This is a genomic window from Streptomyces sp. NPDC093510 (assembly GCF_040683555.1).
GTDB lineage: Bacteria > Actinomycetota > Actinomycetes > Streptomycetales > Streptomycetaceae > Streptomyces.
The window spans coordinates 114944-229175 of record NZ_JBFBEE010000010.1 but is presented as its reverse complement, the minus strand read 5'-3'; the positions used below and the strand labels follow the sequence as shown (position 1 = coordinate 229175).

At 71.0% G+C, this 114232-nt stretch carries 101 protein-coding genes and 8 pseudogenes (2 of these 109 cut by a window edge); 55 read left to right on the top strand and 54 right to left on the bottom strand.

The genetic code is table 11. The features are described from left to right. Together AB0N81_RS18310 and AB0N81_RS18305 are read left to right on the top strand one after the other, a co-directional pair. Positions 1-1939, top strand: partial view of an SAV_2336 N-terminal domain-related protein gene (locus AB0N81_RS18310; RefSeq protein ID WP_365359358.1) — the 3' portion only. Its footprint begins 1511 nt before the window's first position; only the last 1939 of its 3450 coding nucleotides appear in the window; its start codon lies off the left edge, out of view; its stop codon occupies positions 1937-1939. 241 nt (positions 1940-2180) lie between these two features. Further along, a complete protein-coding gene (locus AB0N81_RS18305; RefSeq protein WP_365359356.1) occupies positions 2181-2747 on the top strand; it encodes a hypothetical protein in 567 nt (188 codons plus the stop codon). 74 nt (positions 2748-2821) lie between these two features. Here the strand turns inward: AB0N81_RS18305 and AB0N81_RS18300 are convergent, their stop codons facing one another. Further along, complete coding sequence (locus tag AB0N81_RS18300) at positions 2822-3634, bottom strand: SAM-dependent methyltransferase (protein ID WP_365359354.1); 813 nt, start codon at positions 3632-3634, stop codon at positions 2822-2824. A 125-nt stretch (positions 3635-3759) separates the two neighbouring features. Next, entirely contained in the window at positions 3760-4437 is a 678-nt protein-coding gene (locus AB0N81_RS18295; protein ID WP_365359352.1) for a DNA-binding response regulator, read from the bottom strand. 164 nt (positions 4438-4601) lie between these two features. On the opposite strand from AB0N81_RS18295, the gene AB0N81_RS18290 reads away from it, so the two are divergent. Further along, entirely contained in the window at positions 4602-5528 is a 927-nt protein-coding gene (locus AB0N81_RS18290) for an aldo/keto reductase (protein WP_365359350.1), read from the top strand. A 1-nt stretch (position 5529) separates the two neighbouring features. On the opposite strand, the gene AB0N81_RS18285 is transcribed toward AB0N81_RS18290, so the two are convergent. Continuing rightward, a complete protein-coding gene (locus AB0N81_RS18285) occupies positions 5530-6366 on the bottom strand; it encodes an endonuclease (protein ID WP_365359348.1) in 837 nt (278 codons plus the stop codon). A 183-nt stretch (positions 6367-6549) separates the two neighbouring features. After that, positions 6550-6972 (bottom strand): thioesterase family protein, encoded by a 423-nt coding sequence (locus tag AB0N81_RS18280; protein ID WP_365359346.1) that lies wholly within the window; start codon positions 6970-6972, stop codon positions 6550-6552. Positions 6973-7222: 250 nt separating this feature from the next. Here AB0N81_RS18280 and AB0N81_RS18275 point away from each other — a divergent pair, with 250 nt between their 5' ends. Then, positions 7223-7780, top strand: a complete 558-nt coding sequence (locus AB0N81_RS18275; protein WP_365359344.1) for a SigE family RNA polymerase sigma factor — start codon at positions 7223-7225, stop codon at positions 7778-7780. A gap of 149 nt (positions 7781-7929) precedes the next feature. Here AB0N81_RS18275 and AB0N81_RS18270 read toward each other — a convergent pair whose 3' ends face one another. After that, positions 7930-9816, bottom strand: a complete 1887-nt coding sequence (locus AB0N81_RS18270) for a helix-turn-helix transcriptional regulator (RefSeq protein WP_365359342.1) — start codon at positions 9814-9816, stop codon at positions 7930-7932. A gap of 205 nt (positions 9817-10021) precedes the next feature. Between AB0N81_RS18270 and AB0N81_RS18265 the strand changes: the two genes are divergently transcribed. The 6 genes and pseudogenes from AB0N81_RS18265 to AB0N81_RS18240 form a co-directional block, all read left to right on the top strand. After that, positions 10022-11482 (top strand): MFS transporter, encoded by a 1461-nt coding sequence (locus AB0N81_RS18265; RefSeq protein ID WP_365359340.1) that lies wholly within the window; start codon positions 10022-10024, stop codon positions 11480-11482. Between the two features lie 128 nt (positions 11483-11610). Continuing rightward, a pseudogene (locus AB0N81_RS18260) lies at positions 11611-11771 on the top strand (3-deoxy-7-phosphoheptulonate synthase); the annotation flags it as partial. A gap of 105 nt (positions 11772-11876) precedes the next feature. Then, complete coding sequence (locus AB0N81_RS18255) at positions 11877-12647, top strand: 2,3-dihydro-2,3-dihydroxybenzoate dehydrogenase (protein ID WP_365359508.1); 771 nt, start codon at positions 11877-11879, stop codon at positions 12645-12647. Positions 12648-12721: 74 nt separating this feature from the next. Then, on the top strand, positions 12722-13345 hold the full coding sequence (locus AB0N81_RS18250) for an isochorismatase family protein (protein ID WP_365359338.1): 624 nt from the start codon (positions 12722-12724) through the stop codon (positions 13343-13345). Next, on the top strand, positions 13342-15252 hold the full coding sequence (locus AB0N81_RS18245; protein WP_365359336.1) for an anthranilate synthase family protein: 1911 nt from the start codon (positions 13342-13344) through the stop codon (positions 15250-15252). The genes AB0N81_RS18250 and AB0N81_RS18245 overlap by 4 nt, the downstream gene beginning before the upstream one ends. An 18-nt stretch (positions 15253-15270) precedes the next feature. Next, positions 15271-16830: pseudogene (locus tag AB0N81_RS18240) on the top strand (class I adenylate-forming enzyme family protein); the annotation flags it as partial. A 464-nt stretch (positions 16831-17294) separates the two neighbouring features. On the opposite strand, the gene AB0N81_RS18235 reads toward AB0N81_RS18240, so the two are convergent. The 8 genes from AB0N81_RS18235 to AB0N81_RS18200 all read right to left on the bottom strand — a co-directional run bounded on the left by AB0N81_RS18235 (position 17295) and on the right by AB0N81_RS18200 (position 24969). Continuing rightward, positions 17295-17942: a hypothetical protein gene (locus AB0N81_RS18235; protein ID WP_365359334.1), complete on the bottom strand. Its 648-nt coding sequence runs from the start codon at positions 17940-17942 to the stop codon at positions 17295-17297. 43 nt (positions 17943-17985) lie between these two features. Continuing rightward, complete coding sequence (locus AB0N81_RS18230; protein WP_365359332.1) at positions 17986-18912, bottom strand: TIGR03619 family F420-dependent LLM class oxidoreductase; 927 nt, start codon at positions 18910-18912, stop codon at positions 17986-17988. 65 nt (positions 18913-18977) lie between these two features. Continuing rightward, complete coding sequence (locus tag AB0N81_RS18225; protein ID WP_365359330.1) at positions 18978-19583, bottom strand: histidine phosphatase family protein; 606 nt, start codon at positions 19581-19583, stop codon at positions 18978-18980. A 121-nt stretch (positions 19584-19704) separates the two neighbouring features. Continuing rightward, a complete protein-coding gene (locus AB0N81_RS18220; protein WP_365359328.1) occupies positions 19705-20499 on the bottom strand; it encodes a hypothetical protein in 795 nt (264 codons plus the stop codon). Further along, positions 20499-21791 (bottom strand): VWA domain-containing protein, encoded by a 1293-nt coding sequence (locus AB0N81_RS18215; protein WP_365359326.1) that lies wholly within the window; start codon positions 21789-21791, stop codon positions 20499-20501. The genes AB0N81_RS18220 and AB0N81_RS18215 overlap by 1 nt, the downstream gene beginning before the upstream one ends. A 63-nt stretch (positions 21792-21854) precedes the next feature. Next, a complete protein-coding gene (locus AB0N81_RS18210; protein WP_365359506.1) occupies positions 21855-23081 on the bottom strand; it encodes an FAD-dependent monooxygenase in 1227 nt (408 codons plus the stop codon). 35 nt (positions 23082-23116) lie between these two features. Then, positions 23117-23698, bottom strand: coding sequence for a peptidase (locus AB0N81_RS18205; protein WP_365359324.1), 582 nt, complete (start codon positions 23696-23698; stop codon positions 23117-23119). A gap of 59 nt (positions 23699-23757) precedes the next feature. Continuing rightward, positions 23758-24969 carry a pyridoxal phosphate-dependent aminotransferase gene (locus AB0N81_RS18200; RefSeq protein ID WP_365359322.1) on the bottom strand — a complete coding sequence of 404 codons (1212 nt, stop codon included), beginning with the start codon at positions 24967-24969 and terminating at the stop codon, positions 23758-23760. Between the two features lie 84 nt (positions 24970-25053). Here AB0N81_RS18200 and AB0N81_RS18195 point away from each other — a divergent pair, with 84 nt between their 5' ends. Continuing rightward, positions 25054-25710 (top strand): helix-turn-helix domain-containing protein, encoded by a 657-nt coding sequence (locus AB0N81_RS18195; RefSeq protein WP_365359321.1) that lies wholly within the window; start codon positions 25054-25056, stop codon positions 25708-25710. A 66-nt stretch (positions 25711-25776) separates the two neighbouring features. On the opposite strand, the gene AB0N81_RS18190 is transcribed toward AB0N81_RS18195, so the two are convergent. The 6 genes from AB0N81_RS18190 to AB0N81_RS18165 all read right to left on the bottom strand — a co-directional run bounded on the left by AB0N81_RS18190 (position 25777) and on the right by AB0N81_RS18165 (position 36315). Then, positions 25777-27321: a UDP-N-acetylmuramoyl-L-alanyl-D-glutamate--2,6-diaminopimelate ligase gene (locus tag AB0N81_RS18190; protein WP_365359320.1), complete on the bottom strand. Its 1545-nt coding sequence runs from the start codon at positions 27319-27321 to the stop codon at positions 25777-25779. Positions 27322-27665: 344 nt separating this feature from the next. Continuing rightward, positions 27666-28556 (bottom strand): NAD-dependent protein deacetylase, encoded by an 891-nt coding sequence (locus tag AB0N81_RS18185; RefSeq protein ID WP_365359318.1) that lies wholly within the window; start codon positions 28554-28556, stop codon positions 27666-27668. Positions 28557-28614: 58 nt separating this feature from the next. Further along, positions 28615-31572 carry a hypothetical protein gene (locus tag AB0N81_RS18180; protein WP_365359316.1) on the bottom strand — a complete coding sequence of 986 codons (2958 nt, stop codon included), beginning with the start codon at positions 31570-31572 and terminating at the stop codon, positions 28615-28617. Between the two features lie 2 nt (positions 31573-31574). Next, entirely contained in the window at positions 31575-33422 is a 1848-nt protein-coding gene (locus AB0N81_RS18175) for an HSP90 family protein (RefSeq protein WP_365359314.1), read from the bottom strand. 55 nt (positions 33423-33477) lie between these two features. Continuing rightward, positions 33478-34473 carry a hypothetical protein gene (locus AB0N81_RS18170; RefSeq protein WP_365359312.1) on the bottom strand — a complete coding sequence of 332 codons (996 nt, stop codon included), beginning with the start codon at positions 34471-34473 and terminating at the stop codon, positions 33478-33480. A 471-nt stretch (positions 34474-34944) separates the two neighbouring features. Further along, positions 34945-36315, bottom strand: coding sequence for a sialidase (locus tag AB0N81_RS18165; protein ID WP_365359310.1), 1371 nt, complete (start codon positions 36313-36315; stop codon positions 34945-34947). Between the two features lie 340 nt (positions 36316-36655). On the opposite strand from AB0N81_RS18165, the gene AB0N81_RS18160 reads away from it, so the two are divergent. The 7 genes from AB0N81_RS18160 (at position 36656) to thpD (ending at position 43619) form a co-directional block, all read left to right on the top strand. Next, complete coding sequence (locus AB0N81_RS18160; protein ID WP_365359308.1) at positions 36656-37252, top strand: hypothetical protein; 597 nt, start codon at positions 36656-36658, stop codon at positions 37250-37252. Between the two features lie 52 nt (positions 37253-37304). Next, positions 37305-38759, top strand: a complete 1455-nt coding sequence (locus tag AB0N81_RS18155) for a hypothetical protein (protein WP_365359306.1) — start codon at positions 37305-37307, stop codon at positions 38757-38759. 57 nt (positions 38760-38816) lie between these two features. Then, positions 38817-39938 carry a hypothetical protein gene (locus AB0N81_RS18150; protein WP_365359304.1) on the top strand — a complete coding sequence of 374 codons (1122 nt, stop codon included), beginning with the start codon at positions 38817-38819 and terminating at the stop codon, positions 39936-39938. Positions 39939-40252: 314 nt separating this feature from the next. After that, the gene (locus AB0N81_RS18145; RefSeq protein WP_365359303.1) at positions 40253-40993 is read left to right on the top strand and encodes a glutamate ABC transporter substrate-binding protein; all 741 of its coding nucleotides are present in this window, start codon (positions 40253-40255) and stop codon (positions 40991-40993) included. Between the two features lie 75 nt (positions 40994-41068). Next, positions 41069-41716 (top strand): ABC transporter permease subunit, encoded by a 648-nt coding sequence (locus tag AB0N81_RS18140; protein ID WP_365359302.1) that lies wholly within the window; start codon positions 41069-41071, stop codon positions 41714-41716. Next, positions 41713-42660, top strand: a complete 948-nt coding sequence (locus AB0N81_RS18135; protein ID WP_365359300.1) for an amino acid ABC transporter permease — start codon at positions 41713-41715, stop codon at positions 42658-42660. Before AB0N81_RS18140 ends, AB0N81_RS18135 begins: the two co-directional genes overlap by 4 nt. A 29-nt stretch (positions 42661-42689) precedes the next feature. Further along, complete coding sequence (gene thpD, locus AB0N81_RS18130; RefSeq protein ID WP_365359298.1) at positions 42690-43619, top strand: ectoine hydroxylase; 930 nt, start codon at positions 42690-42692, stop codon at positions 43617-43619. Here the strand turns inward: thpD and AB0N81_RS18125 are convergent. From AB0N81_RS18125 to AB0N81_RS18095, 7 genes and pseudogenes are all read right to left on the bottom strand, one after another. Then, the gene (locus AB0N81_RS18125) at positions 43579-44700 is read right to left on the bottom strand and encodes a hypothetical protein (RefSeq protein WP_365359296.1); all 1122 of its coding nucleotides are present in this window, start codon (positions 44698-44700) and stop codon (positions 43579-43581) included. The two genes, thpD and AB0N81_RS18125, sit on opposite strands and share 41 nt — an antisense overlap. A gap of 59 nt (positions 44701-44759) precedes the next feature. Next, entirely contained in the window at positions 44760-45677 is a 918-nt protein-coding gene (locus AB0N81_RS18120) for a methyltransferase domain-containing protein (RefSeq protein WP_365359293.1), read from the bottom strand. 70 nt (positions 45678-45747) lie between these two features. Next, positions 45748-46716: an ornithine carbamoyltransferase gene (locus AB0N81_RS18115; RefSeq protein WP_365359291.1), complete on the bottom strand. Its 969-nt coding sequence runs from the start codon at positions 46714-46716 to the stop codon at positions 45748-45750. Positions 46717-46726: 10 nt separating this feature from the next. After that, positions 46727-47809, bottom strand: coding sequence for an ornithine cyclodeaminase (locus AB0N81_RS18110; protein ID WP_365359289.1), 1083 nt, complete (start codon positions 47807-47809; stop codon positions 46727-46729). Beyond that, positions 47806-48726: a diiron oxygenase gene (locus tag AB0N81_RS18105; protein WP_365359287.1), complete on the bottom strand. Its 921-nt coding sequence runs from the start codon at positions 48724-48726 to the stop codon at positions 47806-47808. Before AB0N81_RS18105 ends, AB0N81_RS18110 begins: the two co-directional genes overlap by 4 nt. After that, complete coding sequence (locus AB0N81_RS18100; protein ID WP_365359285.1) at positions 48723-49724, bottom strand: pyridoxal-phosphate dependent enzyme; 1002 nt, start codon at positions 49722-49724, stop codon at positions 48723-48725. Before AB0N81_RS18100 ends, AB0N81_RS18105 begins: the two co-directional genes overlap by 4 nt. Before the next feature lie 615 nt (positions 49725-50339). Continuing rightward, positions 50340-51563: pseudogene (locus AB0N81_RS18095) on the bottom strand (MFS transporter); the annotation flags it as partial. 413 nt (positions 51564-51976) lie between these two features. Between AB0N81_RS18095 and AB0N81_RS18090 the strand changes: the two are divergent. After that, a complete protein-coding gene (locus tag AB0N81_RS18090) occupies positions 51977-53035 on the top strand; it encodes a hypothetical protein (RefSeq protein ID WP_365359283.1) in 1059 nt (352 codons plus the stop codon). 204 nt (positions 53036-53239) lie between these two features. On the opposite strand, the gene AB0N81_RS18085 is transcribed toward AB0N81_RS18090, so the two are convergent. Both AB0N81_RS18085 and AB0N81_RS18080 read right to left on the bottom strand, forming a co-directional pair. Further along, positions 53240-53764 carry a GNAT family N-acetyltransferase gene (locus tag AB0N81_RS18085; RefSeq protein WP_365359281.1) on the bottom strand — a complete coding sequence of 175 codons (525 nt, stop codon included), beginning with the start codon at positions 53762-53764 and terminating at the stop codon, positions 53240-53242. Continuing rightward, complete coding sequence (locus AB0N81_RS18080; RefSeq protein WP_365359278.1) at positions 53761-54966, bottom strand: M20 family metallopeptidase; 1206 nt, start codon at positions 54964-54966, stop codon at positions 53761-53763. The genes AB0N81_RS18085 and AB0N81_RS18080 overlap by 4 nt, the downstream gene beginning before the upstream one ends. A gap of 304 nt (positions 54967-55270) precedes the next feature. On the opposite strand from AB0N81_RS18080, the gene AB0N81_RS18075 reads away from it, so the two are divergent. After that, positions 55271-56257, top strand: a complete 987-nt coding sequence (locus AB0N81_RS18075) for a polysaccharide deacetylase (protein ID WP_365359276.1) — start codon at positions 55271-55273, stop codon at positions 56255-56257. 22 nt (positions 56258-56279) lie between these two features. On the opposite strand, the gene AB0N81_RS18070 is transcribed toward AB0N81_RS18075, so the two are convergent. Then, positions 56280-57296: an HAD-IIA family hydrolase gene (locus tag AB0N81_RS18070; RefSeq protein ID WP_365359274.1), complete on the bottom strand. Its 1017-nt coding sequence runs from the start codon at positions 57294-57296 to the stop codon at positions 56280-56282. Positions 57297-57370: 74 nt separating this feature from the next. Beyond that, positions 57371-59947: an ABC transporter substrate-binding protein gene (locus tag AB0N81_RS18065; protein ID WP_365359272.1), complete on the bottom strand. Its 2577-nt coding sequence runs from the start codon at positions 59945-59947 to the stop codon at positions 57371-57373. A gap of 224 nt (positions 59948-60171) precedes the next feature. Here AB0N81_RS18065 and AB0N81_RS18060 point away from each other — a divergent pair, with 224 nt between their 5' ends. After that, entirely contained in the window at positions 60172-61077 is a 906-nt protein-coding gene (locus AB0N81_RS18060) for a HipA family kinase (RefSeq protein ID WP_365359270.1), read from the top strand. A 105-nt stretch (positions 61078-61182) separates the two neighbouring features. Here the strand turns inward: AB0N81_RS18060 and aceB are convergent, their stop codons facing one another. Together aceB and AB0N81_RS18050 are read right to left on the bottom strand one after the other, a co-directional pair. Then, positions 61183-62802 (bottom strand): malate synthase A, encoded by a 1620-nt coding sequence (aceB, locus tag AB0N81_RS18055; RefSeq protein WP_365359268.1) that lies wholly within the window; start codon positions 62800-62802, stop codon positions 61183-61185. A 226-nt stretch (positions 62803-63028) separates the two neighbouring features. Next, positions 63029-63667, bottom strand: coding sequence for a nucleotidyltransferase family protein (locus tag AB0N81_RS18050; RefSeq protein WP_365359266.1), 639 nt, complete (start codon positions 63665-63667; stop codon positions 63029-63031). Positions 63668-63823: 156 nt separating this feature from the next. Between AB0N81_RS18050 and AB0N81_RS18045 the strand changes: the two genes are divergently transcribed. Beyond that, the gene (locus tag AB0N81_RS18045) at positions 63824-64141 is read left to right on the top strand and encodes a DUF5955 family protein (protein ID WP_365359264.1); all 318 of its coding nucleotides are present in this window, start codon (positions 63824-63826) and stop codon (positions 64139-64141) included. Positions 64142-64219: 78 nt separating this feature from the next. On the opposite strand, the gene AB0N81_RS18040 is transcribed toward AB0N81_RS18045, so the two are convergent. After that, on the bottom strand, positions 64220-65689 hold the full coding sequence (locus tag AB0N81_RS18040) for a PLP-dependent aminotransferase family protein (RefSeq protein WP_365359262.1): 1470 nt from the start codon (positions 65687-65689) through the stop codon (positions 64220-64222). 112 nt (positions 65690-65801) lie between these two features. On the opposite strand from AB0N81_RS18040, the gene AB0N81_RS18035 reads away from it, so the two are divergent. Then, on the top strand, positions 65802-66338 hold the full coding sequence (locus AB0N81_RS18035; RefSeq protein ID WP_365359260.1) for a universal stress protein: 537 nt from the start codon (positions 65802-65804) through the stop codon (positions 66336-66338). Between the two features lie 60 nt (positions 66339-66398). Here AB0N81_RS18035 and AB0N81_RS18030 read toward each other — a convergent pair whose 3' ends face one another. Continuing rightward, entirely contained in the window at positions 66399-67214 is an 816-nt protein-coding gene (locus AB0N81_RS18030; protein ID WP_365359258.1) for an IclR family transcriptional regulator, read from the bottom strand. Between the two features lie 338 nt (positions 67215-67552). Here AB0N81_RS18030 and allB point away from each other — a divergent pair, with 338 nt between their 5' ends. The 3 genes from allB to AB0N81_RS18015 all read left to right on the top strand — a co-directional run bounded on the left by allB (position 67553) and on the right by AB0N81_RS18015 (position 70435). After that, a complete protein-coding gene (gene allB, locus AB0N81_RS18025; protein ID WP_365359255.1) occupies positions 67553-68926 on the top strand; it encodes an allantoinase AllB in 1374 nt (457 codons plus the stop codon). Between the two features lie 3 nt (positions 68927-68929). Further along, positions 68930-70060 (top strand): allantoicase, encoded by a 1131-nt coding sequence (gene alc / locus AB0N81_RS18020; RefSeq protein ID WP_365359253.1) that lies wholly within the window; start codon positions 68930-68932, stop codon positions 70058-70060. Positions 70061-70255: 195 nt separating this feature from the next. Further along, entirely contained in the window at positions 70256-70435 is a 180-nt protein-coding gene (locus tag AB0N81_RS18015) for a hypothetical protein (RefSeq protein WP_365359251.1), read from the top strand. A 47-nt stretch (positions 70436-70482) separates the two neighbouring features. Here the strand turns inward: AB0N81_RS18015 and AB0N81_RS18010 are convergent, their stop codons facing one another. Continuing rightward, on the bottom strand, positions 70483-71223 hold the full coding sequence (locus AB0N81_RS18010) for an SDR family oxidoreductase (RefSeq protein ID WP_365359249.1): 741 nt from the start codon (positions 71221-71223) through the stop codon (positions 70483-70485). 234 nt (positions 71224-71457) lie between these two features. Between AB0N81_RS18010 and AB0N81_RS18005 the strand changes: the two genes are divergently transcribed. Together AB0N81_RS18005 and AB0N81_RS18000 are read left to right on the top strand one after the other, a co-directional pair. Further along, on the top strand, positions 71458-72066 hold the full coding sequence (locus AB0N81_RS18005; protein WP_365359247.1) for a dihydrofolate reductase family protein: 609 nt from the start codon (positions 71458-71460) through the stop codon (positions 72064-72066). A gap of 150 nt (positions 72067-72216) precedes the next feature. Next, positions 72217-72639, top strand: a complete 423-nt coding sequence (locus AB0N81_RS18000; RefSeq protein WP_365359245.1) for a ribonuclease domain-containing protein — start codon at positions 72217-72219, stop codon at positions 72637-72639. Between the two features lies 1 nt (position 72640). Here the strand turns inward: AB0N81_RS18000 and AB0N81_RS17995 are convergent, their stop codons facing one another. Beyond that, positions 72641-72847: a hypothetical protein gene (locus AB0N81_RS17995; RefSeq protein ID WP_365359504.1), complete on the bottom strand. Its 207-nt coding sequence runs from the start codon at positions 72845-72847 to the stop codon at positions 72641-72643. Positions 72848-73014: 167 nt separating this feature from the next. Between AB0N81_RS17995 and AB0N81_RS17990 the strand changes: the two genes are divergently transcribed. The 4 genes from AB0N81_RS17990 (at position 73015) to AB0N81_RS17975 (ending at position 76751) form a co-directional block, all read left to right on the top strand. Continuing rightward, positions 73015-74316, top strand: coding sequence for a sensor histidine kinase (locus AB0N81_RS17990; protein WP_365359243.1), 1302 nt, complete (start codon positions 73015-73017; stop codon positions 74314-74316). Further along, complete coding sequence (locus tag AB0N81_RS17985; protein WP_365359241.1) at positions 74313-75002, top strand: response regulator transcription factor; 690 nt, start codon at positions 74313-74315, stop codon at positions 75000-75002. Before AB0N81_RS17990 ends, AB0N81_RS17985 begins: the two co-directional genes overlap by 4 nt. 60 nt (positions 75003-75062) lie before the next feature. After that, the gene (locus AB0N81_RS17980) at positions 75063-76268 is read left to right on the top strand and encodes a cytochrome P450 (protein WP_365359503.1); all 1206 of its coding nucleotides are present in this window, start codon (positions 75063-75065) and stop codon (positions 76266-76268) included. Between the two features lie 90 nt (positions 76269-76358). Continuing rightward, the gene (locus AB0N81_RS17975) at positions 76359-76751 is read left to right on the top strand and encodes a PaaI family thioesterase (protein WP_365359501.1); all 393 of its coding nucleotides are present in this window, start codon (positions 76359-76361) and stop codon (positions 76749-76751) included. 60 nt (positions 76752-76811) lie between these two features. Here AB0N81_RS17975 and AB0N81_RS17970 read toward each other — a convergent pair whose 3' ends face one another. Next, a complete protein-coding gene (locus tag AB0N81_RS17970; RefSeq protein WP_365359239.1) occupies positions 76812-77831 on the bottom strand; it encodes a Gfo/Idh/MocA family oxidoreductase in 1020 nt (339 codons plus the stop codon). Positions 77832-77985: 154 nt separating this feature from the next. On the opposite strand from AB0N81_RS17970, the gene AB0N81_RS17965 reads away from it, so the two are divergent. The 8 genes from AB0N81_RS17965 (at position 77986) to AB0N81_RS17930 (ending at position 86261) form a co-directional block, all read left to right on the top strand. Next, a complete protein-coding gene (locus AB0N81_RS17965) occupies positions 77986-78723 on the top strand; it encodes a GntR family transcriptional regulator (protein WP_365359499.1) in 738 nt (245 codons plus the stop codon). 112 nt (positions 78724-78835) lie between these two features. After that, positions 78836-79837, top strand: coding sequence for a sugar ABC transporter substrate-binding protein (locus tag AB0N81_RS17960; protein WP_365359237.1), 1002 nt, complete (start codon positions 78836-78838; stop codon positions 79835-79837). Positions 79838-79932: 95 nt separating this feature from the next. Beyond that, positions 79933-80952, top strand: coding sequence for a sugar ABC transporter substrate-binding protein (locus tag AB0N81_RS17955; RefSeq protein ID WP_365359235.1), 1020 nt, complete (start codon positions 79933-79935; stop codon positions 80950-80952). After that, positions 80949-82004, top strand: coding sequence for an ABC transporter permease (locus AB0N81_RS17950; RefSeq protein WP_365359233.1), 1056 nt, complete (start codon positions 80949-80951; stop codon positions 82002-82004). The genes AB0N81_RS17955 and AB0N81_RS17950 overlap by 4 nt, the downstream gene beginning before the upstream one ends. After that, complete coding sequence (locus AB0N81_RS17945) at positions 82001-82843, top strand: ATP-binding cassette domain-containing protein (RefSeq protein WP_365359231.1); 843 nt, start codon at positions 82001-82003, stop codon at positions 82841-82843. The genes AB0N81_RS17950 and AB0N81_RS17945 overlap by 4 nt, the downstream gene beginning before the upstream one ends. Before the next feature lie 236 nt (positions 82844-83079). Then, a complete protein-coding gene (locus AB0N81_RS17940; protein ID WP_365359229.1) occupies positions 83080-84237 on the top strand; it encodes an ROK family glucokinase in 1158 nt (385 codons plus the stop codon). Beyond that, a complete protein-coding gene (locus AB0N81_RS17935) occupies positions 84238-84849 on the top strand; it encodes a sugar kinase (RefSeq protein ID WP_365359227.1) in 612 nt (203 codons plus the stop codon). A gap of 59 nt (positions 84850-84908) precedes the next feature. After that, entirely contained in the window at positions 84909-86261 is a 1353-nt protein-coding gene (locus AB0N81_RS17930) for a molybdopterin-dependent oxidoreductase (RefSeq protein WP_365359225.1), read from the top strand. Between the two features lie 17 nt (positions 86262-86278). On the opposite strand, the gene AB0N81_RS17925 is transcribed toward AB0N81_RS17930, so the two are convergent. Beyond that, positions 86279-87277 carry an ornithine cyclodeaminase family protein gene (locus AB0N81_RS17925; RefSeq protein ID WP_365359223.1) on the bottom strand — a complete coding sequence of 333 codons (999 nt, stop codon included), beginning with the start codon at positions 87275-87277 and terminating at the stop codon, positions 86279-86281. A gap of 58 nt (positions 87278-87335) precedes the next feature. Between AB0N81_RS17925 and AB0N81_RS17920 the strand changes: the two genes are divergently transcribed. After that, positions 87336-87698, top strand: coding sequence for a hypothetical protein (locus tag AB0N81_RS17920; RefSeq protein ID WP_365359525.1), 363 nt, complete (start codon positions 87336-87338; stop codon positions 87696-87698). A 43-nt stretch (positions 87699-87741) separates the two neighbouring features. Here the strand turns inward: AB0N81_RS17920 and AB0N81_RS17915 are convergent, their stop codons facing one another. Next, positions 87742-88233: a Gmad2 immunoglobulin-like domain-containing protein gene (locus AB0N81_RS17915; RefSeq protein WP_365359221.1), complete on the bottom strand. Its 492-nt coding sequence runs from the start codon at positions 88231-88233 to the stop codon at positions 87742-87744. Positions 88234-88672: 439 nt separating this feature from the next. Between AB0N81_RS17915 and AB0N81_RS17910 the strand changes: the two genes are divergently transcribed. Together AB0N81_RS17910 and AB0N81_RS17905 are read left to right on the top strand one after the other, a co-directional pair. Then, positions 88673-89782, top strand: a complete 1110-nt coding sequence (locus tag AB0N81_RS17910; protein WP_365359219.1) for a cytochrome P450 — start codon at positions 88673-88675, stop codon at positions 89780-89782. A gap of 157 nt (positions 89783-89939) precedes the next feature. Then, entirely contained in the window at positions 89940-91166 is a 1227-nt protein-coding gene (locus AB0N81_RS17905; RefSeq protein ID WP_365359217.1) for a cytochrome P450, read from the top strand. A 61-nt stretch (positions 91167-91227) separates the two neighbouring features. Here AB0N81_RS17905 and AB0N81_RS17900 read toward each other — a convergent pair whose 3' ends face one another. Next, positions 91228-92697 carry an MFS transporter gene (locus AB0N81_RS17900; protein ID WP_365359215.1) on the bottom strand — a complete coding sequence of 490 codons (1470 nt, stop codon included), beginning with the start codon at positions 92695-92697 and terminating at the stop codon, positions 91228-91230. A gap of 263 nt (positions 92698-92960) precedes the next feature. Between AB0N81_RS17900 and AB0N81_RS17895 the strand changes: the two genes are divergently transcribed. Next, entirely contained in the window at positions 92961-93296 is a 336-nt protein-coding gene (locus AB0N81_RS17895) for a helix-turn-helix transcriptional regulator (RefSeq protein WP_365359213.1), read from the top strand. 496 nt (positions 93297-93792) lie between these two features. Here AB0N81_RS17895 and AB0N81_RS17890 read toward each other — a convergent pair whose 3' ends face one another. The 7 genes and pseudogenes from AB0N81_RS17890 to AB0N81_RS17860 all read right to left on the bottom strand — a co-directional run. Beyond that, the gene (locus AB0N81_RS17890; RefSeq protein WP_365359211.1) at positions 93793-94227 is read right to left on the bottom strand and encodes a hypothetical protein; all 435 of its coding nucleotides are present in this window, start codon (positions 94225-94227) and stop codon (positions 93793-93795) included. Positions 94228-94920: 693 nt separating this feature from the next. Beyond that, positions 94921-95190 (bottom strand): DUF317 domain-containing protein, encoded by a 270-nt coding sequence (locus tag AB0N81_RS17885; RefSeq protein ID WP_365359497.1) that lies wholly within the window; start codon positions 95188-95190, stop codon positions 94921-94923. Further along, complete coding sequence (locus tag AB0N81_RS17880) at positions 95085-95645, bottom strand: DUF317 domain-containing protein (RefSeq protein ID WP_365359209.1); 561 nt, start codon at positions 95643-95645, stop codon at positions 95085-95087. The genes AB0N81_RS17885 and AB0N81_RS17880 overlap by 106 nt, the downstream gene beginning before the upstream one ends. 577 nt (positions 95646-96222) lie before the next feature. Beyond that, a complete protein-coding gene (locus AB0N81_RS17875) occupies positions 96223-97509 on the bottom strand; it encodes a low temperature requirement protein A (RefSeq protein WP_365359207.1) in 1287 nt (428 codons plus the stop codon). A gap of 94 nt (positions 97510-97603) precedes the next feature. Then, positions 97604-97813 (bottom strand): aldehyde dehydrogenase family protein, encoded by a 210-nt coding sequence (locus AB0N81_RS17870; protein WP_365359495.1) that lies wholly within the window; start codon positions 97811-97813, stop codon positions 97604-97606. Continuing rightward, on the bottom strand, positions 97735-98739 hold the full coding sequence (locus tag AB0N81_RS17865) for an aldehyde dehydrogenase family protein (RefSeq protein WP_365359493.1): 1005 nt from the start codon (positions 98737-98739) through the stop codon (positions 97735-97737). Before AB0N81_RS17865 ends, AB0N81_RS17870 begins: the two co-directional genes overlap by 79 nt. Positions 98740-98795: 56 nt before the next feature. Beyond that, positions 98796-99503, bottom strand: a pseudogene (locus AB0N81_RS17860) (aldehyde dehydrogenase family protein); the annotation flags it as partial. A gap of 102 nt (positions 99504-99605) precedes the next feature. On the opposite strand from AB0N81_RS17860, the pseudogene AB0N81_RS17855 reads away from it, so the two are divergent. Then, a pseudogene (locus AB0N81_RS17855) lies at positions 99606-99704 on the top strand (3-oxoadipate enol-lactone hydrolase); the annotation flags it as partial. A 1039-nt stretch (positions 99705-100743) separates the two neighbouring features. Here AB0N81_RS17855 and AB0N81_RS17850 read toward each other — a convergent pair. Then, positions 100744-101775, bottom strand: a complete 1032-nt coding sequence (locus AB0N81_RS17850) for a helix-turn-helix domain-containing protein (protein ID WP_365359205.1) — start codon at positions 101773-101775, stop codon at positions 100744-100746. Positions 101776-101941: 166 nt separating this feature from the next. On the opposite strand from AB0N81_RS17850, the gene AB0N81_RS17845 reads away from it, so the two are divergent. Then, positions 101942-102880, top strand: a complete 939-nt coding sequence (locus AB0N81_RS17845; RefSeq protein ID WP_365359203.1) for an alpha/beta hydrolase — start codon at positions 101942-101944, stop codon at positions 102878-102880. A 462-nt stretch (positions 102881-103342) separates the two neighbouring features. Here the strand turns inward: AB0N81_RS17845 and AB0N81_RS17840 are convergent, their stop codons facing one another. From AB0N81_RS17840 to AB0N81_RS17830, 3 genes are all read right to left on the bottom strand, one after another. Beyond that, complete coding sequence (locus AB0N81_RS17840) at positions 103343-103465, bottom strand: hypothetical protein (protein ID WP_365359201.1); 123 nt, start codon at positions 103463-103465, stop codon at positions 103343-103345. A gap of 174 nt (positions 103466-103639) precedes the next feature. Then, positions 103640-104503, bottom strand: coding sequence for a hypothetical protein (locus tag AB0N81_RS17835; RefSeq protein ID WP_365359199.1), 864 nt, complete (start codon positions 104501-104503; stop codon positions 103640-103642). 58 nt (positions 104504-104561) lie between these two features. After that, positions 104562-105266, bottom strand: a complete 705-nt coding sequence (locus tag AB0N81_RS17830) for a GntR family transcriptional regulator (protein ID WP_365359197.1) — start codon at positions 105264-105266, stop codon at positions 104562-104564. Positions 105267-105427: 161 nt separating this feature from the next. On the opposite strand from AB0N81_RS17830, the gene AB0N81_RS17825 reads away from it, so the two are divergent. Further along, positions 105428-105961, top strand: a complete 534-nt coding sequence (locus AB0N81_RS17825; protein ID WP_365359195.1) for a YbhB/YbcL family Raf kinase inhibitor-like protein — start codon at positions 105428-105430, stop codon at positions 105959-105961. Positions 105962-106171: 210 nt separating this feature from the next. Continuing rightward, a pseudogene (locus tag AB0N81_RS17820) lies at positions 106172-106928 on the top strand (transposase family protein). A gap of 278 nt (positions 106929-107206) precedes the next feature. Here the strand turns inward: AB0N81_RS17820 and AB0N81_RS17815 are convergent. Together AB0N81_RS17815 and AB0N81_RS17810 are read right to left on the bottom strand one after the other, a co-directional pair. Next, a pseudogene (locus AB0N81_RS17815) lies at positions 107207-107486 on the bottom strand (transposase). A 54-nt stretch (positions 107487-107540) separates the two neighbouring features. Beyond that, entirely contained in the window at positions 107541-108335 is a 795-nt protein-coding gene (locus tag AB0N81_RS17810; RefSeq protein ID WP_365359193.1) for an SDR family oxidoreductase, read from the bottom strand. An 80-nt stretch (positions 108336-108415) separates the two neighbouring features. On the opposite strand from AB0N81_RS17810, the gene AB0N81_RS17805 reads away from it, so the two are divergent. Further along, the gene (locus AB0N81_RS17805) at positions 108416-108568 is read left to right on the top strand and encodes a hypothetical protein (protein ID WP_365359191.1); all 153 of its coding nucleotides are present in this window, start codon (positions 108416-108418) and stop codon (positions 108566-108568) included. Between the two features lie 70 nt (positions 108569-108638). On the opposite strand, the gene AB0N81_RS17800 is transcribed toward AB0N81_RS17805, so the two are convergent. Then, positions 108639-109529 (bottom strand): hypothetical protein, encoded by an 891-nt coding sequence (locus tag AB0N81_RS17800; RefSeq protein WP_365359189.1) that lies wholly within the window; start codon positions 109527-109529, stop codon positions 108639-108641. A 69-nt stretch (positions 109530-109598) separates the two neighbouring features. On the opposite strand from AB0N81_RS17800, the pseudogene AB0N81_RS17795 reads away from it, so the two are divergent. The 6 genes and pseudogenes from AB0N81_RS17795 to AB0N81_RS17770 form a co-directional block, all read left to right on the top strand. Then, a pseudogene (locus AB0N81_RS17795) lies at positions 109599-110951 on the top strand (amidase). Between the two features lie 198 nt (positions 110952-111149). Beyond that, a complete protein-coding gene (locus AB0N81_RS17790; RefSeq protein WP_365359187.1) occupies positions 111150-111596 on the top strand; it encodes an alpha/beta fold hydrolase in 447 nt (148 codons plus the stop codon). Continuing rightward, entirely contained in the window at positions 111499-112089 is a 591-nt protein-coding gene (locus AB0N81_RS17785) for an alpha/beta hydrolase (protein WP_365359185.1), read from the top strand. Before AB0N81_RS17790 ends, AB0N81_RS17785 begins: the two co-directional genes overlap by 98 nt. Before the next feature lie 49 nt (positions 112090-112138). Then, on the top strand, positions 112139-113437 hold the full coding sequence (gene pcaC, locus AB0N81_RS17780) for a 4-carboxymuconolactone decarboxylase (RefSeq protein ID WP_365359183.1): 1299 nt from the start codon (positions 112139-112141) through the stop codon (positions 113435-113437). Between the two features lie 54 nt (positions 113438-113491). Continuing rightward, positions 113492-114124, top strand: coding sequence for an MBL fold metallo-hydrolase (locus AB0N81_RS17775; RefSeq protein ID WP_365359491.1), 633 nt, complete (start codon positions 113492-113494; stop codon positions 114122-114124). A gap of 30 nt (positions 114125-114154) precedes the next feature. Continuing rightward, a protein-coding gene (locus AB0N81_RS17770) for an exodeoxyribonuclease III (RefSeq protein WP_365359181.1) crosses the window boundary here: on the top strand, positions 114155-114232 show its beginning. The gene runs 702 nt beyond the window's last position; only the first 78 of its 780 coding nucleotides appear in the window; it begins with the start codon at positions 114155-114157; its stop codon lies off the right edge, out of view.

Genomic DNA, 114232 nt, shown 5'->3' with positions numbered 1-114232 from the left:
CACGACACGCGCGGTCACCGCCCGGCTGCGCACCCTGGTGGGCCGCTCGCCCGACTTCCCGGCCTGGCTCGCCCACCCGTCAGGCACCGGCGAACTCCTGCCGGGCACCCGCCCGTTCGCCTGGCTCGAAGACCGCCTCCTGACACACCTGGGCGCCAGGCCGATGGCCCCGGCGCCCGAGCCGGCGGTCACGCACGAGGAAGTGCGGCTCCCCTCGGGGATCGACACCTCACCGACCTGGCTGCCACTGCGCCTCCAGGACCTGCACACGCTCGGCCCGTACACACTCCTGCAACGCGACGGATCGAGCAGCAGACCCACCGCGTACATCGGCGAGGACGAGGAGGGGCGTCAGGTGCTGCTGCGGGTGTCGTCGTCCTTCGCGTCGCCCGTCGGCCGGGAGCTGCTCGGTGTCGAACGCCGCGCGCTGCGCCGCATGGAGGGTGCGTACGCGCCCGTCGTCGTCGGCAGCGACCTGGAGGGCCTGCCCACCCCGTGGCTCGCCCTGCGTCTCGACACCTTGGCCGACGGCCGTCCCGCCCCCACCCTGCATGCCCTCCTCGACGCGGCCGGGCCGCAGCCCGGCACTCCGCTGTTCATCTGGCTGGGCTGGCATCTGACCCGCGCGGTGGCGCGCGCCCACCGCCGGGGCATCGTGCACGGTTCACTGTCCCCGGGCGCCGTCCTTGCCACGGAGGAGACGCTGAGCGTCATCAGCTGGACGTCGGCCCGGATCGACGGCGCCTGGAGCGCGTCCACGGCCTCCGTGCCCGCGCACTCCCGATACCGCGCACCGGAGGTCACATACTGGGGAGAGTCGCGGATCGCGGCGGGCGACGTCTACTCGCTGGGCGCGATCCTGCTGCACGCCGCGACCGGCCGTGCCTGGCAGGGCTACGAGCACAGTCTCCTGCACACCAGCACCGAGTTCTCGGCACTCGACGAGGAGCTACGGGAGTTGCTGCTGCGCTGCGTGGCGGTCGAACCGGAGGACCGGCCCACCGCGGGAGAAGTCGCGCGGGCCCTTGGGACACGGCTGCCGGGCGGCGTCGAGTGGGCGGGCGTGGAGGACGAGTTCTGGTCACCTCCGTCCCCCTCGGCCGCTGACGGGGAAGGGGAGTCGGAGGAAGCGAGTGGTCCCGCCAACGACAGTGCCGCCTGGACTGCCACCGTCCGGGCCCCCCTCGACCGTCCGCTGCACATAGCTCTGCTGGGCGTCAAGGACGGGGTCGGCTGCACCACGACGACCATGATGCTCGGCGCGGTCCTCGCCGATCAGCGACAGGAACATGTGCTGGCGATCGATGCCGACAGGCACACCGGAAGCCACGTCCGTATCACCCGACGCGTTTTCCGCAACACGGTGGCGGGCCTGAGCGACCTCGCCGCCGCCCTTCCCGACGTGCACACCTTCGAGGATCTGCAGCTGTTCCTGTCGCCGCACCGCTCGGGCCTGATGGTCCTGGCCGACGGCTCGTTGTCCACGCGGACGGCCGGGGCGTCGTTCTCCGACCAGGAATTCGCCCGGGTGGTCACCGTCACCGGGCGGCACTTCCCCCTCACCCTGGTGGACGCGGACACGCCACTCGCCGCCACCCTCACGCACGCCGACCGCGTGGTGATCGTCTCCCGCGCGGACCCGGCCGGACTCACCCAGGCCCATCGCACGATGGACCGGCTGGTCTCACTCAACCGTCCGGACCTGATCAAGGAGGCGGTCGTGGTGCTCAACCACAGTCGCCCGGCCGCGGGCTGGAACCTCGGCCCCGCTGCCCGCCGGGCCCTCAGCTCACGCTGCCGCGGACTCGTCACGGTCCCACGCGATGATCACCTGGCGATGGGCAGCACAGTCGAACTGTCCTGGCTGACCCCCGAGGCGTACACGGCGTACCTCCGACTCGCGGCGCTGCTGCTCGGGCCCCGGCCCGCCTTCTCCTGAAAGTTGCGCGTCGAAGCGGACGAGGCGTTCTTGGCGTCCATGTTGTTCAAAGTGTCCCGGGCAGAGATGGTCTCGTAGTTCGGAATCCATCAGGCGGCCAGGAATGGGCCGTGAGCATAGAATCCGACGAGCCGGACCTCCACGAAAAGGTGGATCACGGGTGGTACTTGCTCAGTGCCGAACAAGGGCTTCCCGCCGCACCGCCTCCCGGACGTCGACTGATGGATGAGGTGCAGGCGACATGATGCATGAGACCGAGGACATCGAGCACGAGAGACTCCGCGTAGCCCGGCGTCCCTCCGCCCAGGACGCGCCCCCGGTGCTGTGCCGGTTCGACGTCACTCCCACGGTGCCCTTCGACGCGTACGCGGCCGGCCTGCGGTCCGTGCTCGACGTCGCCCTGGGTCTGGCCCTCTCCACGGACTTCGGCGAGGAGGAACTGCCCGCGGCCGCCGTCCCCGAGTGGTTCGCCGCGGTGAGCGGCCCCCGCTTCGCGGAGGCACCGGAGTCCGCGCGGCGGGGCAGGGAGAGTTACGCCGCGGCGATCCGCGGCGGGGCCTGGGAACTCCACGCCTGGCTGCACGAGTTCGACCCCGAGTCGGAAACCCGGGGCTGGGCCTGGTGGGACCTGACGCACTCGCCGGACGGCACCGCCCGGATCTGGGTCGACACCTGGGGCGAGTCCTTCTTCGCCTGCGACGAACTGCGCTGGCTCGCATACGTCGCGGGTTGCGACGACGTGAGCGGGCCGCATCTCGCCAGGGTGGAGAGGTGGCACGAGGCGCTCTACGACGACGGCCGCTCCTGACTCCCGCCACCGCGGGACGCGGGCTCGCCGGTCGCTGAGCGCCTCGGTCGCCGAGCGCCTCGGGCGCCCGCGGATCAGGGCTTGCGCCCCACCGCCCCATACGCGTCGACCGCCGTCATGTCCTCCGCGTCCGGGCGCCAGCGGGTGACCTGGGTGACGCCCGGGTCCACCAGGTCGAGGCCCTCGAAGAAGCCGGCGACCTCCTCGACGCTGCGTACGTAGTAGGGGATCGCGCCGCTCTTGTTGTACTCGTTCGACGCCGCGATCATGCCCTCGCTGGTGGCCGTGGAGTCGCTGACGACCAGGTAACTGCCTGAGGGAAGGCCGGACATGAGGCGGGAGACGAGGTCGCGGGCCTGGGCGTGGTCGGCGACGTGGCCGAGCGTGTTCAGGATGATCAGGGCGACCGGGCGGGACAGGTCGAGGGTCTTCGCCGCCTCCGCCAGGATCGCCTCGGGCTCGTAGAGGTTCGCGTCGATGTACGCCGTCTCGCCCTCGGGCGTGCTGGTCAGCAGGGCCCGCGCGTGGGCGAGGACCAGCGGGTCGTTGTCGACGTAGACGATGCGCGAGTCCGGGGCGGCCCGCTGCGCCACCTCGTGCGTGTTGTCCGCCGTCGGCAGCCCCGTGCCGATGTCCAGGAACTGCCGCACACCCTGCTCCGTGGCGAGGTGGCGCACCGCGCGGCCCAGGAAGAGGCGGCTCGTGCGCGCCACGTCGACCAGGCCGGGGAAGATCTCCTTGATGTGGTCCCCGAGCTCCCGGTCCTTCTCGTAGTTGTCCTTGCCGCCCACGAAGTAGTTCCAGAAACGCGCGGAGTGCGGCGTGCTGGTGTCGATGCGCGCGCGGATGTCAGCGGCTGAGCCGAGCTGGGGGTCATGATCTGACACGGGAGCCTCCTGGCCACGTCAACGTACCCTCACCCGTCGCCGTACCGGTCGGGCCGACGATCAAGTGTTCAACGATCAAGCGACAATGTAGACGGCCCCGAGCGCGGCCTGCCGGCCACCCCGCCTCAGATGCCCAAATCCAACTCCCGCGCCCGCAGACCCGCTTGGAAACGCGAGGTCGCCCCGAGCGCCTCCATGATCTCGGCGACGCGCCTGCGGTACGTGCGGAGCGACATGCCCAGTTCACGCGCCGTCACCTCGTCGGTGTGCCCCTCGCTCAGCGCGCGCAGGACGCGGCGCGCCTCCTCACCCAGCTCGGGAGGCCGCGCCCGGCGGAACTCGTCGAGGCCGGTGGCCGACTCCCAGGCCGCGTACACCAGCGCCCTGACCCCCTCGACCGCGACCGGGCTCCGGATCACCGTGAACGTCCGCACGCCCTGCACCGGCGCCCCGGCGAGGATCGCCACCCGCCGGTCGATGACGATCGCCTCGTGGGCGAGCGGCGCCGCCGAGATGCGAACGTCCGCCCCCGACGCGGCGATCCGGACGAGCCGCGCCTCCGAGCCCGCGTCCGCGAGGGCGCGCGGCGTGTACAGCTTGCGCATCGTCAGGCCGCCCGGGACGAGCGGCGGGCGCCTGCCGCCGGCGAACGCGGCGTTCACACCGGGCGAGAAGGTCACCAGGTCCGCCGCCGCGCACAGGAACTCCTCACGGGCCCCGGTGAACAGGCTCCCGGCCCGGCGCACCAGCTCCCGTTCGCCGCGCAGCGACACGACCTGGTCTGTGTTCTGTGCACTCGTCATGGTGGCGACAGTCTGTGACGCGGCACGGAACCGGTCAACGGCGGCAGGGAACGCGGTCAACGGTGGCAGGGAACGCGGCCAACGGCGGCAGGGAACGCGGTCAACGGTGGCAGCAAGTGGCCACGCGTTCGCGACCGAGGCGGGTGCGGCGGAGGATCTGGCCCATGACGACCACCGAACAGACCTCGAAAGACCTTTCAGCGGGCGCCGGCGCGGCCGGGCAGTACCTCATCGGCGGCGAACTCCCCGTCCACCGCATGGGATTCGGCGCGATGCGGCTGCCCGCCGCCCACTGGGACGGGCCCGCGCACGACCCCGACCGGAGCATCGCCGTGCTGCGCCGCGCGGTCGAGCTCGGGGTGAACCACATCGACACGGCGTCCTTCTACTTCTACGAGGACATCGCGGCCAACGACCTCATCCGCAAGGCCCTCCACCCCTACCCCGACGACCTGGTCATCGCCACCAAGGTCGGCCCCGGCCGCTTCCCGGACGGCAGCTGGACGGACCCCGCGGACCCGGCAGAGCTGCGCGCGGCCGTGCACCGCAACCTCCGCGAGCTGGGCCGGGACCACCTCGACCTGGTCTACCTCCGCTTCCTGCGGACCGACGGCCCCGGCGAGGACCGCTTCGCCACGCTCGCCGCCCTGCGCGACGAGGGGCTCATCCGCCACCTCGGCGTCAGCAGCGCCACGCCCGAACAGTTCGCCGAGGCCCAGGAGATCGCGCCCGTCGCCGCCGTCCAGAACAGGTACAGCCCGCTGACGCGCGAGCACGCCGAGCTGGTCGGCCTGTGTGCGGCGCGGGACATCGCGTACGTCCCCTACTTCCCGTTCGGCGGCGCCGGAGCACCCGAGCTCACGGCACTCCGGCGCGTCGCCGACCGGCACGGGGCCACGCCCGCCCAGGTCACCCTGGCGTGGCTGCTCGCCGTCTCCCCGACGATGCTGACGATCCCGGGGACGTCGTCCCCGGCCCACCTGGAGGAGAACGTGGCGGCGGCCGGACTGCGGCTCGATGACGTTGACCTCGCCGAACTCACCGAACTCACCGAACTCACCGAGCACGCCACGCCCACTGGGCGTGCCTAGGTCACCAGACCTCTTCCACCCACTCCGGGTGGTCGATGAACGGGTTCCGGTTGTGCTGGAACGTGTCGAATATGACCTGGTTCCGGTTCTTCTCGAACGCGTCCGGCGGGTCTTCGTCGCTCCACTTCTTCAGGACCGAAAGGCGGCCGATGGCGGGCGCGCTGCCGTTGTCCACCTGGTCGTTGGGCTCCAGGTCGGGGAAGCCGTTCTCGCCGTCGTAGCGGACGGCCATGTAGAGGATCATGCGGGCCACATCGCCCTTGACCGCGTCGCGGGGTTCGAAGGAGTCGCCGTCGGTGAGGTTGCCGGGGGCTCCGTCGACCGCGCTGCCGCCGTTGTCGAAGTCCTTGTTGCCACGGATGCTGTTGACCGTGACGTCCTCGGGGCGCAGGTGGTGGATGTCGGTGCCGGGGCCGGTCGCCGTGCCGAAGTCGCCGTGCGACTTGGCCCAGACGTGCTCGCGGTTCCAGTCGCCCTGGTCACCGCCGCTGCTGCTCTTGCTCCGTGAGGCGCCGGTGTAGAGCAGGATCACGTTCGAGCTGTTGCCGGGGTCCTCGTCCGTGGTCTTGAGCGCGTCCCAGACCTGGTCGTACGAGAGCTTGGTCTGCTCGCTGATGATCGTGTGCAGCGCGGACTTGAGCTCGGGACCCGTCTTGCCGAGCGCGTCCTGGTAGTACGTGTCGTCGTAGGCCGCTGTGGGGGAGGAGGCGGCCGTGGGGGAGTTGGTGGCCGTGGGGGAGGAGGTGGCCGTGGCGGTGGCCGGCACCGTGATGCCGACGAGCACCGCCGCGGCGGCCAGGGCCAGGGGTTTCCAGCTGTGTACGCGCGGGACGGGCATGTGGGGGGTGTCCTTTCCCGGAGGTCTCGCGCGCCGCGCGCCCGCCCAAGGGGCACGCGGTCTACGCGAGTTGACCAGTCAACAACCGGGAGAGTGGCACGGATGTGCGTACGACTGTGTGAACGTCGTGGAGCGGTTGGGTGACAATGTCATGCACACGGTCGGGCGCCGCCGCGTACATGGTCAGAGGCCGAGCCTCTCCGGTGTCGTCGCCAGTGCCCTGAAGTACTCGCGCGGGTCCGCCACCAGCCGCCGCTCCTTGAGGTCGAGCAGCCCGCCGACGGAGGAGACGGTCGCGGAGACCGTGCCGTCCGCCTTGGTGATCGTCTGCTCGATGCGGAAGGTCTTGCGGTCGCCCCAGATGAACGCGCAGCTCACCGTCGTCTCGTCCCCTGCTCGCAACTCGCTGCGGTACTGGATGGTGCTCTCCAGGGCCACGGGGCCGACGCCCTTGTCCAGGAGGTCGGTCTGCTCGATGCCGGCCTCGCGCAGCAGCGACCAGCGGGCGTGCTCGGCGTACTGGAGATAGACGGCCTGATTGAGGTGCCCCTGGGTGTCCGTCTCGTACCCACGGACGCCGACGCTCACGGAGTAGGGCTCTGTCACGGTGTTCCCTTCGACGGTCTTCGGGTCGTGCTCGATGCGTGCAACTCGGTTGAGCCGTACGGCATTCCGCGACCGCTTCCGTGCTTCCGGATAGTGGAAAAGAGTTTCCAAAATTGGTTGCGTGGGGCATGTAGTCGGTCTACCGTTCTGGCGTCCGGATGTGGCGAGGGGAGCCGGTTCGCGGGGCGGGTCGACTGACTGCTCGCCGTACGAAGTGACCGGCGAGCGGCGACTGCGGGAGGCGAAGGGTGTGCGGTCCACCAAGGGCGTGCGGTCCACCAAGGACGTGCGGCGCGGCACAACGGACTCGGGCGGTGGGGGTGGCGCCGCCGTCGCCGGCCTCTTCCGCGCGCACTATCAGGGACTGCTGCGGCTCGCCTTCCTGCTGGGCGCCGACGGGGACGCCGAGGACGTGGTGGCCGAGGCCTTCTGCCAACTGCATCGCACATGGTCGCGGCTGAGCTCCCCTGAGGCGGCGCTCGGCTATCTCAAAGGCACGGTCTGCAATCTGGCCCGGATGCGACTGCGTCACCTCAGGGTGGTGCGACGGCACGCGCAGCGCCACGTCGAGAAACTCGAACTCTCCGCCGAGCAGCAGGCCATCGTGCGCGACGAACACCGCACGGTGGTACGGGCGTTGCGCTCGCTGCCCGTCCGTCAGCACCAGGTACTCGTCCTGCGGTACTGGCTCGACCTCAAGGAGTCCGAGATCGCCGAGACCATGGGCATCTCGACCGGCGCGGTGAAGTCCCACGCCTCCAGGGGGATGGCGAAGCTGAGCCGGGTCATGAAAGAGGCCGAGGGGTGAACGCGTCCGCCGAGGACCGGCTGCGTCCCGCGCTCGGCCGTCCTCGTGCCGGTCGCCCTCGCCTGCGCGGCCGGCGTCTGGGCGGTGTCCGGGGCCTCCCCGTCCCGGCGCGTGATCTTCCAGGAGTGCGGGAGCGGCCGATGAGGCCCTCAGCCCGGCTGCGGTGCGGCGAAGATCCGCGCCAGCTCGACCCGTGAGCCCACGCCGAGCTTCCGGTAGATCTGGCGCAGGTGGTAGTTGACGGTGTGCGGAGAGCGCGCCACCTGCTTGGCCACCTGCTGGTTGGTCAGCCCTTCGGCCACCAGGCGCGCGACGCGCAGCTCCGCCTCCGTGAGCTCCGCCTCCGTGAGCACCGGCTTTGGGGGCACCGGCTTCGGGAGCTCCGGCTTCGTGAGCACCGGCTTCGGGAAGGACGACGTCTGCCGGCCCGCGTCCGCGGTCGCGTCCGCGGCCGCGAGGTCACGCAGACGGTTCTCGACCCGCGCGGCGTCCGCCCGCGCCCCGATGCCGGAGTAACGCTCCCTGGCCGCTCGCAGACAACGGTGTGCCGCGACGGTATCCGCCGTCCGCCGGCCCGGCCCCAGATACAGCATCCCCAGGTCCTCACTGGCCAGGGCGGCGGCCCACGGATCGCCGTGCTCACGCGCCGCGTGCTCCAGTGCCGCCGCGTCGCCGTGCAGCAGCCCCCGCGCGTGCTCGACGGTGGCGGCCAGCGCGGGCTGTGCCGTGTTCCGTGCCGCGAGGCGCTCCACCTCGCGTACGACGGCGGAGGCGAGGGACGGGTCTCCGGCGGCCTGCGCCAGGCGGACCAACTGCGCCGCGGCTCCGGGGTCCCGGAGGAACAGCGAGGGCCTCACGAGCGCCTCGCGCCGCCCGGCCAGCAGCTCCCCGGCGCTGCGCGGGTCCGCCCCCGCCGTCGTCACGAGGAAGTCGGCCCAGACATGGCGCAGTGAGGGAAGCGAGGGGAACACGGCCTGCTCACCTGCGAGTTCGGCGCGCGCACGCCGCATGTGCGTCCTAGCCTCGTCCGTCTCCCCGCGCCGCAGCGCCGTCACCGCCAGCAGCGAGAGACCCTCCGACGCCGTCGTGCCGACGCCGAGCCGGCCGGCCAGGGCGACCCCTCTCGCCAGGTCCGTCTCGGCCTCCGCGATACGGCCCGAGCCGAGCAGCAGCCGGCCGTGCTCGATCGTCGAGTCGGCGATCGCCTGCCGGTTGCCCGCACGCTCCGCCGCCACCCGCAGCCGGGCCAGCTCCGCCCGTCCCTCGGCGACACGTCCGGCCTGGATCAGCTTGACGGACAAGGCCAGCCGCGGATACGGCCGCCAAGCGGACGGCATTGACCCGTCGGTCATGCGGACAGCCGCACGCCCCCAGAACAGCCCCGCGTCCAGGCGGCCCGACACCCACTCGAGGTGGGACAGGACCGTCGCCGCGACGACGGCCGCGGGAACGCCGCCGTGTCCGGCGAGAACCGCCCGCGCCCGGTCCCGCCGCGCGCGCTCGTCGTCCAGGAACAGCCCGAGGATGCGGTCGGCATCGCCTTCACGGGAGGGCAGTGCCGCGCCGAGCGCGTCCCGCAGACGATCCCTCGTCCGCGACGGGAGCGGCCCGGAAAGGCTCTCCTGTGCCAGGAGAAGGGAGGGCATCAGGGACGGCGCGGGCGGCACGGGCGGCACGGGCGGCACGGACGGCACGGGCGGCACGGACGGCGCGGACGGCACGGGCGGCGCGGACGGCACGGGCGGCACGCGGCGCAGCATCTCCCGCAGTGGAGCCGGGACGTCCGCACTCAGCCGCCGGCGCAGGCACGCGGACCGGAAGGCCAGCCGGTCCCCGGCGAACCGGATCAGGGAGGCGGTGACGGCCTCGTCGAGCGCGGGCAGGAGCGACAGGGTCGTCACCGAGAGCACCTGCGCCACGTCGTGCAGCACGAACGTCTCCCCGACCAGGGCCGCGCCCCGCACGAACTGCCGGGCTCCTTCCGACAGTTCACCGAGACCGGTGTGCGCGGCGGCCCATGTTTCGTTCTTGCACATGAAGTACCCATCAGCGTCGGCTGGTTGACCCTCCTTTGTTGTCCGAGCGGGCGGGCCGGTTTACAGCAGGACACCCGCAACTCCTGTGACGTACGACACGGGTGGTGCGGTGCGGGTGGGTCAGGACTACTCGGTCGAGTAGTTCCGCCGACGCGCGACGGCAGATAGTTTCAAGCCGCAGGCAGTCGCTTCTCAAGGAGCCACATTGATCGACCTCCACTCCGCCGCCGGACCGGGAAAGAAGCCGTCGGCGCCAGGCGGCGGACTTGTCCTCGGAGTGCTTCTTTCGGCGATGTTCATCGTCCAGTTCGACTTTTTCGTCGTCAATGTGGCCGCGCCATCGCTGGAAAGCGACCTCGACGCCAGTGCGGGGATGCTGGAACTCGTCGTAGGCGGTTACGCCTTCGCCTTCGCCAGCGGAATGATCACGGGCGGCAGGCTCGGCGACATCTACGGACACCGCCGCCTCTTCGTCATCGGCATGACCGCCTTCGGCCTCTCCTCCCTGCTGTGCGGCATCACGGCCACACCCGGACAGCTCGTCGCGGCGCGCCTCGTGCAGGGCGCGGCGGGCGCGCTGATGGTCCCGCAGGTACTCGCCGTGATCACCGCCCATTTCCCGGCCGCCGCCAAGCCGCGGGCCCTCGCCGGTTACGGAATGGCGAGCGGACTGGGCTCCATCGCGGGGCAGGTCCTCGGCGGCGGGCTCCTGGAGCTGCACCTCTTCGTGCCCGGCTGGCGGCTGATCTTCCTAATCAACGTGCCGGTCTGCGCGGTCGCCGCCGTGCTCGCGGCGCGTCACCTGCCGGCCCCGGCCTCGGCCCCGGGGCCCCGCGGGAACGTCGGACTCGATCCGGCGGGCGCGGCTGGCGTGTCCCTCGCGCTCGTTCTCGTACTGCTGCCGCTCTCCCTGGGCAGGACCGAGGGCTGGCCCGCCTGGTCGTGGATCTGCCTGGGCGCGGCCTTGCCGGTGGCGGTCGGCACACTGCTCTGGGAGCGCGCGCTGACCCGCGGTCCGGGCAGCCCCGTACTCGACCTCACCCTGTTCCGCAGCTCGTCCTTCAGCTCCGGAATGATCGCCGGCATCGCCTTCCAGCTCTACTTCGGCAGCTTCATGTTCACCCTCACCATGCTGCTCCAGTCCGGGCTCGACCTCGGCCCGCTCGGGGCCGGCCTCGTCTTCGCCCCCATGGGAGTGCTCTTCGCGGGCAGCTCGTTGCTGGGCAGGAGGCTCGCGGACCGGTTCGGCGCGAAGGTGCTCATCGCCGGTAGCGCGGTGACGGGGGCCGGGCTGCTGCTCCTTGCGGTGCTGCTCCACCACTCCGGACAGGACGTCGGTGTGCCGCTGGTCGTGGCGTGCCTCTGCCTCGTCGGGTTCGGGAACGGCCTCGTACTGCCCGCCCTGATCGGTGCCGCACTCGTCAAGGTGCGCCCGGAGAAGGCCGGAGCGGCCTCCGGAGTGCTCACCACGACGCAGCAGTTCGCGAGTTCGGCGGGTGTCGCCCTCGTCGGCGCCACATTCTTCGCCCTGCTCGGCGAGAAGCCCTCCGCGCCGGACTACGCACGCGCCATGACGAGCTCCGCACTGATCGACCTGGTGCTTGTGGTCGCCGTCATGTGCATGTGCTGGGTCATCAAGCGCATTGCCGAATCCGTGCGTCACTGACGAATTGAAGGCACTTCACCCGTACGTCCCGCGGCACCCCCATGCCATTTTCCGGAGCCGAACAGGGGAATTCGATGGACGACATATTGCTCGACGACGTATTGCCCGATGACGTATTGCCGGATGGCGACCCGATGCACGGCAACACCGTCACCGCCCCTGACGGGCGCAAGACACGGTTCGTGGGCGCCGTGGCACGCGAGGTGACCGCCTTCGGCGCACGGTGCGGGAAGCGGGCGGCCTGCACCTGGAGACCACACCGGACGACGTGCACGAGTGCCTGACCGACTGCGACGACGGTGGTCGCCGCCTGGCAGAACTGAAGCCCCCCGCACGGCGGTTCAGCCCTACTCCCGCGAGCCGCCGCCCCCCCATCGAAGCGAGGAGACCCCCCATGGAGCACACGATCGCTCTCGTCACCGGAGCGGCAGGAGGCATCGGCGCCGCCGTGGCACGGGCGCTGGGCGAACGCGGCGTGATCGTCGCCGCCGTCGACAAGGACGCCGGGCGACTCGACGAGACCGTACAGAAGCTGACGGCGGACGGGCTGGCCGCCGAGGCGTTCCCCGCCGACGTCACGGACCGCGCGGCCGTACGCGCGCTGGTCGACGAGGTCGAGCGTCGCCTGGGACCCGTCGAACACCTGGTCAACGCCGCGGGCGTCCTACGGCAGGGACCGGTCGCGGACTTCACCGACGAGGACTGGCACGCCACCTTCGCCGTCAACGTGACCGGCGTGTTCCAGGTCTCCCGTGCCGTGGCCGCCCGCATGGCGTCCCGCGGCCGCGGCGCGATGGTCACCGTCGCGTCCAACGCCGCCTCCACCCCGCGCGCCGACATGGCCGCCTACGCCGCGTCGAAGGCCGCCGCCGCGATGTTCACCAAATCGCTGGGCCTGGAAGTGTCCGCACACGGCATCCGCAGCAACGTCGTGGCGCCCGGATCGACCGACACCCCCATGCTCCGCTCGATGTGGCACGACGACACCGGCCCCCGGGCGACGATCGAAGGCCGGCCCGAGGCGTTCCGGGTGGGCATCCCGCTCGGCAGGATCGCCGAACCGCGCGACATCGCCGACGCCGTCGTCTTCCTGCTGTCCGACCGGGCGGCCCACATCACGCTGCACGAGCTCACCGTCGACGGCGGCGCGACGCTCGGCGTCTGACGGCGCGCGAGAACGGACGTAACCCGAGGGGCACGACGACCCCACCCACCCCATCAGGAGAGCCGAGGAGAGCCATGGCCGGCATACCGCCCATCGCGCCCTATCCCATGCCGACGGCAGGCGACCTGCCCGCCGGTGTCCCCGAGTGGACCGTCGACCCGCAGCGCGCGGTCCTGCTCGTCCACGACATGCAGCGCTACTTCCTGCAACCACTGCCCGAGGGGCTGCGCGAGGAACTCGTACGCAATGTGACGCTGCTGCGCGAGCAGGCACGCGCACAGGGCATCCAGGTCGCCTACACGGCTCAGCCCGGAGGCATGACGGACGAACAGCGCGGCCTGCTCAAGGACTTCTGGGGGCCCGGCATGCGCGTCGACCCGGCCGACCGCGAAGTCGTCGGGCCGCTCGCCCCGGCCGCCGGGGACTGGCGGCTCACCAAGTGGCGCTACAGCGCGTTCTTCCGCACCGACCTCCTGGAGCGCATGCGTGCCGGGGGACGGGATCAGCTCGTCGTCTGCGGTGTGTACGCGCACGTAGGGGTCCTGACCACGGCGGTCGATGCGTACAGCCACGACATCGAGACGTTCATGGTGGCCGACGCGGTCGCCGACTTCACCGAGGACCTCCACCGGCAGGCCCTCGCCCACGCGGCCCGGTGCTGCGCCGTGGTCACCACCGCCAAGGAGGTCCTCGCATGAGCGGCACGGACCCCCTGGCCCGCGTTCTCTCGCCCGGCACGCCCCCCTTCGCCCTGCTGCACCGGCCCGAGAGGACGGGCCCGGACGTGCTCGACCTCCTGTTCGGCGCGGTGTCCTTCCCCGCCTCGCTGCTCGACCTCCCGCTCTCCGAGGGCGAGGCGCCGGGGCCCGGCACACCCCGCCACGAGGTGCTCACGGTCGTGCCCTACCGGCAGCTCGCCGAGCGCGGGTTCACCTGCGCCGACGACGGCTCGCCGCTCATCGCCCTGTCCGTCGCCGACCAGCACTCGCTGCCGGTCGCCGAGGTGCTCGCCCGCATCCCGGACATCGCGGTCGAGCTGTCCGACGGGCACTTCGACGTGGACGACGAGACGTACGCCGAGACGGTGCGCCGCGTCATCGCCGACGAGATCGGCACGGGGCAGGGCGCGAACTTCGTCATCAAACGCGCGTTCGTCGCGGACATCACCGACTACGGCCCGCACAGCGCCCTCACGGTCTTCCGGCGCCTCCTGGAGCAGGAGTCCGGCGCGTACTGGACGTTCCTCATCCACACCGGGGAGCGCACCTTCGTCGGAGCCTCGCCCGAACGGCACGTCAGCCTGCGGGACGGCGTCGCGGTGATGAACCCCGTCAGCGGCACCTACCGCTTCCCGCAGTCCGGGCCCACGCTGACCGGAGCCATGGACTTCCTCGCCGACCGCAAGGAGGCCGACGAGCTCTACATGGTGGTGGACGAAGAGCTCAAGATGATGGCCCGGATCTGCGTCGGGGGCGGCCGCGTGGTCGGCCCGTTCCTCAAGGAGATGGCGCGGCTCGCCCACACCGAGTACTTCATCGAGGGCGAGAGCACCGAGGACCCCCGCGAGATCCTGCGCGAGACGATGTTCGCCCCCACCGTCACCGGCAGCCCGCTGGAGAGCGCCTGCCGGGTCATCGGACGGTACGAGCCCGAGGGGCGCGGCTACTACAGCGGGATCGCCGCGCTCATCGGCCGGGACGGGAAAGGCGGGCGCACGCTCGACTCGGCGATCCTGATCCGCACGGCCGACATCGACAGCGGGGGCAGGCTGGAGATCGGCGTGGGAGCCACGCTCGTGCGCCACTCCGACCCGGCGTCGGAGGCCGCGGAGACGCGCGCCAAGGCGGCCGGCCTCATCGGCGCGCTCAGCGGCAGCCGCCCGGGACGGCTCGGCGCCCACCCGAGCGTTCGCGCGGCACTGGAGCGGCGCAACGAAGGCATCGCCGACTTCTGGCTGGCCGAGGAGAGCGAACGGCGCAGGGAGGACGCGTCGCTGACGGGGCGCCGGGTCCTCATCGTCGACGCCGAGGACACCTTCACCGCCATGATCGGGCACCAACTCGGCTCGCTCGGACTGGATGTGACGGTACGTCGGTTCGACGAGCGGTACTCGTTCGACGGCCACGACCTGGTCGTGATGGGGCCGGGGCCCGGCGACCCGCGCGAGGTCCTGCACCCGAAGATCGGCCGCCTGCGGGCCGCGACGCAGACCCTGCTGGCCGAGCGTTTGCCGTTCCTGGCCGTCTGTCTGAGCCACCAGGTGCTCAGCGCGGAACTCGGGTTCGACCTCGTGCGCAGGAGCGTCCCGAACCAGGGCGCGCAGCGGGAGATCGACCTCTTCGGCGCCACCGAACAGGTCGGGTTCTACAACACGTTCGCCGCACGGAGCCCGGTGGACGAGGCGGAGTGCGGCGACGCGGGCCGGGTCCGGGTGAGCAGGGACCAGGCGACGGGCGAGATCCACGCCCTGCGCGGAGAGCACTTCGCGTCCCTGCAGTTCCACGCCGAGTCGGTCCTCACGAAGGACGGTCCGCGCATCATGGGCACGATGCTCGGCGCGCTCCTCGCCCCCACCCCGCCCCCTTTCACCCTGTCCCTGTCCTGATGAGGAGTACTCGGCGCCATGCTGCTCCAACGCCTTGCCAACCGCGGTATACGACTGGGAACGCTCTTCGAACGAGCGGCGTCCCGGCACCCCACGAATGTGCTGATCCTCGACCACGACCTCGATATCGCGCCCGGCCTCGGCCGCAGAGCCACGGTCACCGAGATCGCCGACCTCGTGGACGACTTCGCCGCCCGGCTGTGGGCCGCGAAGGTCCGCCCCGGCGAACGCGTCGTCGTCCACAAGTCCAACAGCTTCGACATCACCCTCCTGGCCTGCGCGGTGGCCCGCGTCGGCGCGGTGCCGGTGCTGTTGTCGCCGACGCTGGACGGCGGGACCGTCGCCGAACTGGTCGCAAGGGCCGGCCGGCCGTTCCTGGTCACGGACGAGGCCAAGCTCGCGGAGGAACTGCCCGCCGCCGTCCTCGACACGGCCCAGCGGGTGCTCCTCACCTCGGGCGACCACGAGGGAGCCACGCCGCTCGCCTCGTTCGCCGGGGCGGAGCGCGTCCCCACGGTCACCATGCCCGCCGGGCATCCGGCATTGATCACCCACACCTCGGGGACGACCGGCACCCCGAAGCTGGCCGTCCACACGGGCCGGACCCTCCAAGCCCGGTACCGGCCGCAGGCGGCGGCCCTGGCGCCTCTCGTGCCGAAGCGGGAGACGACGGCCCTGCACGTCTCGTTCGTGCACTCACGGCTCTTCACCGCCCTCGCCATCTCACTTCTGCGCGGCTTCCCCGTCCTCGTGCTGGCCGATTCCGGGCCGCGGCAGGTCGCCGACCTGTTCGCCCGCCTGCGCCCGGGCATTCTGGAGGCCCACCCCAACTCGTTCATGGAGTGGGAGCAGCTGGCCGACGACCCGCGGCGGCCGCTGGCGAACGTCAAGCTGTTCAGCAGCACGTTCGACGCGATCCACCCCCGTACCGTGCACCGCCTCCTGCACGCCACGCGGCGCAGGGCCCCGCTCTTCGGGCAGCTCTACGGGCAGAGCGAGATCGGCCCCGCGGTGGTCCGGGCCTTCACCAGGCGGCGCACCCTGGACGACGACGGGCGCTGTGTCGGCATGCCGTTCCCCGGGATGACCGACGTCCGTGTCGTCAGCCGTGACGGGAACCCGCCCTCCGAGACCAACCCGGGCTACATCGAGGTGCGCAGCGACGGCCGGATCGTCACGTACCTGGGCGAGCGGGACCGCTACGACCAGCAGGTCTCCCACGACGGCTGGTGGCGGATGGGCGACGTGGGCTACCGCACCGCATGGGGCTGCGTCCACCTCCTGGACCGCGAGGTCGACCTCATCGAGGGGTTCGGCAGCACCCTGGCCGCGGAGGACACCCTCATCGGCAGGCTCGACCAGCTCACCGAGGTCATCATCGTGCGGGGCCCGGACGGCAGGGCCGTGCCCGTGGTGTGCACGAAGAACGACGAGCCGCTGGACCCGGCCGCCTGGAACACGGCCGCCGCGACGCTCGCTCCCATGGCGCGGCCCGTCCAGTGGCGCATCGAGGACCTGCCGCAGACCGCCACCACGAAGATCAAGAGACTGGAACTCGCCGGGCTGCTGGCAGCGGGCATCCTGCCCGCACCCGGGAGGGAGGCACCCGGCACGGACGCGCCCGGCACGGACGCGCTCGGCACGGATGCGCTCGGCACGGATGCGCTCGGCAGGGATGCGCCCGGCAGGGACGCCCCTGGCAGGGATGCCCCTGGCAGGGATGCCCCCGGCAGGGACGCGCTTGGCACGGATGCCCCCGGCACGGATGCCCTTGGCAGGGGCGCGCTTGGCACGGATGCGCTCGGCAGGGGCGCGCTTGGCACGGATGCGCTCGGCAGGGACGCCTCCGGCACGGACGCGCTCGGCAAGGACGCCCCCGGCAAGGGCGCGCCCGGCAGTGACGCGCTCGGCAAGGACGCCCCCGGCAAGGGCGCGCCCAGCAGGGACGCCCTCGGCACGGACGCCCCCGGCACAGATGCGCTCGGCACAGACGCCCCCGGCACGTCCCGGACCGCGTCGTCCTCGCCGCGCTCCGTCCCCGCTCACGCCCTCCGTGGCGACGCCAGTACATAGCGGGAGCGTCCGCCCCCGCGCGGTTCCGTGTGTTCGCTGACCTGCCAGCCGGCCCGCTCCAGGGCCGCCCCGCACGCCCGGAGTCCGTCCGGCGTCGCGTCGCGCACGGCGACGGCCTCCGGCTGTGGTGTCGCGTCGACCCGGTAGCCGTCGCGGCCGGGGGCCGCGGGGCGGCAGCCCGCCGCCTCCAGGGCCAGCGCCGCCGCCCGCACGAGATGCGTGCGCTCCCAGCCGCAGGGGCGGTCCCGGGCGCCGTCCGGATTCGTCATGCGGCGCAGCTCGACCAGGCCCTCCCACGCGCTGCGCACCTCCCGTGCCCGGGCGGGGCCCTCGACGGCGGGCGGTGCCGTCTCCGCGCCGGTGCGCGCGGCAAACCCCCCTGAAGCCGCTGCGGCCGCGGGTGCGGGCGACGGCTCCGGAGCGGTGTCCGCGGCGCCCTCCTCCCGTACGCGATGACCGGCGGCGGTCAGGAAGTGCGCGTGCGGCGGCCGCGGGTGACGGAAGGCCAGACGCGCCCGCACCAGGGCCGTCAGCTGGGCCTCGCTGCCGGACAGGCGCCCGGTCTCCGGGTCCGCGGCCTCGATGATCCGCCGCTGCGCGGCTGTCGGAGGCTTCACCGCTCGCACCCCTTCCCCTGGCCGGTTCCGTCGACCGGTCAGGTCAACTACTGCCGATGGTGCCCTGAGCCACTGACATCAGGAGTTCGAGGACCCGCCGGTCCTCGTCGGCGCTCGCCCGCTCCCCGGGCGTGCCGGGGTACGTGTCCAGGAGGACGTCCGTGGCGCCGAGCCCCGCCAGCGTCTCCAGGTCACCGCGGACCTGGTCGACGCTGCCGTGGCCGAGCGGCCGCTCCGGAGTGTCCTGCTGCTGCCCGAGCCGGATCTGCAGACGCGGCACCAGGTCCGGCGCGGGACGGCCCGCGGCCTCGGCCTCCGCCGCGATGCGGGGAAGCGCCTCGCCCAGCAGGGCCCGGCTCGGCATGAACGGGTGCCAGCCCTCGCCGAGCCGGGCCGCGCGGCGCTGCGCCGCGGGCGAGTTGCCGCCGACCCAGACGGGAAGGCAGGGGCTCGACGCGGGGGCCGGCGCGGTGCGGACACCCTCGTACGCGACGTACTTGCCGTGGAAGGACGTCGGGTCCTCGCGCCAGGCGGCGCGGATCGCGGTGAGGTACTCGTCGGTGATCGCGCCGCGCTCACGGAAGGGCACCCCGAGCGTCTCGTACTCGGCCGCCGACCAGCCCACCCCGGCGCCGAGCACGAACCCGGCGTCGTTCAGCCGGTCGATGTTGGCGGCCAGGCGCGCGGTCTGCAGCGGGTGCCGGTACGGGATGACGGTGATGGTCGTGCCCAGCCGCAGCCCCGGCACGCGGCCCGCGAGGTACGCGGCGAGTACGAACTGGTCGTAGAACGGCGCCGGGTAGACCTCGTGGACGTCGGGTGTCACCGCTATGTGATCGGAGATCATCGCGAACTCGAACCCGAGATCGCGGGCGTCGGTGGCCTGCCGGAGGAGGGAGTCGGGGGTCGTGCCTGAGCCGAAGTTGAGGAGGTTGATGCCGTATCGCATGGCCGCAGTCTTGATGATCATCCATACGTGTGTCGAATGACGTCACTTCGGCAGTCGGCAGTCGGCCGTCGGTAGTCGGCAGTCGGTCACTTCAGCAGCTGCGGGCGCAGGTTCCAGCTCGCCACCACATGCCGCCGGTGCTCCGTGCTCAGCCGGCTCACCGTGCCGGTGGCGAGCAGGAACATCGAGCCGCCCGACGCGGGCAGGCCCAGACGACGGGCCGCGAGGACGCGCAGGAAGTGGCTGTGGGCGAAGAGGACGACGCTGCCCTCGTTGTCGGCGAGCGCCGCGTCCACCTTGGCCAGCATGCGGTCGGCCCGCTCGCCCACCTGCTCCGGGCTCTCGCCGGGATGCTCCGGCGGGCCGGGCGCGACACCGTCCGTGAAGAGGTACCAGTCCGGCCGGGTGCGGTGGATCTCGACGGTCGTGACGCCTTCGTACGCGCCGTAGTCCCACTCGCCGAGGTCCGGGTCCACCCGGGCGTCCCCGAACCCGGCCAGCTCCGCCGTCTCCCGCGAACGCTGCCGGGGACTGGTGAACGCCGCCCCGATCCGGAACCTGCTGATGAGGGGGGCCAGCGAGCGGGCCTGCTCCCTGCCGTTGTCGGTGAGGGGGATGTCCGTCCAGCTGGTGTGCTGCCCCGAGAGGGACCACTCCGTCTCGCCGTGCCGGACGAGGAGCAGATCACCCATGATCGCGCCGTTCCTGTTCTCCCGGTGGTGGCGGGCCGTCCGGCACCGCCACCACCGAGCCTGCCACGCCTCCCGCGCCCCGCGCCCGGCGGGACCCGGCAAGCGGGCGTCACATCCCGCGCTACATACCCTGCGGCACCCGGGCGGGCCGCCCCGAACCGCGCGTCAGCGCATAGCCGCCGACGCCCGCGAGCGCCGCGAGGACACCGCCCGCCGCCGTCCACAGCCAGCGCGACGACCACCAGCCGCCCGACCAGCCGTCCTCGGGCTCGACGGCGGCGGCGGTCCGCTGTTTGTCCGAGCGGTCCGAGCCCGAGCCCGGCACCAGCGGCTCCGCGAGCGCCCCGTCGACGGCCTGCGCGCCGCCCGCGTCGGTCGTGGTGACCTTCGCCTCAGCCCGCACCGGCAGCCCCAGGTCGTCCGCCTTGAGGTCGGTGACCGTGAGCCGCAGGTAGTAGGTGCCCGGCAGCGGGTCGTTCGCCCACTGCTCCGACCAGGACCTGACGGTACGCAGCGTGCAGGACAGCGACACCGACGCCGCGTCCCGCGCGGCCGTCTTCGTGGGCGTGCCGAGCCGGCAGGCCTGACGGCGCCGCAGCCCGTCGTACACGTCGACCTGCCAGGTGGACGCGGCGTGCCGGGCCGCCGCGTCGGGCAGCTTCACCGTCGCGTGCACGGTGGCGCGCTGCCCGGTGTCCACGGGGAACGCCCAGTACAGGTAGTCACCCGTGGACGCCTCCGCCGTGGCCTCCTGGTCGACGCGGATCGCGGTGGCGGTACGGAAGGACGTGCCCGCCTCCGTCACCGCCCCGGACTCGTCGTCGTCCGCGGCCGCCACGCCCGGAGCCCCGGCCAGGGCGAGCAGGGCGGCACCGGTCGCGGCGGCGAGACGCCGCACCACACGTGTCGTACGCATCAGTTGGTCCTCCAGACCGCGAAGCGCCAGCGCGAGAGCCAGCCCCAGACCAGACCGGCGACGAAGCCGACCAGGACGAGCACACCGAGCAGCCACCAGCCGTGGCCGAGCCCGAACGACGCCACGTCCGACGCCTCGTCGGGGGAGTCCACCAGGTCCACGGCCAGCTCGACGGGCAGGCCGGGCGTCGTCTTCACGGACGCGGGAGCGGAGAAGGAGTTGCTGACGCGCAGACAGACGGTCTCGGAGGCCGCTTCCTCCTCGTCGTCGTCCGCCTCGGGCGTCGGGTGGCGCAGGCCCGTCGAGATGACGTCGGTGCGCCCGTCGCCGGACTCCTGGCCGCGCACGATCTCACGGCCGCCCGGCGTCTCGGCGCGCAGCAGCACGCCGTAGTCCTTGTCGACGGCCCGGTCCGCGGCGACGCTCACGGAGGCGCGCAGCTCCTTGCCCGCGGGGACGTCCACGCGGTACCAGCGGTGCTCGCCGAACTTCTCACGGTCGGTGTAGAGACCCGACTTCAGCTCGGGCGCTTCGGTGCACTGCGCGGCGCCCTTCGCCTCCACGGGCGTGACGACCGGATCGGCTGCACGGTCCACCAACTGCTTGACGCGGCCGGAGAGTTCATCGGTGTGCCGGATCGACGTGTACGTTCCGCCGGTGGCCTCCGCGATGCAGCTCAGCTGGTCGCGGGTCTTGGCGTCGGGCACCAGGCCGAGTGTGTCGATGGTGAGGTGGATGCCCTTCGCGGAGATCTCGCGGGCGACCACGCACGGGTCGAGCGGCTGGCAGGTGTCCTCGCCGTCGGAGATGAGCACGATGCGGCGGCTGCGCTCGGCGTCGTCGTCCGTCAGGTCGTCGGCGGCCTTGAGGAGCGTCGGGCCGATCGGGGTCCAGCCGGTCGGCGCGAGCGTCGCCACGGCGGTCTTCGCGTCGGTGCGGCCCGCCTTGTCGAGCCGCTCCACGGGGTAGAGCAGCTCGGTGTCCTTGCAGCCCGTCCTGCGGTCGTCGCCGCGGTAGTTGGCGCCGAGGGTGCGTATGCCGAGCGCGACCTCGTCCGGGGTCGCGTCCAGGACCTCGTTGAAGGCCTGCTTCGCGGCGGCCATCCGGGACTTGCCGTCGATGTCGCGGGCCCGCATGGAGCCGCTGACGTCGAGGACGAGCTCGACCTTGGGGGAGGGCTGTGCCGGTTCGTCGTCGTCATCGGCGGCGGCGGGGCCCGCCGTGACGAGCCCGGCTGTCAGGGCGGCGAGCAGGGCGATGACCCAGGCCGCCGGCCGTTGTCTTGTGATCATCGCCGGATACTATTGATCTTCGGCGCGCATCCCCAAAACGACGCCGGAACCGGTCCGCGCGGGTCAGCGCTTGAGTTCCCGGCCGCCGAACGCGCCGGTCCCGTCCGCCTGCTTCCACCACGTCTCCATCGCGGACTGGTCCATGGCCCGCCAGTCCGGCGTCGCCTGGACGAGCGCCCCGCCGAGGCGCCGCCCGAGGTCCACCATCGAACGGCCGGAGACGGTGCGGTCCGCGTCGTACGCGGCCAGGGCGTCCGTCCATGTGTCCGCCGAGGTGAGGGCGGACTCAAGGACCGTGGCGTCCTGCAGCGCCTTGACCGCGCCCGCGCCGGTGTGCGGCCTCGCCACCGCCGCCGCGTCACCGACCAGCAGTACGCGGTCCGCCGTGCAGCGCGGCGCGGTGAAGTCGTACATGGGCTGGAGGAGGAGTTCGTCGGGCGCCGTCTCCCGCAGCAGCGCGCCCCAATAGGGCGGCAGGAGCTCGTCGGCCACGTACCCGAGGTGGGCGGCGAGGGCCTGTGTGAGCCCGCCGGGCGGCAGGCTCGTGGGACCGGTCAGCCGCAGGTCGAGACCGAGCCCGAGGTCGAGGCCGGGCGGCGGGGCGGTGTACAGGACCCAGTTGACGCGGTGGCCGCCCGCGCCGTCGGGGATGCGGTAGATGATGACGTGGCCGCCCGGGAAGACGGCGTACACGCAGTCGTCGTCGGCCCACAGCTCCGGATCGTCCAGCCGTGCCTCGGGGAAGGCACCGCGCCAGGCGAGATACCCCGCATACGCCGGACGTACGTCGCCGAAGCGGGCCGCGCGGACCACCGAGCGATAACCGTCGGCGCCGACGACCAGGTCGTGGCGCGTGCTCCCCGCCTCGGTGCGCACCTCGACGCCCCCGTCGCCGGGACGCACCGCCCGCACCGTGACACCCGCGCGGAAGTCCACGTCCCCGGGGAGGCGTCCGCGCAACTCCCGCCAGAGCGGACCCCAGTTGTACGTACGGAAGGGGAAGGGCATCACGGCGATCTCCCGGCCCAGCGGCGACGCGGCCGACCGGTCCCGCACGTACCAGCGCCGCCGCACGAGCTGCACCCACGCCATGCCCGCGTCCACATATCCGGCCGACTCCAGCTCCGCGTAACGGGAGTTGTGCATGGCGAGCCCCACACCACGGTCAGCCAGGTCCCCCGCGGCACGCTCGTAGACAGTGACTTCGTCCGCGCCGCCCCGAAGCACGGCCAGGGCCGCGGCGCACCCGGCGATACTGCCGCCCACGACGGCGACGTTGCCTCCACGCATCATGCCGCCATCCTGGCAGCCACGGTGACCACCTGTCAGCGCAGCGACACCCCGCGACCGGCGAAGAACGGCTCGAACTCGACGGCGGACATCGTGGCTGCCCGGGTGCGCGCGTCGATGCCCGAGGGGTTGTGGAAGTGCAACAGCCCGCCGGCCGTACGCCGGGTGAGCAGCACCAGGTGACCGCCCCTGCCCGGCGAGGGCCGGTGCGGGCGGCGGATCTCGAAGTGCACCGAGGCGATGACCTGCCGCCCCTCGTCGAGGAGCGCGCCGATCTCCTCGACGGGCAGGTGCCGGTGGACCTCGGCGTCGAGGCCGAACCCGTCACGGGCGTACTCGGCGAACGGGGCGTAGATCATGCCCTTGATGACCCCGTCCACCTCCGTGTACACGCCGTACTTGAGGGCGCCGTCCCGCAGTTCGAAGAGGGTCGGCGCGGACGGCCCGAGGGCCATCCGGAAGCAGGTCAGACCACACAAGTGACCGCACCAGCGCGCGTAGTCCTCGACCGTCGCGGCGCCCGAGGTGCGCCAGGCCGGGTCGGCGGCGCGGTCGAACCCCTCGTACACGATGGGCGCGACGAGGTCGGGCGAGGCGAACTGCGTGTGGACGGGCACGGCGCAGGTGGTGCAGGAGGGCACGGCGCTCCCCGGGCTCGGTATCGGCGGGACGGAAGTCACTGACGATAGCTGCTGAGGAAGCGGCCGATGCGGCTGATCGCCGCGTCCAGGTCGTCGGCGTACGGGAGGGTGAGGATGCGGAAGTGGTCGGGGCGGGGCCAGTTGAAGCCGGTGCCCTGGACGACCTGGATCTTCTCCTGGAGGAGGAGGTCGAGGACGAACTTCTCGTCGTCGTGGATGGGGTGGACCTTCGGGTCCAGGCGCGGGAACGCGTACAGGGCGCCCTTCGGCTTCACGCAGGAGACGCCGGGGATCTCGTTCAGCTTCTCCCAGGCCTTGTCGCGCTGTTCGTGCAGGCGGCCGCCGGGCGTGGTGAGTTCGCGGATGGACTGGCGGCCGCCGAGCGCGGCCTGGATGGCGTACTGCGCGGGGGCGTTGGGGCAGAGACGCATGGAGGCGAGCATCGTCAGCCCCTCCAGGTAGCTCTTCGCGTGCTGCTGCGGGCCCGTGACCACCATCCAGCCGGAGCGGAAGCCCGCCACCCGGTACGTCTTGGACAGGCCGCAGAAGGTGAGGACCACGAGGTCGGGCGCGAGGGCGGCGACACTGTGGTGCACCGCGTCGTCGTACAGGATCTGGTCGTAGATCTCGTCGGCGAAGACCATCAGGCCGTGCCTGCGGGCCAGGTCGAGGATGCCCTCCAGGATCTCCTTCGGATAGACCGCGCCCGTGGGGTTGTTGGGGTTGATGATCACGACGGCCTTGGTGCGGTCGGTGATCTTCGAGGCCATGTCGTCGAGATCGGGGTACCAGTCGGCCGACTCGTCGCACACGTAGTGGACGGCCTTGCCTCCGGAGAGGGTCGTGACGGCGGTCCACAGGGGGAAGTCGGGGGCCGGGATGAGGACTTCGTCGCCGTCCTCCAGGAGAGCCTGTACGGCCATGGTGACCAGCTCGGACACGCCGTTGCCGAGAAAGACGTCGTCTACGGAGACCTCGTCGAGGCCGAGCGCCTGGTAGCGCTGGGCGACGGCGCGGCGGGCGGAGAGGATGCCGCGCGAGTCCGTGTAGCCGTGCGCCTTCGGGAGCATCCGGATCATGTCCTGGACGATCTCCTCGGGCGCCTCGAAGCCGAAGAGCGCGGGGTTGCCGGTGTTGAGGCGCAGGACGCTGTGGCCCGCCTCCTCCAGCGCGTTCGCGTGCTCGATGACGGGGCCCCGGATCTCGTAACAGACCTCGCTGAGCTTGCTCGACTGCCGGAACTCCATGCGGTGCGCCTCCCGTGACGTGTGTTACTTGGTTTTACCAAGTCCCCGCTTGGAAAGTCCAACAACTTGCATAGACTATGTCGCATGCCACCTCGCCGAAGCTACGACCAGTACTGCGCGGCAGCCCGGGCGCTGGACGCCGTGGGCGACCGCTGGACCCTGCTCGTCGTCAGGGAACTGCTGGTCGGCCCGCGTCGCTACACCGACCTCCACGCCGACCTGCCGGGCGTCAGCACGGATGTCCTGGCCTCGCGCCTGAAGGACATGGAGCAGCGGGGCCTCGCGACACGCCGCAGGCTGCCCGCCCCCTCGGCGGCGTACGTCTACGAACTCACCGGCAGGGGCCGCCAGTTGCTGCCCGTCCTGGAAGCCCTCGCCGCGTGGGGCGCCCCCGCCCTGGAGGAGCGCAGGCCCACGGACGCGGTGCGCGCGCACTGGTTCGCGCTGCCGCTGCTGAGGCACCTCGCGGCGGCCGGCGCCGGGGCGGACGCCGAGGGCGTGGTGGAGGTGCGGCTCGACGAGGGCTGCTTCCACGTACGGCTCACCGGCGATCAGGACGCGGACGCCCGGACCTACGGCGACGGGACCGCACCGGACGGGGCCGACGCCGGCCTCACCCTGGACGCCGGTACCTGCGTGGCGGTGAGCCGCGGCGAACTCACCGTGGGGCAGGGCGTGCGGCAGGGGCGGATCGAGGTCACCGGCGAGTCGGTCCTCGCCAAGGCGCTGCGAGAGATGTGACGGGCGGGCGGCCCCCGCCCGACCGTTCAGCGACTCAGCGACTCACTGACTCACTGACTCACTGACTCAGCGACTCAGCGAATCAGTGACTCGGCTGACCGACTGAACTCCGGGGCGGCAGGCGGCTGTCTGCGCGAGGGCGAGTTCACGCGCGGTGGCCATGTCGCTGAACGGAAGCAGCTCCCCGCGCACGGTCTGGTGCGGTTCGCTTCCCTTGCCGGCGATGAGGACCGTGTCCTCGGGGCCCGCCGACGACAGGGCGAAGGCGATGGCCTCGCGGCGGTCGGCGAGGCGTTCGAACGGGGTCCCGGTCGCGGTGAGCGCGGGGACGATCTGGTCCAGGATGGCCTCCGGGTCCTCGTCGCGCGGATTGTCGGAGGTCACCACGCACAGGTCGGAGTGCGCCCCGGCGATCCTCCCCATGTCGGCCCGCTTCGTGGTGTCCCGGTCGCCGCCGCAGCCGAAGACGGTGATGACGCGGCCGCGCGCGTAGCCGCGGATGGCGGACAGGACCTTGTCCAGGGAGTCGGGGGAGTGGGCGTAGTCCACGATCACGGAGGCGCCCTCCGGCGTCTCGAAGCGTTCGAACCTGCCCGGTATGGGCGGCAGTTGGGCCAGCGCCGCGACGAGGGCGTCCAGATCGTGCCCCAGCACGTGGCAGGAGGCGAGGGCGGCGAGAGCGTTGGCCACGTTGTACCGGCCAGGAAAGGGGACCGACGCCGGACGGGCGCGCCCGCCGTGCAGCAGGGTGAACCGCGTGCCCGAGGCGCTCGCGACGAGGCCGGTCGCCCGGTAGTCCGCGGGCCCGTCGAGAGCGTACGTGGTCACCGCGCCCGGCATCATCGCGCCGATCCCGGCCCCCACCGGATCGTCGGCGTTGACCACCGCGTGCCGGCACAGGCCCTGAAAGAGCCGCAGCTTGGCGTCCCGGTAGGCGGCCATCGTCCCGTGGTCGTCCAGATGGTCCTGCGTCAGGTTCGTGAAGACCCCGACATCGATGAAGGTGCGGTCCACCCGGTGCGTCAGCAGAGCCATGGACGTGGCCTCCAGCACCACGCTGCCGGTCGCTCGGTCACGCATGTGACCGAGGAGGTACTGCAGGTCGGGCGACTCCGGGGTGGTGAGCACGGACCGGGGCATCGGGATCAGCTCGTCGCCCATCCGGCTGCCGGCCGTCCCGATGACCCCGACCTTCGCCCCCGTGGAGAGCCGCAGCACGGACTCGACCATGTACGAGACCGACGTCTTGCCGTTGGTGCCGGTGACCGCCACCACGTCCATGTGCCGCCCCGGTTCGCCGAAGTACCGCGAGGCCATGACCGCGGCCGCCCGTCGCGTGTCCGCCACCCGCACGACGCACCCGCCCGCGGACCGCGCCAGGGCCGGGAGCGCGAGCTCCTTCCCTTCGACGACGACGGCCGCGGCCCCGCGGGCGAACGCGGCGGCCACCGCGCCGGGCCCGCCCTCCTGGTACCCGGGCACGGCGACGAAGACGCAACCGGGCCCGACCCGCTCGACGTCGAAGGTCACGCCCGCGGTGACGGCGACCGTGTCAGGCTCGCCCAGGAGTGCGTGGTGGTCGTGTCCGGCCAACAACTCGTTCAGCTTCACGATGATCCATTCGAAGTGGCGCGGACCCGGACGTGCGGTCGCGGCCAGGCGGCAGCGCCGGCGGGAGCCGGAAGGCTGTGGTGGTGACGTGGAGCGCTGTGGTGGTGACGTGGAGCGGAGACGGAATCACCCGCGGGGCCGGGAACGGCGGCAGCGGTGAACCGGCGCGAGAGTCGCTAGCCGTGCTCGTGCAGTGAGATACGAAGCGCGTCGGGAAGCGCTTCAGAAAGCGCGGTGCGGCGGGCGACACGGAGGGCGTGACGGCGGGTTCGAGGCGTCCTCGCGCGCATCGTGACACCCATGTGACCCATAAGACCGAGTGTACGCCCGGGCGTGACGGTCGGTTACCGGGCCGGGACGGGGACGCCCAGCCGGCCGGCCACCGTGGTGAGAGCCGCCCCCAGCGGAAGCGCGACCCGGGCGGCGGCGTGCTGGTCGCCCCGGGTCGGGTCCTGGTTGACGATCAGTACGGGCTTCCCGTCCTTCGCGGCCTGGCGGACGAACCGCAGCCCCGACATCACCGTCAGGGAAGAGCCGAGGACCAGCAGCGAGGCCGCCTCACGGACCAGGCCGCGGCAGTGCTCGACCCGCTCCGGCGGCACGGACTCGCCGAAGAACACGACATCCGGTTTGAGGACGCCGCCGCAGACGTCGCACGGTACGACGCGGAAGTCACCGACCTGCTCGTCGCTGAGGTCGGCGTCACCGTCCGGATTGAGGCCGGCGGCCACCGGCTCGAACCCGGGATTGGCCTCCTCCAGCCGCAGGGCGAGCTCACGCCGCGCACTGAAGGCGCCGCAGGAGAGACAGACGACCCGGTCCAGGCTCCCGTGCAGCTCCACGGCGCCCACACTGCCGGCACTCTGGTGCAGCCCGTCGACGTTCTGGGTGATCACACCCGACAGGAGGCCGTGCCGCCCGAACGCGGCGACGGCCCTGTGCCCGGCGTTGGGGCGGGCGCGCCCGAAGAGGCGCCAGCCGAGGTGACTGCGCGCCCAGTACCGACGCCGGGCACCGGCGTCGGCGGTGAACTCCTGATACGTCATCGGGGTGTGCCGGCTCAGGCTGCCGCCCTCGCCCCGGTAGTCGGGGATGCCCGACTCCGTGGAGATCCCCGCCCCGCTGAGCACCAGCACACCCCCGGCGCCGAGCGCGTCGGCGACCGGCCCCAGGTCCGTGGTGGCCGGCGGCAGGCCCTCGGGAGGGCTCCAGCTCAGAGTGGGACGCATCCGCATGCGGCCAGGGTACGCAAGGGACCGTCGCCGCCCGGGTCCGGGCCCGGGCGGCGACGGGTCACTCCGCCTCGCGCAGCCGCGCCGCCAAGGCGGTCAGCGGCTCGCCAGGACCGGTGTGGCCGAGGGCGGTCAGCCGGGAGAGTGCCGCGTCCAGGCGGCCGAGGGCGGCGGCAGGGCGCTCCAGCTGGAAGCCCTCCACCACACCCGCCAGACGGACGCACTCGGCCCACTCCCCGGCGCGGTCCTCGTCCGGCCCCGGCTCACCGATCAGGGCGAGGGCCTCCTCCAGGGCGGCCAGGGCGTCCTCGAACTGCTCGGCGTAGGCGTTGACCCGGCCGTACTCGTAGGCCAGGGCGGTCTCCAGGGAACCGCCGCCGGGCTCGTACCCGGCGGCGCGGGCCTCGTCGGCGACGCGGCCCGCGGCGGCGAGGTGGGCGAGGGCGTCGGCCAGTCCGTCCGAACCCTGCCGCTTGGCCTGGAGGCGGGCCAGTTCGCGCAGGCAGCCGCTGAGCTGTTCGTAGCGCGGCGCGCGGGCGTGCGCGGCGAGCGCCTGGTCCGCGGCCTCGCGGGCCCGGTCGAACTCACCGGACTCGGCGAGGAGCACGGCCGTCTCGGCGGCGATCATCGCGTGGCTCCCCGGGTCGTCGTCCCAGCGGGACGACGCGGCCGCGAGGGCGACGAACTCCGCCGTGGCGGCCTTCAGGTCCTCTCCCGCGTGCAGCGCGCGGGCCCGGGTCAGGCGCAGCTGGGCGGCGAGCCGATCGTCCAGCTCCCCGGAGGCCACGTCCGGCTCGGCAAGGACGGAGTCGAGCAGCGCGATGCAGTCCTCCACACGGCCCAGGTCGAGGCTGAGCCGGGCCGCGTTGCTGTACGTGCAGAAGGCGTCCGTGCGGCTGCCGCGGCGAAGGTCCAGCTCCGCCGAGCGGGTCAGGAGCCGCAGCGCCTCGTCGGGCCGGCCCAGGTGCAGACAGGCCTCGGCCAGATCGCCGTGCAGACGGGCCGTGTCGACCGTGCCGGCCGGCCACTCGGCGGCCTGTCGCACGCCCTCGGTCAGATCCGCGTGCGCGGTGCGGGCGTCCTGGAGACCGAGGTGGAGGCGGCCGCGCAGCGCGAGGACGCGGGGCACGTGCCAGGCCGGGCCGTGCGCCTTCAGCCGGTCGAGGAGGCCGTCGACCTCGGTGACGGCGGCGGGTAGGTCGCCCGAGAGAGCGTGCGTGCCCGCCCTCAGTTGCAGGGCGTAGGAGGCCTGGTCGGCGATGTCGTGCCGGGTGGCGAACGCGTGCAGCAGCTCCGCCTCGGCGAAAGCCGGTGCGGCGTGGTCGGCGCTGCCCGACGCCTGGAGGCGCAGCCCGAGGGCGGTCGCGCGCAGCCGCAGCAGCCGGGCCTCCTGGTACGGGGAGAGGCCGGGCGTCTCCTCGTGCAGGCGGACCACGGCCTCGTGGGCGGCGGCGAGCACGGCGGCCTTCGCCTCGGTGCCGTCGGCGCCCTCCGCGGGAAGCTCGGCGCCTGCCATCAGTGCGCGGGCACGGGAGACGGCCGCGTGCCCCGGCTCCCCGGCGTCGTCGTACAGACCCGCGGCCTCCTCGTAAAGGGCCACGGCGGTGGCGAAGTCGTCCCTCTCGCCGGCCTCGCCCGCCTCGTCGGCCAGCAGGTCGGCCCGCAGCCGTACGAGCGGGCCCACGGCCGGGTCGTCGGGGTGGGTGTAGCCGCGGGCGGCGACGAGTGCGCGCAGCCGCGCCCAGCAGGCGTCCGCGTCCGGGTGGCCCCCCTCCTCCAACGCCCTTGCCCGTGCGATGAGGTCGGGCAGCGGCTCGGGGGCGGCGTCGGCCGTGGGGGCGGTCGGGGCGGTGGGTGCGGCGGCCGGGGCAATCGGGGCCAGGTCGTCGAGGCCGCGCGTGCGCAGAGTCAGCTCCAGCGCCTCCAGGAGCGGGGCGCGGTCGAGGCGGGCTCTGCGGCGTTCGGCATGGGCCGTGGTTCCGTTGCGGGCGTCGAAGCGGGCGGCGAGGTCGTCGGCGCGGCCGCGCACCTCGGCGCGCAGGCCGGCCACCGTCCACGTACGGCCCGCGAACCCGGCGGCGGGCACGTCACCGTGGCCGAGGTGCTCGACGCGCTGCAGCAGGACCTCCACACCGGTGAGGAAGTCGAACAGCTCCAGCGGCGAGTCCACCTCGTCGAACAGGTTCCGGTTCTCGGCGAGCAGTTCCAGGCCGCGCGCCTCGTTGCCGGTCAGCGCGCAGAACTCCAGATGCCGGCCGACCTCCCCGCACATCGAGGGGACGCGCCGGCACCGGCGGTAGCCGGCGAGGTGCAGCTCCCTGGCCCGGTCGGTGCGGCCGGTGCGCAGCAGGGGCAGCAGCGCGTACGAGACGGAGCGGGCCGGCTCCTCCTGGCAGGACTCGTCCCCGGCCAGCACGGGTTCCCATATGTTCAGCGCCCGCTCGTCGTCGCCCGCTGCGAGGTGGTGACGGGCCCGCTCGCAGGTCTCGCAGGCCTCGCAGTCGCTCAGCGGGGTACGGGTGCGGCCCGCCCACAACTCGTAGGCCAGAGCGGTGTCCTCACCGATGTGGGCGGCGAGCTGGTACGCCTGGCCGTAGCAGGGCTGGAGGCCGAGGCCGGCCTTCTCGTACCGGCCGCGCATCTCCGTCTGCCACTGGCGCAGACTCGCCAAGGGTATCTCGGGCAGCGCGCGCAGGGCATTGGCCACCCACTTGAACCGCCAGAACAGCAGATGGCGCAGGCGCTCGTCGAAGACATCGGGCCGCTCGTCGAAGAGCGTGAGCAGACGGGCGAAGACGACGGGCGACTTCCGGGGTTCGGAGCCGTAGGTGTACGCCTCCTGGAGTTCGAGGAGCGCGTGCGCGAGCGCGGCGCGGTCCTCGAATCGCTCGGCGGCGTCGACGAGTTCCTCGGCGGTGACGGTGCGGGTGCGGCCGTAGGGGCGCTGGTCGTTCTCCTGGAGCGCCCGGTACAGCTCGTCCGTGTTCTGCAGGTCCTGGGGGAGGGGTGCGGTCGGCATCGTCAGCTGTCCTTGCGGAGGGCGTGGGCGAGAAGGTCGAGGAAGGAGCGGTTGATGAGGCTCGACTCGGAGGGCCTGAGCGGGCGCCGGGACAGCAGCGCGGCCTGCCCGTAGAGGGCCTCGGCGCTGGTGCGGGCCAGCTCGGGCTCGTCGATGGCGACGGCGGTGCGCACCAGCGGGTTGAGCTGGTTGAGGATCAGCTGGGCGCGCGGCGCCTCCTGGCGCAGGGCGCCGAGGATGTCGCCCCACAGGCCGCCCTCCTGCTCACGGGCGAGCTGCGAGCGGGTGCGCTCGTGCCGCGCCTCGCGGCTGTCGATGAGCAGGGCGGGGGCCGAGGCGGGCTGGAAGGTGCGCAGCGCGACGTCGCAGTCGAAGACGGCGAGGGCGTCGCGGGCCCGGGCGAGGTAGGCCGCGGCGGCCAGTTCCGTCTCCCGGTCGACCGGATCGAGGTGGGCGGTGAGGGTCGCGGGATCGAGGTCGGCGACGGTGGCCTCGGGCCTGATCTCGGGCAGCCGGTGGACCAGCTCGCGGTCGTACGTGTAGCCGCCGTTGACGACACCGAGCCCGGCGGCCGAGGCGATCGCCGCGACCTGCCGGAACTCCTCAACGCTCGACGTCACCAGCACCGTGCGGTGGGTGCGTGCGAACTCGTCGAGGGTGGCGTGCCCGTCGGTCGTCTCGAACGGCAGCCAGGGCAGCAGCATCCGCAGGATCTCGTCGTCGTGCACCGCGAGCGACTTCGCGGCCAGGTGGTGCGCCTGGAGGAAGCGGGCGAGCAGGTCCGGGTCGCCGGCGGCGGCCCGCGCGATCCAGGCGCGCAGCCGCTCGGCGAGGGCGTCACGGACGGCGGTGAGGGTGTCGTCCTCGTACAGGGCCTCGCGGGACGCCGTCGGGCGCAGGCTCTCCGCGTCGACGACACAGCGGACGAAGAACGCCCACTCGGGCAGGATCTCCTCGGCCTGCTCGGAAAGGAGCATGCCCCTGACGTGCACGCGGTGGCCGTGCCGGCGCCCTGCGGGCACCGCCTCGGGCAGCACGCACGCGATGCCCTTCAGACCGACGGCCGGCAGATCCAGCTCGATGGTGTCCAGCGGCGTGAACCCGAAGACCTCCTCGCCGTACGCGGCCAGCGCACGGGAACGGGCTCCCGGTGTCGGATACGTGCGCGACCAGGGCGCGGGCTCGGGGTTGACGGGTGAGCCGGGTCCGCCCGTGCCGTCGTCGAACGTCACCGGGTGCCGCAGCAGCGAGCCGAAGTGCCCGGCCAGCGCGCGTACTTGCGTCGGCCTCGTCCACTCGCCCGCGTCGGAGCGCGGCGTCAGGGTGACGGTGGTGCCGGGCCGGGGGCGGGCGGCGGCGGGCAGCACGCGGACGGTGTAGCTGCCGTCGCCGCGACCGCGCCACTCCACGGCGGGCGCGTCGGGGGTGCGGGCGGAGCGGCTCACGACGTGGATCTCGTCCGCGACGAGGAAGCAGGAGAGCAGGCCGATGCCGAACTGGCCGATGAAGTCGCCGCGTTGCTCCGCGATGCGGTCGGCGCGCTTGCTGCTGCGGCCGATCGTGGCGAGGAAGGCGTGCACGTCGGTCTCGGTGAGACCGACGCCGTCGTCCTCGACGCGGACCACCGACCCGTCGGTGTACAGCCGGATGCCGAACGCGTCGGCGGGGGCGTCCGGTTGGAGGGCCCGCCGGGCGGTCAGCGCGTCCACCGCGTTCTGCAGCAGTTCGCGCAGGTAGACGCGGGGGCTTGAGTAGAGGTGATGGGAGAGGAGGTCGACGAGGCCGCGCAGATCCACCTGGAAGGTGCGGTCGGCGCCGGCCGGGCTCGCGGCGGTTTCGGGCAGAGTCATCGGGCAGTCCGGTGGTGTCGAGGGGCGAGAGGTGACGTGCGGGGCCGGCGCGGGCTCAGGCGCGGCGGTGGTGCCGGGCGAACTGCTTCTCGGGCTCCGCGAAGTACTCCCAGGGCCAGCTGGTGTACGCGCCGTCGAGCGCCTGGAAGACGCGCCGCACCGTGTGACGCTCGTCGGCCAGCGACAGGGCCATGGCGAAGATGTTGAAGTCGCGCTGCCAGCCGAGCCGCCGCACGTAGGCGGGGTGGAGGATGCTGTGATCGGCCGCTTTGCGCAACTCGTCCCGGATGGCCGGGGTCTGGAGGCAGTCGCCGTTGTCCGACTCGACCCACTCCTCGATGTGCGCCATGGCGATCACACAGCCGAGCCGGTGTCCCTGCGGGGTGTGGGCCAGCGCGTCGCGGGCGAACGCCAGGGCCTGGCCCGGCTCACCGGCCCAGCGGGGCTGCAGCTGCGACACCCACGCGAGGTGCGTCTCCAGGTCCAGCGGCTCCCGGCGCAGGGCCGCGTGCAGCCGCGCCACACCGGCGTCGGGGCCCACCGACATGCCGCGGCCGGAGATGAGGAGGCGGCCCCACGGCGTGACCCACTCCGGCCGCAGCTCGGCGGCCTCGAACAGCTGCTCCTCGGCGATGCGCAGCCGCTCGTAGAAGACCCGCCACTGCTCCCGCGAGACGTTCACGGCACGGTCGGAGGTGCGGGCCTCCCAGCCCCAGATGATGTGGCGCGCCCCGGATATCAGCAGGGCCGTCGCCCGGTGCTCCTTGTCCTCCTCGACGGCCCGGCCGATCCAGTCCTGCACGCCGTCGACGTCGGCGAGCTCGCCGAGGACGTGATCGTCGCGGCCGATGTCGAAGGGGGCCAGCGCGGCCTTGACCGCCTCCCAGTCGCCCGCCTCGGCCGCCGCCACCAGCGCCGCCACCCGCTCGTCGCCGAGCGCGCGCAGCGTGTACGTCCCGTTCTTCCCCCTGCGCGGGACGGGAAGGGCATGGGGGTCCGTCCCCGGGCCCCCCGGTCTCTCCCCGCCCCTGCCGAACAGCTTGCCGAGCATGCCGCGCCCTCCCCTGGTCCGCGTGATCGTCCGCCGCAGCATAAGCGGCGCCACCGTCATCGCTTCCACAGGGTGTTCACGGCTGCTTCACATGGCGGTACCTTCCGGTAGATCCCGAAGAACATGCCCGTCCGGCTCGTAGGCGTAGGCGTAGGCGTAGGTGTAGACGTCGTCGTCGAGGAAACAGCCGTACCGCAGCCGGTCCGCGACCTGGGCGGGGAGCCCGGCCCGCTCCGGGGTCGTTGACGTCGGGTTGTACGCGCATAGGGGGGCTGTCCTTCACCACGGGAGGAAGAGAGAAAAGGGAGTGCCGACGCGCGAACGCATCGAGATCAGCCAGTTGGCCGGGCGCTTGACGGATCTTCGACCCGGCGCGGGGAAGGAGCGCCCGGTACCCGCCCCCCGCACGAGGTGCGGAGGGCGGGTTCACGCGAAGACCGGCAATCACCGGGTACGGCTGGCCGGTCCGGCTCAATAGGCGTAGCTGGACTGGCTGTTGCCCGCCGTGACGCGGGTGAACGGGTTCGCCTGCTCCGCCTCCTGCGGGAAGACCGTGACGAACTGGTCGTTGTCGTTGAGGTGGTGGGTGAGGTCGTCACCACTGCCGAGCTGGCCGTGGTTGTTCAGTCCCCAGCCGATGATGTCGTTGGTGGTGCCGCCGCCGGCGGAGCGCACGGCGAGGCCGTAGCCGCGTCCCGCCGAGATCGCCCGCACCGAGGGCAGCTCGATGGCCTCGTGCGCGCTCGTCCGGTTGGTCTTCGTCCCGTCGGCGAGCTGCCCGTTCTCGTTGCTGCCCCAGCCGTACACCTTGTCGTCGGAGTAGAGGGCGTAGGCGTGGTCGTAGCCGGCGACGATGTCCCGGGCCGTCGGGCCCGTGCCCTGGGTCGCGTCCGTTCCCGTGCCCGTCCCGGTGTCCGTTCCGCCCGGCTGGTCGGCCGAGTTGACCGGCCCGCCCTGGCCCGCGGGCAGGCCCTGGACCTGAACCGGCTTGTTGCTGAACTTCACGTCGTCGCCCTCCTTGTTGATGCCGAGCTGCCCCTTGGTGTTGTCGCCCCAGGCCCAGACGGTGCCGTCGGACTTCACGGCGAGGCTGTACTCGCACCCGGCGGCGATCTTGACCACGCCGGTGAGGTCCGGGACTTCGACGGGCGTGTTGTGGTCCTCGTTCGTCTCGTCGTCCTTGCCGGTACCGGTGCCGAGCTGGCCCTTGTCGTTGAGGCCCCAGGTCTGCACGGTGTTCTTGTCGGTGAGGAGCATGCTGTGGTTGCAGCCGGCCGCGACCTGCTTGCCGCCGTGCATGCTCTGGACCAGCTGGGGAACCGACCGGTTGTCGTTCGTGTGGTCGCCGACCTGGCCCTTGTCGTTGAGGCCCCAGGCGTAAACACCGTCGGCCTTACCGGAGTTCACGCGCAGCGCGAGCGCGTGCTGGCCGCCCGCCGCCACATCGACGATGCCGTTGAGCTTGGGCACCTTGCCCAGCGCGGCGTTGTGGTCGGGGTCCGTCGGACCGGTGCCGAGCTGGCCCTTGTCGTTCTGGCCCCACGTCCAGACGGACCCGTCATTGCGCAGGGCCACACCGAAGCCCCAGCCGTCGGTGGTACCGCCGCCGGCCGCGATCTCGAACACGTCCTGCTTGGGCAGGGAGGGGATCGGGGCCGGGGCGTACCGGTCGGGGGACGTCGAATTGCCGAGCTGACCACCGGAGTTGGCGCCCCACGCGTACACCAGCGGGTCGTGTCCCTCGGCGGGGAGAGCCGGGGCCGCTGCCGCTCCCAGAGCGGTCGCGGTGGCTATGACGGTCAGGGCAGCGCGCAGGCGCAGCCCACGGGTCTTTGCGTTCATGGGAGTTCCGTTCGTTCGGGCACCACGACGTAAGCGTGGCGCCGCAGTTGGAGGAGCAGCCACTCGAGTCGTGGCGTCCAGCAACATGCTTGCCGCGTTCGAACCGCTTTTCGGCCTGCGGAAGCCAGAGTTCACGCCTTTGGGGGGACGCCCAAAAACCCTGGCTACGCCAAAGCCCGGACGCCTACGGCCAGTCGGCCCCTTCCTGGGGCCAACTGGCGCACCGCGCAGCGCAGGTCGAATGGCGAAGACGGCCGAGCTGACGGAATGTGAGAGCGGCGGCCCCCACCGTGGTGTGGCTCAGACGCCGCCGACTCCCCCAAAACTCCGAAGGAGAACCATGCGTGTTGCCGTTGTGTGCCGTGCCCTGCTCGCGGCCGGAATGGTCACGGTGGCGGGTGCCACCGCCCTGGCCCTGGGCCTGACTCCGGCCGCCGCCGTGCCTACGGCCGGGGCCGCCGAGGCCGTGGTGGCCAAGGCGGAGGAACCGCCGCCCGCCACGTTCAGCGCCGCCCCCGAGCCCGACACCCAGACCGCGCCCCCGCCCTCCGATGCCCCGAAGCCCAAGCCGCCGGAGGTCGACAAGAAGTCGCCCGTTCCCTCGCCGCCGGACACCGACCCCTGCTCACCCGGTGGCATCAACGGCATTCCGTCGAGCAGCGCCTGCTCGGACGTCGGGAAGAACAAGCAGGCCAAGGACAAGTGCCAGGTGGAGAACTTCCATAAGTGCAACCGGCCCATCAGTGGCGAGGCCCAGGACGCCCAGAAGAAGGATCAGGACGCCCACGTCCAGGAGCAGACGGACTTCGGGAACGTCACGCGGTCCGCGGCCCCCGCCGACGGAGTGACGCAGCAGTGCCACGCCACCTCCGGCATGCGCGACCGGCTCTCCGACGACCAGGTCATCGTGCCGCAGTCGTCCTGGTGGGCCTGTTGAACACCCGGACAACCCAGTCCCCGCTTCCCTCACTTCGTCCAAGGAGACCTTCATGCCACGACGCACCACGACCTACTGCCTGTCGGCGCTGCTCGGCGGCTCCCTCGTGCTGAGCACCCTGCCCGGGGCCGCGTTCGCCGCGGAGGCGGTGGGCGCGCGGATCGAGAACCCGGATCTCGCCAGTCCCACCGTGTCCGCGGGAACCGTCCAGAAGGTGGCGCCGAACAAATGGGACGGCAAGAACACCCAGCTGTTCTCGGCGAGCCGGGCGGGCCACGGCGGCGGACTGCAGGCGGCCTCGCTCAGCGACGGCTCGGCCGGCACGCTCAGCACCCGCCTGTGGCGTGTCCAGAAGGGCTCCACGGTCACCGTGACGTGGGACGACAGCCCCAGTCCGCTCACGAACTGCGGTACGGACGACCCGAAGAAGGGCCAGGAGTACCGGGTGTCCGTCGCCGGTGAGGGCAACTCGGCGCAGACCGTCACCACGGAGACCACCACCGCGAGCAAGCCCCACTGGCACGAGGGACGCTCGTACTCCTTCACGGCCGCGGAGAACAATCCGCGGATCAGCTGGGCCTACCAGAAGGCGTCCGCCTGCGGCCCGCTCGTCACGCGCTTCCATGCCACGCAGGACCCGGCGCCGGTGCCGTACGACCTCAAGAAGGCACGGCTTCCCATGCCGCAGGCGTACCAGGGACGCGAGCCGGTCGAACCCCGCATCGTGATCCAGGACTGCCTCGGGGGCCCCAGGACCTGTCACTTCGAGAAGGACGACCGCTACTCCTACCGGTACTACGACCGGCCGCGCATGGTCGGCCAGGCGTACATCAACTGCACCCGCAACGCCATCACCGACCAGCGCCCGGTCAACTGGGAGGAGCTGCCGTACGACAACGTCACCCAGTACTTCTCGCAGCGCAAGAACGACCAGCAGACGCCGCAACAGCAGACGCCGCAACCGCAGCCGCCGGGACCGCAGGGTCTCCAGCAGCAACAGCAGTCCGCCCCGCAGCAGCCGCACCAGACCGATGTGCGCAAGGGGTACGAGAACATCGCCACCCAGATCGCGGCCGGCTTCACCCGCGCCGACGGCAACCCGCTGGAGATGGGCACGAACAACCCGCTGCTCTACGGGCGCAAGGAACAGCGCACGGCGTCCGTCACGGTCCAGCCGGGCGAGGTGAGCTGGATCGAGGTGCAGGCGGCCAGGGAGCGGATCGCGGGCACGCTGATCCACGACAGCAAGAACGAGCGGATGGACGTCTTCGCCGATCTGCCGTCCGGCTCCTTCGGCGACCGCTTCTACCAGCGCACCGGCCCGATGAGCAAGGTCGAGCTGACCCGGTGCGGCGACGCCCGTGACAACGCCCGCACCCCGGACAACACCGTCGGCGCGCCCACCCTGCGCAAGGTTCCCCACCTGGTGCCGGCCGGTGAGGCGCCCAAGGGGCGCAAGACCCGCACCGTCCCGCTGACCGTCGACCACCCCTCCACCCGGGACTGAGGAGACCGCGCCACCTCTCCTGATCTCTCAGGACATCAGCAACGAAAGGACACAGTCATGGTTCACACCGCGCGTTCCTCCCAGCACCGCCGAGCGGCGACCCGCCGCATGCTCGTCCTGGTCCCCGTCCTGTCCGCCCTGTCCCTGACCGCCGCCCTCCCCTCCGCGGCGGCGCCACGGAACGACAAGATCGGCGACTACGGCATCGAGAAGATGCCGAAGGCGCGGGCGTTCGACGGCAAGAAGCCCCTGAAGTCGGTGCACGAGGTGACCTCCTTGTGCGGCCACACCAAGCGCTACGCCTGCACGTTCAAGTTGGACCCCCAGCGCAAGCGCGAGTTCACCAGCGCCGTCTACTCGGTGTCCAACGGCGCCATCAACTGCACCAACGCGGACATGTCCATCAAGCGCACGGTGAAGCTGGAGACCTCAAGCTCCGACAACATCGGCGGTGAGGTCTCCGGCAGCGCCACCATCGAGGGCACGGCCTGGACCGACAACGAGGTCAGCGGCTCGACCACCGGCGAAGTCCAGGCGCAGCAGACCCTCCAGGACGCCACCACGGGCAGCGCCACCACGACGAACACGAGCAAGAGCAGTGAGACCAACCACTCGGCACCCAAGGACAAGGGCCCCAACCAGGACTCCACGTCGGAAAGCACGGCGTCCACGAGCGCCACGCTGTCGAACACGCTGACCGGCACGGCCCAGATGACCGAGAAGCTCAGCACGACCGCGGCGTTCAAGAGCCTCATCCACCTGGCCCTGCGCGGCGCGTTCACCGCCGCGTTCAAGGGGACCTGGAGCCACACCTGGAGCATGACCAACTCCGAGGAGACCGAGGTCTCGTTCACCTTGAAGCCCAACGACGAGATCCAGTTCGGCGCGCTCAACTCCATGTCCCGCATCGTCGGCGACCTGAGCGTCGACGGCACCGGGAAGCTGGTCAAGGACATCGCGGTGGACGGCCCGTCGACCACGAACTCCTCCACCGTCGTGGCGCAGACCTACACCAACCCCGACAAGTGCCAGAGCGTGCGCCCGTCCGGTGCCACCGCGAAGCAGCCGGACGACAACGGTGGGGGCCAGAAGGCGAAGCCGCGGGCCGGCGCCGACCAGCGCCGGCTCACCGGGACCTACCGGCTGGAGAAGGGAGGCGCCTGGCGGAAGGTCGGCTGACGTGGGAACCGCACGGGCGGCCGGAGTCGCCGGCATCCGGCCGCCCGTGCACGGAATTCCCCGGTAGCGCGGCGCATCGGCATCGTTAAACTGGTCCGGACACCACTTCCATTCCGACGCACGCCCTTTTGTGCTCTCGTGCCGCGGGGGCCGCATATTCCCGAGGAGGGAAGGTGCAGGCATGGGTTCGTCCGCTGGGTCCCCTGGTGCTGCTGTTATGTCTTGTGCTGAGCGGATGCGGCAGAGAGGGAAGTGTTCCCGGCAGCGTCGGAGCACTTACGGGTAGCGATCCGAGCCTCGAGTATCCGGTCGGTATGACCCGCGTCCTCGCGAAGAAGACCATAACCATCGGCGTGAAGTCCGACCACCCGTTCATGGGCTTCGAGGATCCGGTGACGGGACAACGTTCGGGATTCGACGTGGAGATCGCGAAAATGGTGGCGGCGTATCTGGGATTCGGGCCGCGCGAGATCGAGTGGAAAACGGTGGCTCCGCAAGTGCGGGAGATCTCGATATCCAAGGGGGACGTCGACCTCTACGTGGGTGCGTACACGATAAACAGCGAAAGGAAAAAGCAGGTCTCCTTCGCCGGTCCCTATTATCTCGGCGGGCAGGATCTCCTGGTCGACAAGGACGACCGGAGTATCCGGGGACCGGAGGAACTGCGCGGAAAGAAGGTCTGCACGGTGACCGGATCCACTCCGTACCAGCGGATAAGGCAGCCGGAATACGGGGCGACCGTCGTGTCCCACGACAGTTACGCGCACTGCGTACAGGACCTCGTCATGCACGTGGTGGACGCCGTCACCGCGGACGACACGATCCTGAAGGGATACGCGGCGCAGAACGAGGGCCGTCTGCGGGTCATCGGCCGGCCCTTCTCCGAAGAGTTCTACGGCGTGGGCCTCGCACGGCAGGACGCGGCCCTTCGCGACGCAGTCAATGACGCACTCGAACACCACGTCCGCAACGGCAACTGGCTCCGGGCGTACCGCGCCACCCTCGGCCGCTCCGGCGTTCCGGCGCCGACACCGCCGCCGGTGCAGCGGTACTGATCCGCGAGGGCCGTCAGCCGACGGCATCCCGTCGGGCCGCTCACCGTCACGGCCCCCGTCAGCCTGGAGGCGTCCATGGACGTGCTGACCGACAACGCCGGCCTGTTCTGGCAGGGCTTCATGGGCACCGTCCGGCTCATGTGCCTGAGCACGCTGCTCGCACTGGCCCTGGGAATCCTGCTCGTCTCCCTGCGCATCAGCCCGGTGCCGCTGTGCCGCGGGCTCGGTGCGACGGTGGTGACGGTCCTGTGCAACACCCCGCTCACCGTCCTCTTCTTCGGGGTGACGCTCGGACTGCCGATGCTGGGCCTCACCGGGGCGGACTACTTCACGCTGGCCGTACTGGTGATGGGGAGCTACGCCTCGGCGTTCGTGTGCGAGGCGCTGCGCTCGGGCGTCAACACCGTGGAGACAGGGCAGGCCGAAGCGGCACGGAGCCTCGGCATGTCCACCATGCAGGCGGCGGTGCTCGTCGTCTTCCCCCAGGCCGGGCGGGCTGCGGTGCCTCCGCTGGGCAACGTCGTGATCACTCTGGTCAAGAACTCCGCGCTCGCCGGCGGCTTCAGCGTCTACGAGCTGTTCAGCACCGAGAAGACCCTGGTGGAGCGGGGTTACGCGGTGGCGGCCGTCTTCTTATGGGTGACCGTCGCCTATCTGGTGCTGATCGCGGTGATCAGTACCGGCTTCCGTCTGCTGGAGCGTCGTCTGGCGGTGCCCCGATGACATCCGCCCTGTTCGAGACCCCGGGCCCGCGCGCCCGCCGCCGCCACTTCTGGTACGCGGTGCTTGTGGCTTCGGTGACCGGCGGCGCGATTTGCTGGGCGCTCCTCCGGTTCGCGGACGCCGGGCAGTTCGACGCGCGGATGTGGGAGGCGTTCGGATATCGCGGCGTGCAGCTGCGCATCCTCACCGGCGTGGTGGACACCTTCAAGGCGTTCGTCCTCGCGGTGGTGCTCTCGCTGCTGCTGGGGCTCCTGTTCGCGGCAGGGCGGCTCTCGGCGCACCGGTTCCTGCGCTGGCCTGCCGGGGCGCTGGTGGAGTTCTTCCGCGCGGTGCCTGTGATCATCACGGTCTTCGCCCTGTACGCCACCGACCTGCTGCGCACCTGTGTCACGGCCGTCGCCGACCTGCTGCGGAAGAGCCTCGGGGCCCCGGGCGAATGGCTCGCGACGAATTTCGCGAGCCCCACGCTGTGGGCCCTGGTCATCGGCATCGCCCTGTACAACGGGGCGGCGCAGGCGGAGATCCTGCGGGCGGGCGTCGGCGCCGTGCCCAAGGGGCAGTTCGAGGCCGGGTACGCGCTGGGGATGCGCAAGACACAGGTGATGACGGTGGTGGCCCTGCCCCAGGCGGTGCGGACCATGCTGCCGAGCGTAATCAGCCAAATGGTGGTGACGCTGAAGGACACCTCGCTCGGCTTCTTCATCATGTACGAGGAACTCCTCTATGCCGGAAAACTCCTGGCGCAGAACACGGCGACTCCTTCCGGCTACCCCTATCTACCCGTTCTGTGCGTGGTCGGTTCGCTGTACATCATCACGTGTCTCCTCCTTTCTTATGCGGCCCGCCGCATTGCGGCAGGTCATATGTTGACCATGACCGGAATGGTACGGAATCGACGGGCGCGGTCGCGCGGTAGTTTCCCCGAAGAAGTCGAAGGGAAGTGAAAACTTATCCGCAGACGGAAGGAATCGGCATGACCGAATCTGTCGAATTGGTGGAAGATCTCTACCCCACGCGTGTCGAGTCCGAGTCGGTGCCTTTTCGACGTCACCATCCGGTGGTGTGGGGCGACGGTTCACCGGGCCCGCTGTCCTCCGATGAAGTGGCGGGATACGACAGGGACGGATTCCTCGCATTCGGCGCGCTCCTCGACTCCACCGAAGTGCGGGAGTGCCGGGAGGAAATACGGCGCATGGCCTCGGACACCGCACTGCGGTCCTCGGGGCGGGTGGCTCCCGAACCGGACTCCGACGAGATCCGTTCCCTCTTCGAGGTGCACCGGCTCAGCGAGGTCTTCAGGCGTGTGGTCCAGTCGGGTCGCCTCGCCGACCGGGCCCGGCAGATCCTCGGTTCGGACGTCTACGTCCACCAGAGCAGGGTCAACTACAAAGCGGCTTTCGACGGCTCGAAGTTCGGCTGGCACTCGGACTTCGAGACGTGGCACTCCGAGGACGGCATGCCCGCACCCCGCGCGCTGAGCTTCTCCGTCGCCCTGACGGACAACCTGCCGTTCAACGGGCCGCTCATGATCATTCCTGGTTCCCAGCGGACCTTCGTGCCCTCGGTGGGCCGCACTCCGCCCGGCTATCACAAGCTTTCGCTGCTGGGGAAGAACCTCCCGGCCGGTCCTGCCGACCGCACCGCCGTGACGACGCTGGCCGAACAGCACGGCGTCCGGCAGTTCACCGGACCGGCCGGCTCTGCCGTCATGTTCGACTGCAACTGCCTGCACGCCTCCGGAGGAAACGTTTCACCCTTTCCCCGGACGAACCTCTTCGTCGTCTACAACAGCGTCGACAACGCGCTGACCACGCCGTACGCGGCCTCCGAAGTACGTCCGGGATACCTCGCCGAACGGGACGTCACACCGGTGCCCCCGTCCGCAGACCCGCCGCGTCGATGAGCCTCGCCACTTCGAGCGTGGTGTAGCCGCGCTCGAAGTGCCGCGGCTCGGACAGCATCAGAGAGACGAGATCCAGCAGCAGCCGCGCGTACGCCTCACCCGTCCCGGGCCAGGCACCCGCGTCGAGCATCCAGGGCGCGCTGTCCGCCGTCGCCTCCGTCCTTCCCGCACGGATCAGCGATTTGGAGAGCTTGGCGCCGGACGTCGAGAGCACCACCGGCGTGAACAGGCGCACCGGGAGCAGCGCCCCGGGGCAGCACAGGAACGCCTCGTCGAGCAGGCGGCACCCCGCCGCCCAGTCGGCTCCCTTGACCACCACGGCCAGCGCGTCCTCCCGTGCCGCGACCCGCTCTTTGAGGAGGTTGCGGTGGAGCGTGCCCGAGCTGATGTACGCCCCGTCCGCCCCCTCGTCGTCGGCCCGCACCCGGACCGTGTACGCGCCGTGGTCCAGGCAGACCGCCGCGAGCTCCGCGTGGTCCGGCCCCGCTGTGAGCAGTTCGGTGGCCTCGCCCTGTTTCTGCGCCCAGCCGCACCGCGGGCACGGTGGGCTCATCGGCACCTTGCCGTGCGACGGCGCGAGCACCCACCGCAGGGCGTCCATCCGCAGCAGCGAGTCGAGGAACTCCTGCCGGAAGTCCCGCCGGCTCTGCTGCCGGGTGTACGTCTCGATCTCGTAGGGCACGCCCGTGGCCGCGGACAACGCGTCGAAGAAGCCCCCGTAGTAGGTCCGGGTCAGTTCGTCGACCCGCTCACCGCCCAGGGTGTGGTGGAAGGAGCGCTCGTAGAGCGTTCCGGTCCGCGGGCACCGGCGCGTCTCGCAGGCGGAGTTGTCCAGGGCGCCGAACCGCAAGGTCACCTCGACACCGAATCTGTCCCGGGCCACCTGCGCGAGAAGGAAGGCGGAGGCCTGCATGACGCTGGTGCCCAGGTGCGGGGCGCCGTTTATCTGGACACCGGCGTATAAGGACACACGCTGGTGCCCGGTCGCCAGCAGCCGTGGGCGGATGAAGTCGACGCTGTGTTCGACGGCGCCGGTGGTGACGCTGACGGGTGAGACGGGCACGACCCGAGTGGTGTCCATGAACGGCCTCTCTGCTTGATGGGGCGTGCTGCCCTCCGGCCAGGGGAGGGCTGCTGCGGTCACCAGTGATGGCGGACGGTGGACTGCGGCAGGTCCACGACGCGCAGGGGACCCGCCCACCGCGGCGAGGCCCACTCGTCCAGGGCCTCGAGGCGGCTGGTGCGGGAGCGGGCGGCCGTATGCAGAAGGTCCATGAGGCCCTCACCGGTCAGCCGTCCCGTCCGGGCGCCGTCCTCGGTGGCCTTGCGGCAGGCCAGGCCGACGATGAAATAGGCCAGGGGGTACGGGCCCGAGCGCCAGACCACCGCCTCGCCCCGCTCCTCCAGGAGAAACACCTGATCGGGATGGTCCCGGGTGAAGTCCCCGAAAGGCAGCGGGCACAACGTGACGGCGTGCACGGCGAAACCGGCCGCTTCCAGCATTCCGACCGCCTTACGGGGACTGGAGTAGCTGCCGATGGTGATCCCCAGGCCGTCTCCCAGCGCACGGCCGTGCGTGATGACCGCGGGGATCAGCTTGAGACCGTCCGTTCCCCCGCCGACGGACCGGCGCAGGGCGTCGGCCTCGGCGGTGAGCGGGACGTAGGGCGGATTGCTGGTGACGACGACGGGGGGACGGAGCGGGACGGGGGCGGTGGCCAGCAGCTCGGCGGGGGACAGCGCGGTGAAGTCGCCCTGCGAGAAGGTGACGGGACGGTCGTCGCCGGACGAGGCGTAGTGCTTGCGCGCCCAGGCCACGGTGTCCTCTCCCGAGTCGATGCCGTGGACGCGGGCCGCTCCCGCGCGGGCCATGGCCGCCGCGGCGGCACCGCTGCCGGACCCGAGGTCGAGGACGAGGCAGCCCTCGCGTATGAGGTCCTGCGCCACCCAGACACCCATCTCGGTGTCGGCCGGTTCGAAGAAGACCTGCGGCGACGAGGGCGGGTCCAGGTCACGCGGAGTCAGATGCCGGTAGGCGGTGACACGGGTCGGCTGCACGGGAGGACCTCGATCCGTGTGAAGGGGGACGGGTGAGGAGGGTCGGGGGAACGGGGCGGTGCGTGGCGGGTCACTTCGCCTTGGCGGCAGGTCCGCTCACCCACTCCAGGACCGCCATGGCCCCGGCGAGTTTCATGGCCGCCTGGGTCCAGGCGAGGGACCGGGGCCCGTCAAGGACTTCACCGGCGACCTCGTCGCCGCGGTGGGCGGGCAGATCGTGCATGAACAGGGCCTGCGGCCAGCGGGCCAGCAGGGAGGCGTCCACGTGGAAGGGACGGAACGTCTCACGCCAGTCGGGGTCGGGCTTCGCGGTGCCCGTCGTCTGCCAGCGGGTGGTGTACACGACGTCCACGTGATCGGGCACAAGCGCCGGATCGTGCACCTCCTCAAGGACGGCGCCCATGGCCGCGGCTCTGCGCGACGCCGTTGTCAGCTCCTCTTCCGGCAGTCCGTAGCCGGGCGGGGTGCTGAAGGTGACCCGGGCCCCCGGCACGCTCGCCAGGGCATGGGCCAGGGCCACCGCCGTGTTGTTGCCCTCGCCGACGTAGAGCACGCTCACTCCGGTCGGATCGCCGACCGCCAGGTGCAGGGTGGCGAGGTCGGTCACTCCCTGGGTGGGGTGCTCCTCGGCCGCCATCGCGTTGACCACCGGGAGGCCGCCCTGGCGGGACAGCTCACGCAGCTCCTCCAAAGGCCCGGCGGTGCGCGCGACCAGCAGGTCGAGCATGCTGCCGAGGACGCGCCCCGTGTCGGCCACCGACTCACCGGTGTTCAACTGCAGATCCTGGGGACCGTACGTGACGGGAACGGCGCCCAGTCGGATCGCGCCGACGGTGAAGGCCGTACGCGTACGGGTCGAGGTCCTGGTGAACAGCACGCCCGCGGCGCTGCCCGCCAACGGCCGGTCGTGTGCGCGCTGGTCCCGGAAGAGCTCCACCGATCGCGCGGCGAGTTCGCCGATCACGGCCGGTTCCACCTCGGCGAGGGAGAACAGTCCGTGTGCCGGAACAGGGCCGGGCCGTGCCAAGTGGTGGTCCATGCTGTCCCTTTCAGTAGAGGGCCAAGGTCCGGCCGAGGCCCAGGCGGGCGGCGGCGCCGTGTACCGCGCCCAGCAGGCCGACGTCGAGGACGGCCATGCCGAAGGGGTTGCTGACGACGTGGGACACGGTGGGCCGGACGGGGGGCCGCTCACCGGTGAGGACCTGGCCGAGGGTGCCGCTCAGGGGCCGGGCGGGGGAATCGGGTTCCGTGGGCGGGCCGTCCGTGATCCGGCCCTCCCGCATCAGGCGGCCAAGGACTCTGCGGGGGTTCTCGGCGACCAGAGCGACGTCGTCCACGAACACGGCCTGTGCCTCCAGGAAGGCGTCGGGCAGCAGGTCGGCCAGAGACACATGGGCGACGAAGGTGCCGGGCGCGAGCCACGCGGCCGGCAGGTATCCGCGGTCGGCGGTGGTCGTCGTCACCACGACCGGTGCGGCGGCCACCGCCTCCCGGGCGCCCGGTTCCACCCGGACGGTGAAGTGCGGATGCCGTCCGCGTATCCAGTCGGCCAGTTCCCCGGCACGCCGTGCGTCGGTGTCGTAGAGGTGTACGCGCGTCGCCTCGGGAAACGTCGTGGCCAGCAGCCCGACATGGACGCGGGCGAGCGTGCCGCAGCCGAGGAACGTCGTCGCGTCCCACCGCTCGGGGCCGATGTGCCGCAGGCTCACCATCGTGTAGGCGGCCGTGCGGGCCGCACTCAGCCAGCCCGCCTCGGCCAGCACGCGCGGCCGTGCGGTGTCCGGGTCGAAGAGCATGGCCAGGCCCGCGGCCCGCTCCCGTCCGTGGGACGGGTTGCTCGTCGCGGCGTTGATGAGCTTCATCCCCCGCAGCGGGGGACCGCCGTCGACCTCCACCGCGCCGAGCATGGCCAGCGAACGGCAGTACGCACCTTCGCCGTTGGTCCAGGGCAGATAGCCTTCGGCGGGCAGTTCCACCCGGCCCTCGGCGTGCCGGCGCAGCACCTGCGTGATCTCCGCGCACACGTCCACGTGCGCGAGGCAGGCGAGCACCGCTTCCCTGTCGAGGAAGAGGAGTTGCTCCGACATCGTCGCCTCTCGGTTCGCGCGGTCCTCGGCGTCCGGGTGGTTCACGGCAGCAGGCCGGCGGCCTCGAACGCCTCGGCGCCGCCCGGCACGGCCATGGCCCCGACTTCCTGGAAGAGCCGCACGGCGTGCCGGGACGCCCTGCGGATGCCCCGGTCGACCGCGGCCGGCGGATAGGAGTCGCGCACGATGTCCTCGACAGCCGACGGCGCGAGTCCCGCGGCGGCCAACGACGCGCGGACGGGCCGCAGATCGGGGAGCAGGCTGCACCGGATCAGATCGGGCAGGCACCGGGCTATACGGCCCCGGGACCCGGCGGACTCCTGCGTCCACAGCTCACGGAAGAACTGGGCGAAGAACGCGTGGTGCCAGCCCTCGTCCTTGGCGTGGTCCCTGACGATGTCCCGGACGACGGTCAGCACATCGGGGTCCTTGGGTATCTCGTTGAGCACCGCGGTGATGAGCGTCTCGAAGACCACGACCTGCAACAGCTGGGCCAGGGCCGGCTCGTACGGCAGGGCCTCGGTACCGATCGCGTCGAGCCGTTGCAGGAAAGGACCGAAGTCGTAGTCCAGCGGCGTCACCTCGGAAGCGTCGGAGACCTGCTGGACGACGTCCAGGCTGTACAGGGAGTGGTACCCCTCGTCGCAGTAGATGCGGTACGCGTCCAGCCGGACGGCGACGTCCGTGTCGACCCCGCACCGGTTGCCGGCGATGCGTTCCGTGGCACGGTTCACCACGCGCGTCTCGAACTGGGCCGTGAAGCCCAGGTACTGGAAGAGGTGCCGGGCGAGGAGCTCCCTGCGCTTCGCCTCACCGAGTGCGGCCACCCGCGGATGGTCCAGGTAGGGCACCAGGGCCGGGGGGAAGAAGGCGCGCCCGGTCGCCACCTCGTCGGCCAGACGGCGCCGGGGGCCGCTGCGGACCCCGGCACGCTGGTACCAGTCCCGTTCCTGCGTGCTCACTGGAGCGTCACCTCACCTTGGACTGGGCCCTCCACAAGGCCCCTGACAGTGACTCCTTCGGCCACGTCGACGGGGGCCAGGGCCTGCCTGGAGCGCCACAGCGGTGAGTAGACGGTGTCGAGGTAGCGGTCCCCGCCGTCCGGGCACAGGCAGGCGATGTCGGTGCGTCCCGGGTTCTCGCGGAACAGCCGCAGAGCCGCCGCGACGAGCGCACCCGAACTGGAGCCCACGGTGATGCCGGTCACCTCCTCCAGCCACAGACACGCGCTGACCGCTTCCGGCGGACCGACGTGCACGGCGGGCCGGTACCCGTGCGGAAGGAAGGACGACCTGCGGCTCGCGCCGATCCCCGAGAGCACACGTTCACCCGGTATGTCGCCCAGGGCGAGCGAGCCGACGACGTCCACCCCGACCAGTTCCCAGTCCGGTTCGTGGGCGAGGACGTAGTCGCGGAAGCCCGCCAGCGTGCCACCGGTGGACACCGCCACCAGCACGCTCATCGGCTTCGCGGGCAGCTGCGCGCACAGCTCCGGCGCCGTCCACTGGGCGTGCACGGCCGGGTTGGCCGGATTGGTGTACTGGTTCGGCCACACGAGTCCCGGCTCACAGCGCACCCGCTGCGCGACATGGGCGAGGCGGTTGAGCAGGAATCCGCCGGCTCCGTCCGGCCGGTCGACCACGACGACTCTCGCGCCCATGGCGCTCATGGTGTTCTGCACCGAAGGGCTGACCCGGGGGTCCACGACGGCGGTGAAGGGCACCTGCAGAGCGGCGGCAAGGGCGGCCAGCGCCAAACCGAGATTTCCCGACGTCGACTCGATCAATCCGATCCGGGGATCAATACGGTCCTTGACATTCTGCCAGAGCGCGAACGCGGTACGCCCTTTGATCGATCCGTAGGGATTGTGCGCCTCAAGTTTCAACCAGAGCGTCCTGGGCACGCCGTTGAATAAGATACCCAGCGGTACCACCGGACTGGGAGACCAAGAGCTGCTCACGGGATCAGAGCTGCAAGGAAATCGACCCGGAGAAATTTCCAAGACGCCTCCGTGGGCATTGTCTCGCCGAGACCGGAGTTTTATGGAAACGCGGTGGCGCCCCCACTTAACAGGTTAGGTGGCCGTTCACAGCGACACAAGGAAGGAAATGCGCCACATCTCTTGATGTCACGGCCATCCATTGTCGGCATATGCCAAAGGGGAGTCATTGTGGCATGTTGTGGCAGCTGTTATTCCTGAGTCTTTTCATGCCCCGCCCGTCCGGGCCCCTCTCGCACAGCACTCGCACGCGGTCCGTCGGCTGATTCGCCACGGCATCGACCTCCACCAGGACGCGCCCCGGTGCCCCGTACGGCAATGGCAGCCTCCGCAACAGCACCCCCCGCAGCAGGTGACCCGGCGGACCGCCACACAGTGGCGCGGTACGTACGGCACGGTCCGGGTCCGCTTGCGGACCGACGACCGGCATCGGCGCACTGTCGGTGCGCGCCGGGACCGGGCCGCCACGGGGCACGGCGACAGGCAGCGCCGGGGGCCGCGCGCCTTGGGGATGGTCGTCGAGACGGTGCCGCCGCGTCCGGCCGGCCGTGGCGGCACCGGAGCCGGGCCCGTCCCGGGAAGCCCGCGCGTACGGTGCAGCCAGGCGATGGCCGCTGCCGAGATCAGCCCGAGCGCCAGGCAGCACAGCCAGGGCAGAACGGTCAGACCGGTGCGTCTGCCGAGGTCCAGGGTCCAGCCCACGAGCGCGTTGCCGCCGGCGGCGGCGAGCCCGGAGAAGACGTAGAAGATGCCGAAGTGCGTACCGGTCAGCCGGGTCGGGCCGAACAGGGGCACCAGTTCCATCGCCAGGGGATGCACGATCATGATGCCGAAGTAGACCAACAGCGCTCCGGCGATCACCGGGCAGGCGTTCCGGATCGCCGTGCCCCAGCCGTCGGGCGCTCCGAGTCCGCACACCAGCAGAGGCGGTACGAAGCCGGCGGCCGTCAGGGCGATGCCGCGGGCGATCCACGCCGGGCCGCCGCCGCGCCGTGCCAGCGCCCGGGTGACGCGCAGCTGCCAGACCATGTTGGCGAGCGCCCCGATCACCAGCACCGCGCCGGCCGCCTCCGGGCGTCCGGTCGCCTGGCGCGCCCCCTCGGGCAGCAGCAGATACACCTGGTTCTCCAGGGTGCTCATGCCTGCCATGGCCACGGCGAACGCGACGAAGATCCGGTTGCTCAGGACTTCCCGCCAGTCCTTCAGGACAGGGGTGCCGCAGCGGGGGGCCTTGCGGGCGGGCAGTGCGTACATCTGGGCCAGGCACAGGACGGCGAACACCCCGGAGGCGACGAGGGCGCAGATGCGGAAATCGACCATGAGCAGCACCCCGCCCAGGGCCAGGCCCAGCAGCGAGCCGCCGGTCGCGAAGACGTTGAGCAGCGCGAAGGCCTCCGCCCTGCGGTGCCCGGCCTCCTGGGCCAGGTAGGTCCGCACCGCCGGATAGAACAGCGCTCCGGCGAGCCCGCTCAGCGCCGAGGCGGCGAGCAGGAGTGGCAGCGTGGAACCGACCGCGAACAGCGCGAACCCCACGGTCCGCAGCATGCAGCCGAAGATGATCACACCTCGGGGCCCGAGCCTGTCGGCCGCGGAACCGCCGAGCACGAACAGCCCCTGCTGGCTGAGGTTCCGCACCCCGAGGACCAGTCCGACCAGGGCGGCCGAAAGGCCCAGATCGTGGCCGAGGTATGTCACCAGAAAAGGGATGAGGAGGTAGAAACCGACGTCCACCCCGAATTGATTGACGAGCAGCAGCCGTACCGCGAGCGGAAAGCTTCGGTATGCGCGAAGAGTTTTCATGCCAGTTCCCGTGAGAGGCCCGGGAACGAGTGAAATCCGGGCCGAGTGGGTGTGGGCGATCCGGCATGAGCAGCGGGAGATCACATTCGCTTCAATGCCATACCACTGACCACCACCGTCGATGGGGGAGAGCGGTCTTTCATATCTTCTGTGGCATCATCAACGATCCCTGAGCTGAACTCTGCACGATTTCACCAATTCTAACGTCAGCCTCTCGGCTGCACCAGGGCCCGCCTGTTTTCCCCATGGGCGGGCGAAATTCGGTCGGCGGGAGCGGAGCGGCCGGTGGCCGGAAAGCGCCCGGCCGCGCTCTACCGATGTCTTCGAATGCTCTCTACGGTGAGTCGACGATCCGCAATACCCCTCGAAGCGCACCGCGGAATTGTGTTCCCACCCTTGCTCAGGAGGCGGGTATGTCGGGCAGTACACGTACGGACACCGGATCCGCGCACACCGCGGGCCGGGTCATCCGCACCCTCGCCGGCACCGGCGAGGCCGACTCACGAGGCGACGGCGGGCCGGCCGCCCGGGCGGCGCTGAACCAGCCGCGGGCCCTGGCGGCCGACGCGTCGGGCGCTCTGTACGTCGCCGAGTGGAAGGGGCACCGGGTGCGGCGGATCGCGCCGGACGGCACCATCACCACTGTCGCGGGCACCGGTGAGCCCGGTTTCGGCGGCGACGGGGGTCCGGCAGCCGAAGCGGTGCTCAACGAACCGGGCGGCCTGGTCTGTGACGCCGCGGGGTATCTGTACGTCGCCGACTACTGGAACCACCGGGTGCGGCGGATCGCGCCGGACGGCACCATCACCACTGTCGCGGGCACCGGTGAGCCCGGTTTCGGCGGCGACGGGGGCCCGGCAGCCGAAGCGGTGCTCAACGAACCCAGGGGGCTGGCCCTGGACGGCGCGGGCACGCTCTATGTCGCCGAGTGGAAGGGGCACCGGGTCCGTGCCATCGGCACCGACGGCCGCATCACCACCGTCGCGGGCACCGGCGAACCCGGCTCAGGGCCGGACGGGGTGCCGGCCGCCAGCAGCGACCTGCACCACCCCATAGACATCGTGACGGACGCCGACGGCCGCCTGTACATCGCCGACTGCTGGTCCCACCGGGTACGGATGGTGTCGGCCGACGGCCTGGTCACGACCGTGGCGGGCACCGGGGAGCCCGGGTACGAGGGTGGTGGCGTCCCGGCCGCCGCCGGTCCGCTCCACCAGCCCCGAGGGGTCGACTTCGACGGCGAGGGCAATCTCTTCGTGGCCGATTCCCTCAATGAGTGCGTCCGCGTCGTCCGGCCGGACGGCAGTATCGCGACGGTGGCCGGCGGGCCTCCCGGTGAGGACCGGGAGGACGGCCCGGCCGCCGGGGTCCTGCTGCGTTATCCGCGGGCGGTGCGGGTGACGCGGGGCGGTGATCTCGTCATCGCCGAGACCGATCGCCACCGGGTCCGCGAAGTCACCGCGTCCCGCTGACTCGACGGTCGACGACACTGCGGTCGATGACACTGCGGTCGACGAGGGCCGCGGAGATTCGAATGCCTCATGAGACGGCTCCTTCTGGCAGCACATCACGACCGCGAACAAGCCTTGCTTCAACCATTCTGTCCCCCTTTGCTCGGTCAACTCGCGGTTGAATCAGTACGGGTTAACAAGTGGGACAGTACGAAGAGGGGGCCGTCAGCCGTCGCCTTCCGGAGCGACGGCGAGCCCTGTGGACCGCTGGAACAGGGCACCGGAATGGCGGTGCGGCAGGTCGACGATCCGCAGCAGCTCGAACCCCCGGTCGAGGTAGTACCGGTGCAGCAGACCGTTGGTCTTCCACGCCTCGAGGCGGAGCCAGGGCTTCTCCCGCTGTGCCGCCAGCAGGCCCGCCCAGTCCAGCAACCGCGCCCCCACCGACTGCCCGGCGGCCACTCTGCTCACGACCAGGTCGTGGACGTACAGGGCCGCGTCAGGGTCGTCGTCCGCCCACCATTCGAGATCGGCCTGCCGCTCCACGGTCACCGTGCCCACCAACAGGCCCTCCCGGAAGGCGAGATGACAGTCACCCGCGCGGACCGCCCCTTCCATGCGCCAACGCCGGGGCGGGTACTGCCACTGGTCGATCCCCCTGGCGGCGAGCCAGTGGCTGGCCTCCAGCCAGAGACCTTCCACCTGGTCCAGTTCGTCGACGCGCGCGGGGCGGATCCGCAGGTCGCTCATGCCGCACCCCCGTCGCCTTCGGTGCCCAAACGGTGCAGGGCCACGGCCGCGTAACAGGCGATACCGGCCGCGAGGGCGTCCTCGTCGATGTCCGCCCGGCAGGAGTGCAGGGCGGGAGCCTGCTCGGGCTCGAGCCCCGGCGGACACGCGCCCAGGAAGGCCAAGGCACCCGGCACCGCGTCCAGGACATAGGAGAAGTCCTCGGCGGTCATCGCCGGAGCGGGCAGCACGCCGACGCGCCCGGAGCCGAGCACCTCCGCCGCCGTGCGCAGCACGAACTGGGTGAACGCCGGATCGTTGCGGGTCACCGGATACCCCGTCCCGATCGACACCTCCGCCGTCGCCCCGTGGGCCGCGGCCACGCCCGCGGCGACCCGGGAGACCATCTCGTGCACCTGTACGCGTGTGTCCCGCGACAGGGTCCGGATGGTCCCGGCGAGCTCGACCGTCTCCGGGATGATGCCGGTCCCCGAGCCCGCGGTGAGGGAGCCGACCGTGACGACAGCCGGGTCGGCGACGTCGACCGTCCTGGTCACCGCTGTCTGCAGGGCAAGGACGAGCTCGCAGGCCACCGGCACGGGATCGCACGCCGTGTGCGGCGACGACGCGTGCCCGCCACGGCCTCGGACGACGATGCGCAGCTTGTCGGAGGCGGCCATCTGCGGGCCGGGGCGCAGCCACAGGCTGCCGCTCGGCAGTCCGGGCGTGACGTGCAGGGCGAACGCGGCGCCCACCTCGCCGCCGTGCCCGGTGAGCAGCCCCTCGTCGATCATGTGGCGGGCCCCGTGGTGGCCCTCCTCGCCGGGCTGGAACATGAACACCACGCGCCCGGCGAGTTCGTCGCGGCGCTCGGCGAGCAGCCGGGCCGCGCCGACGAGCATGGCCATGTGGGCGTCGTGCCCGCAGGCGTGCATGGCGCCGGGGACCCGCGAGGCGAAGTCGAGGCCGGTGGCCTCGGACACGGGCAGGGCATCCATGTCCGCGCGCAGCAGGATCACCGGGCCGTCCCGTCCGCCGTCGAGCGTCGCGGTCACCGAGGACAGCCGCCGGCCGGTGCGGAGGTCGAGGCCCAGGCCGTCCAGCGCCTCCAGGACGCGCCGCTGGGTATCCGGCACGTGCAGGCCGGTCTCCGGCCAGGTGTGCAGGGAGCGGCGCAGCGCCACGGCGTCGGGCAGGAACCGCCGGGCCTCGGCCAGGATCACGTCACCGCTCCGCGCCGCTCGAAGACGTCATGATGGGCTCTCCTCCCCGGGGGCCACGGCCCGCCGAAGCCTGTGAGGCCGACACGGCGACAGTGCCGCCACGACAACAGTAGGAAATCGTCGGGGAGTCGGGCAGACGGCCTCCGCGCGGAAGCGCGAGTTTCGGTCAGGGACATGCCACAGAGCGTTGTCCTGTTCATGCTCCTGTCCGCCGCATGGGCCGATGGCATGCTCGTCATGGCTCACCCACGCAACGCACGCATACAGCTCATCCAGCGAGCCGCGGAAGGAGCGGGGAACCGCCATGACCGTGCCGGGCGCAGACACCGGGAAGGCACCACGGGCGGAGGCATCACGGGCGGAGGCATCACGGGCGGAGGCTCCACAGGCCCCTTGGCAGTGGGGGGAGGAGGAGTGGCGCCGGCACGTCGAGCGGGTGCGCGCCGGGCGCAGCCTCAAACCGGCCCGCTGGCCGGGGGGCGCCAAGGCCGCCGTGGCGTTCTCCTTCGACCCCGACCACGAGACGATTCCGCTGCGGGACGGCGAGGTGATGCCGGGGAAGCTGTCGCAGGGCGAGTACGGGGCCCGGGTGGGCGTGCCGCGCATCCTCCGGCTGCTCGAACGGCACAGGCTCCCCGCGACGTTCTTCATGCCGGCAGTGTGCGCGCTCCTCCGGCCTCAGGAGGCGCGGGGTTATGTGGAACGCGGTCACGAGGTCGCCATCCACGGCTGGATCCACGAGCGCAACATGGAACTCGGCAGGCAGGACGAACGGGAACTCGCCCTCCGCTGCGCGGAGACCCTCGAACGGATCACCGGCCGGCGGCCGGCGGGCATCCGCACGCCCTCCTGGGACTTCAGCGAGCACACGCTCGCCATCACCCTCGAACTCGGCCTGTCGTACGACTCCTCGCTGATGGCCGACGACGACCCGTACGAGATCCTCTCCTACGGGGAACCGACGGGGCTGGTGGAGATACCCCCCGAGTGGATCCGCGACGACGCCGTCTACCTGAACATGGACCGCTACAGCGCCGTGCGCCCGTACACGATGCCGCGCCACGTACTGGAGCTGTGGCGGGACGAATTCGACGGCGCCTACGCCGAGGGCGGCCTGTTCGAGATCACCCTGCATCCGCACGTCATCGGCCACCGGTCACGGGCCGTCGCCCTGGAGCAGCTCATGGAGCACGTCTGCGGACGCGACGACGTCTGGTATGCGACGCACGCCCAGATCGCCGACCACGTCCGGCAGGAGGCGGGGCTCGGCGACGGCCGTCCCGTCATGTGACCGGCCCTCACGTGATCGCTCCTCACATGGCCGGTCCCCGCGCGCACCGGGCCAGCGTCTCCATGGCCGTCGTCGTCGACGGGGGTTCGGGCGCCGACCACGAGGCCCGGCACGCCGCCCACAGGGCGTCCTCGGGACCGCCTTGCCCCGTCAGCACCAGCTCGCGGTCGCGCACACGGCCCAGCCAGCCACCGCACCGATGGCCTCCGGCGTGTTCCTCGACGCGGCGCGCGGGTGCGAGCAGGCCGCGCAGGTCCGCCGCCAGATGTGTGGGGCGGCGGTGTTCCGGGGCGGTCAGAAGGTCGTGCGGCGTGGTGGCACCGGTGAGGACCACCAGGCTGTCGAACCCCGCCCTCCGCGCACCTTCCACGTCGGTGTCGAGCCGGTCGCCGACCATGAGGGGGCGCCGGGCGCCGGTCCGGGCCGCGCCCTCCCGCAGCAGGGCGGCGGACGGTTTGCCCGCCACCGTGGGGACGGCGCCGGTGGCGGCCCGCACCACGTCGGCGAGAGCGCCGTTGCCCGGCGCGGTGCCCCGGTGCGTGGGCGCGTTCAGGTCGGCGTTGGTGACGATCCAGGGCACGCCACGGCCCACGGCGTAGGCCGCTTCGGCCAGTTCGCGCCAGCTGACCGTCGGCGCGAAGCCCTGGACGACGCAGTCGGGGTCGTCGTCGGCCGACCGGACCGGCTCCAGACCGTACGCCCGTAACGCGGCCACCAGGCCCTCGCTCCCGATGGCCAGCACCCGGGCGACCGGTGGGCGCAGCTCCGCGGCCAGGCGGGCCGCGGCCTGGGCCGACGTCACGACGTCGTCCTCCGTCGCCGGCAGGCCGAGCCTGCGGAGGTGTTCGCAGACCTCCAGGGGCGTTCGGTAGGCGTTGTTGGTCACGTAGGCCAGGCGCATGCCCAGCGCCTCGGCGCGGGCCAGCGAGTGCGCGGCGTGTTCTACCGCGTGCGGCCCCACGTAGACGACGCCGTCGAGATCGAGGAGCGCTGCGTCGTACGCCTGCGCCAGCGGAACGGAAAGCGAGTCGTCGTCCATGCCGGGCCATCATGACAAGAGCGGACATGGCGCACAATGCCGCGCGGCGCGCGGGCCGGGACCGGGGCCGGGACTCAGCCGAAGGCCACGACGTAGGCGAGGACGATCGCGAGGCAGTAGAGGGGGTAGCAGATACGGAACGCGATGTTCAGTTTGCGCCAGCCGACGAGATCGTTCTTCGCGGCCAGCCGGCCGCTGAGCAGGGCGGCGAGGACGCAGGTGCCGGCCAGGAAGATGAAGGCGTAGTAGCCCCACTCGATGGCCACGGTGTACTCCACGCCGTCCGGCAGGGAGCCGGTGACGGCGGTCAGGAGGACGGCCGTGCTCAGGATCGCCGTGATGCCGATGGAGATGCGGCTGCTGATGTAGGTCTTCTCCCGGGCGAAGAACAGCGAGGCGTAGGTGACCATGGCGAGCAGCGCCAAGGGCAGCATGTTCTTGAGGAGGAACGACCCGAGGTCGCGTTCGATGGTCACCTCCGCCACGTACTGCCCGTAGTAGATGCCGGGGCTCTCCTCGGTCACGGCCGGGTCGCCCAGCGCGGCCGTGCTTCCCACGGTGGCCTTGTACAGATCCAGGCGGGACGACTTCCACCCGGACAGCCGGTCGATGGAGGAGTTGACGTCGCTGCCGCTGCGCAGCGCCTCCGCCTGGTCCTGCTCCAGCACCTTGCGGTCCCCGACGTAGACCACATGGGACGCGGAGTGCTTGCGATTTTGCAGGGCAATGGCCAAGTACTGCCGGTCGAAGGGGAACTGGTGGAAGTCCAGCGACGCCTTGAAGGTCCCGGTGACCCGGTGGAGGCGGTACTTGATTCCCTCGTGCTCCGAGGAGCGGACCGCAGGGCCCAGCGCGAGGTCCGAATCCGCGGCGTTGACGAACTCGACCGCGGTCGCGTCGTCGCTGCCGCGGTAGCGGAACCACAGGAAGAAGTCCGCGTCGAAGGTCTCCTCCTCGGTGTCCAGCGCGCTGACCTCGTTGAAGTTGAACCCCGTGGTCACCAACTGCTGGCGGACGAGCACCTGGTCCGCGACGCGCACCGAGTGGTCCGCCTCGACCTCCGTCGCCGCGTCGAGGTCCCTGGCCGTGTCGGAGGGCACGAGCTGGATGGGGGCGGAGGCCACCTTGCCCCGTCGGACGACGCCCATGGTCACCGGCTGCGGCAAGGAGCGTAAGGCGTCGAAGTACATCAGCCCGTGGAGGCACTTCACGCCCCTCTGCGGACTGTTCATGGCCTCCAGGCTCCGCCGCACGGCCTTCCGGTCCTCCGCGCCCGGCCTGCCCTTCGACATGCCGGAGCGTTTCAGGGCCTCGACGGCCACGTCGATCGACGTCTGGGCGGCCATGGCGGGCCAGGACGGCGGGGAGCCGTGGACCGCACGGAACGACTCGGCCCACCTCAGGGCCTCACCGCTGAGACTGTCGGCCATCAGGGGAGAGGCGAGGTACAGCTCGCGGGTCAGGGCTCCCGTCTTCTTCTCCTGAGGGGCCTTTCGCAGACTGCCGACGAAGGCGTCGTTGCTCAGCGCGTCGCCGCCGACGACGGTGCCGCGGACACCCGCGCCGCGCAACGCCACCAGGGTCCGCTCGGCGGCGTCCTCGTGCATGGCGAGCACGACAGGACCGGCCGAACCGTCCGCCTTCACGGCGGCGACCGCCTCGGCGACGCGTGCGTCGAACCCGGAGTCCGTGGTGAGGCCGATGCTCGCGGTGCGCCGCACCCGGCCGATGCCGGTGAACGCCTGCCGGAAACCGTCGGCCAGGGTGCGCCCGTAGTCGGTGTCGGTGTGGATCACCGACGCGGTCCCGGCCTTCTCGACCCCGTTCAGATAGCCGGCGATGAAGGCGCCTTGGTAGCGGTTGGTGAAGGTGGTCCTGAAGAACCAGGGATTGTCGCGGGTGATGGCGTCCGCGGTCGCCGTGGGCGTGATGGCCGCGATGCCGGCGTCCGCGTAGACCGGCCCGGCCGCGATCGCGGTGCCGCTGACGGTATGGCCGACGACCAGTGCCGCCCGCCCGTCGTCGACGATCTTCCTGGCGACCCGGCGGGCCGTTTCCGGGTCGTCCTTGTCGTCGTGGACGAGTACCTGGACGGGGTGGCCCGCGACCCCTCCGTTGCTGTTGATCTGGTCGATGTGGAACCGTGTCCCGCGCAGCACCGCCCGACCGCTTTCGGCTCCCGGCCCGGTCAGGCCGGCCACCACGGCCACGTGCACCGGTGCGGGCTCGTCCTCCAGCGCCCGGACCGACAACAGGACGACCGCAGCGGCCACCGCCACGGCCGCAGCCGCGATCGCCGCCCGCGCGACGCGGCGGCGCCGGGCGGGTCCTGCCGGCGCGGGCTCGGGAGGCGGCGGCGGCTCGGCGAAGTCCTCGACCTCGGGCGGCGGAGCGGAGGCCACCTTGCGCAGCCGGTGCAGCCGGGCGTGGGCCTCGCTCTCGGGGTTGGCGTCCACCGCCTGTTCCAGGCAGTACTTGCGGTGCCTGTCGTCGGTGACGAGCCAGGCCAGCCACAGCCACGCGGGTTCGTACGCGCTGTCGGCCAGCAGAGCCTTCTTCAGCAGGCCGCGGGCCTCGTCGACGCGTCCCTGCTCCGCGGCCCGCGCGGCCTCGCGGGTATGGACGGGAGCAAGCAGCTCCTCATCGGCCACAGGACTCTCCCCTTGTCACCAGCGCAGGCTCAGGAGCCGGCTAGCGCGGCGAACGGTTCCGGCTCCTCGGAGGGATGGCCGGATGCTGCTTCCGGCTCCTTCCATGGTCGCCTCGGCCTCCGCGGCCCGACCGCCCGGCCGGTCCGTCCGGGTGAGGCCGGGGAGGGGACTTCCGCGCTTACTATGATCACCACGCAAGCAGACACGCCCTGGAGCCGTGGGAGATGCTGAGAGAAGTCACCGCGACCCGCTACGTCGAACCCCTGCGCACAGGCGGCTCGGTGCCCGGCGTCGTCGAGGCCGACGACCTCGGCACGTACGTCGTCAAGTTCACCGGGTCCGCCCAGGGCCGCAAGGCGCTGGTCGCCGAGATCATCGTCGGAGAGCTGGCCCGCCACCTCGGCCTGCGCTTCCCCGAGCTGGTCCTCGTCGACTTCGACCCGGCGGTCGCCGCCGACGAACCGCACCAGGAGGTCCAGGACCTGCTGCACGCCAGCGCGGGCCGCAACCTCGGCATGGATCTGCTGCCGGGCGCCCGGGACTTCACCCCCGAGGCGATCGACGTCGACCCGCTGGAGGCCGGCAAGGTCGTCTGGCTCGACGCCCTCACCGCGAACGTCGACCGCACGGTGCACAGCTCGAACCTGATGGTCTGGCCCACCTTCGGCGTCCACGAGCCGAAGCTGTGGCTCATCGACCACGGCGCCGCCCTGGTCTTCCACCACCGCTGGGGCGCGACGCCGCCCGACAAGGCGTACGACTTCCGCCACCACGCCCTCGGCGTCTACGGCCCGGACACGGCCGCCGCCGATGCCGAGCTGGCGCCGCTCGTCACGGAGGCCGTGCTCCACGAGATCGTGGGCCTCGTGCCCGACGCGTGGCTCGCCGACGAGCCCGGCTTCACGTCACCGGACGAGGTGCGTGCGGCGTACGTGGCCTTCCTGCTGGCCCGCGCCCGGTGCTCCGCGGCATGGCTGCCGGTGGACTTTCCCAGCCGGGGTGAGCTGGCCGCCGCGGACGCGAGGCGTGCGGCCGCCACGGAGAAAGGCCGTCCCGCCTGGCTGAAGCGGGTCCCTGATCTGCACGGGAAGCCCGCGGCGGAGCAGGACTGGTCGGCGCATCTCGGTTAGCAGGCCGCGGGCCGTCGGTGGCTTGTCGCGCAGTTCCCCGCGCGCATGAAGCAGGCCCCCGGCGCTGTGCGGTGCCGGGGGCCTGCTCATGTGTGTCGCGGGACGTCAGCGCAGCTGCTCGTACGCCGGGAGGGTCAGGAAGTCCGCGTAGTCCGCGTCCAGGGAGACCTGGAGGAGGAGGTCATGGGCCTGCTGCCACTTGCCCGCCGCGAACGCCTCGTCGCCGATCTCGGTGCGGATCGCGGCGAGTTCCTCGGCGGCGACCTTGCGGGCCAGTTCGGCGGTGGCCGTCTCGCCGGTCTCGAAGACGACGCCCGCGTTGATCCACTGCCAGATCTGCGAGCGCGAGATCTCCGCGGTGGCCGCGTCCTCCATGAGGTTGAAGATGGCGACGGCGCCGAGGCCGCGCAGCCACGCCTCGATGTAGCGGATGCCGACCTGGACGGCGTTGACCAGGCCGTCGTACGTGGGCTTCGCGTCGAGGGAGTCGATGGCGATCAGGTCGGCGGCCGAGACCCGCACGTCCTCGCGCAGGCGGTCCTTCTGGTTCGGCTTGTCGCCGAGCACCGCGTCGAACGACTTCATGGCGATCGGGACCAGGTCGGGGTGGGCCACCCACGAGCCGTCGAAGCCGTCGCCGGCCTCGCGGTCCTTGTCGTTCTCGACCTTCTCGAACGCGACCTTGTTGACCTCCGCGTCCTTGCGGGACGGGATGAACGCGGCCATGCCGCCGATGGCGTGCGCGCCGCGCTTGTGGCAGGTGCGGACGAGGAGCTCGGTGTACGCCCGCATGAACGGGGCGGTCATGGTGACCAGGTTGCGGTCCGGCAGGACGAACTTCGAGCCGCCGTCACGGAAGTTCTTGACGATGGAGAAGAGGTAGTCCCAGCGGCCCGCGTTGAGCCCCGACGCGTGGTCGCGCAGCTCGTAGAGGATCTCCTCCATCTGGTACGCGGCGGTGATCGTCTCGATCAGGACGGTCGCGCGGACCGTGCCCTGCGGGATGCCGACGTAGTCCTGCGCGAAGACGAAGATGTCGTTCCAGAGGCGCGCCTCCAGGTACGACTCCGTCTTCGGGAGGTAGAAGTACGGGCCCTTGCCGAGCTCGATGAGGCGCTTGGCGTTGTGGAAGAAGTACAGGCCGAAGTCGACGAGCGCGCCGGGGACCGGCTTGCCGTCGACCTGGAGGTGCCGCTCGTCCAGGTGCCAGCCGCGCGGCCGCATCACGACGGTCGCGAGCTCGTCGGTACCCTTCAGGGCGTACGACTTGCCGGTGCGCTCGTCCGTGAAGTCGATGCGGCGCTCGTAGGCGTCGGTGAGGTTGAGCTGGCCGAGGACGACGTTCTCCCAGGTGGGGGCGGAGGCGTCCTCGAAGTCGGCGAGCCAGACCTTGGCGCCCGAGTTGAGCGCGTTGATGGTCATCTTGCGGTCGGTCGGGCCCGTGATCTCCACGCGGCGGTCGTTCAGCGCGGCCGGGGCCGGGGCGACCTTCCAGGAGTCGTCCTCGCGGACCGCCGCGGTCTCCGGGAGGAAGTCCAGGGTGGAGGTGCGGGCGATTTCGGCACGGCGCTCGGCACGCCGGCCGAGGAGCTCGTCACGCCGGGGCGTGAACAGCCGGTGCAGCTCGGCCACAAAGGCGAGGGCCGCGTCGGTGAGCACCTCTTCCTGCCGGGGCAGGGGCTCTGCGTCGACGATGGCCAGCGGCGACGGCGCTAGTGCGGACATGAGCTGTCACTTCCTTCAGAGAGCTGCACGGACGGTGCCGGGCGAGCCGCCGGGCAGACACGGTGGCACTGGGTGCCACAGGAGCCGAGGTACGGCTGCGGGGCCCCGTCCGAGGTAACGGGCCTTCTGGTCAGTGGATACTAGTTTCCTCATGGTGGAAGTTCAATGGTTTGTTGACGTCGAGATTCTTCTCGTCGACAGAACGTGTCGCTGAGTGCCACGTCGGTCACTCCAAGTGGATCAGGTCGTCCGCCGTGTCGATGTCGTACGCCTCGGCCACATCGCCGCACTCGATCAGCGTGACCGCCTCGGCGTGCGCCCGCAGGTAGTCGCGTGCCCCCCGGTCCGCGACCGCACTCGCCCCGATCCCCGCCCAGTGCTCGGAGCCGAACAGGACCGGGTGGCCCCGCCGCCCCTCGTACGAGGCCGCCGCGAGCGTCGCGGGCGAGCGGTACGCGGCACGCACCCGGGCCGCCGCCGCGGCACCGATCCCCGGCTGGTCGACGAGCGACACCAGTGCGGCGGACGCGCCGGTGCTGGCGAGCGAGGCGAGCCCGGCCCGCAAAGACGAGCCCATGCCCTCCTCCCACTCCGGGTTGTCGATCAGTACGCAGTCGGGGAGCGAGGCCCGCTCGCGCACGGCGTCGGCGGACGCGCCGAGCACCACGTGCACACGCTCGCACCCGGCGTCGCGCAGCACCCGCACCGCGTGCTCCACCAGCGGCCTGCCCCGGTGCTCCAGGAGGGCCTTCGGCCGCCCGCCGAGACGCCGGCCGCCCCCGGCGGCGAGCAGCAGCCCGACGACCTCCGCCGCCCGCTCTCCCGACCGCCCCGCCGACCGCTCTGTGATCCGTTCTGTCGTCATGACTCCTGGATACACGCCGCGGGGCCGGCGCGAAGTGGCGCATCCCGTATCAGGGGCGGTTTACTGACCCGCGGCCCCCGGTGCCTGACCAGCGCCTCACGGGCCGCCGAAAGATGAACGAGAACAGCCGCACGAAGGCGTGCGAGGGGGAGAGCTGTGTTGCGGAGTGTGGAGCAGAGGCGAGTGACCGGGAGCGACGAGGACCCACGGGTGGCGGAACTGCGTGCGGCTGTGGCCCGGCTGCGACGTGAACTCGCCGCGCACCCGGCCGAGTTCACGGACCGTGGCATCGCCGAGGACGAACTGGCCGCCCTCGCGGAGATGGCGTACGGCGGCGCCCCCGAGATCCCGAGGATGCGCAGGTCCTTGCTGCTCGTCGCCGGCGCGATCGGCTCGGTCAGCGCCCTCGCCGCGGGCCTGGCGTCGGTCCGGATCGCGGTGGAACTCTTCGGGGACCCGCCGGGCCCGCGCTGAACCGCGGACACCGGGGCTGCGGAATCGGTTCTGCGGTCCTGCGGTTCTGCGGTTCTGCGGTCCTGTGTGCGATGTGGATCACGCCACCCAGGGGCGCGGGGCCGTGGGGCCTGCGGTGGGGTCGAGATCGGTGGTGAGGGCGGTGGCCAGACGGAGCACCGCCTCGTCGGCCAGGTCCGCGGGGAGCGTGTACGGGATGCGCAGGCGGTGTTCGTGCGTGCCCGGGTCCGCTCCGAAGCGGGAGCCGCCCTCGATCCGTACGCCCTGCGCGAGCGCCGCACGGGCCAGGGCGGACGCGACCGGCTGCCCCAGATCCACCCAGAGCGAGAGCCCGCCCGGCGGCAGCCGCCAGCGCCACTCCGGCAGGTGACGCGCGAGCGACGCGGCGAGGGCATCGCGCTGGGCCCGCAGCCGGGGCAGCCGCTCGCGCAGTACGTCGTCCATGCCGCGCAGCAGATGCAGCGCCACCAGCTGCTCGATGACGGGCGTCGCCATGTCGCCCGGCACCCGCTTCGTCGCCAGCTCGGTGATCAGCCGCGACCCGGCCCGCACCCAGCCGATCCGCAGCCCGCCCCAGTGCGACTTGCTCAACGACCCGAAGGTCACGACCTGTTCGCCCACGCCGTGCGGCGCGAGCGAGGCGAAGGGGGCGGGCGGCGGCCCGTCCAGGGCGATGTCGGCGACGGTCTCGTCGATCAGCAGCCAGGTGCCCGTCGCGCGGGCCGTCTGCAGAATCCGCACCCGCTGCTCGCGCGGCATCAGACTGCCCGTCGGATTCTGGAAGTCCGGTACGAGGTAGGCGAGGCGGGGCGCCGCCTGCCGCAGCGACGACTCGACGAGCCCGCAGTCCCACCCCTCCTCCGTGACCGGCACCGGAACCGCCCGCAGGCCCGCGCCGCGGATCGCGTCCAGGGCGTTCGGGTACGACGGGTTCTCGACGAGGACCCGGTCGCCCTGCCGGCCCAGCAGGGACAGGGTCAGGGACAGCGCGTGCTGGGCGCCGGTGGTGATCAGGATCTGATCGGGGAGCGTGGGCAGGCCGCGCCGCGTGAAGCGCTCGGCGACGGCTGCCCTCAACTCCGGTATGCCGTACGGGTGGTAGCCCGGCGTCGACGCGTGCTCGGCCAGCATCGCGCCCGCCGCGGCCAGCGCCGCGCGGAGCTCCGCCTCGGGGGCGCCGGGCGCCGCTATCGCGAGGTCCAGGACGCCGTCGCCCGCCGGGAACGCCGCCACGTTGGCCGGCCGCTGCCCCTGCGGCAGCTCGGTCCAGGTGCCCGCGCCGCGGCGGCTGCGGGCGTAGCCGCCCTCGCGCAGCACGTCGTACGCCGCCGTCACGGTGGCCCGGCTGACCGTCAGCGCGGACGCCAGCTCGCGCTCGGCCGGCAGCCTGGTGTGCAGCGGGATGCGGCCGTCGAGCAGGAGGGTGCGTACGCCGTGGGCGAGCGCGCGGTAGCCGGGACGTTCGCCCACGGCGCCGGTCAGCAGACCGGCCAGCTGGCGGCTGCCCAGCCTCCTGTCCACCGTGCGGACCACTCGTGCGTCTGCCATGCCAACTCCCGCTGATTGGCCCTGCTGTCCAGGCCAATCAGCGTACAGACTGCCGTTCGGAGAGCACGGCCGGGGGAACTGGCATGGGAACTGGTGTGGGAAGGGGAGACCGATGGTGGCATGGCCGGGGACCGCCGGTGCGGCGGGTCGTGTCGTGGCGGGTCGCGTCGTGGTGGGGGTCAGCGGTTCGCTCGCGAGCCTCGCGGCGCTGCGGGCCGGTGCGGAGCAGGCCCGGCGCGGGGGCCGCGTGCTGGTCGCGGTGATGGCCTGGGAGCCGCCGGAGGGGGAGGCGCTCTACCTGCGCCACCCGGACCGCGCGTGGGCCCGGCACTGGGAGGCGGCGGCGCGGGCCCGCCTGGACCGCGCCTTCGATGAGGTCTTCGGCGGTACGCCGCCCGGCGTGGCGACCGAACGCCGGGTGGTCAGGGCCCGCCCCGGTCACGCCCTGTGCGACCTCGCCACGCACCCCGACGACCTCCTGGTCCTCGGTGTGGGTCCCCGCAGGCACCGCACGACCCGGACGCACCGCTACGTCCGCGCCCACGCCCCGTGCGCCGTCCTCACGGTCCGACCCCCCACGCCTCCGAGGCGCCTGCGCCGCACCCTCCGCAACCTGACCCCGCAGGACTTCACGCTGGCCTCACGCTGACTCGCGGGCCCCAAAAGGGCACAGGGGACACTTCTGAGGGCCCCGAGCTCCGCCCAGGGCTCAGGAGCCGGCTCCCGCGTTGACCAGGGCCGAGGACAGCTCCACGGCCACCTGCTGAAGCACCGGCACGATCTTGTCCGTGGCCGCCTCCGTCACGCGGCCCGCGGGGCCGGAGATGGAGATCGCCGCCGCCGTGGGGGAGTTGGGCACCGGCACGGCGAGGCACCGTACGCCGATCTCCTGTTCGTTGTCGTCCACCGCGTACCCCGTGCGGCGCACGACCTCCAGCGCGTCGAGGAACCCCTCGGGCGTGGTGATCGTCTTCTCCGTGGCGGCCGGCATCCCGGTGCGGGCGAGCAGCGCCCGGACCTCCTCCGGCGGCGTGTGCGCGAGCAGCGCCTTGCCCACGCCCGTGGAGTGCGGCAGCACCCGCCGGCCGACCTCGGTGAACATCCGCATGGAGTGCTTGGACGGCACCTGCGCGACGTACACGATCTCGTCGCCGTCGAGCAGTGCCATGTTCGCCGTCTCGCCGGTCTCCTCGACGAGGCGGGCGAGGTAGGGCCGCGCCCACGTGCCGAGCAGCCGCGACGCGGACTCGCCGAGGCGGATCAGGCGCGGGCCGAGGGAGTAGCGGCGGTTGGCCTGCTGGCGCACGTACCCGCAGGCGACCAGCGTGCGCATGAGGCGGTGGATCGTGGGCAGCGGCAGGCCGCTGCTGGCGGACAGTTCGCTGAGGCCGACCTCGCCCCCCGCGTCCGCCATCCGCTCGAGCAGATCGAAGGCGCGCTCGAGGGACTGGACGCCACCGCTCGCGGCGGGGCTCTTGGAGGCGGCGGTTTCAGCAGGGGCGTCGCTGGCGCTTGACGTCGGCACGGCGCGTTCCTTTCGGTGCTGGCGGGCAAGGAAGCAGCCTACCGGTCGGTTGTTCACGAGGACTCTTGCTCGGCCTGCCGTCGCCGCCGGTCAGGGGGCGTTTGTCCGTGTCTTCGCGGGGTTGTCCCGCGATCCCTCGGCGCTTTCGTTGTGTGTAGCTACGTTCTGGCAAGTGGAATCCTAATTCCACTCTGTGGAAACGTCCAGTGCGGAGGCGTCCGCGAAAGCCCACCCTTGACGCCGTCGGCCCGAGCGTGAAAACTCCTTCAACAGAACGTTGAATTCCGTTAAGCGGAAACAAAAGGTCTGTGTAGCGGAACAGAAGAGAGGGGACGCGGGTGTCCGAGAAGGACGTGGACGTGGACGCGACGGCGGGTGCGGACGTGGAGCTGGTGCTCCGCTCGACCCGTGTCGTCACCCCGGAAGGTACCCGGGCCGCCTCGGTCGCCGTCTCCGGCGGCAGGATCGTGGCCGTCGGGGCGTACGACGCCGAAGTGCCGGAGGGCGCGCGCCTGGAGGACTTCGGGGACGACGCCCTGCTGCCCGGCCTGGTCGACACGCACGTCCACGTGAACGATCCGGGCCGCACGGAGTGGGAGGGCTTCTGGACCGCCACCCGCGCCGCGGCCGCAGGCGGCATCACCACCCTCGTCGACATGCCGCTCAACTCCCTGCCGCCGACGACGACGGTGGACAACCTGCGCACCAAGCAGGACGTCGCCCGCCCCAAGGCGCACATCGACGTCGGCTTCTGGGGCGGCGCCCTCCCCGACAACGTCCAGGACCTCAAGCCGCTGCACGACGCGGGCGTCTACGGCTTCAAGTGCTTCCTCTCGCCCTCGGGCGTGGATGAGTTCCCCGAGCTCGACCAGGACCAGCTCACCGCCTCCATGGCCGAGATCGCCGGCTTCGGCGGACTCCTCATCGTCCACGCCGAGGACCCGCACGAGCTGGACGCCGCCCCGCACAAGAGCGGCCCCAAGTACGCGGACTACCTCCAGACCCGGCCCCGCATCTCCGAGGACACCGCGATCGAGGGCCTCATCGCCGTCGCCAAGCGGATCGGCGCCCGCGTGCACGTCCTGCACCTGTCCTCCTCCGACGCGCTGCCGCTCGTCGCCGCCGCCAAGCGCGAGGGTGTCCGGCTGACCGTCGAGACCTGCCCGCACTACCTCACCCTGACCGCCGAGGAAGTCCCGGACGGCGCCAGCGAGTTCAAGTGCTGCCCGCCCATCCGCGAGGCCGGCAACCAGGACCTGCTGTGGGAGGCGCTCGCGGACGGCACCATCGACTGCGTCGTCACGGACCACTCACCCTCCACCGCCGACCTGAAGACCGACGACTTCGCGACCGCGTGGGGCGGCATCTCCGGCCTCCAGCTGAGCCTGCCCGCCGTGTGGACCGAGGCCAGGAAGCGCGGTCACTCCCTCGACGACGTGGTGCGCTGGATGTCGACGCGCACCGCGCAGCTGGTCGGACTCGACCGGAAGGGCGCCATCGAGGCGGGCCGCGACGCCGACTTCGCGGTCCTCGCGCCCGACGAGACCTTCACCGTGGATCCCGCGGAGCTCCAGCACCGGAACCGAGTCACGGCGTACGCGGGCAAGACCCTCAGCGGCGTCGTGAGGTCCACCTGGCTGCGCGGCGAACGCATCCTGCACGGCGGCGAGTTCAGCGAACCCGCGGGCCGACTTCTGGAAAGGAACAACTGAACGATGACGGCGCAGCACATATCTTCTCCGGCGCACTTCACCGGCGACGCCAGCCCCTACGGCGGCGGCGAGCCCTACGCCGACTACCGCACGGCCGATTTCCCCTTCACCCAGTACGCCAACCTCGCCGACCGGCAGCTCGGCGCAGGTGTCATCGCCGCCAACGACGAGTTCTTCGCGATGCGCGAGAACCTGCTGCTCGCCCACCCCGCCGTGTTCGACCCCGAGCACTTCGGCCACAAGGGCAAGGTCATGGACGGCTGGGAGACCCGCCGCCGGCGCGGTGTGTCCGGTGAGCACCCGTGGCCCACCGAGGACGACCACGACTGGGCGCTCGTGCGGCTCGGCGCGCCCGGCATCGTACGCGGCATCGTCATCGACACCGCCCACTTCCGCGGCAACTACCCGCAGGCCGTCTCCGTGGAGGGCACGAGCGTCGACGGTTCGCCGACGCCCGAGGAGCTCTGCGGCGACGACGTGAAGTGGATGACCCTCGTCCCGCGCACGCCCGTCGGCGGCCACGCGGCCAACGGCTTCGCCGTCGACGTCGAGCAGCGCTTCACGCACCTGCGCGTCAACCAGCACCCGGACGGCGGCATCGCCCGCCTCCGCGTCTACGGCGAGGTCGTCGCCGACCCCAAGTGGCTCGCCGCGCTCGGCACGTTCGACGTCGTCGCCCTGGAGAACGGCGGCCAGGTCGAGGACGCCTCCGACCGCTTCTACTCCCCGGCCACCAACACCATCCAGCCGGGCCGCTCCCGCAAGATGGACGACGGCTGGGAGACCCGCCGCCGCCGCGACACCGGCAACGACTGGATCCGCTACCGGCTCGTCCAGCAGTCGGAGATCCGCGCCGTCGAGATCGACACGGCCTACCTCAAGGGCAACTCGGCGGGCTGGGCGTCCCTCTCGGTACGTGACGGCGAGACGGGGGAGTGGACCGAGGCGCTGCCCCGCACCCGCCTCCAGCCCGACACCAACCACCGCTTCGTCCTGGACGCGCCGGTCGTCGGCACGCACGTCCGCATCGACATCTTCCCGGACGGCGGCATCTCCCGCCTGCGCCTGTTCGGTTCGCTGACCGAGAGCGGCGCGGCCAAGCTGGCCGCCCGCCACCAGGAGCTGGGCGGCTGATCCGCCCCCGCAGAACGTGGGGCGCACCGGGTGGACAGCCCCGGTGCGCCCGACACCCATGGGACCCGGAGCTCCACGGGTTCCGGACCGACGCGCGTGCCTACTTGGCCGCCTTCCCGGATTCCGGGACGCGCTTCCCGAGGGGGCCCGGGCCTTCGCGTCCGAGGCCGGGCATTACGACCACACGAGCGCGCGGTGCGTCAAGGACCTGGAACTCGCCGGCATCGCCCTGCCCACCGGATCGAGTACACCGGCGTCACGCACTTCTCGGTCGACTACGAAGCGTCCATCGACTGGATGGAGGCCATCACCGTCCTGCTGGCCGAAGCCCTGCCCCACGAGGAAGGCGTCGTGCACCGCGCTGCGCCGACCTGACGGCGACATGGGTGGCCACCCCGTAAGCCGTGCTCCCGGCCCCGGGTCTAGGCCGCGTGACCGCCGTCCACCGACAGCTCCGTGCCCGTGATGTACGCGGCGTCGTCGCCGGCGAGATAGCCGACCAGGGACGCCACCTCGTCGGCGGAGCCGAAGCGGCCGAGGGCCGTCATGGCGCTCTGGCCGTCGGCGAAGGGGCCGTCCACCGGGTTCATGTCGGTGTCGATCGGACCCGGCTGCACCAGGTTTGCCGTGATGCGGCGCCCGCCCAACTCCCGTGCCAGCGCCTTGTTGAGGCCGATCAGCGCGGCCTTGCTCGTCGCGTAGAGGGTGCCGCCGGGGCCCGGGACCCGCTGCGCCATGCAGCTGCCGATGGTGATGATCCGGCCGCCGTCGCGGAGCCGGGCGGCCGCCGCCTGGGATGCCAGGAAGACCCCTCGTACGTTGACCGCCATGACCCGGTCGATATCGGCGAGCGTCAGATCGCCGACGGGTCCGAGCACACCGATCCCCGCGTTGTTCACCAGGATGTCCAGGCCGCCCAGGTCGTCGGCCGCGCGGTCGACCGCGCCCGCCGCGTCCCCGGCGTCCGCCGCGTCCGCACGCAGGGCGATACCGCGGCGCCCCATCGACTCGATCTTCGCGACGACCTCCTGGGCGGCGCCCTCGTCCCGTACGTAGGTGATCGCCACGTCGGCGCCCGCCTCGGCCAGGCGCAGCGCGATCGCCGCACCCATGCCGCGGCTGCCGCCGGTGACCAGAGCCGTCCTGCCGGTGAGAGTAGACATGTCCGTACCTCTTCCGCGTACTTCGTCACTTCGTCACTTCAGTGCTGACTGCCAGAAGTGCTTGCGTGTTCAATGAAAGCCGCCGAGGCGGATGAGGGCTGGCGGTCATCGGACACGCATCTCCGCGGGCGCGGGCGGCCGATGACTTCCTGGCGGCCGCGGAGTCTGAGTGGGTGGGAGACGGCCCCCCGGGACCGTCGCAGCGAAGACCCGAGAAGAAGGAAGGTGCTCGCCATGAAGCTCACACTCACCCAGTTCGTCACCCTCGACGGCGTCATGCAGGCCCCGGGCGGCCCGGACGAGGACCGCAGCGGCGGTTTCGAGCACGGCGGCTGGTCGGTGCCCTACGGCGACGAGGACTTCGGTTCCTTTGTCAACGAGGTCTTCGACCAGGTCGACGCCTTCCTGCTCGGCAGGGTCACGTACGAGATCTTCGCCGGGTACTGGCCCAGGATGACGGACCCCGACGACCCGGTGGCCTCGCGGCTCAACTCCCTGCCCAAGTACGTCGCCAGCACCACCCTGACCGGCGCGGACTGGCAGGGCACCCGGATCATCGGCCGCGACGACCTGGTCAAGGACGTCACCGCGCTCAAGGAGCAGCCGGGCCGCGAGCTGCAGATGCACGGCAGCGGCGGCCTCGCCCGTTCCCTGATGGCGCACGACCTGATCGACACCCTGCACCTCCTGACGTTCCCGGTCGCCCTCGGCACCGGCAAACGCCTCTTCGCGGACGGCACTCTCCCCACCGCTTTCCGGCACACGCGCTCACGTACGACGTCCAGGGGAGTCGTCATCAGCACGTACGAGCGAGAGGGGCGTCCTGAGTACGGCAGTTACTAGGAACGGATGCCATGTGTCGGCGGGGTGGCCCGTGGCGGTGGAGTGGCCCATGGCGGTGGAGTGGCCGGGCGGCGGCGGATGGTTAACTCCCGGAAAACTTCACAGACTTGACGTTGACACGCCAACCTCTACGCGCGTCACACTGGACCCATGCGAATCCCCCCACGAAGCCGATTCCTCGGCGCCACCGCCCTTGCCGCCGCCCTCCTCCTCGGCGGCCCCGTCGCGGCCACCGCGAGCGCCGCGCCGGCCGCACCCGTCGCCTCGGCCGCGTACTCCACCGCCGCGGTCGGCGAGATCTGTTACTCCGCCCTGCCCTCCCAGGCGCACGACACCCTCGACCTGATCGAGGCGGGCGGCCCCTACCCGTTCCCGCAGGACGGCACCGTCTTCCAGAACCGCGAGGGTGAGCTGCCGCAGCAGAGCTCCGGCTATTACCACGAGTACACGGTCATCACGCCGGGCTCCGACGACCGCGGCGCCCGCCGCATCGTCACCGGCGAGAAGAGCCAGGAGGACTACTACACCGCCGACCACTACGCCTCGTTCGACCTGGTCGACCACGGCTGCTGAGTCACTCCGGCCGCGGACTCCGCACGGCGGCGAACAGCGCGCAGGCCAGCACGGTCAGCGCCACGCTCGCATACGTCTCATAGCCGTCGAGGAAGCCGATGCGCTGCACCAGGCCCCACCCGTGCAGCTCGCCGGTGAGCCGGTGGACCAGGCCGACCGTGCCCTGGAACAGCAGGATCACACCGAGAAAATCCAGTAGCCGCTTCACATCCTTCATGGGGAAGATCCTCGGCCCGCGCCTTTCCCGCGGACATCCGCCGTGGGGCGAGGATCTTGCCCGTGCGACGGTCCGAAAGTCGTCGGCCGCGCGACTTTGGTGGACGATCACGGTCGAGCTCCGTCCGCGCCCGCCTGGGGTGCGTAGATTTGTCGACCATGAGCGGTACTGATCCCACGCGGCGGCCCGAGCCGGGCCCGGCGGCCGAACCCGCGCCCCGGCCCTTGGGCGTGCCCCCGAGCGGGCCCCTGGCCAGACGCCCGTGGACGCTGCCCTCCGCCATCGCCCGCGAGTTCGACCCGGGGCGCGCGGGGCGCCCGTCCCGGCGGACCGTGCGCGACTGGATCACCGACTTCAGCTGCTTCTCCGTCGCCGTCCTCATCGGGATGATCGGAGCCGACGCGGTCAGCGGCAACCCGCACGTCTCCCAGGGGGTCGCCGAGCTCGACCAGGTGATCGGCGCACTCGCCTGCGCCGCCGTCTGGCTGCGCAGGCGGTGGCCGTTCGGGCTCGCCCTCGCGATGGTGCCGGTCGGGGTGGCCTCCGACACGGCGGGCGGCGCCGCGGCGGTGGCCCTCTTCACCCTCGCCGTGCACCGGCCGTTCCGGTACGTCGCGTGGGTCGGCGGCGCCTCGGTCGCGGTGCTCCCGCTCACCTACTGGCTGCGCCCCGACGCCGACATGCCGTACGGGGTCGCCATCGCCTTCGGCGTCCTGCTGACCGTCGCGGTCGTCGGCTGGGGCATGTTCGTGCGCTCCCGCCGCGAGCTGCTGCTCAGCCTGCGCGACCGCGCCGTCCGCGCCGAGAACGAGGCCGCGCTCCGCGCCGAACAGGCCCAGCGGCTCGCCCGCGAGGACATCGCCCGCGAGATGCACGACGTCCTCGCCCACCGCCTCACCCTGCTCAGCGTGCACGCGGGGGCCCTGGAGTTCCGCCCGGACGCGCCCCGCGCGGAGATCGCCCGGGCGGCGGGCGTCATCCGGGAGAGCTCCCACGAGGCGCTGCAGGACCTGCGCCAGGTCATCGGCGTCCTGCGCGGCGGCGACGCCGACGCCTCGGGCCGCCCGCAGCCCACCCTCGCCGCCCTGGAGACCCTGGTCGCCGAGTCCCGCGAGGCGGGCATGAAGGTCGTCATCGACAACCGCGTCACCGACCCCGAAGCCGTGCCCGCCGCCCTCGGCCGCACCGCCTACCGCATCGCCCAGGAAGGCCTGACCAACGCCCGCAAACACGCCCCCGGCTCCGAGGTGACCGTGACCGTCGAAGGCACCCCCGGCGAGGGTCTGACCCTGTCCGTACGCAACCCCGCGCCGCCCGGCGACGTACCCGATGTGCCCGGCTCGGGGCAGGGCCTGATCGGTCTCGCCGAGCGGGCGTCCCTCGCGGGCGGCAGGCTCGCCCACGCACCCGGCCCCGACGGCGGTTTCCACCTGGAGGCCTGGCTACCGTGGGCGTCATGAAACCGATCAGGCTGCTGCTCGTCGACGACGATCCGCTGGTGCGCGCCGGGCTCTCCTTCATGCTCGGCGGCGCGGACGACATCGAGATCGTGGGCGAGGCGGGCGACGGCACCGAGGTCGCCCCGCTGGTCGGCGAAGTCCGCCCGGACGTCGTCCTGATGGACATCCGCATGCCCACGATGGACGGCCTCGCCGCCACGGAGGCCCTGCGCAGACGTCCCGGCGCCCCCGAGGTCATCGTCCTCACCACGTTCCACGCCGACGAGCAGGTGCTGCGGGCCCTGCGCGCCGGAGCGGCGGGATTCGTCCTCAAGGACACCGCACCCGCCGAGATCGTCGCCGCGGTGCGCGCGGTGGCCGCCGGGGAACCGGTGCTCTCACCGACCGTGACCCGGCAGCTCATCACCCAGGTGACCGGCGTCGACCCGCAACTGGACCGCAGACGACGGGCGCTGGACCGGCTGGACACGCTGGGGGAGCGGGAGCGGGAGGTGGCCGTCGCGGTCGGCCGCGGCGGGTCCAACGCGGACATCGCGGCCCAGCTGTTCCTGAGCATCGCCACGGTCAAGGCACACGTCTCGCGCATCCTCACCAAGCTGGACCTCAACAACCGGGTGCAGATCGCGCTGCTGGCACACGACGCCGGACTCCTCGACGGCGATCTCCCGGGAAAGGACAGGTTCTGACGGGGAACTGATCGCCGAGACCGGCACGTTGAGCGGATGAGCACCCTGGAGGAGAACCGCATGGCGGAGAGCATCGACCTGGCGACGTACGGCGAGCGGTTCAGAGAGGACCCCCACTCCGTGTACGCGGAGCTGCGCGCCCTCGGACCCGTCCACCGCGTCCGCCTGCCACCTCCGGAAGACATCGGCGACACATATCTCGTCGTCGGGTACGAAGAGTGCAGGGCCGCGCTCACCGACCCCCGCTTCGCCAAGTCCGCGGCGACCGCCGACTTCGCCTTCCACGAGGAGGAGCTGATCGGCTCGCATCTGCTCATCGCCGATCCGCCCCACCACACCCGCCTGCGCAAGCTCGTCACCCGCGAGTTCACCGCGCGCCGTGTGGAGGCCCTGCGGCCCTACATCCAGCGAATAACCGACGACCTCCTCGACGCGATGCTCACCGGTGGCGGCACGGCACGGACCCGCCGCGCCGATCTCCTCGAAGCGCTGGCCTTCCCGCTCCCCATCACCGTCATCTGCGAGCTCCTCGGCGTCCCCGACATCGACCGCACCGCCTTCCGCCGCATGTCGAACGGCGTCGTGGCGTCGCCCACCCAGGAGGCCGAGCGCGCCTCCTTCGTGGAACTCGCCGGATATCTGGAGGAGCTGGTCGACGACAAGTGCCGCTCCGCGCCCGGCGACGACCTGCTGAGCGCGCTGATCCGCACCACGGGCGACGAGGACGGTGACCGTCTCTCACCCGCCGAGCTGCGCGCCATGGCCTTCGTGCTGCTGATCGCCGGACACGAGACGACGGTCAACCTGATCGCCAACGCCGTGCACGCCCTCTTCACCCACCCCGACCAACTCGCCGCCCTGCGCGCCGACATGAGCCTCCTGGACGGCGCGATCGAGGAGGCGCTGCGCTTCGAGGGACCGGTGGAGTGCGCGACGTACCGCTTCGCCACCGAACCCACCGAGCTGGGCGGCATCGTCATCCCGGCAGGCGCCGTCGTGCGGATCGGGCTCGCCGCGGCCGACCGGGACCCCGCACGCTTCCCCGAGCCCGACCGCTTCGACATCCGCCGCGCCCCGCAGGGCCACGTCGCCTTCGGGCACGGCCTGCACTACTGCCTGGGCGCCCCGCTGGCCCGGATCGAGGCGAAGGTCGCGCTCGGCTCGCTTCTGGAGCGCTGCCCCGACCTCGCCCCGGACGGGCCGCCGGGGGAGTGGCTGCCGGGGACACTGATCAGGGGGATGCGGCGGCTTCCCGTGCGGTGGTAGTAGTCGGTCATGACCGAGACCTCGCCCGCGCCGCCACCCGACGAGCCACCGCCCGCCGACCCGTCACCGCCCGACCCCATCGACCTCGGCATGGCCCAGAAGGTCCTGGACGCCCAGCCGTTCAGCCGCCTCGTCCGGGCCCGCGTCACGCTGTTCGGCGAGGGCGCGGCCACGCTGGAGATCGGCATCCGCGAGGAACTGCACCAGCAGAACGGCTTCGTGCACGGCGGCGTGCTCGCCTACGCGGCGGACAACAGCATCACGTTCGCCGCCGGCACCACCCTTGGCCCCGCCGTGCTGACCACGGGCTTCTCCATCCAGTACGTACGTCCCGCGACCGGCGTCACGCTCGTCGCCCGCGCCGTCGTCGCCCACTCGGGCCGCCGCCAGGCGGTGGTGCGCTGCGAGTTGTTCACCGTCGGCGGCGAGGGCGGGGAGACGCTGTGCGCGATCGCGCAGGGGACGGTGCTCTCGACGGCCTGAATCTCGACGGCCTGAATCTTGACGGCCTGAAGGGGGCACGCGGGCCCACTTCAGGCGCCCCTATCCCTGCGCCCCGTCCAACTCCGTGATCTCCGCCATCCGCACCAACCGCCGCTCCCGCCGCGACAGTTCGCACGCCTCCGCGATCCGCAGCGCGTGCAGCGCCTCACGGCCGTCGCAGGGGTTCGCCCGCTCGCCCCGCACAACCTCGACGAAGGCCGCGAGCTCCGCCTCGTACGCGGGTGCGAAGCGCTCCAAGAAGCCGGGCCAGGGCTTGACCGGCGCGGGCGGGCCCGCCGGTTCCGCCGAGGTGAGGGGCGTGCGCTCGTCCATGCCGACCGCCAACTGGTCACGTTCCCCGGCCAGTTCCATGCGTACGTCGTAGCCCGCGCCGTTGCAGCGCGTCGCGGTGGCCGTGGCGAGCGTGCCGTCGTCGAGAGTGAGCACCGCGGTCGCCGTGTCGACGTCACCCGCCTCGCGGAACATCGCGGGGCCCGCGTCGGAGCCGGTCGCGTACACCTCCGTGACCTCGTGCCCCGTCACCCAGCGCAGGATGTCGAAGTCGTGGACCAGGCAGTCGCGGTAGAGGCCACCGGAGAGCGGCAGGTACGCGGCCGGGGGCGGCCCGGGGTCCGAGGTGATCGCCCGCACGGTGTGCAGCCGTCCGAGTCGGCCCGCGCGCACCGCCTCGCGGGCCGCCGCGTACCCCGCGTCGAAGCGCCGCTGGAAGCCGAGCTGCAGCTCCGTACCCGCGGCCTCGACCTCGGCGAGGGCGGCCAGCGTGCCCGGCAGGTCGAGGGCGATGGGCTTCTCGCAGAACACCGGGAGACCGGCCCGTGCCGCCCTGCCGATGAGCTCGGCGTGCGCCGAGGTCGCCGCGGTGATCACCAAGGCGTCGATCCCGGCGGCGAAGATCTCGTCGGCCGAGGGCACCGCGGTCGCTCCGGTCCGCGCCGCGAGATCGGCCGCCCTCGCGGCATCCATGTCGGCGATCACCAGGGACGTCACGTCGGGATGACGGACGAGGACGGCCGAGTGAAAGGTGCCGATACGGCCCGTTCCGATCAGTCCGATGCGCATGGTCCCACCCTCGCGACGCCGGACCGCCCTGTCAATCCTTTGTCCGGACAACAGAACTTAAGAACTTCCCGTCATCATCTCCTGGGACTACGCTCGCCCCGTGTCCAAACCAGTCGCCAAAGCAGCTCAGGACAAGCCGGTCCAGGACCCCACGGTGGACCTCCGGCTCGGCGTCGACCGCAGCAGCCCCGTCCCGCTCTACTTCCAGCTGGCCCAGCAGCTCGAAGCGGCGATCGAACGCGGCGCCCTGACCCCGGGCAGCCTCCTCGGCAACGAGATCGAGCTCGCCGGACGCCTCGGCCTGTCCCGGCCCACCGTCCGCCAGGCCATCCAGTCCCTCGTCGACAAGGGCCTGCTCGTCCGGCGCCGCGGCGTCGGCACGCAGGTCGTGCACAGCCAGGTCAAGCGCCCCCTGGAGCTCAGCAGCCTCTACGACGACCTGGAGGCCGCCGGACAGCGCCCCGAGACCCGTGTCCTGCGCAACGCCCTGGAGCCCGCGACCGCCGAGGTCGCGGCGGCGCTCGGGATCGCCGAGGGCGGCGAGGTGCACGTCGTCGAGCGGCTCCGGCTCGCGCACGGCGAACCCATGGCGCACCTCTGCAACCACCTGCCCACCGGCCTCCTCGACCTCGACAGCGCGCGCCTGGAGGCCACCGGCCTCTACCGCCTCATGCGTACCGCCGGCCACACCCTGCACAGCGCTCGTCAGTCCGTCGGGGCCCGCGCGGCCACCGCGGAGGAGGGCGGACTGCTCGCCGAGCCGGCCGGCGCCCCGCTGCTCACGATGCGGCGCACCACCTTCGACGACACGGGCCGCGCGGTCGAGTTCGGCTCGCACGTCTACCGCGCCTCGCGCTACTCCTTCGAGTTCCAGCTCCTCGTACGACCGTAGGCCCCCAGGCCGCGTCAGAATGTTCTGACAAATCCATTGACGCTCGCGCGCACCCACCGCTAGAACTCCCCCAGCCGCACCGAGGCGGCCGGGAGAAGAGGGGTGGTCCACCATGCGCACATCCCGCACGGCGAAGGGCGTCACGGCCTGTCTGGCGGTGATCGCGCTCGCGGCCGGCTGCAGCGGCTCCGGCGGCAAGGACGACGAGGACGGGTCCGGGGACGGCGGCGGGGGCGGCAAAGGGGTGGACACGCCCCGCCTCAAGATCGCGATGGTCACCCACTCGGGCGAGGGCGACACCTTCTGGGACATCGTCCGCAGCGGCGCCAAGCAGGCGGCCCGCAAGGACAACGTCGAATTCCTCTACGCCAACGACAAAGAGGCCAAGGGCCAGGCCGAGCTCGTCCAGTCCTTCGTCGACAAGAAGGTCGACGGGATCGTCGTGACCCTGGCCAAGCCCGAGGCGATGCGGTCCGTCCTGTCCAAGGCCGGGGCCGCGGGCATCCCGGTCGTCACGATCAACGCCGGCGGCGAGTTCTCGGAGAAGTTCGGCGCGCTCAGCCACATCGGCCAGGACGAGTCCGTGGCGGGCGAGGCCGTCGGCGACGAGCTCGACAGGCGGGGCAAGAAGAAGACGCTCTGCGTCATCCACGAACAGGGCAATGTCTCGCTCGAACAGCGCTGCGCCGGCGTCAAGAAGAGCTTCGGCGGGTCGGTGGAGAACCTGAACGTCGAGGGGACCAACGCGCCCGCCTCCGAGTCCTCCATCAGCGCGAAGCTGCAGGCCACCAAGGACATCGACGCCGTCGTCACGCTCGGCGCGCCCATCGCGGCGTACTCGGTGAAGGCGAAGAAGGACACGGGCAGCAAGGCAGAGGTCGACACCTTCGACCTGAACGCCGAGGTCGTCAAGCGGCTCAAGGCCGAGGAGGTCGGCTTCGCCGTCGACCAGCAGCCCTACCTCCAGGGCTACCAGGCCGTCGACCTGCTGTGGCTCTACAAGACGAACGCCAACGTCCTGGGAGGCGGCAAGCCCGTCCTCACCGGGCCCGCCATCGTCACAGGGAAGGACGTGCCGAAGCTGGAGAAGTACACCGCTCGCGGTACCCGATGAACACACGCGTGATCCGCGTGGTCGATACTTGGGCGGCTGGGGCCGGGGATCCGGACCGGCCGCACAGAGCAGTAGAGCAAGAAGGGCACGGCGTCGTGACAAGGGTGAAGACAGGGGTACGCGCGGTGGGCGCCGTGCTGGTGGCGGTGCTCGGCGTGACCGCGGGACTGACCGGATGCAGCAGTACCGGCGGCAAGCGCGCGGAGGACGCCCGCAAGGCGGCAGCGGCGGGCGGGAAGGCCGCGGTGAACACGCCGCGCTGGACCTTCGGCATGGTGACCCACTCGGGCGACGGCGACACGTTCTGGGACATCGTCCAGAACGGCGCCAAGCAGGCGGCGATCAAGGACAACATCAAGTTCCTGTACGCCCACGACGACGAGGCCCAGCAGCAGGCCCAGCTGGTGGACTCCTACATCGACAAGAAGGTCGACGGGATCATTGTCACGCTGGCCAAGCCGGACGCGATGAAGGGCGCCCTGGCCCGCGCGAAGAAGGCCGGCATCCCGGTGATCACCGTGAACTCCGGCTCCGCGGAGTCCAAGGAGTTCGGCGCCCTCACCCACATCGGCCAGGACGAGACGATCGCGGGCGAGGCCGTCGGCGAGGAGCTCAACAAGCGCGGCAAGAAGAAGGCGCTCTGCATCCTGCACGAGCAGGGCAACGTCGGCCACGAGCAGCGCTGCGAGGGCGCCAAGAAGACCTTCGACGGCAAGCTGCAGAACCTCTACGTGACCGGCACCAACATGCCGGACGTGCAGTCCTCCATCGAGGCCCGCCTCCAGACCGACAAGTCGATCGACGCGGTCGTCACGCTCGGCGCGCCCTTCGCGGACACCGCCGTGAAGGCCGCGGACAGCGCGGGCAGCAAGGCCGAGGTCGACACCTTCGACCTCAACGAGAAGGTCGCCGCGGGCCTCAAGGCCGGCGACCTCGGCTTCGCCGTCGACCAGCAGCCCTACCTCCAGGGCTACCAGGCCGTCGACCTGCTGTGGCTGTACAAGTACAACGCCGACGTCCTCGGCGGCGGCAAGCCCGTCCTCACCGGCCCGCAGATCGTCACCAAGGACCAGGCCGACGAGCTGGAGGACTACGCGATTCGAGGGACCCGATGACCGCGACAGCACCCGCGCCCGCCCCGGACACCAAGACCGACGAGCGTCTCGTGAAGACCTCGCCGCTGAAGAAGCTGATGGGCCGCCCCGAGCTCGGCTCGGTCGTCGGCGCCGTCGCCGTCTTCCTCTTCTTCTCGTTCGTCGCGGACAGCTTCCTCCAGGCCAACAGCCTCGCGACGGTCCTGTACGCCGCCTCCACCCTCGGGATCATGGCGGTGCCGGTGGCGCTGCTGATGATCGGCGGCGAGTTCGACCTGTCGGCGGGCGTCCTCGTGACGACGTCCGCCCTCGTCTCCTCGATGTTCAGCTACCAGATGACGGCGAACGTCTGGGTCGGCGTCGGCGTCTCGCTGCTCGTCACCCTCGCCATCGGCGTCTTCAACGGCGTGATGCTGACCCGCACGGACCCGCCGAGCTTCATCATCACGCTCGGCACGTTCCTGATGCTGACCGGCATGAACCTCGGCTTCACCAAGCTGATCAGCGGCACGGTCTCCACCAAGTCGATCGCCGACATGGAGGGCTTCTCCTCCGCCAAGGAGGTCTTCGCCTCGACGATCACCATCGGCGGCGTCGACTTCAAGGTCACGATCCTCTGGTGGCTCGCCCTGATCGTGGTCGCCACCTGGATCCTGCTGCGCACCCGCGTCGGCAACTGGATCTTCGCGGTCGGCGGCGGCGAGGACGCGGCCCGCGCGGTCGGCGTCCCGGTCGCCGCGACGAAGATCGGCCTCTACATGGGCGTCGCCTTCGGCGCCTGGATCTCCGGCCAGCACCTGCTGTTCTCGTACGACACCGTGCAGTCCGGCGAGGGCGTCGGCAACGAACTGATCTACATCGTCGCGGCCGTCATCGGCGGCTGCCTCATCACCGGCGGCTACGGCTCCGCGGTCGGCGCGGCCGTCGGCGCGCTGATCTTCGGCATGGTCAGCAAGGGCATCGTGTTCGCCGAGTGGAACTCCGACTGGTTCAAGTTCTTCCTCGGCGTGATGCTGCTCCTCGCGACCCTGCTCAACCACTGGGTCCGCAAGCGCGCGGAGGCGACGAAATGACCCGCGAAGGCGACGAAGTGACCACGGACCTGGCGAAGAGCGACGCCGTACCGGAGGGCGAGGAGCGCACGCCGCTCGTCGAGCTCGACGACGTCAGCAAGTACTACGGCAACATCCGCGCCCTCGAAGGCGTCTCCCTCGAAGTGCACGCGGGGGAGATCTCCTGCGTGCTCGGCGACAACGGCGCGGGCAAGTCCACCCTCATCAAGATCATCGCAGGGCTGCACAAGCACGACGCGGGTGCCTTCCGCATCGAGGGCGAGGACACGCGCCTCGGCTCGCCCCGCGAGGCCCTCGACCTGGGCATCGCCACGGTCTACCAGGACCTCGCCGTGGTCCCCCTCATGCCGGTCTGGCGGAACTTCTTCCTCGGCTCCGAGCCGACGAAGGGCGCGGGCCCGTTCCGCCGCATGGACGTCGACCTGATGCGCGAGACGACCCGCGCGGAGCTGCTCCGCATGGGCATCGACCTGCGCGACGTGGACCAGCCCATCGGCACGCTCTCCGGCGGTGAGCGCCAGTGCGTGGCGATCGCGCGCGCCGTCCACTTCGGCGCGAAGGTCCTCGTCCTCGACGAGCCGACCGCGGCGCTCGGCGTCAAGCAGTCCGGCGTCGTCCTGAAGTACGTGGCCGCGGCGCGGGACGCGGGCCTCGGCGTGGTCTTGATCACGCACAACCCGCACCACGCGTACCTGGTCGGCGACCGGTTCGTCCTCCTCAAGCGAGGAGCGATGTCCGGCTCCTACGCCCGCGAGGAGATCACCCTCGACGACCTGACCCGCGAGATGGCGGGCGGCTCCGAACTCGACGACCTCCGTCACGAACTGGAGGGCCGTTAGGCCCTCCAGGGCCGCGGTTCAGCCTGACGGCTGGGGACGGCTGGGGACGGCTGTGTCAGGGGCGCGGGGAACTGCGCGACCAGCCCAGGAAAAGCCGCAGTCGCGTCTGCCGAGATCCCGGCAGTCGCGACCGCGGCTTCTTCGTGGTTGCTCGCGCGGTTCCCGGCGCCTCTGGGGACCCCGCCCCGGGGTCCCCGTTGTGCGCGCCCCCGCGAGGTTGAGGCAGAATCGCCGCAATGAGCACCTACCGCGACCTCGCGCACCGCGGCTCCGCACGAGCCACCGTCCTGCGGACCGTGGGCACGCGTGAACGCCGATCCCATCTGACGGCGCCCCGCGTCAACACCGTCGGCATCGACATCGGCGGTACGAAGGTGATGGCGGGCGTCGTCGACCCCGACGGCAACATCCTGGAGACCCTCCGCACGGAGACCCCGGACAAGTCGAAGAGTCCCCGCGTCGTCGAGGACACGATCATCGAGCTGGTCCTGGACCTCTCCGACCGGCACGACGTGCACGCGGTCGGCATCGGCGCGGCGGGCTGGGTCGACGCGGACCGCAACCGCGTCCTGTTCGCCCCGCACCTGTCCTGGCGCAACGAGCCGCTCCGCGACCGCATCTCCGGCCGCCTCGCGGTCCCCGTCATGGTGGACAACGACGCGAACACCGCCGCGTGGGCGGAGTGGCGGTTCGGCGCGGGCCGCGGCGAGGACCACCTCGTCATGATCACGCTGGGTACCGGCATCGGCGGCGCGATCCTGGAGGACGGCCAGGTCAAGCGCGGCAAGTTCGGTGTGGCCGGCGAGTTCGGGCACATGCAGGTCGTCCCGGGCGGCCACCGCTGCCCGTGCGGCAACCGCGGCTGCTGGGAGCAGTACAGCTCCGGCAACGCGCTGGTCCGTGAGGCCCGCGAGCTCGCCGCCGCCGACTCCCCGGTCGCGTACGGCATCATCGAGCGCGTCAAGGGCAACGTCCCCGACATCACGGGCCCGCTCATCACGGAGCTGGCCCGCGAGGGCGACGCGATGTGCGTCGAGCTCCTCCAGGACATCGGCCAGTGGCTCGGCGTCGGCATCGCGAACCTCGCGGCCGCGCTCGACCCGTCCTGCTTCGTGATCGGCGGCGGCGTCTCGGCCGCCGACGACCTCCTGATCGGCCCGGCCCGCGACGCCTTCCGCCGCCATCTGACCGGCCGCGGCTACCGCCCCGAGGCCCGCATCGCCCGCGCCCAGCTCGGCCCCGAGGCCGGCATGGTCGGCGCCGCCGATCTGGCCAGGCTCGTCGCCCGCCGCTTCCGCCGCGCCAACCGGCGCCGCGTGGAGCGCTACGAACGCTACGAGCGCTACGCCGAGGCGCGCCGCGCCGACGACCGCACATCCCAGGGAACCCAGTAGATGACCGTGCCCCGCCAGCCCTCGTCCCCGGACCGCCCCGGCGCCCCGAAGCCGCCGGACCGGGAGGGGGGCAAGGCCCGCAAGACCGAGGACCGCAGCCATATGCTCCGCCGCCGCTGGCTGACGGCGATCATCATCGTGCTGCTCATCGGCGTGCCCGCCGGCTATCTGGTGATCTCCGCGAACCAGAGCCGCAACAGCGGCCGCGACAAGGAGGACAAGTACTCCGCGACGGGCCTCACCGCGGGCTGGCCCTCCAAGGTGCAGCGCCGCCTGTACGACGTGCCGGTCCAGCCGTACTCGGACGAGGTCGCCTACTACGAGACGAACAACTGGCGCACCAGCCGTCTCTACGTCCAGTTCCTCACCAGCAACGAGGGCCTGCGGAAGTTCCTCAAGCAGATCGGCACCGTCGAGGGCGCCCTCAAGCCGAACGACATCACCATCAGCAAGCGTGACCAGAAGGTCGTCGGCTGGGAGTTCACGGGCCCGGGGCCCTGGTCCGGCCTCACCCACGAGCAGGACGACCCGAAGCCCACGCAGGACGTGGTCGTGGACCGCTCGAACGCGCAGCACCCGATGGTCTACGTGGTGTCGACCACGACACCCTGAATCCGGTCGACCGGATCGGTTTTCCGGTCGTCGTCGGCGGCGCCTCCTACCGTGTGGCCATGACCGGAAGCACGGAATCAGAGGCGTCGTACGACAGACGCAGATTCAACCAGTGGTGGGCAGGGCGGGCCCGCGCCGAAGGGGTGGCCCGCCGCGACATCCTGCGGCTCGCCGCCGCCGCGGGCCTGGCCTCCACACTGCCCGTCGGCCTGTCGGCGTCCCGGGCGGGTGCGGTGGGGGAGGGCGTCGCGGTAGGAGAGGGCGTCACGGTGGGGGAGGGTGTCACGGTAGGAGAGGGCGTCACGGCGGGGCAGGGCGTCACAGCGGGGCAGGGCATCGTCAAACCGCTGCCCCCGGAGCTGTTCACGCTCCACGGCACGAACGCGGAGACCCGCTTCGAAGCCCTCGCGGACACCGGCTTCACCACCCCCGTCTCGCACTTCTTCGTACGCAACCACACGAGGACCCCGCGGCTGGACGCGGCGGCCTGGAAGCTGCGGATCTGGGGCGACGGACTGACGGGCGCGGGCCGGCAGTTCACCCTCGCGGACCTGAAGAGCCTCCCCCCGGTGACGCGCACGGCGTTCGTCGAGTGTGCGGGCAACGCCAGGAGCTTCTTCAGGACCCTGCAGAACCAGCCCGTGTCCGGCACCCCCTGGAACACCGGCGCCATCGGCACGGCCCGCTGGCGCGGGGCGCGCCTCTCCGACGTCCTGCGCGGGGCGGGCCTCTCCCGCCGGGCGGTGGACGTGATGCCGCGCGGCCTCGACGACGAGCTCGTCATGCCGGACGGCACGAACTACGGGCGCGTACGCCGTCCCATGCCGATCTCCAAGGCACTGGACGACGTCCTCCTCGCGTATGAGATGAACGGCGCGCCCCTCCCTCCCGACCACGGGTTCCCGGTCCGCCTGCTCGCCCCGTCCTGGGTGGGCATCTCCTCGATCAAGTGGCTGGGCGACATCGAGGTCTCGACCACGCCCCTCTACTCGCCCTGGAACACGGACTTCTACCGCCTGTACGGCGACGCGTACCCGCCCGAGGGCAGCGCCCCGCTGACCCGCCAGACCCTGAAGTCGGCCTTCGAACTCCCCTGGAACGCGACCCTGTCCGCACACACACGCCACCGGCTCACCGGCCGCGCCTGGTCGGCCTCGGGCGCGGTCACCCGGGTAGAGGTCAGCACGGACGGCGGCGCGTCCTGGCGGCCGGCCCGTCTCCACGACCACGCGCGGCGCGGCTCGTGGACCCGCTGGTCGATCCCGTGGACACCCCGCGGGTCCGGCCCCGCCGAACTCCTCTGCCGCGCCACGGACTCCACGGGCCGCACCCAGCCGCAGACGACGACGCACAACACGCAGGGGTACCTGTTCGACGCGGTGCTGCGGCACGCGGTGACGGTCAGGGCCTGAGGCACGCGCCGAGACACTTACCCGGCGGCCGCCCACCTTTCGTACGCGGCCGCCGCCACCGCCAGGTCCTCCCACGCCATGCCCGCCGACTTGAACAGCCGGGGCCGGCCCTCGGCCGCCCGCACGCCGCCCCGGACCAGGGCGTCCAGCGTGTGCAGCCGCGCCATGTCGAAAGCTCCTTCGGCCGCCGCGAGGACCAGGTCGCCGCATTCCCGCACCGCCACCTCGCGGGACTCGGCCACCACCGTGGCGCGGCCCACGAGCGGGGCGTCGACCTCACGGGCGTCCGGCTCGTGGGAGCCGACCGCGGCGACCGTCGCGTGGCCGGGCAGCAGGGAACTGTCGAACAGCGGCTCGCGGGCCGTGGTGCAGCAGCAGACCACGTCCGCGTGGGCCACGGCCTCCGGTGTCGCCGCGGCGGCCGCGAGCCCCGCGGCACGGCACCGGTCGACGAAGGCCGCCACCCGGTCGGCGTTCCGCGCGACGACGTCGACGTGACGTAGTGCCGGACGTACCGCACGTACCGCTTCGACGTGCCCCCAGGCCTGCGGCCCCGTCCCGAAGACGACGAGCCGTTCGGCATCCGGGACCGCCAGGTGCCGGACCGCCACCCCGGAGAGCGCCGGCGTGCGCAGCGACGTCAGCGCGATCCCGTCGAGGAGCGCCAGCGGGGTGTGGGTCACCCCGTCCAGGAGGAGATACAGGCCCTGGATGCGGGGGAGGCCGCGGTCCGCGTTGCCCGGCGTGACCGTGGCGATCTTCACGCCGGTGTACGACGCCGTCGCCGACGGCATCATCAGCAGCTGACCGCCGGGCACGTCCACGACCCCTCGGGCCGGCTCCGCCTCCGGATCGAGCCCGGCGGCGAGGACGGCCTCCAGCGCGTCGACCGCGGCGACCATGGGGACGAGGCGTTCGAGGGCCTCGGCATCGAGGTGCGGCGGGGCGGCGGGCGGGGTTTGTGCGGGCTGCGGGGTCTGAGGGCTCTGCGGGCTCTGTGGGGTCTGTGCGGTCATGGAGCAGTCCCTACCCCTTGCGGTCCGGGCCGACCGGGTTCTTTGCGCCATCCGAACCGTGCTGTACGCCCGGACCCGCCTGACGTACGGGGAATGGCTGCGCCGGGAGAATCGCCGCGCCGAGGCCCGTGCCGAACTGGGCGCCGCCCACGACCTGTTGACGGCCGCGGGAGCCCTGGGAGCCCGCGCCCTCGCCGAACGGGCCACCCGCGAACTCCGGGTCACCGGCGAACAGCCCCGCCGTCCCGACGAGAACCCGGTGAGCCTGCTCACCGCCCAGGAACGCCTCACCGCCCAGGAACACCTCACCGCCGGGGACGCGGGTCCGTCGACTCCGGCGAGCACCCTCCGCAGCACGACCTGCACCTTCAGCGCACCCTCAGGTCTTCCTGCCCTCAGGTTCGTGCGCGGAGTCCCGTAGGCGGATGCCGTACGACGGCCCCCGAGCAGGCGACACGAACGGCTCAGGATCCGATGGGGATGCGCAGCACCTGCCCCGGCGTGATCTTGTCGGGGTCACTTATCTGGTCCGGGTTGGCCCGCTGGATGCGCTTGTACTGGGACGCGTCCCCGTAGTGCGCCTTCGCCAGCCCCGACAGGGTGTCGCCCTTGACCACCTTGTGTTCGCGATAGCCGTAGTAGCCGGCGACGATGCGTGGCCCGTACAGGGCAGCCACGGTCACCACGTTGATCTCGCTGCCGTCCTTGGGGCTCTTCTCGAACACCTGGATGAGCAGTTGGTCGGATGCGAAGTGCGCACGGCTCACGTCCGCACGGATTTGGAACTGGCCGTGTTCCCCCGTCCCGCCCCCGGCATTGAAGTGCCCCGTCACCTCGTCGTGGCCGTCGCCGACGCGGTAGTGCAGGGTGGCCTCGTGTCCGGTGCCGGTCCCGGCTATGAGAACCGGGTCACCGACAAGGTCCAGCTTTCGCGGCTGTTCGATGCGGTTGGTCATGAGCCCTCCAGTGCTTCCGTGAAGCCTGCGGTCATCGCCCAGCCAACTCCCTTTCGGAAACCGGGCAAACGGAAAATTCGGACAGGTTTCACGGCAGGCAGGCAGGCAGGCAGGCCGGCCGGCCTGCCTGCCTGCCGGACCCGGACGTGGCAGCGCGCGACGATCCCGCGTTCCCTGCCATCGAACAACGTAGGGAACTCTGGCGTGCCGGGTCTGGCCGGCGACTTCACAGGACGCCCCCTGGGGAGGAGGGTGTCTGTCGAGCCATCCTGCGCCGTCGGGGTGCGAAGGCCCCGCGAGCCGGGCTCGGCCAGCCGTCTGTGCGCTCCTGGCCACCTGCTCCATCGAGGGGGATGCCATGGCCCGGCCGGCCGAGGGCAGAGCAGTTCGACGGCACCGCGGCGCAGCCGCCTGGCAGCATGATCCACTGCAATTCCTGGTGACAGAGTTCGAAGGCAACCAGGATGTGTGGCGCTCGGCGTCCGGCCGGATCTGCGTGGCGAGCCCGCACGTGGCCCGTGACGTGCTGGGCAATCGGCAGGGCGCTTTCAAGGAGTCGTCCGACTTCTTCCACACCCGCGCCGGGGTCTTCGGCCCCAGAGAAGCCCAAGTCGAGATCGGGCGCGCCGCACGTGATCTGATACGCCGCCACTTGGACGCCCGGCGCGCAGACCTGCCCCGCCTGGTCGGTACGCGGCTCACACCCACCAGCACCTGGCCGGACGCGGGCAACCTGCTGATCCACGAGCATCTGCGGGACGTGCTCCTGCGCCCGGACTCTCCCGCGGAACTCCACTCGGTGGTCGACGACATCATCGCCCGCGCGGTACTGGCCGGCGCGCGCGAGCGCCATGCGGTCCTGTCCCGGCTGCGATTCCGCCGCAGGGCGATGCGCCTCCTGATCCGTAACATTCAGGCACGCCGCAGCGCCGGTCACCCCGCGCCTCGCGATCTGCTGGACGTCGCTGTCATCGGCGCCGGGTCGTCGGCGGATCCCAGCCAGGTGGCCGAGGTCTACCTGTCGTTCCTGTTCGCCACGGTCGGATCGATCGGCTTTGCCCTCGGCTGGTCGGTCCACCTCGCCGGTACGCACCCGGACACCACCGGCGACGAACCGGCGTGGGTCGTCCGAGAGGCGCTGCGCCTGTGGCCGGTGGCCTGGCTGTTCGCCCGCACGCCGTGCCGCACACACGAGCTGGCCGCGGTCACGGCCGGCCCGGACGACGAGGTGGACGTGTGCCTGTACCTCGTACACCGCAACCCTCTGCACTGGGAGCGCCCCAACGAGTTCGTACCGCGTCGCTGGGCGGCACCTCCACGCGAACCGGCGTACATGCCGTTCGGGTTCGGACCGCACGCCTGCGCCGGAGCGACCTTGACGATGACGCTCCTGGAGGACCTGATCCGCATCATCACCCGCGACTGGCAGCTCTCGATCACACCGAGCGGCGGCGGACCCCAGGTGGGTCCCGCGCTGGCTCCGCCTCGTTTCACCGCGGAGCTGCGCCACCGAGCCGCCGCCGAGCCACCGCCGAGAGGAGGTGAATGACATGAGGAAGCTCGTGCGCACGGCCAAATCGGTCCTCAACATCCGGTCCGGCTACGGCGGGCACCACTTCTGGTACCTCTACCACCACATCTGATCGGAATCGGTGTGGGCGGTGCCCGACCAGCGGCTGCCCACACCGGCCGTGAGAGGCAGTGCCATGACCACACCGCTCCACGGTGAGGACTTCCTGCACGATCTGCGGCTGCGCAGCGCGGCCCACGGCGGCATCTTCCGGCTGGACGACGGCCAGCTCGCCGTCTTCGATCCGGCCGCGGCGCGCCTGGTGAGCCGAGCGAACTGGAACGGCCTGGTCATGACCGACCGGCTCGTCGACATGATCCGGCGCCGCCGCAGCACCGAAGTTCCGTGGGCCCGCGTACGCACTGCCTGGCTCACCCAACTGCACACGCTCACCACCGCGGAACACACCGCCGAAATGATCACACGGATGGAACGGGCCATCGACGCCCGGCTCGGTGACGACATCGACCTCGTCCTGCTCGCCCAGGACATCGCCGTGCAGTCCATCCTGCCCGTCGTACTGTCCGGCCTCACCACCCGCGAATCAGCCCGGATCACGCAGGACTTGCACCAGAAGCTGTTGCGCCTCATCGACCGCCACCCCGGCCGGGGACCGCGCCATCACGCACGGTTCGTCGCCGTTCAGATCCGGGCCGGTCTCGTGGTACGAAGCGTGCTGCGCGACCGCGCCTCGGGCCGCCGCACCCGTGAACCGGACCTCACCGACCCGATCGTCGACATGCTCCCCGACCTCGGCATGGACCGTGCCCTCGACGTCGTCACGGCCGTACTCACCGCCATCGGCGGGCCACCCGGCTCCGCGGCCGCGAGCGTGCTCTACGAATTCGTCCGCAACCCGCTGTGGGCGGAGCAACTCGCCCTCGAACTGCGGAGCGTGGACCCGGAGGAGTTCTGCGCGGCACCGGGCACGGCGGCCCCTGCCACCCACCGGTTCGTCAAAGAGGTCCTGCGCATGTGGAGTCCGCCGCTCCTGCTGGTACGGCGTGCACGGGTCTCGACCGACCTCAGTGGCACCCGGCTGGAGGTAGGGCAGAACTACCTGGTCAGCCCGCACATGATCCATCGCGATCACCGGTTCTGGCAGCAGGCCGACACCTTCGACCCCGACCGCTTCCTGCCCGGGGCACCGCACGGCCCGGCCGACCGGACATGCTACGTACCCTTCGGCTGGGCACCGAAGAAGTGCATCGGCGCAGACATCGCCACCTCCCAACTGATGGCCCTGTGCTACCTGATGTGCACCCGCTACCGCCTCACTGTCCCGAACCCCGACACCGTCACTATGGCCTGCCGCTTCGCCCCGATACCCCAGCACTTCCGAGGCCGTCTCGTCCGAGCATGACCGCCGGTTGCGGAGTTGTTCGGCATCGGCCGAAGACCGGCCGAGTCCCCTTTTCAGTTGCTCACCGCGCCGTAAGGGCGGAGTCCCCTGCGGCGGTCTGGGTGGGTGCGGCGGTTTCGCGGGGCAGGCCGAGCGTGATCAGGAGGCCGACGAGCATGCCCGCGGCGGTGAGCAGGACGACGAGGGATTCTCCGTCGGCGGTGGCATGCCTGAGGGCGTCGCCTGCCTTGCCGTCGGTGCCGGCGTCGGCGATGGCGGTCAGGACGGCCAGGCCGATGGCGTTGCCGATGTTGAGGGTGGTGGAGGCCATGCCGTTGGCGATGCCCTGCTCGGTGAGGGCGACGCCGGTGGAGGCGGCGATCCACATGGCGGTCCAGATGATTCCCTGGCCGATGCCGGAGAGGATCAGGCCCGGCAGTGCGGTCGTGTAGGTGGCGTCGGCGTCGAAGCCCGGGACGAGGGCGGCGGTGCCGACGGCTCCGAGGGCGAAGCCCGCGATCAGGGTGGTGCGGGTGCCCAGGCGGGTGGTCAGACGTTCACCGAGCTGGGTACCGGTGGCGATGGCCACGGACGGGACGAGGAAGGCCAGTCCGGTTTCCAGGGCGCTGTAGCCGTGGACGTTCTGCATCAGGACGGTCAGGAAGTACGGCAGGGTGCCGAAGGTGGCCATGTAGAGGAAGGTCACCGTGATGCCGACGCTCAGGCTGCGGTTGCGGAAGAGCCGGAACGGCATCAGCGGATCCTTGCTGCGCGCCTCGACCGCCGCGAAGGCGACGAGCAGGATGACGGCCACGACGAATGCGGCGATCACGACCGCGTCGGTCCATCCCCTCTCGGGCCCCTCGACCAGGGCGAGAACCAGGAGTGTGGAGCCGCCGGTGGCGGTCAGTGCGCCGGGCAGGTCGAACTTGCGCTTCTCGGTGCGCTGCGCGTCACGGGGGATGACGGCGAGCGCGGCCAGGGCCACGGCGCCGGCCAGCGGCACATTGACGTAGAAGACTGCGGGCCAGCCGAAGCTTTCGGTGAGGACGCCGCCGAGGAGTGCTCCGGCGGTCAGGCCGCTGGCTCCTGCGCCGCCCCAGACGGCAAGGGCTTTGTTGCGCTTGGGGCCCTCGTCGAACAGCGTGTTGATCAGCGACAGTGTCGAGGGCAGCAGGAGTGCGCCGCCGATGCCTTGAACGGCGCGCGCGGCGATGATGACTGCCGGGCTCTCGGCCAGTCCGCCGGCCAGGGACGAGACGGCGTAGATGGTCAGGGCCAGGACGAAGATCCGGCGACGGCCGAGGAGGTCGGCGGCGCGGCCGCCCAGCAGAAGGAATCCGCCCGCGCAGACGACGTAGGCGCTGACGACCAGTTGCTGCGTCTGTCCGGGGAACCCGAGGTCGGAGCCGATGTCGGGCAGCGCCACGAAGACGATGTTCAGGTCGAGGGAGAAGATCAGCTGCGCCAGGGCCAGCAGCGTCAGACTCCAGCCCAGTCGTTGCGGCCTCGAGGCAGGTGCGCCTGTCGGCAGCGTGGGTGAAGTGGACATGAGTGGTCAGCCCTTCTTCGGTCATGGGCGGGCAGCCCAGCGAGTTCGACTGTTCGTATCCTTACGTACAGTCGTAGCGTTCGCAATGGGGTCGCATCTCTCACTGCGACTTAGGCAAGACCCGGCAAGACCCGGCAAGACCCGGCAAGACTCGGCAAGACTCGGCAAGACGGGGCGCTTCCCACGTTCACCCGCGCAGTGCACGGGCCCACCACGCCTACCCAAAAGGTCATATGCGACGACTGTCGCGGTACAGTTGAACAATGATCTCCCGTCACCCCGATCGCGATCAGATCCGGATCGAGGCCGTCCTCACCGCGCTGGGTCACCCCATGCGTCTGACCGTCGTTCGTGTCCTGAATGACGGGGAGGAACACAACTGCGGCAGCATCTTGGACGGTGTGTCCAAGTCGACCATGACGCATCACTGGCGCGTCCTGCGCGACAGCGGAGTCATCCGGCAGCGGCCCTCAGGCCGGGAGAACCTGCTGTCCCTGCGCCGCGAGGACCTCGACGCCCGCTACCCGGGCCTGCTCGACGCCGTCATCGAGGGGGCCAGGCTCGACGACGAGTCGGAGAGTGCCTCCGCGCCTTCCTAGCCGCACTCCACGAGACCGGCCGTGGCCAGATCCCGGCGCATCCCCAAGGCCCGGCCGGCCGCCCGCCCGCGCGTCGGCCCGCACCCACGCCTGCCCACTGTGCTCGTCGCGCACATGCACGTACCGAGTCGTCGCCCCCAGCCACTGGCGGCGCGGACGGCGGGCATCTCCCGGCCCGGCGCTACTTCCGCACCGCAGTGAGGTGTCCGACGCCCGCTGGGCCCTGGTCGATCCTGTACGTCCACCGCACTGGCATCCCGTGGGAGTACCTGCGGCACGACTTCCCGCCGCAGTGCGGAGCCCACCGCGGCCGTGGTCGACGCGCAGAGCCTGACGACATAGCCAACGTTGTCGAGACCAGCCAGGGCACCGACGCCGACAAGAAGATCAAAGGTTACGGAACACTCGCGGGACGGACTGTCGGTGCCCTTGTGTTTCGGAACCCCGTCAGTCACCCCGAAAAAACCGGGGCCAGCTGGCGGGGACACGCTGCAGGTCAGAGCTCGTACGGCCAGACAGTGACGTGGTCCTGCGCCACATGGACCTCGACCCACGAGCCGTCGACACCTTCCGGCAGCGACGTTTCGGCGAGGTCGAACAGGATCAGCGCGCCGCCCACTTCCAGGACAGCCCCACCGTCTTCGGCGAGACGCAGCCGTCCACGAAAGATGATGCGGTCACCATCTTCTTGCAGCGCAGGGGCGGAAACTGAACTCGGCCAGGCATTTCCCGTCCAGTCGATGCCCTGATCCACAGTCCACTCGACATGATGTTCTCGCCCCACTGCCTCAGGAGCCCCCTGCCAGAGCACCACAGCAGTGCCCACTGCCGAGCGGACTCGGACGGACGTGGGCTTCGATGGGACGGGCAGCGCCTCGACTTCAACCAGCACCCCGCCATCATCCTCGATCGGCTTACCGAACACCTTCACCGGGACAAAACGCTCTACTAGTCAGGGGAGTCCTTCTTCGTCTGCCCGGTCAGACTCCGAGCGGTCAACTCCTTGAAGCGTCGAAGGCGGTCGAGGGTGACTTCCACGGATTGCCCCGGCTCGTGACGCAGCACCTCGTCCAAGACCCACAGCCCAGGGGAGGGCTGGCGGAGCCCATTCGGCTTCGGATGTCCGAGCATGAGTGCGTCGCGTACCTCTTGGCCTGTGCCAAGTCGGTCTTGGCGATCCTCGACTTCCCACATGAGGTCCGGACCACAGGAGGTGAAGCGGCAACTCTTCGAGTTCAGTGGCACGCCGTACGGTCATCGTCGGCACCTCTCACTTGACCTCCAGGTTTTCGATGGCACTGATGGGAACCGCCTTCCCGTCCACCGTGGCGGCCCCCGTGACGACGACCTGCCAGGCCCCCCGGCGCAGGTGATCCGGCCGTTGGTCTGGACGGTCGGCATGGGTGTTCTGAAGTAGGGGATATCGACCTTGCACCGAGCGCCGCGGTCGCCCTGCGGCCGTCGGAACCCGCCCGGTCGGCTCGCCAGGGCGAGGGGGCGGGCTACTTGCGGTGGTGGAGGGACCAGGGTGCCCGAAGGGCAGGGAGACGGAAGCTGATCGTGCGGAGGCGGCCGAAAGCGGCCGGTGGGTGTGGCTCGGTACAAGGTGGCTACGGGGTGAAGCTCAGGGCGACGAACAGCGCCCCCACCGCGACGAAGATGCCGGAGCCGGGGCTTGCGCGGTGCGGAGCGCCGGGCCGTCAGCTGCCGGTCGTACGAGGCGGGTGCCTTGGCCCTCGGCCATTTCGAAGGCGAGGTACTGCGCCAGGGTCGCCGGGGTGTTCGCCGTCAGCTGGAGTGCCCAGGCCGGCTGATGGACGGCGCGGCCGCCCCAGATGGTCCAGGTGGGAAGAAGACGGTTGTCGTTCTGGGCGGCGAAGGCGTCGAACTGTATGCCAGGCTTCCTGGGGGCCTGGGGCCTCCCAGGTGATGTAGCGCCCGTCGATGGTGTGCTTCCATTTCGCGTCGGTGAGCGGACAGGTCGCCTCGGTGATGGCGGTCTCGGGAGCGGTGGGGGAGAGACCGCTGCCCCAGGCGTTCTCGGTGGCTACTGAGTCGAGCGTCGAGCAGGGTGCTCAGGATCGCGGTGGGCGCGGAGGCGGTGGCCGTGCCGTGCCAAAGCCGGTCGCTGACCGGCGTCTCGTAGGCCGCGAAGGTCCACTTCGCCTCGCGGCCTTCGGCATCGGGGTCGAAGATCGCGCGCAGGGGCAGGGACTCGTGATGGGCGACGGCCGTGGAGCCCTCCCAGGCCCGTTCCCTGTCAAGTTCTGTGTGTTGAAGGGCCGCTGGCCTGCGCCACTGGTCCAAGGTAGGCGGCCTTGAGGATGCGCCGCGAGAGTGCGTTCTCATCGCCTGCCCACCCGCAGCGGCGAGCGTCTTTCCCCTCTGACCGTGCTTCGCGCCATCCTGATGCCGCAGGTCTGGTGCCGCTGATGGTGACAACTGTCGTGCTCTGGCTCAGCTGGGCCCCCGGTGGGGTGACGTGCGGTCGAGGCCCCCCGTGCCGACGATTGGCGGGGGGATCGTTGAGCTGGCGTGACCACTGTGCAGGAGGCTTCAGCACCGACCGGGCGAAGGAGAAGAACCGCTCACGCGTTTGGTGAATTGGTCGTTCGGCCGGACGAGCCGCCGATCTTCGCTGCTGTCGTTGCGTCCTGGCGGCGGGCCGGGCGGATGGTTCCGGGGCAGTGCGACCAGGAATGGTTCGATCTGATCGCCGGCAGGTCCCGTTCGGATCCATGAGCGGGCGCGATGATGGTGTCTTCCTCCCGTCGCCCCGGCCCTCGTCGTGCCTCACTTCTGTGAACCAGCAGGATCGGGTGCCTTTGGTGGGGCCCTGTTGGTCGACCGCGTCGGTGTAGGGGGTGCGGGGGACGAACCGGTTTTCGACTGTGCAGCAGCTGGTGCCCGGTGTTCCGACGGTAAGTCAGTGGCCTTGTGCGGCGACGCTGTTCAGCATGTGCTGCTGGTGGCGGTGTCCGATTGTCTCGTAGCCGATCACGGTGACGAAGGGGGCGAGCATGACGATGAGCAGGCACACCGCGATGGCGACACCGGCCGCGGACAGCAGTACCGCCGCGGCGAGCACGGCGAGCGTGAGGCCGATGAGCAGCAGGTGGAAGCGGTCGGCGGTGGAGAGCAGCAGGGTGTGCAGGAGATAGACCATCAGCAGGTAGAGGCCGACGGGGAGGGCCAGGGACAGGACGACGGCGGCGTCGCCGATCTTCGCGTGGTGTTCCAGGTGCAGCCCCGCCACGTGGAGCCCCGCCCCCGCTCCGGCGATGCCGATGTAGAGGGGGATGTGTCCGTAGCCGAAGAGGTATCCGCGGTTGCGGCGGTGGGTGAGGATGTCGCCGAAGGGCGTGGTGAAGTACACCCACCACATGCCGAAGGTCAGACCGACTCCGGCGACGACGATGGCGACGGCGTTCGCGCTCCACTGCGTTCCGTCCGCGCCGCCCAGGAGTTCGCCGGACGAGGCGATGGTGCCGACGACGCCTTCGCCCAGGGTGATGATGGCGAACAGGCCGTAGCGTTCGGCGACATGGTGGGGGTGCCAGGGGGTCCCTCCCGCGCGGCCCTGGGTGAGGAGCGGCAGCGCGAGTTCCAGCACTCCGAGCACGGCGAACGCGGCCAGCACGGCGGCGAGCGGCGGCTCGGTGAAAGCGACGATGATCCATCCGGCCTGGGCGATCATGGTCCAGCGGATGTTGGCCGTCCCGACCTTGCGGAAGGGGGGAGACTCCCGGGCCGCGCGCCACCATTGCGCGACCATCGCGATCCGCATCACGACGTAGCCGATGACCATGGTCCGCAGTTCGAGGTGATCGCCCTCTTCGAGGGAGTGGAACATCGCCGGGAGGCCGAGGGAGAAGACGACGACGCCGATCATCTGGAGCATCGTCAGGGCGCGGTAGAGCCAGTCGTCGGTGGCGAAGGCGGAGGCGAACCAGCTGAAGCTGATCCAGGCGACGCTGATGGCGAACATCGCCAGTACGAACGCGGTGATCGCGTGGGTGGCGTGGCCTTCGGCGAGCATCTCGGCGAACTGGGATGCCGCGGTGCCGACGGCGACCACGAAGGTCAGGTCGAACAGCAGCTCAAGTGGTGAGGCGGCTCGGCCGTGTTCCTCCGGGTCACGGCCGGTCATCGGTACCAGGCGGTGCGAAAGACTGCTCCGGCCGGCGGCGCTGGTTGCGTGGGAGTCACTCATGCGCCGCATGATGCCCGATACGGAAGCGCTGACGATCCGGCGCCACGCGGCGCCGGCAGGGGCGTAGGCGGGTCTGGGGCGGAACGGGGGCATGTCAGGTATCCACTCCGACGATGGACTTGGTCTCCAGGTATTCGCCGATGCCGAAGTCGGCCCATTCGCGGCCGTTGCCGGACTGCTTGTAGCCGCCCCAAGAGGTATTGAAGTCGAAGTCGGCGTCGTTGATCAGGACGTAGCCGGTGCGCATCTTCTCCGCGACCGTGCGGGCTTGGCGCACGTCGGTTCCGGTGACATAGCCGCACAGGCCGTAGGGGGAGTCGTTGGCGATGCTGATGGCGTCCTCTCGACGCTGTCGTAGGCGATGACGGACATGACGGGGCCGAAGATTTCTTCGCGGGCGATGGTCATGTCGTTGGTGACGTCGGCGAAGACCGTGGGCTTGACGAAATGCCCGCCTGCAAGCGCATCGGGCAGCTCGGGCTTGCCGGGGCTTCCGGTGATGAGCCGGGCGCCTTCGTCGATGCCCTGGTGGATGTAGTCCTGGACGGTGTCCCACTGGCCGGCCGAGATGACGGGCCCCATGAAGGTGCCCTCCGCACGGGGGGCGCCGACTTTCAGTCCCGCGACTGCCGTGATCAGGGCGGTCAGGAATTCGTCCAGGCACTCACGTGGCACCAGGGTGCGTGATGCTGCGCCGCAGGTCTGTCCGCTGTTGCCCAGCGCGTACAGGACCGCCGCGTGCGCGGCGGTGTCCAGGTCTGCGTCGGGCAGCACGATCTGCGGTGATTTGCCGCCGAGTTCCGTGACGACTCTTTTGGCCGTGGGGGCCGCTGCGGCCACCACGCCGACCGCGACCGGTCCGGAGCCGGTGAAGGAGATCATGTCGATCTGCGGGTGCGCGTTCAGCGTGTCCCCAATGACCGAGCCGCGGGCCAGGACGAGGTTGAACACCCCCGCGGGGACCCCGGCCGCCTCCAGGAACTCCGCCAGCAGTACGGCCGAATACGGGGTCAGCTGGGCTGGTTTGAGGGCGATGGTGCACCCGGCGGCAAGGGCGGAGGCCACCTTTCCGGCGGGCTGGAGGGCGGGATGGTTCCACGGCGTGATCATCGCGCACACGCCGATCGGCTCCCGCCGGATCCACGTGCGTCCGCGTCGTTCGACCAGATCCAGGTCGCGCAGAGCCTGGGCTGCATGGTGGAACTGGGACTGGCCAGAGGAGACGTGCAGGGAGCGGGAGAGGGCCAGCGGGGAGCCCAGCTCGGCGGTGACGGCTGTGCCATGTCCTCGGCCCGGCGGGCGTACTCGGCGCCGACGGCTTCCAAGAGATCCACGCGCTCAGCGGCCGTGGTGGCAGCGAACGCGGGGAAGGCGCGGCGGGCCGAGGTGACCGCCCGGTCGACGTTGGCGACACCGCCCAGGGCGACGTGGCCGCTCGGCCGGCCGGTGGCGGGATCACTCAACTCAAGGACACTGTGCTCCACCGGTGCGCTCCAGCGTCCGTCCACATACAGGTTGTGCAACTCACGCATGACAGCCTGCCTAGCTTCACGGAGGGGAACACGAGAGGCCGGACGGTGGCGGGCCGCCGCCGTCCGGCCTGGGCGGCTACTGCTCAGCCGTTGACTGCGGGGGGTGAACACTCCGCGGAAGCGCATCTTCCCCGAGGCGAGCCGGTCGTAGGCTTCGGTGGCCTGATCCAGGGAGAAGGTCTCCAGGATCGGCTTGACCTTGCCCTTCGCGGCGAGGTCCAGAACCTCGCTGAGGTAGTGCTGGCCGCCATGGGTGGAGCCGATGACCTGCTGGCGCATCATGCGGAACGGCACGCCCTCGGAGGAGATGGAGAACGGCTTGCTGAAGTCCAGGCCGCTGAGGACCACACGACCGCTCACCCGCAGCCCCGCCCTGGCCTTCTCTGCCACGTCGAAGGCATTGGTCGTCACCAGCAGAACATCCGCGCCGCCGAGCTCGGCGAGTTCCTCGCCGCTCGCCACGACGTGGTCGGCGCGGACCGTCCGGGCGTACGTGACCGCGTGCCGGGTTCAGGGGCAGACCCGGATGAGGGTGTGAAGGTGACAGATGAGAGGGTCTGGCGGGTGAGTGAGACGCCGAAGAACACCCTGCAATACCGCTTCGACGGGCCAGAAGACGCCCCGGTCCTGATCCTTGGTGCCTCACTGGGTACCACCTGGCACAGGTAGGCAGAACCGTCTTCTGGCGTCTACGTGGTCCAAATCGAGGCTGTTCGCGCAGGGTTGGCCTTGGTGGTTCAGGTGCGTCAACGGTGTTGGTGACAGCTATGTGACTCGTGAGGCTCCCTGTCGGCCTGGTGCTGGCAGGGGGCCTCAGCGTTCGCCAGCGGCGAGGTGCGATTACACCGGTGCGGTGTCTGGGGGCGCCTTGAGCGTCTGCGGCGAGTGGCACCGCCATGCGCGTTGGCGACTGCCCAGGGTGCTCATAGGTGGGGCGGGTCGCGCTGGTCGTGACGCAACTTGAACCAAGATGTTGGTCTTTGTGCCGCATAACGATCGGCCGGTCTCGAATCGTCGCCACTGGGGGAGTGCGGTGGGGCGGTGCAGTTGGTTCGGTGCGGCGGTCAGCGCGGCGCCGGCCGCTGATGAACATGGCGAGCAGCCCCGCTACCACGACGATGCCGACGATGAGGAAGATCAGCGAGCCGCCACCCTCGACGGCGAGAACAGTCTGACGGTGAGTCTGCACAACGATCATCTACCCGATCTATGGCGAAACAGTTCAACGTGTCGCTGGCTTGGAGGAAAGCGCCGCCGTGTACGGGTCGGTGGACACGCAGCGGAGAGCTGGAAGCGATCTGCCGTGAGGACCGCAAGCGGCGTGCGCCGCCCTGCATCACCGTCGGCCTCACTTAACGTCCCGCCCGGCTTCGGGCACAGGGCAGGTGGGGGCGATGGCCATGGGGAGGCTACGGATGCCAGCCTCACACGAGACGGGGCGGGTGTGGCGATGCGAGGCTCTACGCCGCAAGGGCACAGGCCATCAGGGTGCACGAGGTGGCAGTGTGCGGGGCGGCGATCGGCCCCCTGGCGAGCAGCCTGACCAACGACTGACTGATCCCACCTCACTATCAAGAGCGCGTCGCTGCGCCACGCGCGCTGACCGGAACGCCGACGCGCCGCCCGCGCTCCGCGGCCTCTCGGCGCCGCCGACTCCCCGTGCAAGCGGTCGTGTTCCCGGGGCACCCCGCGCCGAACGGCGTCACGTGCCTGCGGACGGGACCCGCTGGTCCTCAGAGAGGGGCGGTGCGAAGGCAGTGGTGGCCGAGCGGAATGCCTTCCGGTAGGCGGACGGGGTGATGTCCAGAGCGGTGCGCATGTGCTGCCGCAGGTTGGTGCCGCTGCCCAGGCCAGCCCTGGCGGCGATGTCGTCAACAGGCAGTTCGGTCGACTCCAGCAGATGGCGTACGTGTGCCAAGCGGGCTGAGGCGAGCCATTCGGCCGGGGAGAGTCCGGTCTCCTGTCGGAACCGCCTGGTGAAGGTCCGTACGCTCATGTGGCAGTGGGCCGCGAGGTCTTTGAGGGATAGCCGCCGATCCAGGTGTTCCGTCATCAGCGTCCGTGCCCCGGCCGTCGAGGTCCCCGCGTCCTCCCGGACCGGGTGCTCGATGTACTGTGCCTGCCCTCCGTCTCTCATGGGCGCGACGACGTTGTACCGCGCCACCCGGTTCGCCACGGAACTGCCGTGGTCCTCCCGGACCAGGTGCAGGCACAGGTCGATGGCGGCCGCGCCGCCGGCTGACGTCAGGATGCCGCGATCGGCGATGTAGAGCGGGTCGGTGTCGAGGTCGACTGCGGGAAAGAGCCGCCTGAACTGCTGCGCGTAGCGCCAGTGGGTCGCGGCCCGGCGGCTTTCCAGCAGGCCGGCGGCCGCGAGTACGAACGAGCCGGTGCACAGGGACACCACCCGGGCGCGGCGCCGGGCCGCACGGCGCAGCGCTTCGGCGACGGAGACATCCACCGCGCCGGCGTCCAGTACCTCCGGACAGCGGGTGCCGGCGACGATCACCGTGTCGGCGTGCTCCAGCAGGGACAGGTCGCCCTGCGGCGTGACGCCATACCCGTTCACCGTCGGTACCGGGGCCCCGTCCGGCGTGAGGGTGCGTACCTCGTAGGCCGCGGTGCCCGCGCGGGTTTCGACCGAGGCAAGCATCTGGGCCGGGATGCTCAGGTCGAAGGCCACCACCGGTGCGAGGGCCAGGACGGCCACATGGTGCGGTGTCGCAACAGTCATGGCCCAATAGTTGCACATAGTGGCTCTTGGGCCACTTCTGTGCCGCTCGTGATCGGCAGAGACTGATGTCAGTTCCGCACAACAGACCGCACAACAGACCGCACAACAGACCGCACAACAGACCGGGCAGCACCCGGTCGAACACCCGGAAGGTGCCCACCCAGCCATGACTGCCCCCGCTGTCGATCCCGAGATCCAGACCCTGCTCGACACCGCCGACACCGGCGTCTTCCCCGTCCATGGCCTGGACGCCGTCCTCGCCGACCCCCAGCGCTACGCACTGCTGCGCGCACACCCCGATACCCCCGTCGACGACCAGGTCAAGGTGCGAGACCTGTACATCCCCGGCCCCGCAGGACAACTGCGGCTGCGCGTCTACCGCCCCGACACCACCGAAGACCTGCCGATGATCCTCTACATACACGGCGGCGCCTTCACCTACGGATCCCCCGAGGCCGAAGAGGGACGCTCCCTGCGCTACGCCCGCGACGCCACCGCCGTCGTCGTCTCCGTCGACTACCGCCTGGCCCCCGAACATCCCTACCCGGCCGCAGCCGACGACGCCTACGCCGCCCTGACCTGGATCGCCGACAACCCGGCCGAACTCGGCGGAGACCCAACACGCATCGCGGTGGCCGGCGGCAGCGCCGGCGGGAACATCGCCGCCTCCACCGTGCTCCGCGCCCGCGACCAGGCGGGCCCGCACCTGCTCTTCCAGTCCCTGACCTACCCCAGCGTCGACGGCAGTCTGACCAGCGCCTCGGCACGGGAGTTCACCGATACCCCGGTCTTCAACCGGGGCGCGCTGGAACTGGCCGTGCAGTACTACGCGAAGGACGGCCACGCCGACCCGTACGCCTTCCCGATCCGCGCCACCGATCTCAGCGGCCTGCCGCCCACCTACATCGCCGTGGCCGAGATCGACCCGCTGCGCGACGAGGGCCGCGACTACGCCGCACGCCTGTCCGCCGCCGGCGTCACCACCGAACTCGTCCAAGTCCCCGGCGCCGTCCACGGCTTCGACCTCCTCTTCCCTCAGGCCCGCATCAGCGAACACAACCTCACCGACCAGGTACGCACCCTGCGCGACGCCCTCCACCCCTGACTGAGCTTGAGTTTCAACCTCGCTGACAGGAGCGCTTCCGCGGCGGCGCAGCTCAGCGCCTTGACTAGCGAGCGAGCGAGCGAGCAAGCGAGGCCCGGGCCGGGAGAGGTTTCAGAACTCCACCCCGGCGCGGCGCCGTCGCGCAGGAGTTCCGTAACCTCTGCGATCCGGTCGAGCCGTGCTGGGCACGGTCAGGTGCGAAGGCCGTAGGGAACCTCGCCATGGAGCCAGAATGACGGATCATCACGAAGAGTGGCGGCTTGTGAGCGGCAGCACCCTTGTCGGCGCGATTGCCGTCGACGAGCCTGGAATGCCCTGGTAGCGCGGGCGCTTCTCCAGGGCCCGTTGCTGAGTTCCTCCTCCACATTGATCAGGAGCAGCCCTGGTTCCGCTGGAACGAGGGCTCAGTGACCAGTTAAAACTCAAGCTGAGAAAGTTTTCGAGAAGGCGTGGTCTTGGACGTCACGCGTTCGACGGCGCGGGGCGCATGCCTCCGAGCAGGGTGTCGAGGTAGCGGTGGGCGGTTTCGGTCTCGTCGGCGGGGGTGCCGCCGTGGACGTTCACGGCAGGGGCGATGCCGCACATGAGCGGGACCAGGTCGCGGGCGGTGAGGTCTGGGTGCCGCCACCAGCCGTCGCAGCACCTGCAGAACCGAACGTCACGTAGCGCGGCACGCCACCTGGCCGTAGCTACTACGAGGGTGCCGGGCTCCCGGCTCCGGCCCTCACTACGAGGGTGCCGGGCTCCCGGCTCCGGCCCTCAGCCTTTGCCGAAGTGCACCGCGGGGAAGGCGCCCGCTGCTCTGAGGGTTTTGGAGAAGCTGCCGGCCAGTTCGGTGAGGCGCGCGGTGGCTGCCGGGCCGAGGTGGTCGTACGGGGCGGCGTCGAGGCGGTCGGTGAGCGCCTCGGCCTCGGCGCGCAGGGTCGCGCCCGTCTGCGTGAGGTCGCCTGCCTCGTCCAGCAGGCCGCGCTTGCGCAACTGTTCCCGGGTGGCAGCCCATTGCTGCTCGGACCACCCGCGGGTGCGCATGAACAGTGCCGATGTCGGGGCCTTGCCGGTGGCGTTGTGCAGGACCAGCGCCTCGATGCCGGACAGGCCGGCGACCGCCAGGGCGGCGAGGTGCCCGTCGCCCCGGTGTTCGCGCAGCAGCGTCGCTGCGTGCCACAGGGCCAGGTGCGGTTCTTCGGGTATCGGGAGGTCGGCGTTGGCGGCGTAGAGCGGCCGTGCCTCTCGGCGGCAGGCTTCGGTGGCGTGCAGCGCCAGTTCGGCCGCCTCGGTCATTTCCGTGGACGTGAGGGTCTCCTTCCCGAGCAGCCGCTGCAGCGTTCGGTCCGCGCCGCGCAGCCGTGCCGCGAGCACCTCCTCCGGCGTGGTGACGGTCCACGCGGCCGGGATGTACCGCTGCACATGCTCGTGGTTGAAGTTGTAGAACGTCGCTGTGACGGTGCCCGCATCGACGGCCCCGAGCGGTGCCGCGCGGCTGGCGAGGTAGACCATGGCTCCGCGCTCCAGCCCGAGCGCCGCGAGTTCGTCCGCCGGCTCCGGCGCGAAGTACACGGATGTGTGCAGGGGGCTGACGGCGTTGTGGCAGTGGCGGCCTGTGCTCGCCTCGAAGTTAGTCATGTTGTGGCTCCGGTGTCGGTGATTATGTGTGGTCGTGCGGCCAGGTGGGCGAGGCGCATCAGGTTTCGTCCGTGGGTTCGTGGAGGGAGCACTCGGTCAGTCCGGCCGCGGTCTGGGTGAGGTGCTGGGTCAAGACCTCAGCCGCGGTGTCGGCGTCACGGGCGAGTACGGCCTCCTCCAGCCGGCGATGTTCCAGGGCGCCGTCCCGGTCGGGGTTGCGGTGCGCCGACCAGCGGCGGGCCAGTTCGCTCGCGGTCCACATCCGGTCGAAGGTCTCCAGCAGGACGAGGTTGCCGCACCCCTCCAGCAGGGTGCGGTGGAAGAGGCGGTGGGCTTCGGCCCATGCGTTGCTGTAGTGCTCGCCCTCCTCCGGTCCGTACGCCGGGGTGCGGGCCAGCCGGTGGTGGGCGGCTCGTACGCGGGCTTCCCAGTCGACGTCGCCGCGTTCGACGGACATGCGCAGCATGACCGGTTCGATGGTCCGGCGGGCCTCCGCGACCTCCTGCCAGCGGCGGTCGGAGAAGGCCGGGACGGCGAAGCCGCGGTTGGGCAGCCGGTCGGCGAGGCCCTCGCCGACGACCCGCACGAGTGCCTCGCGGACGACGGCCAGGCTCACGCCCTGTTCTTTGGCGAGGTCCTGGGGCTTGAGGGCGTCACCGGGGGCGTGGTCCCCGCGCATGATCGCGTCCCGCAGGTGTGTGTAGACCTGCTCGGAGAGCATCTGTTTCCCCGCCGGGGGCGGGGTGTGGGTCTTCTGAGGCATGCCTACACAATAGACGATCGAGAAGATAATCGATTATCAATGTTACGGCCGATCGTAGTGGTGAGCGAAACGACGGCGGTGCCTCCTGGGCCCATGCGGCGGGACCGTCGGCCGTATCACCACCACCCCGCAGCACAGCACGGCATGAAAGGAACGACGCCATGAGCGCCAACGACCCCTTCGCCCGCCTCCCCGAGGCGGCCTCATTCACCGTTGTCAGCGCCACCGCCACCGCCACCGCCACCGCCACCGCCACCGACGGCGCTGCCTGGCCGATCGAGCAGTACTCCGGCCTCTCCGGCGTTCCCGGGGGGAAGGACGTCTCCCCGCAGCTGTCCTGGAGCGGCGCCCCGGAAGGCACCAGGAGCTACGCCATCACCGTCTACGACCCCGACGCCCCCACCGGCTCCGGGTTCTGGCACTGGGCGGTCGCCGACATCCCCGCCACCGTCACCGAACTGCCCGAAGGCGTCGGCGACGACACCGGCTCGGGCCTGCCCGAGACCGCCTTCCAGCTGCCCAACGACGCCCGCGCGGCCCGCTTCATCGGCGCCGCCCCGCCGGCCGGACACGGCCCGCACCGCTACTTCACCGTGGTGCACGCCCTCGACGTCGACACCATCGGCGTCCCCGCCGACGCCACACCCGCCGCCCTATGCCACCTGCGCAAATTCGTGGATTACTCTGCCGAGTAGATCATGACGGGTGACCTTGCCATCTGGGTCTCCTGGGTCAGGGAGCGGTCGCAGCGGTGCTGCTTGGTCGAGGGCGCGGTGTGAGCGATGGGCGTTGATCCCTTTCCAAGCTGGCGTTGCTGGCCGCGAGTTGGACAGTCCTGCGCAACGACGAAGCTCCTGGTAGACGGGTTCTCGACCAAGATCACCCGTGTCTGCCAGGAGCTTCGCGTGCTTGTCTGCCCGTCCTCGATTGATCCGTATCCAGCCGCACCTTGCGGTTCCTGACCGGGCAACTCGCAGCCAGGCGGCAGGAGATCGGGACACGCTGGCGGCGCCTTCCCGCGGCACGTCAGGCCCTGCTCGCCCTGGCCCACCTGCGATGCGGTGACACCTACGCCCAGCTCGCCGCCGGGTTCGGCATCGGGATCGCGACCGTCTACCGCTACATACGTGAAGCCGTCGAGGCCCTGTCCGCCCTCCCCCCGTGCCTGCCGAGGCGATGAGGGCGATCCGGGCGAAGGCGTTCGTTATCCTCGACGGCACCCTGCTGCCGATCGACCGCATCGCCGCCGACACCCCGTACTACTCCGGGACACACAAACGCCACGGCATGAACATCCAGGTCCTCACCGATCCGTTCGGACGGCTGCTCTGGGCCTCACCGGCGCTGCCCGGCTCGACCCACGACCTCACCGCCGCACGACAGCACGGCATCGTCGAATCCCTCGCCGATGCCGGACTCAAGTGCTGGGCGGACAAGGCGTATCAAGGCGCCGGCGGAACCGTCCGAGTCCCGTTGCGGGGCCGCCGCCTCAAGCGATGGAAACGCCGCCACAACACCACCCACGCCGAGATCCGCTGCCTCGGCGAACGCGCCAGGGCCACCCTCAAAGGCTGGCGCCTCCTGCGGAAGCTCCGCTGCAGCACCAACCGCATCACCAACGTGGTGAAGGCCGTCCTCGTCCTTCACCACGCATCAGTATGAGGTTGGAAAACGCTCATTCCCCCAACGCGTGGTCCGTCCAGAGGGCTCACCGCAGACGGTCGCCGACAGTGTTGTCGTCGTGGCTCTCCGAGGCTCGTGTGTACAGACGATCGCGCATCTTCAAGAGCAAGCCGGCACGGGGGCATCGGCGCGCCCGAGAACGCTTCATACGAGGGCCAGCGTGTTGAGGCGCGCACGCGTAAGTGCCACGTAGAGAGCACGGTGGTCTGCCTCCGTAGGGTCGAGGCCGAGCGCCAGGGCCGAGATGTCTGCGCTGCTCAGGTGATCAGGCCCTTGGCATCTGCCTCGGCCAGTAGCTGAGTGACGATCCGGGCCCAGGTGCCATCGCGCTGCCAGCGCCGGAACAGGTCATGGACCCGGCCCCACGGCCCGTAGCGTTCCGGCAGGTCACGCCAGGGCACCCGTCCGGGTCCGCCACCGCATGCCGTCTATCAGCTGCCGCCGCGTCCATGCCGGCGGACGGCCCGACTCGGTGCCCCGCGGCAACAGCGGCTCAAGTCGGGCCCACTGGCCGTTCGTCGGATCCCCACGTCCCACAGGACGTGATCATCAACGATCAAGATCAACTTACGCAAGCGGACCCTCGGCGGCCTATGCGGTTGTGGCGATGCCGCCGTCGACGGGGATCACGGCGCCTGTTAGGTACGCGCCTGCCCGGCTGGCGAGGAACACGGTGACACCCGCCATGTCGTCGTCGCGGCCGATCCGGCGTAGTGGGGCCGACGCCGCGATCGCCTCGCCGAACTCATCGAGGGTTGCAGCCATCATCGTCGAGGGGAACGGTCCTGGCGCCACGGCGTTCACGGTGATGTGCTGCGGTCCTAGTTCCTTGGCGAGCACTCTGGTGAGTTGATGCAGTGCGGCCTTGCTGCTGGAGTACGAGTAGTTGGGCCGCTGGGGGATGTGGATGGCGGCGATGCTGCCGATGTTGATGATCCGCGCGGGATCGTCGGCGGTGCCCGCCTTGCGAAGTGCGGGCAGCAGCGCCTGGACCAGCCAGAACGGCGACTTCAGGTTGAGGTCGAGGACCGTGTCCCAGGCCGCGTCTGGGAACGTCGCCAGCGGCTCGTCCCACATGGCGCCCGCGTTGTTGACGAGGATGTCGAGATGCTCCGAGTCGGCGGTGACGAGGTCGGACAGTCGCCGACACTCGTCGTGGCGGGACAGGTCGGCGGGGATCGCCCGCACCTCACCAAATTTGGACAGCTGTTCCTGCGCCTGAGCGCACGCTTCTGCGTTGCGTGAGCTGATGACCACGCGGACGCCCGCCTGGAGAAGGCCACGTGTGATCATCATTCCGATGCCTCGGGTGCCACCGGTGACGAGCGCGCGCTTTCCACGCAGATCGAAAAGTTCTGCATGTGTTGTGAACTGGTTGTCTACCACTTGCCGTCTTTTCAGTTGGTCGTGCGGGATGATGCGTCGACGCGTTGGGTGTTCGGTTCGGCTGTCTCAACGCCATGGCCTTGGAGTGCACTCCAAGCAAGCGGATCAGGGTCCCGACGGGCCGCGTCCGCAACCTCCTCAAGCGCCACCGGGCTGTAGCCACGAGGTATGACAAGCTCGCGGTCCGCTACGAGGCGACCGTGCTGGTCGCAGTCCTCAACGAGTGGCTGTGACCAGCACTTTCACAACAGGCCCCTGGCCCCTTCGCGTGCTGAACTTGGATTTCTGGTCGTGTTGGGCACGCTATGACGCGCGGACTCCGCAAAGCCCGGCGAGAATGCCGGGGGAGAAGTCGTTGGCGAAGCCTTCGCTTGGGAGGCGGCGCAGGATGCTCTGCCAGAGTTCGGGTGCGAGGTGGGAAGGGGGGCGTTCGACGGAAGCTTGCAGGTCGAGCAGCGCCGTTTTGGCTGGGTCAGTGAGCACGAAGTGCTGGTCGCTGCCGTACTTCTGGTCGGTGTCACCTCGAAACCGCGTGAGGCGCAGCGGCAGGCCAAAGACCGGGTCCAGGAGTGCCGCGGCGATGTGGTGCGGCCCTGGGCCCTGGTCGCGGACGTGCGAAGACCGTACGACGAGCCGTGTCAGGCCGAACGCCGATCCGCGGTAGCCGTCGGTGAGAAAGGTGTTGGCCACAGTGTGAAGGAGGGCTGCTCGGCGCAGCAGTCCGCTGCCCAGCCAGGCTCCGCGGTGCTGCACTTGGACGAAGGGGTCGCTGTCGTCCTCCCACTGGGAGAAGCGCTCACGCTCGGCGGCGGACCACGTTGACCGCGAGGTGCGCCAGCAGAGCTGCATGGCATCCGGGTCGATCCAATTGTCGAGCATGGCCTGCTCCGCTTCGCGCCAAAGCGAGTAGGGCAAACCACTCAGCCGAAGCCGCGTGGGCTGGCCCAGTACACGTAGTTCGATTGCTGTCCGGAAGCGTTTGACGATGCGCAAGCCAGGAAAGCCGTGCAGTCCCCCTTCCGGTGGGAGGGTCGGGAGGAGCCCGAAGTGGATCTCAGCGGCGCGGTCCACGCTCTCTACCTGGAGCGTGACCAGATTCGAGAAGGGCTGAACTGAGACGATTCCGAGGGGGAAGCGGGTGCAGACGTTGCGGTCCTCGAGGAGGCCGAGGAACACGCGGGCCTTCAGACGCACTTGGGCTGCGTGTGCTGGGGCAGGGATTGGCGCTGCGGTTTCGGGCAGCAAGCCCAAGGACCGTCGGGCCTGCTGGATGCTTTCACCCGTGTACTTGACGCGGTTGGGCTGGCGGAGCTGGTGGCCAAGGGCGAGGCACTCCCCGCCGAGCTGGAGGCAGCCGCGCGCGAGGCTGTACAGGCAGTTGATCCGCGGATCAACGCCGTCGTGGAGACCTGGCGGACCGACGACGAACCTGTCCCGGGTAGCACACCACTGGCCGGCGTCCCTTTTCTGATCAAGGACATCGCGGTGGCCATGGCCGGGAGGCGGATGGAGCTGGGGAGCCGCCTGGCGGCCGGTAACGTCGTCGGCGCCGACTCCTCGCTGATGCAGCGCTTCCGGCGCGCGGGCCTCGTGACGTTTGGGCGCACCGCGACACCGGAGATGGCCTATGGCATCTCCACGGAATCAGCCTTGTACGGCTCGACCCGTAACCCGTGGGATTTGGAGCGCAGCGCGGGCGGATCCAGTGGAGGCGCGGCCGCCGCTGTCGCCGCCGGGGTGGTCCCGGTCGCCCATGGGGCCCTACGTCGACGAGGTCTTCAACGGCCTGGCCGTGCACGGCAGCGTCAGCCGCACCGTACGCGACAGTGCGGTACTGCTCGACCGGATACGCGGCCCGGAGTCGGGCGACCCCTACTTCGCCGAACAGCCGTCACGGCCGTACGCGGAAGAAGTCACCCGTCATCCGGGCTCGTTGCGCATCGGTGTCCTCGCCCGAGCGTGGGGCGGACGCCGCACTGCCGCCCCGGTGACCGACGCCCTCTCGCTCACCGTGCGGTTGCTTGAATTCCTCGGCCACCAGGTGAAGGAGGTTGTAGTCGACCTCGGCGCCGACTGGGAGGAATTCGTCCTGGCCAATGCTCGACTCATGACGGTGAACCTCACCACCCTGGTCGACGGGCTGGCCGCCGCCTTCGGCCGTCCCGTCGACTCCTCGACCCTTGAGCCGGCGACCACTACGGGCAGCGGGTCGGCGGCGCGCAATTCCACACCGCTCTGGCGATGCGGAACCGAGTGGCTCGAAGCCTGGCGCGGTACTTCGATGAGTACGACATCCTCCTCACGCCAACCCTGCCGGAGCCTCCCGTGTCTCTGGGCACTCGTACGGAGGGTGCGGAGACACTGGACGGCCTCGGCTGGATCGAACGCATCAACGACCTGTCGCCGTTCACCATGCCGTTCAACGTGGCGGGCACGCCCGCCATGTCCGTACCCGTGACGGCCGACGCCGGGACGGGGCTCCCGGTCGGTATGCAGTTCGCCGCCGGATATGGCCTCGAAGGCCGGCTCTTCCGCCTCGCCGGACAACTCGAACAGGCAAGTCCGTGGTCAGGCCGAATTCCCACGGTATGGGCAGGGAGCCACCCAGCCCGCTGAAGAATGCTCCTGGCACGCTACAGAACAGAGACAACGGATTCTTGCCGGTCCCAGGACCGAAAACTCTCGCGGCGCACGGGGCGGATGTCCTCAATGCCGAGGCGAAGCCGCGGGTATTGCCGACCTCGACGTCATTCAGACCTGAGCGGCCGTGACATCGCGACGCATGAACAGAGACCCACTGAAGGAGTGTCCGCCATGGTTGAGCGCATCGACGTGCGCATTCCCCTGCCCGACGGCATCGAACTGGCCGCCTGGCTGTTCCTTCCCGAGAACACCGAGAAGCCGTTGCCGGCCATCACCATGGCCCACGGTTTCGGCGGCACCCGCCATCACAGCATCGAGCACACGGCCCGCCGCTTCATCGAGGCCGGCTACGCGGTTCTCCTCCACGACCGTCGCAACTTCGGCGACAGCGGCGGCACACCTCGCCAGGACATCGACCCCTACCAGCAGATCGCGGACGGGCGATGGGCGATCACCTACCTCGGCACACGCCGGGAAATCGACGAACAGCGTACCGGCATCTGGGGATTCAGCTACGCCGGTGGTCACGCCCTGCAGCGGCTACGAGACCGGACTGCGCCGCGTCCCGCCCCACGAGGTACGCGCCCTGGAAGACCGCTTCCACCAGGACGAACGTGACCAGCTGGCCGGCAAGCCGCCCGTCTACGTACCCTTCGTCGACACCGACACGAGCCCTGGCTCCCCAGCGGCCTACCCACAGAAGGGGGCGGCCGACTTCTACCTGCACCGGGCACCGGACGACACGTGGACGAACGAGGTGACCCTTCAGTCCAACCGCCGCGCCCGTGCCTACGAACCCGGTCAGTGGATCTCCCGTATCGCCCCCACCCCGCTGCTGATGCTCGTGGCCAAGGACGACGACGTCGCCCCCGCCGACATTGCCCTCGACGGCTTCAACCGCGCCCGCGAACCGAAGAAGCTCGTCCTCACGGACGGCGACCACTTCTTGTCCTACATCCAGCAGTTCGAACTCTCTTGCACGGTCGCGATCGACTGGTTCGACACCCACCTCAGGACCGCCGAGAAGAACGACTCCCGCCCCGATCAGGGGGCACTATCCACTCGCTTGGTCAAGGTATGGACGAGCGCGCTGACGAAAGCGCGAGGCTAGGTCCACCCCGGCGATGTGACATCTCGTGACAGATGAGAGGCTCAGGCGAGTGAGTGAGACGCCGAAGAACACCCTGCAATACCGCTTCGACGGGCCTGAAGACGCCCCGGTCCTGATCCTTGGTGCCTCACTGGGTACCACCTGGCACATGTGGGACCGGCAGATACCCGAGCTGATCCGGCACTGGCGGGTGTTCCGCTTCGACATGCCCGGGCACGGTGGGGCGTCCGCGCACCCCTGCGGGTCCGTGGGGGAGCTGTCCGAGCGGCTGCTCGCGACGCTCGACGAGCTCGGCGTGCAGCGCTTCGGGTACGCGGGCTGCGCCTTCGGCGGCGCCATCGGCGTCGAGCTCGCGCTCCGGCACCCGCAGCGCGTCGCCTCGCTCGCGCTGATCGCCGCGTCGCCCCGGTTCGGCACGGCCGACGAGTTCCGGCAGCGCGGCGTGATCGTGCGCAGCAACGGCCTCGACCCCATCGCCCGGTCCGCCCCCGACCGCTGGTTCACACCCGGCTTCGCCGCCGCCCAGCCCGCCATCACCGACTGGGCCGTGCAGATGGTGCGCACCACCGACCCCGGCTGCTACATCGCCGCCTGCGAGGCCCTCGCCGCCTTCGACGTGCGCGCGGAACTGGGCAGGATAGGGGTGCCGACACTGGTGCTCGTGGGGTCGGAGGACCAGGTCACCGGCCAGGGGGAGGCCCGCACGCTCGTCGCCGGCATCCCCGACGCGCGGCTCGCCGTCGTGCCCGGCGCCTCGCACCTCGCGCCGGTCGAGCAGCCCGCCGCGGTCACCGACCTCCTCGTACGCCACTTCTCGTCGGCCTGGCAGCCCGCGACCGAGGCGACCGTCGGCCAGTCGGCCATCTCCGCGCCGCCCGTCAAGCCCGTCCTCGCCCCGCCGCCCGTCGCGCCCGTCGCCGAGATCGCGGCCGCCGAGCAGCCGGAGGCGGTGGCCGGCGGTGCCGGTCCCGATCTGTACGAGGCGGGGATGAAGGTCCGCCGCGAGGTCCTCGGCGACGCGCACGTCGACCGGGTGCTCGCCGCCGCCGACGACTTCTCCGGGGACTTCCAGGAACTCGTCACGCGCTACGCGTGGGGCGAGGTGTGGAACCGGCCGGGCCTGGACCGCCGCTCCCGCAGCTGCGTCACCCTCACCGCGCTCGTCGCGGGAGGCCACCTCGACGAGCTCGCCTTCCACACCAGGGCCGCCCTGCGCAACGGCCTCACCCCGGCGGAGATCAAGGAAGTCCTGCTCCAGGCAGCCGTCTACTGCGGGGTCCCCGCGGCGAACTCCGCCTTCAAGGTCGCCCAGGCCGTGATCCGTGAGGAAACCACGCCGCAGGAGTAGCAGGATGGGAGCATGACGACTTCTCCCGACAGCAGGGCCGGGCGCTCTCAGCGCATGACGTTCACGAAGAAGTCCCACGCGTGCGTGCGTCTCGAAAAGGACGGACGCACGCTCGTCGTCGATCCCGGCGGCTTCAGTGAGGACGACGCGGCGCTCGGCGCCGACGCGATCCTCGTCACGCACGAGCATCCGGACCACTTCAGCGAGGACCGGCTGCGGGCCGCCATGGAGGCCCGCCCCGGCGCCGAGATCTGGACCCTCAAGTCCGTCGCGGACCAGATCTCGGCCGCCTTCCCCGGGCGCGTGCACACCGTCGGCCACGGCGACACGTTCACGGCCGCCGGGTTCGACGTCCAGGTCCACGGCGAACTGCACGCGGTCATCCACCCGGACATCCCGCGGATCACGAATGTGGGGTATCTGGTGGACGGCTCGGTGTTCCATCCCGGCGATGCGCTCACCGTCCCCGACCAGCCCGTCGAGACGCTGATGCTGCCCGTCATGGCCCCCTGGAACAAGATCTCCGAAGTGATCGACTACGTACGCGAGGTCAGGCCCCGGCGCGCCTACGACATCCATGACGCGCTCCTCACCGACCTCGCCCGGCCGATCTACGACAACCAGATCGGCGCCCTCGGCGGGGCCGAGCACCTGCGTCTGACACCGGGGGAGTCGGCCGCTCTGTGACTGTCAGTGGCGTTCGGTAGGTTGTGAGGCATGCGCATTGCGACCTGGAACGTGAACTCGATCACCGCTCGTCTGCCGAGGCTGCTTGCCTGGCTGGAGGCCACCGGC

Excerpts from the sequence above, each read along its gene's own strand:
- AB0N81_RS18305 (WP_365359356.1), top strand. The coding sequence starts at position 2,181 with ATGATGCATGAGACCGAGGACATCGAGCACGAGAGACTCCGCGTAGCC.
- AB0N81_RS18295 (WP_365359352.1), bottom strand. The coding sequence starts at position 4,437 with ATGACGAGTGCACAGAACACAGACCAGGTCGTGTCGCTGCGCGGCGAA.
- AB0N81_RS18290 (WP_365359350.1), top strand. The coding sequence starts at position 4,602 with ATGACGACCACCGAACAGACCTCGAAAGACCTTTCAGCGGGCGCCGGC.
- AB0N81_RS18285 (WP_365359348.1), bottom strand. The coding sequence starts at position 6,366 with ATGCCCGTCCCGCGCGTACACAGCTGGAAACCCCTGGCCCTGGCCGCC.
- AB0N81_RS18270 (WP_365359342.1), bottom strand. The coding sequence starts at position 9,816 with ATGTGCAAGAACGAAACATGGGCCGCCGCGCACACCGGTCTCGGTGAA.
- AB0N81_RS18255 (WP_365359508.1), top strand. The coding sequence starts at position 11,877 with ATGGAGCACACGATCGCTCTCGTCACCGGAGCGGCAGGAGGCATCGGC.
- AB0N81_RS18250 (WP_365359338.1), top strand. The coding sequence starts at position 12,722 with ATGGCCGGCATACCGCCCATCGCGCCCTATCCCATGCCGACGGCAGGC.
- AB0N81_RS18245 (WP_365359336.1), top strand. The coding sequence starts at position 13,342 with ATGAGCGGCACGGACCCCCTGGCCCGCGTTCTCTCGCCCGGCACGCCC.
- AB0N81_RS18230 (WP_365359332.1), bottom strand. The coding sequence starts at position 18,912 with ATGATCATCAAGACTGCGGCCATGCGATACGGCATCAACCTCCTCAAC.
- AB0N81_RS18225 (WP_365359330.1), bottom strand. The coding sequence starts at position 19,583 with ATGGGTGATCTGCTCCTCGTCCGGCACGGCGAGACGGAGTGGTCCCTC.
- AB0N81_RS18220 (WP_365359328.1), bottom strand. The coding sequence starts at position 20,499 with ATGCGTACGACACGTGTGGTGCGGCGTCTCGCCGCCGCGACCGGTGCC.
- AB0N81_RS18215 (WP_365359326.1), bottom strand. The coding sequence starts at position 21,791 with ATGATCACAAGACAACGGCCGGCGGCCTGGGTCATCGCCCTGCTCGCC.
- AB0N81_RS18210 (WP_365359506.1), bottom strand. The coding sequence starts at position 23,081 with ATGCGTGGAGGCAACGTCGCCGTCGTGGGCGGCAGTATCGCCGGGTGC.
- AB0N81_RS18200 (WP_365359322.1), bottom strand. The coding sequence starts at position 24,969 with ATGGAGTTCCGGCAGTCGAGCAAGCTCAGCGAGGTCTGTTACGAGATC.
- AB0N81_RS18195 (WP_365359321.1), top strand. The coding sequence starts at position 25,054 with ATGCCACCTCGCCGAAGCTACGACCAGTACTGCGCGGCAGCCCGGGCG.
- AB0N81_RS18185 (WP_365359318.1), bottom strand. The coding sequence starts at position 28,556 with ATGCGGATGCGTCCCACTCTGAGCTGGAGCCCTCCCGAGGGCCTGCCG.
- AB0N81_RS18180 (WP_365359316.1), bottom strand. The coding sequence starts at position 31,572 with ATGCCGACCGCACCCCTCCCCCAGGACCTGCAGAACACGGACGAGCTG.
- AB0N81_RS18175 (WP_365359314.1), bottom strand. The coding sequence starts at position 33,422 with ATGACTCTGCCCGAAACCGCCGCGAGCCCGGCCGGCGCCGACCGCACC.
- AB0N81_RS18170 (WP_365359312.1), bottom strand. The coding sequence starts at position 34,473 with ATGCTCGGCAAGCTGTTCGGCAGGGGCGGGGAGAGACCGGGGGGCCCG.
- AB0N81_RS18165 (WP_365359310.1), bottom strand. The coding sequence starts at position 36,315 with ATGAACGCAAAGACCCGTGGGCTGCGCCTGCGCGCTGCCCTGACCGTC.
- AB0N81_RS18160 (WP_365359308.1), top strand. The coding sequence starts at position 36,656 with ATGCGTGTTGCCGTTGTGTGCCGTGCCCTGCTCGCGGCCGGAATGGTC.
- AB0N81_RS18155 (WP_365359306.1), top strand. The coding sequence starts at position 37,305 with ATGCCACGACGCACCACGACCTACTGCCTGTCGGCGCTGCTCGGCGGC.
- AB0N81_RS18150 (WP_365359304.1), top strand. The coding sequence starts at position 38,817 with ATGGTTCACACCGCGCGTTCCTCCCAGCACCGCCGAGCGGCGACCCGC.
- AB0N81_RS18145 (WP_365359303.1), top strand. The coding sequence starts at position 40,253 with ATGACCCGCGTCCTCGCGAAGAAGACCATAACCATCGGCGTGAAGTCC.
- AB0N81_RS18140 (WP_365359302.1), top strand. The coding sequence starts at position 41,069 with ATGGACGTGCTGACCGACAACGCCGGCCTGTTCTGGCAGGGCTTCATG.
- AB0N81_RS18135 (WP_365359300.1), top strand. The coding sequence starts at position 41,713 with ATGACATCCGCCCTGTTCGAGACCCCGGGCCCGCGCGCCCGCCGCCGC.
- thpD (WP_365359298.1), top strand. The coding sequence starts at position 42,690 with ATGACCGAATCTGTCGAATTGGTGGAAGATCTCTACCCCACGCGTGTC.
- AB0N81_RS18125 (WP_365359296.1), bottom strand. The coding sequence starts at position 44,700 with ATGGACACCACTCGGGTCGTGCCCGTCTCACCCGTCAGCGTCACCACC.
- AB0N81_RS18115 (WP_365359291.1), bottom strand. The coding sequence starts at position 46,716 with ATGGACCACCACTTGGCACGGCCCGGCCCTGTTCCGGCACACGGACTG.
- AB0N81_RS18090 (WP_365359283.1), top strand. The coding sequence starts at position 51,977 with ATGTCGGGCAGTACACGTACGGACACCGGATCCGCGCACACCGCGGGC.
- AB0N81_RS18085 (WP_365359281.1), bottom strand. The coding sequence starts at position 53,764 with ATGAGCGACCTGCGGATCCGCCCCGCGCGCGTCGACGAACTGGACCAG.
- AB0N81_RS18075 (WP_365359276.1), top strand. The coding sequence starts at position 55,271 with ATGACCGTGCCGGGCGCAGACACCGGGAAGGCACCACGGGCGGAGGCA.
- AB0N81_RS18070 (WP_365359274.1), bottom strand. The coding sequence starts at position 57,296 with ATGGACGACGACTCGCTTTCCGTTCCGCTGGCGCAGGCGTACGACGCA.
- AB0N81_RS18060 (WP_365359270.1), top strand. The coding sequence starts at position 60,172 with ATGCTGAGAGAAGTCACCGCGACCCGCTACGTCGAACCCCTGCGCACA.
- aceB (WP_365359268.1), bottom strand. The coding sequence starts at position 62,802 with ATGTCCGCACTAGCGCCGTCGCCGCTGGCCATCGTCGACGCAGAGCCC.
- AB0N81_RS18050 (WP_365359266.1), bottom strand. The coding sequence starts at position 63,667 with ATGACGACAGAACGGATCACAGAGCGGTCGGCGGGGCGGTCGGGAGAG.
- AB0N81_RS18040 (WP_365359262.1), bottom strand. The coding sequence starts at position 65,689 with ATGGCAGACGCACGAGTGGTCCGCACGGTGGACAGGAGGCTGGGCAGC.
- AB0N81_RS18035 (WP_365359260.1), top strand. The coding sequence starts at position 65,802 with ATGGTGGCATGGCCGGGGACCGCCGGTGCGGCGGGTCGTGTCGTGGCG.
- alc (WP_365359253.1), top strand. The coding sequence starts at position 68,930 with ATGACGGCGCAGCACATATCTTCTCCGGCGCACTTCACCGGCGACGCC.
- AB0N81_RS18010 (WP_365359249.1), bottom strand. The coding sequence starts at position 71,223 with ATGTCTACTCTCACCGGCAGGACGGCTCTGGTCACCGGCGGCAGCCGC.
- AB0N81_RS18005 (WP_365359247.1), top strand. The coding sequence starts at position 71,458 with ATGAAGCTCACACTCACCCAGTTCGTCACCCTCGACGGCGTCATGCAG.
- AB0N81_RS18000 (WP_365359245.1), top strand. The coding sequence starts at position 72,217 with ATGCGAATCCCCCCACGAAGCCGATTCCTCGGCGCCACCGCCCTTGCC.
- AB0N81_RS17990 (WP_365359243.1), top strand. The coding sequence starts at position 73,015 with ATGAGCGGTACTGATCCCACGCGGCGGCCCGAGCCGGGCCCGGCGGCC.
- AB0N81_RS17985 (WP_365359241.1), top strand. The coding sequence starts at position 74,313 with ATGAAACCGATCAGGCTGCTGCTCGTCGACGACGATCCGCTGGTGCGC.
- AB0N81_RS17980 (WP_365359503.1), top strand. The coding sequence starts at position 75,063 with ATGGCGGAGAGCATCGACCTGGCGACGTACGGCGAGCGGTTCAGAGAG.
- AB0N81_RS17975 (WP_365359501.1), top strand. The coding sequence starts at position 76,359 with ATGGCCCAGAAGGTCCTGGACGCCCAGCCGTTCAGCCGCCTCGTCCGG.
- AB0N81_RS17970 (WP_365359239.1), bottom strand. The coding sequence starts at position 77,831 with ATGCGCATCGGACTGATCGGAACGGGCCGTATCGGCACCTTTCACTCG.
- AB0N81_RS17960 (WP_365359237.1), top strand. The coding sequence starts at position 78,836 with ATGCGCACATCCCGCACGGCGAAGGGCGTCACGGCCTGTCTGGCGGTG.
- AB0N81_RS17950 (WP_365359233.1), top strand. The coding sequence starts at position 80,949 with ATGACCGCGACAGCACCCGCGCCCGCCCCGGACACCAAGACCGACGAG.
- AB0N81_RS17945 (WP_365359231.1), top strand. The coding sequence starts at position 82,001 with ATGACCCGCGAAGGCGACGAAGTGACCACGGACCTGGCGAAGAGCGAC.
- AB0N81_RS17940 (WP_365359229.1), top strand. The coding sequence starts at position 83,080 with ATGAGCACCTACCGCGACCTCGCGCACCGCGGCTCCGCACGAGCCACC.
- AB0N81_RS17935 (WP_365359227.1), top strand. The coding sequence starts at position 84,238 with ATGACCGTGCCCCGCCAGCCCTCGTCCCCGGACCGCCCCGGCGCCCCG.
- AB0N81_RS17930 (WP_365359225.1), top strand. The coding sequence starts at position 84,909 with ATGACCGGAAGCACGGAATCAGAGGCGTCGTACGACAGACGCAGATTC.
- AB0N81_RS17925 (WP_365359223.1), bottom strand. The coding sequence starts at position 87,277 with ATGACCGCACAGACCCCACAGAGCCCGCAGAGCCCTCAGACCCCGCAG.
- AB0N81_RS17915 (WP_365359221.1), bottom strand. The coding sequence starts at position 88,233 with ATGACCAACCGCATCGAACAGCCGCGAAAGCTGGACCTTGTCGGTGAC.
- AB0N81_RS17905 (WP_365359217.1), top strand. The coding sequence starts at position 89,940 with ATGACCACACCGCTCCACGGTGAGGACTTCCTGCACGATCTGCGGCTG.
- AB0N81_RS17900 (WP_365359215.1), bottom strand. The coding sequence starts at position 92,697 with ATGTCCACTTCACCCACGCTGCCGACAGGCGCACCTGCCTCGAGGCCG.
- AB0N81_RS17895 (WP_365359213.1), top strand. The coding sequence starts at position 92,961 with ATGATCTCCCGTCACCCCGATCGCGATCAGATCCGGATCGAGGCCGTC.
- AB0N81_RS17880 (WP_365359209.1), bottom strand. The coding sequence starts at position 95,645 with ATGAGAACGCACTCTCGCGGCGCATCCTCAAGGCCGCCTACCTTGGAC.
- AB0N81_RS17875 (WP_365359207.1), bottom strand. The coding sequence starts at position 97,509 with ATGAGTGACTCCCACGCAACCAGCGCCGCCGGCCGGAGCAGTCTTTCG.
- AB0N81_RS17850 (WP_365359205.1), bottom strand. The coding sequence starts at position 101,775 with ATGACTGTTGCGACACCGCACCATGTGGCCGTCCTGGCCCTCGCACCG.
- AB0N81_RS17845 (WP_365359203.1), top strand. The coding sequence starts at position 101,942 with ATGACTGCCCCCGCTGTCGATCCCGAGATCCAGACCCTGCTCGACACC.
- AB0N81_RS17840 (WP_365359201.1), bottom strand. The coding sequence starts at position 103,465 with ATGTGCGGCATCGCCCCTGCCGTGAACGTCCACGGCGGCACCCCCGCC.
- AB0N81_RS17835 (WP_365359199.1), bottom strand. The coding sequence starts at position 104,503 with ATGACTAACTTCGAGGCGAGCACAGGCCGCCACTGCCACAACGCCGTC.
- AB0N81_RS17830 (WP_365359197.1), bottom strand. The coding sequence starts at position 105,266 with ATGCCTCAGAAGACCCACACCCCGCCCCCGGCGGGGAAACAGATGCTC.
- AB0N81_RS17825 (WP_365359195.1), top strand. The coding sequence starts at position 105,428 with ATGAGCGCCAACGACCCCTTCGCCCGCCTCCCCGAGGCGGCCTCATTC.
- AB0N81_RS17790 (WP_365359187.1), top strand. The coding sequence starts at position 111,150 with ATGGTTGAGCGCATCGACGTGCGCATTCCCCTGCCCGACGGCATCGAA.
- AB0N81_RS17775 (WP_365359491.1), top strand. The coding sequence starts at position 113,492 with ATGACGTTCACGAAGAAGTCCCACGCGTGCGTGCGTCTCGAAAAGGAC.